Source organism: Pseudofrankia sp. EUN1h (assembly GCF_001854645.1).
GTDB lineage: Bacteria > Actinomycetota > Actinomycetes > Frankiales > Frankiaceae > Pseudofrankia > Pseudofrankia saprophytica.
Genome location: NZ_MBLN01000058.1, coordinates 57345 through 172687 on the forward strand (window position 1 = coordinate 57345; position 115343 = coordinate 172687).

At 73.2% G+C, this 115343-nt stretch carries 96 protein-coding genes (2 of these 96 cut by a window edge); 43 read left to right on the forward strand and 53 right to left on the reverse strand.

Features of this window, described 5'->3' with window-relative positions:
• The 8 genes from BCD49_RS20540 to BCD49_RS20575 form a co-directional block, all read right to left on the reverse strand.
• Positions 1 to 204: the 5' end (the start) of a DEAD/DEAH box helicase gene (locus BCD49_RS20540; protein WP_116439418.1), read on the reverse strand. Its footprint begins 2775 nt before the window's first position; the window shows 204 of its 2979 coding nt (coding positions 1-204); its start codon is at positions 202 to 204; the stop codon falls past the left edge of the window.
• 267 nt (positions 205 to 471) lie between these two features.
• On the reverse strand, positions 472 to 1494 hold the full coding sequence (gene tatC, locus BCD49_RS20545; protein ID WP_007520208.1) for a twin-arginine translocase subunit TatC: 1023 nt from the start codon (positions 1492 to 1494) through the stop codon (positions 472 to 474).
• A 79-nt stretch (positions 1495 to 1573) separates the two neighbouring features.
• The gene (gene tatA / locus BCD49_RS20550; protein WP_007520206.1) at positions 1574 to 1897 is read right to left on the reverse strand and encodes a Sec-independent protein translocase subunit TatA; all 324 of its coding nucleotides are present in this window, start codon (positions 1895 to 1897) and stop codon (positions 1574 to 1576) included.
• 285 nt (positions 1898 to 2182) lie between these two features.
• A complete protein-coding gene (locus BCD49_RS20555) occupies positions 2183 to 2404 on the reverse strand; it encodes a hypothetical protein (protein ID WP_007520204.1) in 222 nt (73 codons plus the stop codon).
• Between the two features lie 26 nt (positions 2405 to 2430).
• Positions 2431 to 4665, reverse strand: coding sequence for a helix-turn-helix transcriptional regulator (locus BCD49_RS46165; protein WP_071041791.1), 2235 nt, complete (start codon positions 4663 to 4665; stop codon positions 2431 to 2433).
• A gap of 185 nt (positions 4666 to 4850) precedes the next feature.
• The gene (locus tag BCD49_RS20565) at positions 4851 to 5543 is read right to left on the reverse strand and encodes an FKBP-type peptidyl-prolyl cis-trans isomerase (protein ID WP_232794081.1); all 693 of its coding nucleotides are present in this window, start codon (positions 5541 to 5543) and stop codon (positions 4851 to 4853) included.
• Between the two features lie 397 nt (positions 5544 to 5940).
• Entirely contained in the window at positions 5941 to 7299 is a 1359-nt protein-coding gene (gene pafA / locus BCD49_RS20570; RefSeq protein WP_007520641.1) for a Pup--protein ligase, read from the reverse strand.
• Positions 7300 to 7558: 259 nt separating this feature from the next.
• Positions 7559 to 9004, reverse strand: coding sequence for a hypothetical protein (locus BCD49_RS20575; RefSeq protein WP_198939452.1), 1446 nt, complete (start codon positions 9002 to 9004; stop codon positions 7559 to 7561).
• Positions 9005 to 9214: 210 nt separating this feature from the next.
• Between BCD49_RS20575 and BCD49_RS20580 the strand changes: the two genes are divergently transcribed.
• Positions 9215 to 9949, forward strand: a complete 735-nt coding sequence (locus BCD49_RS20580) for a dienelactone hydrolase family protein (protein ID WP_007519514.1) — start codon at positions 9215 to 9217, stop codon at positions 9947 to 9949.
• 117 nt (positions 9950 to 10066) lie between these two features.
• Here BCD49_RS20580 and prcA read toward each other — a convergent pair whose 3' ends face one another.
• The 6 genes from prcA to arc all read right to left on the reverse strand — a co-directional run bounded on the left by prcA (position 10067) and on the right by arc (position 16924).
• Complete coding sequence (gene prcA, locus BCD49_RS20585) at positions 10067 to 10807, reverse strand: proteasome subunit alpha (protein ID WP_007519513.1); 741 nt, start codon at positions 10805 to 10807, stop codon at positions 10067 to 10069.
• Position 10808: 1 nt separating this feature from the next.
• On the reverse strand, positions 10809 to 11636 hold the full coding sequence (prcB, locus tag BCD49_RS20590; RefSeq protein WP_007519511.1) for a proteasome subunit beta: 828 nt from the start codon (positions 11634 to 11636) through the stop codon (positions 10809 to 10811).
• The gene (locus BCD49_RS20595; protein WP_158072956.1) at positions 11612 to 12388 is read right to left on the reverse strand and encodes an endonuclease VII domain-containing protein; all 777 of its coding nucleotides are present in this window, start codon (positions 12386 to 12388) and stop codon (positions 11612 to 11614) included. The genes prcB and BCD49_RS20595 overlap by 25 nt, the downstream gene beginning before the upstream one ends.
• 327 nt (positions 12389 to 12715) lie before the next feature.
• Entirely contained in the window at positions 12716 to 12934 is a 219-nt protein-coding gene (locus BCD49_RS20600) for a ubiquitin-like protein Pup (protein WP_007519508.1), read from the reverse strand.
• A gap of 520 nt (positions 12935 to 13454) precedes the next feature.
• Positions 13455 to 14975, reverse strand: coding sequence for a depupylase/deamidase Dop (dop, locus tag BCD49_RS20605; RefSeq protein ID WP_442960514.1), 1521 nt, complete (start codon positions 14973 to 14975; stop codon positions 13455 to 13457).
• 140 nt (positions 14976 to 15115) lie between these two features.
• Positions 15116 to 16924: a proteasome ATPase gene (gene arc, locus BCD49_RS20610; protein ID WP_007519505.1), complete on the reverse strand. Its 1809-nt coding sequence runs from the start codon at positions 16922 to 16924 to the stop codon at positions 15116 to 15118.
• 145 nt (positions 16925 to 17069) lie between these two features.
• On the opposite strand from arc, the gene BCD49_RS20615 reads away from it, so the two are divergent.
• A complete protein-coding gene (locus BCD49_RS20615) occupies positions 17070 to 17366 on the forward strand; it encodes a ferredoxin (RefSeq protein ID WP_335341701.1) in 297 nt (98 codons plus the stop codon).
• Positions 17367 to 17591: 225 nt separating this feature from the next.
• Here the strand turns inward: BCD49_RS20615 and BCD49_RS20620 are convergent, their stop codons facing one another.
• Positions 17592 to 18623, reverse strand: a complete 1032-nt coding sequence (locus BCD49_RS20620) for a tRNA (adenine-N1)-methyltransferase (RefSeq protein ID WP_007519501.1) — start codon at positions 18621 to 18623, stop codon at positions 17592 to 17594.
• A 181-nt stretch (positions 18624 to 18804) separates the two neighbouring features.
• On the reverse strand, positions 18805 to 19983 hold the full coding sequence (locus BCD49_RS20625) for a site-2 protease family protein (RefSeq protein WP_035924938.1): 1179 nt from the start codon (positions 19981 to 19983) through the stop codon (positions 18805 to 18807).
• Between the two features lie 282 nt (positions 19984 to 20265).
• On the opposite strand from BCD49_RS20625, the gene BCD49_RS20630 reads away from it, so the two are divergent.
• The 5 genes from BCD49_RS20630 (at position 20266) to BCD49_RS20650 (ending at position 31399) form a co-directional block, all read left to right on the forward strand.
• Positions 20266 to 21231 carry a RecB family exonuclease gene (locus BCD49_RS20630; protein WP_083401584.1) on the forward strand — a complete coding sequence of 322 codons (966 nt, stop codon included), beginning with the start codon at positions 20266 to 20268 and terminating at the stop codon, positions 21229 to 21231.
• 314 nt (positions 21232 to 21545) lie between these two features.
• Positions 21546 to 23414, forward strand: a complete 1869-nt coding sequence (locus tag BCD49_RS46430; RefSeq protein WP_442960515.1) for an ATP-binding cassette domain-containing protein — start codon at positions 21546 to 21548, stop codon at positions 23412 to 23414.
• A 2-nt stretch (positions 23415 to 23416) separates the two neighbouring features.
• A complete protein-coding gene (locus tag BCD49_RS20640) occupies positions 23417 to 25942 on the forward strand; it encodes an ABC transporter permease (RefSeq protein WP_007519181.1) in 2526 nt (841 codons plus the stop codon).
• A gap of 61 nt (positions 25943 to 26003) precedes the next feature.
• On the forward strand, positions 26004 to 26876 hold the full coding sequence (locus BCD49_RS45160) for a hypothetical protein (RefSeq protein WP_007519180.1): 873 nt from the start codon (positions 26004 to 26006) through the stop codon (positions 26874 to 26876).
• 104 nt (positions 26877 to 26980) lie between these two features.
• Positions 26981 to 31399, forward strand: a complete 4419-nt coding sequence (locus BCD49_RS20650) for a toll/interleukin-1 receptor domain-containing protein (RefSeq protein ID WP_007519179.1) — start codon at positions 26981 to 26983, stop codon at positions 31397 to 31399.
• An 18-nt stretch (positions 31400 to 31417) separates the two neighbouring features.
• On the opposite strand, the gene BCD49_RS20655 is transcribed toward BCD49_RS20650, so the two are convergent.
• Complete coding sequence (locus tag BCD49_RS20655; protein ID WP_071041793.1) at positions 31418 to 32260, reverse strand: PAC2 family protein; 843 nt, start codon at positions 32258 to 32260, stop codon at positions 31418 to 31420.
• A gap of 370 nt (positions 32261 to 32630) precedes the next feature.
• Between BCD49_RS20655 and BCD49_RS20660 the strand changes: the two genes are divergently transcribed.
• Positions 32631 to 33539, forward strand: coding sequence for an HAD family hydrolase (locus BCD49_RS20660; protein ID WP_241832367.1), 909 nt, complete (start codon positions 32631 to 32633; stop codon positions 33537 to 33539).
• 112 nt (positions 33540 to 33651) lie between these two features.
• Here BCD49_RS20660 and BCD49_RS20665 read toward each other — a convergent pair whose 3' ends face one another.
• Complete coding sequence (locus BCD49_RS20665) at positions 33652 to 34425, reverse strand: SCO1664 family protein (protein WP_027140748.1); 774 nt, start codon at positions 34423 to 34425, stop codon at positions 33652 to 33654.
• A 223-nt stretch (positions 34426 to 34648) separates the two neighbouring features.
• Entirely contained in the window at positions 34649 to 35446 is a 798-nt protein-coding gene (locus BCD49_RS20670; protein ID WP_007519175.1) for an MSMEG_4193 family putative phosphomutase, read from the reverse strand.
• A gap of 147 nt (positions 35447 to 35593) precedes the next feature.
• Here BCD49_RS20670 and mshC point away from each other — a divergent pair, with 147 nt between their 5' ends.
• The 4 genes from mshC to BCD49_RS20690 all read left to right on the forward strand — a co-directional run bounded on the left by mshC (position 35594) and on the right by BCD49_RS20690 (position 42645).
• Complete coding sequence (gene mshC / locus BCD49_RS20675) at positions 35594 to 36880, forward strand: cysteine--1-D-myo-inosityl 2-amino-2-deoxy-alpha-D-glucopyranoside ligase (RefSeq protein WP_007519174.1); 1287 nt, start codon at positions 35594 to 35596, stop codon at positions 36878 to 36880.
• 14 nt (positions 36881 to 36894) lie between these two features.
• Positions 36895 to 37914, forward strand: a complete 1020-nt coding sequence (locus BCD49_RS20680; protein WP_007519173.1) for a DivIVA domain-containing protein — start codon at positions 36895 to 36897, stop codon at positions 37912 to 37914.
• 190 nt (positions 37915 to 38104) lie between these two features.
• Positions 38105 to 40441 (forward strand): AAA family ATPase, encoded by a 2337-nt coding sequence (locus BCD49_RS20685; protein WP_083401587.1) that lies wholly within the window; start codon positions 38105 to 38107, stop codon positions 40439 to 40441.
• A gap of 161 nt (positions 40442 to 40602) precedes the next feature.
• Complete coding sequence (locus BCD49_RS20690) at positions 40603 to 42645, forward strand: glycosyltransferase family 39 protein (protein ID WP_063630165.1); 2043 nt, start codon at positions 40603 to 40605, stop codon at positions 42643 to 42645.
• 12 nt (positions 42646 to 42657) lie between these two features.
• On the opposite strand, the gene BCD49_RS20695 is transcribed toward BCD49_RS20690, so the two are convergent.
• Positions 42658 to 44202 (reverse strand): glycosyltransferase, encoded by a 1545-nt coding sequence (locus tag BCD49_RS20695; RefSeq protein ID WP_198536003.1) that lies wholly within the window; start codon positions 44200 to 44202, stop codon positions 42658 to 42660.
• 581 nt (positions 44203 to 44783) lie between these two features.
• Here BCD49_RS20695 and BCD49_RS20705 point away from each other — a divergent pair.
• Together BCD49_RS20705 and BCD49_RS20710 are read left to right on the forward strand one after the other, a co-directional pair.
• The gene (locus BCD49_RS20705; protein ID WP_071041794.1) at positions 44784 to 46622 is read left to right on the forward strand and encodes a glycosyltransferase family 39 protein; all 1839 of its coding nucleotides are present in this window, start codon (positions 44784 to 44786) and stop codon (positions 46620 to 46622) included.
• Entirely contained in the window at positions 46619 to 48082 is a 1464-nt protein-coding gene (locus tag BCD49_RS20710; RefSeq protein WP_007518325.1) for a mannosyltransferase family protein, read from the forward strand. The genes BCD49_RS20705 and BCD49_RS20710 overlap by 4 nt, the downstream gene beginning before the upstream one ends.
• 68 nt (positions 48083 to 48150) lie before the next feature.
• Here BCD49_RS20710 and BCD49_RS20715 read toward each other — a convergent pair whose 3' ends face one another.
• The 4 genes from BCD49_RS20715 to BCD49_RS20725 all read right to left on the reverse strand — a co-directional run bounded on the left by BCD49_RS20715 (position 48151) and on the right by BCD49_RS20725 (position 50063).
• The gene (locus BCD49_RS20715) at positions 48151 to 48345 is read right to left on the reverse strand and encodes a DUF5703 family protein (RefSeq protein WP_007518323.1); all 195 of its coding nucleotides are present in this window, start codon (positions 48343 to 48345) and stop codon (positions 48151 to 48153) included.
• Between the two features lie 150 nt (positions 48346 to 48495).
• The gene (locus tag BCD49_RS43180; protein ID WP_131803527.1) at positions 48496 to 48726 is read right to left on the reverse strand and encodes a hypothetical protein; all 231 of its coding nucleotides are present in this window, start codon (positions 48724 to 48726) and stop codon (positions 48496 to 48498) included.
• Positions 48727 to 48860: 134 nt separating this feature from the next.
• Complete coding sequence (locus BCD49_RS20720) at positions 48861 to 49607, reverse strand: maleylpyruvate isomerase family mycothiol-dependent enzyme (protein WP_007518321.1); 747 nt, start codon at positions 49605 to 49607, stop codon at positions 48861 to 48863.
• 162 nt (positions 49608 to 49769) lie between these two features.
• Positions 49770 to 50063 carry a helix-turn-helix domain-containing protein gene (locus tag BCD49_RS20725; protein WP_007518319.1) on the reverse strand — a complete coding sequence of 98 codons (294 nt, stop codon included), beginning with the start codon at positions 50061 to 50063 and terminating at the stop codon, positions 49770 to 49772.
• Between the two features lie 180 nt (positions 50064 to 50243).
• Between BCD49_RS20725 and map the strand changes: the two genes are divergently transcribed.
• From map to BCD49_RS20750, 5 genes are all read left to right on the forward strand, one after another.
• On the forward strand, positions 50244 to 51011 hold the full coding sequence (gene map / locus BCD49_RS20730; RefSeq protein WP_007518317.1) for a type I methionyl aminopeptidase: 768 nt from the start codon (positions 50244 to 50246) through the stop codon (positions 51009 to 51011).
• 85 nt (positions 51012 to 51096) lie between these two features.
• On the forward strand, positions 51097 to 51669 hold the full coding sequence (locus BCD49_RS20735) for a PadR family transcriptional regulator (RefSeq protein ID WP_007518315.1): 573 nt from the start codon (positions 51097 to 51099) through the stop codon (positions 51667 to 51669).
• A complete protein-coding gene (locus BCD49_RS20740) occupies positions 51666 to 52478 on the forward strand; it encodes an ABC transporter ATP-binding protein (protein WP_007518313.1) in 813 nt (270 codons plus the stop codon). Before BCD49_RS20735 ends, BCD49_RS20740 begins: the two co-directional genes overlap by 4 nt.
• Positions 52475 to 54964 carry an FtsX-like permease family protein gene (locus BCD49_RS20745; RefSeq protein WP_007518311.1) on the forward strand — a complete coding sequence of 830 codons (2490 nt, stop codon included), beginning with the start codon at positions 52475 to 52477 and terminating at the stop codon, positions 54962 to 54964. The genes BCD49_RS20740 and BCD49_RS20745 overlap by 4 nt, the downstream gene beginning before the upstream one ends.
• A 371-nt stretch (positions 54965 to 55335) precedes the next feature.
• Positions 55336 to 55779, forward strand: a complete 444-nt coding sequence (locus BCD49_RS20750; protein ID WP_007518309.1) for a CBS domain-containing protein — start codon at positions 55336 to 55338, stop codon at positions 55777 to 55779.
• Positions 55780 to 56048: 269 nt separating this feature from the next.
• Here BCD49_RS20750 and BCD49_RS20755 read toward each other — a convergent pair whose 3' ends face one another.
• A complete protein-coding gene (locus tag BCD49_RS20755; RefSeq protein ID WP_071041795.1) occupies positions 56049 to 56393 on the reverse strand; it encodes a TfoX/Sxy family protein in 345 nt (114 codons plus the stop codon).
• Positions 56394 to 56543: 150 nt separating this feature from the next.
• Here BCD49_RS20755 and BCD49_RS20760 point away from each other — a divergent pair, with 150 nt between their 5' ends.
• Positions 56544 to 57506, forward strand: coding sequence for a zinc-binding dehydrogenase (locus BCD49_RS20760; RefSeq protein ID WP_007518306.1), 963 nt, complete (start codon positions 56544 to 56546; stop codon positions 57504 to 57506).
• Between the two features lie 111 nt (positions 57507 to 57617).
• Entirely contained in the window at positions 57618 to 57995 is a 378-nt protein-coding gene (locus tag BCD49_RS46435) for a ClpX C4-type zinc finger protein (RefSeq protein WP_007518304.1), read from the forward strand.
• Positions 57996 to 58208: 213 nt separating this feature from the next.
• On the opposite strand, the gene BCD49_RS20770 is transcribed toward BCD49_RS46435, so the two are convergent.
• The 5 genes from BCD49_RS20770 to BCD49_RS20790 all read right to left on the reverse strand — a co-directional run bounded on the left by BCD49_RS20770 (position 58209) and on the right by BCD49_RS20790 (position 63322).
• Positions 58209 to 58733, reverse strand: a complete 525-nt coding sequence (locus BCD49_RS20770) for a hypothetical protein (RefSeq protein WP_007518302.1) — start codon at positions 58731 to 58733, stop codon at positions 58209 to 58211.
• Between the two features lie 162 nt (positions 58734 to 58895).
• On the reverse strand, positions 58896 to 59711 hold the full coding sequence (locus BCD49_RS20775; protein WP_007518301.1) for a class I SAM-dependent methyltransferase: 816 nt from the start codon (positions 59709 to 59711) through the stop codon (positions 58896 to 58898).
• Positions 59712 to 59810: 99 nt separating this feature from the next.
• Positions 59811 to 60767: a D-alanine--D-alanine ligase family protein gene (locus BCD49_RS20780; protein ID WP_007518299.1), complete on the reverse strand. Its 957-nt coding sequence runs from the start codon at positions 60765 to 60767 to the stop codon at positions 59811 to 59813.
• An 11-nt stretch (positions 60768 to 60778) separates the two neighbouring features.
• A complete protein-coding gene (locus tag BCD49_RS20785) occupies positions 60779 to 61990 on the reverse strand; it encodes an aminotransferase-like domain-containing protein (protein ID WP_035924942.1) in 1212 nt (403 codons plus the stop codon).
• 426 nt (positions 61991 to 62416) lie between these two features.
• Positions 62417 to 63322: a helix-turn-helix domain-containing protein gene (locus tag BCD49_RS20790; protein ID WP_007518296.1), complete on the reverse strand. Its 906-nt coding sequence runs from the start codon at positions 63320 to 63322 to the stop codon at positions 62417 to 62419.
• 250 nt (positions 63323 to 63572) lie between these two features.
• On the opposite strand from BCD49_RS20790, the gene BCD49_RS20795 reads away from it, so the two are divergent.
• The gene (locus BCD49_RS20795; protein WP_007518294.1) at positions 63573 to 64553 is read left to right on the forward strand and encodes an aldo/keto reductase; all 981 of its coding nucleotides are present in this window, start codon (positions 63573 to 63575) and stop codon (positions 64551 to 64553) included.
• Positions 64554 to 64717: 164 nt separating this feature from the next.
• On the opposite strand, the gene BCD49_RS20800 is transcribed toward BCD49_RS20795, so the two are convergent.
• The 3 genes from BCD49_RS20800 to recD2 form a co-directional block, all read right to left on the reverse strand.
• On the reverse strand, positions 64718 to 66298 hold the full coding sequence (locus BCD49_RS20800; RefSeq protein WP_035924944.1) for a TROVE domain-containing protein: 1581 nt from the start codon (positions 66296 to 66298) through the stop codon (positions 64718 to 64720).
• Positions 66298 to 66618 carry an HNH endonuclease signature motif containing protein gene (locus BCD49_RS46440; RefSeq protein ID WP_116439415.1) on the reverse strand — a complete coding sequence of 107 codons (321 nt, stop codon included), beginning with the start codon at positions 66616 to 66618 and terminating at the stop codon, positions 66298 to 66300. Before BCD49_RS46440 ends, BCD49_RS20800 begins: the two co-directional genes overlap by 1 nt.
• Positions 66619 to 67794: 1176 nt before the next feature.
• The gene (gene recD2, locus BCD49_RS20805) at positions 67795 to 70134 is read right to left on the reverse strand and encodes an SF1B family DNA helicase RecD2 (RefSeq protein WP_083401589.1); all 2340 of its coding nucleotides are present in this window, start codon (positions 70132 to 70134) and stop codon (positions 67795 to 67797) included.
• A 494-nt stretch (positions 70135 to 70628) separates the two neighbouring features.
• On the opposite strand from recD2, the gene BCD49_RS20810 reads away from it, so the two are divergent.
• Together BCD49_RS20810 and BCD49_RS20815 are read left to right on the forward strand one after the other, a co-directional pair.
• Positions 70629 to 71756, forward strand: coding sequence for a septum formation family protein (locus BCD49_RS20810; RefSeq protein WP_007518289.1), 1128 nt, complete (start codon positions 70629 to 70631; stop codon positions 71754 to 71756).
• A gap of 194 nt (positions 71757 to 71950) precedes the next feature.
• Positions 71951 to 73183 carry a septum formation family protein gene (locus tag BCD49_RS20815; protein ID WP_083401590.1) on the forward strand — a complete coding sequence of 411 codons (1233 nt, stop codon included), beginning with the start codon at positions 71951 to 71953 and terminating at the stop codon, positions 73181 to 73183.
• An 87-nt stretch (positions 73184 to 73270) separates the two neighbouring features.
• Here BCD49_RS20815 and BCD49_RS20820 read toward each other — a convergent pair whose 3' ends face one another.
• On the reverse strand, positions 73271 to 73768 hold the full coding sequence (locus tag BCD49_RS20820; RefSeq protein ID WP_007519846.1) for an anthrone oxygenase family protein: 498 nt from the start codon (positions 73766 to 73768) through the stop codon (positions 73271 to 73273).
• A 178-nt stretch (positions 73769 to 73946) separates the two neighbouring features.
• Between BCD49_RS20820 and BCD49_RS20825 the strand changes: the two genes are divergently transcribed.
• The 3 genes from BCD49_RS20825 (at position 73947) to BCD49_RS20835 (ending at position 76996) form a co-directional block, all read left to right on the forward strand.
• The gene (locus BCD49_RS20825) at positions 73947 to 74933 is read left to right on the forward strand and encodes an AraC family transcriptional regulator (RefSeq protein WP_071041796.1); all 987 of its coding nucleotides are present in this window, start codon (positions 73947 to 73949) and stop codon (positions 74931 to 74933) included.
• Positions 74934 to 75131: 198 nt separating this feature from the next.
• The gene (locus BCD49_RS20830; protein WP_071041797.1) at positions 75132 to 76439 is read left to right on the forward strand and encodes a septum formation family protein; all 1308 of its coding nucleotides are present in this window, start codon (positions 75132 to 75134) and stop codon (positions 76437 to 76439) included.
• Entirely contained in the window at positions 76436 to 76996 is a 561-nt protein-coding gene (locus BCD49_RS20835) for a septum formation family protein (protein ID WP_071041798.1), read from the forward strand. Before BCD49_RS20830 ends, BCD49_RS20835 begins: the two co-directional genes overlap by 4 nt.
• 57 nt (positions 76997 to 77053) lie before the next feature.
• On the opposite strand, the gene BCD49_RS20840 is transcribed toward BCD49_RS20835, so the two are convergent.
• The gene (locus tag BCD49_RS20840) at positions 77054 to 77839 is read right to left on the reverse strand and encodes a TylF/MycF family methyltransferase (protein WP_035924947.1); all 786 of its coding nucleotides are present in this window, start codon (positions 77837 to 77839) and stop codon (positions 77054 to 77056) included.
• A gap of 486 nt (positions 77840 to 78325) precedes the next feature.
• On the opposite strand from BCD49_RS20840, the gene BCD49_RS20845 reads away from it, so the two are divergent.
• From BCD49_RS20845 to BCD49_RS20855, 3 genes are all read left to right on the forward strand, one after another.
• Entirely contained in the window at positions 78326 to 79825 is a 1500-nt protein-coding gene (locus tag BCD49_RS20845) for an amidase (protein WP_007519854.1), read from the forward strand.
• A gap of 426 nt (positions 79826 to 80251) precedes the next feature.
• Positions 80252 to 82138 (forward strand): ABC transporter ATP-binding protein, encoded by a 1887-nt coding sequence (locus BCD49_RS20850; RefSeq protein ID WP_051466309.1) that lies wholly within the window; start codon positions 80252 to 80254, stop codon positions 82136 to 82138.
• 99 nt (positions 82139 to 82237) lie between these two features.
• Positions 82238 to 82858, forward strand: coding sequence for a hypothetical protein (locus tag BCD49_RS20855; RefSeq protein WP_007519856.1), 621 nt, complete (start codon positions 82238 to 82240; stop codon positions 82856 to 82858).
• 169 nt (positions 82859 to 83027) lie between these two features.
• Here BCD49_RS20855 and BCD49_RS20860 read toward each other — a convergent pair whose 3' ends face one another.
• From BCD49_RS20860 to BCD49_RS20895, 8 genes are all read right to left on the reverse strand, one after another.
• Positions 83028 to 83711 (reverse strand): vWA domain-containing protein, encoded by a 684-nt coding sequence (locus tag BCD49_RS20860; RefSeq protein ID WP_007519857.1) that lies wholly within the window; start codon positions 83709 to 83711, stop codon positions 83028 to 83030.
• 42 nt (positions 83712 to 83753) lie between these two features.
• Positions 83754 to 85037: a hypothetical protein gene (locus BCD49_RS20865; RefSeq protein ID WP_071041799.1), complete on the reverse strand. Its 1284-nt coding sequence runs from the start codon at positions 85035 to 85037 to the stop codon at positions 83754 to 83756.
• The gene (locus BCD49_RS20870; protein WP_007517208.1) at positions 85034 to 86581 is read right to left on the reverse strand and encodes a protein phosphatase 2C domain-containing protein; all 1548 of its coding nucleotides are present in this window, start codon (positions 86579 to 86581) and stop codon (positions 85034 to 85036) included. Before BCD49_RS20870 ends, BCD49_RS20865 begins: the two co-directional genes overlap by 4 nt.
• 1 nt (position 86582) lies before the next feature.
• A complete protein-coding gene (locus BCD49_RS20875; protein ID WP_007517207.1) occupies positions 86583 to 87926 on the reverse strand; it encodes a hypothetical protein in 1344 nt (447 codons plus the stop codon).
• Between the two features lies 1 nt (position 87927).
• Positions 87928 to 90375: a hypothetical protein gene (locus BCD49_RS20880; protein WP_071041800.1), complete on the reverse strand. Its 2448-nt coding sequence runs from the start codon at positions 90373 to 90375 to the stop codon at positions 87928 to 87930.
• Positions 90372 to 91172: a hypothetical protein gene (locus BCD49_RS20885; RefSeq protein ID WP_007517204.1), complete on the reverse strand. Its 801-nt coding sequence runs from the start codon at positions 91170 to 91172 to the stop codon at positions 90372 to 90374. Before BCD49_RS20885 ends, BCD49_RS20880 begins: the two co-directional genes overlap by 4 nt.
• Positions 91173 to 91628: 456 nt before the next feature.
• Positions 91629 to 92387 (reverse strand): MBL fold metallo-hydrolase, encoded by a 759-nt coding sequence (locus BCD49_RS20890; protein WP_007517202.1) that lies wholly within the window; start codon positions 92385 to 92387, stop codon positions 91629 to 91631.
• Positions 92387 to 93472, reverse strand: coding sequence for an S-(hydroxymethyl)mycothiol dehydrogenase (locus tag BCD49_RS20895; protein WP_007517200.1), 1086 nt, complete (start codon positions 93470 to 93472; stop codon positions 92387 to 92389). Before BCD49_RS20895 ends, BCD49_RS20890 begins: the two co-directional genes overlap by 1 nt.
• Before the next feature lie 346 nt (positions 93473 to 93818).
• Between BCD49_RS20895 and BCD49_RS20900 the strand changes: the two genes are divergently transcribed.
• From BCD49_RS20900 to BCD49_RS20920, 5 genes are all read left to right on the forward strand, one after another.
• Complete coding sequence (locus BCD49_RS20900; protein WP_007517199.1) at positions 93819 to 94901, forward strand: aliphatic sulfonate ABC transporter substrate-binding protein; 1083 nt, start codon at positions 93819 to 93821, stop codon at positions 94899 to 94901.
• Positions 94898 to 95836: a TauD/TfdA dioxygenase family protein gene (locus BCD49_RS20905; protein ID WP_007517198.1), complete on the forward strand. Its 939-nt coding sequence runs from the start codon at positions 94898 to 94900 to the stop codon at positions 95834 to 95836. The genes BCD49_RS20900 and BCD49_RS20905 overlap by 4 nt, the downstream gene beginning before the upstream one ends.
• The gene (locus tag BCD49_RS20910; protein WP_007517196.1) at positions 95833 to 96777 is read left to right on the forward strand and encodes an ABC transporter permease; all 945 of its coding nucleotides are present in this window, start codon (positions 95833 to 95835) and stop codon (positions 96775 to 96777) included. The genes BCD49_RS20905 and BCD49_RS20910 overlap by 4 nt, the downstream gene beginning before the upstream one ends.
• Positions 96774 to 97691, forward strand: coding sequence for an ABC transporter ATP-binding protein (locus tag BCD49_RS20915; protein WP_083401592.1), 918 nt, complete (start codon positions 96774 to 96776; stop codon positions 97689 to 97691). The genes BCD49_RS20910 and BCD49_RS20915 overlap by 4 nt, the downstream gene beginning before the upstream one ends.
• A gap of 137 nt (positions 97692 to 97828) precedes the next feature.
• Positions 97829 to 98575, forward strand: coding sequence for a TetR/AcrR family transcriptional regulator (locus BCD49_RS20920; RefSeq protein ID WP_007517193.1), 747 nt, complete (start codon positions 97829 to 97831; stop codon positions 98573 to 98575).
• Here BCD49_RS20920 and BCD49_RS20925 read toward each other — a convergent pair.
• Positions 98497 to 99048: a GyrI-like domain-containing protein gene (locus BCD49_RS20925; RefSeq protein ID WP_198536005.1), complete on the reverse strand. Its 552-nt coding sequence runs from the start codon at positions 99046 to 99048 to the stop codon at positions 98497 to 98499. The two genes, BCD49_RS20920 and BCD49_RS20925, sit on opposite strands and share 79 nt — an antisense overlap.
• 127 nt (positions 99049 to 99175) lie before the next feature.
• Here BCD49_RS20925 and BCD49_RS20930 point away from each other — a divergent pair, with 127 nt between their 5' ends.
• On the forward strand, positions 99176 to 100207 hold the full coding sequence (locus BCD49_RS20930) for a phosphotransferase family protein (protein WP_007517184.1): 1032 nt from the start codon (positions 99176 to 99178) through the stop codon (positions 100205 to 100207).
• A gap of 53 nt (positions 100208 to 100260) precedes the next feature.
• On the opposite strand, the gene BCD49_RS20935 is transcribed toward BCD49_RS20930, so the two are convergent.
• Positions 100261 to 100797: a hypothetical protein gene (locus BCD49_RS20935; RefSeq protein ID WP_007517183.1), complete on the reverse strand. Its 537-nt coding sequence runs from the start codon at positions 100795 to 100797 to the stop codon at positions 100261 to 100263.
• A 93-nt stretch (positions 100798 to 100890) separates the two neighbouring features.
• Between BCD49_RS20935 and BCD49_RS20940 the strand changes: the two genes are divergently transcribed.
• Positions 100891 to 101481, forward strand: a complete 591-nt coding sequence (locus BCD49_RS20940) for a TetR/AcrR family transcriptional regulator (protein WP_027140759.1) — start codon at positions 100891 to 100893, stop codon at positions 101479 to 101481.
• An 81-nt stretch (positions 101482 to 101562) separates the two neighbouring features.
• Here BCD49_RS20940 and BCD49_RS20945 read toward each other — a convergent pair whose 3' ends face one another.
• Entirely contained in the window at positions 101563 to 102768 is a 1206-nt protein-coding gene (locus tag BCD49_RS20945) for a cytochrome P450 (RefSeq protein WP_035928639.1), read from the reverse strand.
• Between the two features lie 304 nt (positions 102769 to 103072).
• Here BCD49_RS20945 and BCD49_RS20950 point away from each other — a divergent pair, with 304 nt between their 5' ends.
• On the forward strand, positions 103073 to 103342 hold the full coding sequence (locus BCD49_RS20950; protein ID WP_157845235.1) for a cell division protein SepF: 270 nt from the start codon (positions 103073 to 103075) through the stop codon (positions 103340 to 103342).
• Entirely contained in the window at positions 103339 to 104301 is a 963-nt protein-coding gene (locus BCD49_RS20955) for an alpha/beta fold hydrolase (protein ID WP_007517179.1), read from the forward strand. Before BCD49_RS20950 ends, BCD49_RS20955 begins: the two co-directional genes overlap by 4 nt.
• Before the next feature lie 127 nt (positions 104302 to 104428).
• Here the strand turns inward: BCD49_RS20955 and BCD49_RS20960 are convergent, their stop codons facing one another.
• The 3 genes from BCD49_RS20960 to BCD49_RS20970 all read right to left on the reverse strand — a co-directional run bounded on the left by BCD49_RS20960 (position 104429) and on the right by BCD49_RS20970 (position 107257).
• Positions 104429 to 105454, reverse strand: coding sequence for a Gfo/Idh/MocA family protein (locus BCD49_RS20960; RefSeq protein ID WP_071041801.1), 1026 nt, complete (start codon positions 105452 to 105454; stop codon positions 104429 to 104431).
• Between the two features lie 259 nt (positions 105455 to 105713).
• Positions 105714 to 106154 carry a nitroreductase/quinone reductase family protein gene (locus BCD49_RS20965; protein WP_198536145.1) on the reverse strand — a complete coding sequence of 147 codons (441 nt, stop codon included), beginning with the start codon at positions 106152 to 106154 and terminating at the stop codon, positions 105714 to 105716.
• Positions 106155 to 106384: 230 nt separating this feature from the next.
• Entirely contained in the window at positions 106385 to 107257 is an 873-nt protein-coding gene (locus BCD49_RS20970; RefSeq protein ID WP_007517172.1) for a DUF2071 domain-containing protein, read from the reverse strand.
• Between the two features lie 186 nt (positions 107258 to 107443).
• On the opposite strand from BCD49_RS20970, the gene BCD49_RS20975 reads away from it, so the two are divergent.
• The 3 genes from BCD49_RS20975 to BCD49_RS20985 are packed head-to-tail and all read left to right on the forward strand — an operon-like array spanning position 107444 to position 110243.
• A complete protein-coding gene (locus tag BCD49_RS20975) occupies positions 107444 to 108283 on the forward strand; it encodes an ABC transporter permease (RefSeq protein WP_007517171.1) in 840 nt (279 codons plus the stop codon).
• A gap of 3 nt (positions 108284 to 108286) precedes the next feature.
• On the forward strand, positions 108287 to 109171 hold the full coding sequence (locus BCD49_RS20980) for an ABC transporter permease (RefSeq protein ID WP_083401594.1): 885 nt from the start codon (positions 108287 to 108289) through the stop codon (positions 109169 to 109171).
• Positions 109172 to 109178: 7 nt separating this feature from the next.
• Positions 109179 to 110243: an ABC transporter ATP-binding protein gene (locus BCD49_RS20985; protein ID WP_007517169.1), complete on the forward strand. Its 1065-nt coding sequence runs from the start codon at positions 109179 to 109181 to the stop codon at positions 110241 to 110243.
• A gap of 31 nt (positions 110244 to 110274) precedes the next feature.
• Here the strand turns inward: BCD49_RS20985 and BCD49_RS20990 are convergent, their stop codons facing one another.
• The 4 genes from BCD49_RS20990 to BCD49_RS21005 are packed head-to-tail and all read right to left on the reverse strand — an operon-like array spanning position 110275 to position 113850.
• Positions 110275 to 110991 carry a hypothetical protein gene (locus BCD49_RS20990; RefSeq protein WP_071041802.1) on the reverse strand — a complete coding sequence of 239 codons (717 nt, stop codon included), beginning with the start codon at positions 110989 to 110991 and terminating at the stop codon, positions 110275 to 110277.
• Between the two features lie 26 nt (positions 110992 to 111017).
• Positions 111018 to 112598: a multicopper oxidase family protein gene (locus tag BCD49_RS20995; protein ID WP_007517166.1), complete on the reverse strand. Its 1581-nt coding sequence runs from the start codon at positions 112596 to 112598 to the stop codon at positions 111018 to 111020.
• Complete coding sequence (locus BCD49_RS21000; RefSeq protein ID WP_007517164.1) at positions 112595 to 113107, reverse strand: hypothetical protein; 513 nt, start codon at positions 113105 to 113107, stop codon at positions 112595 to 112597. Before BCD49_RS21000 ends, BCD49_RS20995 begins: the two co-directional genes overlap by 4 nt.
• Positions 113104 to 113850 carry a hypothetical protein gene (locus BCD49_RS21005; protein ID WP_007517162.1) on the reverse strand — a complete coding sequence of 249 codons (747 nt, stop codon included), beginning with the start codon at positions 113848 to 113850 and terminating at the stop codon, positions 113104 to 113106. The genes BCD49_RS21000 and BCD49_RS21005 overlap by 4 nt, the downstream gene beginning before the upstream one ends.
• 468 nt (positions 113851 to 114318) lie before the next feature.
• Between BCD49_RS21005 and BCD49_RS21010 the strand changes: the two genes are divergently transcribed.
• On the forward strand, positions 114319 to 115343 hold the 5' end (the start) of the coding sequence (locus BCD49_RS21010; protein ID WP_007517160.1) for a sensor histidine kinase. Its footprint extends 1162 nt past the window's final position; only the first 1025 of its 2187 coding nucleotides appear in the window; the start codon lies at positions 114319 to 114321; its stop codon lies beyond the right edge, outside the window.

The following is a 115343-nucleotide window of genomic DNA, read 5'->3' on the forward strand; positions in this document are numbered from 1 at the left end:
GTAGAAGCAGCGCCGCCCGCCGCGCAGCGCGAGGAAGGCGGCGAACTCGCCGACGATCGTCTTGCCGGCGCCCGTCGGCGCGGCGACGAGCACCCCCTCGCCAGCGGCGAGGGCCTCACAGCCCTCGATCTGGAAGGGGTCGAGGGCGAACGGGTAGCGCGCCGCGAACTCGGCCAGCGCCACCGCCGGGTCGGCGACCGCCACCCCGACGGGTCCCTGTTCGGCCTCCGCCTCGAGCTCCAGCGTCAGCTCGCCGTCCACCTCGGCTGCCGGCTCGTCGTCCGGCGCCGGCAGGACCGGCCGCGGGCCGGTCTCGCTGCTGGCGAGCTCCGCGGTGTGGGAGAAGTCGACATCCTCACCCGGCTCGGGTCGCTGGGCGGTCACGTCTTCAGGTTACGGGACCGGTCCGACACCCCCGCCTGGCCGCCGGACGGCGTGGTCCCCGGCCGGTCGGCAGGGGACGCCGGACGGTCAGGTAACGTCGCCGCCCGCGGAGCCGGCCGAGTCGGCCGGGCCGACCTGGGCGAGCGCGGCGAGCTGCTTGCGCGCCTTGCGGCCGGCGCGGCCCTCCTGCTGGGCCTGCTCCGTGAGCGTCGCCAGGCGGCGCGCCTCGCCGGAGTCGTCGAAGTCCAGCGGCGTGGCCGCGTCGTCGTCGAACTCCGCGTAGGCGGACGTGTCCCCGCGCAGCTTCTTGCGCCGGTCGTTGAGCCAACCGATGAACAGCGCCACCTCGTACAGCAGGATCATCGGCAGGCCGAGCGCCAGCATCGTGAACGGGTCCTGGCTCGGCGTCACGATCGCCGCGAACACGAAGGTCAGGAAGATCTCGGCCCGCCGCCACGACCGCAGCCGCTTCGTGGTCACCAGCCCGGCCAGGTTGAGCAGGCAGATCAGCAGCGGGACCTCGAACGAGATGCCGAAGATGAGCAGCATCGCGATCACATAGCTGAGGTACTTCTCCGCGGACAGGAGGCTGACCAGGTGCTCGCCGCCGAAGCCGAGCAGCAGCCTGAGCCCGGTCTCCAGCGTCAGGTACGCGAAGACCCCGCCGACCGCGAACAGCACCAGCGAGATGGACACGAACGTCAGCGACCAGCGCCGCTCGTGCTGGTGCAGGCCCGGCGTGATGAACGACCAGAGCTGGTAGAGCCAGACGGGCGCGGAGAGCACCGCGGCCGCGATCGCGGCCACCTTCAGCTCGATCATGAAGGCGCCGGTGATGTCGAAGAAGTACAGCTGGCAGTTCGCGCCGGCCTGCTGCGCGCGCAGCTTCGCCGGCAGGTCGCAGTACGGCCCCGTCAGCCAGTGCATGATCGTGTTCTTGAAGACGAAGGCCACGACCAGGGCGGCGAGGAACGCCAGCAGCGACTTGAACAGCCGGTTGCGCAGCTCACGCAGATGCTCGGTGAGCGGCATCCGGCTGTCCTCGACCGTGCGGGTACGCCGGTCGTTGACGGACGAGGCGATGCGCCGCGGCGTGGGGATGCCAGGCACGTTCGGGGCCGCTCCTGCTAGGTCTGTCGGGCTGCTGGGTCCGTCGGGAGGCCGGGCGCGGCGGCCCGCCCATGGTCGGTCAGTGCTGCTGCTGGGCCTCGACCGGGCCGGCGCCGTTGGTCGACGAGGCCGGCGTGGCGGCGTCGCGCTCGAGCTCCGCGACCCGCTTGCGCAGCGCGTCGACCTCCGAGGTCTCCAGCTCGGCCCTCGGGGTGGCGACCGGCTGCGGCGACGGCGCCGGGGTCGGCGTCGCGTCGTCCTCGCGCAGGCCCTTGGTCTCCGCCTTGAAGATCCGCAGCGAGCGGCCGAGCGACCGCGAGGCCTCAGGCAGCTTCTTCGCCCCGAACAGCACCAGCACGACGATCGCGATGATAATGATCTCGGTCGTACCCAGGTTCGGCATGGCAGACGTCCTCCGGTGTCCGATGACCGGTGCGGCGACCGGTGCGAGCCTGATGCTACGACGGAAGCATAGGTCGGAACAGACAACAGCGAGGTAACCCGCAGGTGACGTAATGCGCCTACACCCGTGTCTACCTGCATCTCCCGGCACACCGGGTCACCTGACCGGCCCCGTTTTTTGTTGTTTCGGGCCGTCGGGACGCGTGCCACCCACCGGAATCCGCCGCCAGAGCCGGGACGACCAGGCCGAATCCTCGAGCCCGGCCCGACAGCCCGGTCAGGCCGGTCAGCTCGCGGAGGACCGCTCGGCGAGCCGAGCCGTCACCTCGGCCGAGTCGATCCGGGCAGCCAGGGCAGAGGTCTCGGCCGACAGGCCGGACACCTGCTCCTTGAGCTCACCGGCCGTGGACCGCGCCACGCCGATCTTGCGCCACACGGCCAGCGCGCACAGCACGAGCAGCAGCAGCGACCCGACGATCAGGGCGACGTCGACCAGAACCCACCGCATGACCGATGACCCTACCGTCCCGCCCGTCAGGACGAGGGCGCGTCGTAGGCCGTGAGGGCCTTGGCCGCGGCGTCGTGGATCTCGGTGACGAGGGTGGGCGGCCCGACGACCCTGGCGTCGCCGCCCAGGCCGAGCAGCAGGCGGCGCAGCCACGCCGTCCCGGTGGCGTACAGCGTCATGCGCAGCCCGCCGCCGGGCAGCTCGGCGGTCGACTCGACCGGGTAGTGGTCGGCCGCCCAGCGGGCGGCGGCGGACAGGTCGACGACGGCGAGCAGGTCCCCGGGGCCCGGGGCGAACACCCCGGCGCTCAGGTCGCGGACGGCGGCGTCCGGCGGCGGGGCAGCCCGCTCGTCCAGCACGCGCACCCCGGCGGCGCCCCCGACGATCGAGTCGAGGCGGAACATCCGMACCGCCTCGGCGCGGTGGCACCAGCCCTCCAGGTACCAGTGCCCGTCCATCGACAGCAGCCGCATCGGGTCGACGTCGCGCTCGGTGAGCTCGTCGCGCGACCAGACCAGGTAGCGCAGATGCACCCGGCGCCGCTCCCGCAGCGCGCGCTGCAGCACGGTGAGCACCTCGTTCGGCGGGTCGAGCTGGACGCCGACCCGCTCGGCGGGACGGCTGCCGATCGCCGCCTCGATCCGCTCGACCGCCCGTTCCAGCGCCGCCCGGCCGGCGAGTCCCGGCAGGTCGGCGAGTGCCCGCGCGGCGACGACCAGGGCGGTCGCCTCGTCCACGGTCAGGCGCAGCGGCCGGTCCAGGGTCTGCGGGTCGACGACCGTGATCTGCCCGCCCTCGTAGCTGATGTCGATCAGGTCACCGGGTGCGCCGCCGGGCAGGCCGCAGATGAACAGCAGGTCCAGGTCGTCGCGCAGCTGGCGGGCGGTGATCCCGAACGCCTCGGCGGCGGCGTCCACGGAGACGCCCGGCCGCGCGCGCAGCCATGGCACCAGCGCCAGCAGGCGGGAGAGCCGGTCGTCCGACGGCGCCTCGCCGGGCGCCCGCCCGGTCGTCCGGACCGGCGCCGGCCCGTCGGCGCGCCGGCGCCCGCCATCGCCGCCGCCCGCGGCAGGGGCTGGAGCGCCGCCGCTGGCCGAGTCCGTGGTACCTGCCGCACCGGCGGCGGGCGGGGACGCGGCCGAGGCGGCCGCGCCGTCGGCGGCGGCGCGCAGCCTGCGGACGACCTCGGCGCGCACGTCCGGCGGGTCCAGGGCGACGACGTCGGCGCCGTAGCCGGCCACCCAGCGAGCCATCCGCTCGACGTCGGCGAAGCCGATCCGCAACACGTCCATGTCCGCGCCGACCCCTGGCCACACCCCGGCGGCCTCCCCCGCCGCGGGCGGCGTGCCGGACTCGGCGGGGGCGCCGGCCGGGTCCGGCGCCGCGACGGGGCGGCCGCGGCGGCGCAGCGCGTGGCCGGCGCCGACCCGGACCGCCAGCGTCGCGGTGCGCACCCGGTCCGGCACGGAGGACGAGGACTTCGTCACCATCGCCCGCAGGTCGACGCCCGCCGGCACGGCCACCGCGCCCGCCGGGCCGACCGGGCGCACCGGCCCCGTCACCCGGGACAGGCGGAACACCCGGGGCGCGCCGCGTCGGCGGTCATGCCCGGCCAGATACCAGCGGCCACGCCAGGACAGCACGCCCCACGGCTCGACGAGGCGCTCCGCCGGTTCGGCGTCGCCCGGCTTGCGGTACGGGAAGCGCACCGCGCGTCGTTCCCGCACGGCCGCCAGGCACGGCTCGAACGCCGCCTCTGCGGCGTCGACGCGCGGCTCGAGCCCGTCGAGGCCGAACAGCTCCGCCGGCCCCGGCGCGCCGGCCGGTGCGCCGGGGTCGGCGCCGCGTGGACCGGGACCCAGGCCGGGGCTGGTGGCGGCTCCCCCAGCGGCGAGCTTGCGCAGCGCGCTCGCCGCCGGCGCCGCCAGCGAGGCGGTCGACCACAGCCGGGTGGCGAGCGCCAGCGCCGCCGCCTCGTCCGGGGTCAGCCGGATCTCGGGCAGCGCGTAGTCGTCGCGGCGGATCCGGTACCCGACCTCGTCACCGTAGGAGTCCGCCCCGGTCTCCAGCGGGATGCCCAGGTCGCGCAGGTACTGCTTGTCCCGCTCGAACATCCGGCGGAACGCCTCGTGCTCGTCACCGTCGCGTCCCGGCTCGTAGCCCTCGACCATGTCGCCGATCTCGGACACGGTCAGGAACCTCGACGTCGCCATCAGGCACATCGTCAGGTTGAGCAGCCGCTCCAGCCGTCGACGGGACACACCCCGTGAGGTTATCCGCCGTCAGGGCAACCGGGACGCGAGGCCGCACAACAGTTCGACTCGCGCCCGCCGCGGACACGCATGCGGCCACATTCTGGGGTCAGTTGTGGCCGGGTGGGGACCACGATGGCTGGCCGATGGGCGATGGTTGGCGACCCGGTTGGACCCGCCGCGACGGACCGGTCTCAGCTGCTCGCCGCCGGGTCGGGCGACGCGGTCGCGCCCGCGGCCCCCGCGGCCTCCAGGTTGAGCAGGTCGACGACGAACACGATCGTGTCGTCGACCTTGATCGGACCGTTGCCACCCTGCGGGCCGTAGCCCAGCGCGGGCGGGATGACGATCAGCCGTCGGCCGCCGACCCGCATGCCCTCGACGCCGTCCTTGAGGCTGCCGCCGATGCCCTGCGCGAAGCCGGCGATGACCTGGCCCAGCGGGAACGTCGCCGGCTGCGACTGGTCCCATGAGGCGTCGAACTTCTCGCCGGTGTTCCACAGGGTGCCGATGTAGTTGACCGTCACGGTGCTGTCGAGGCCCGCCTGCGTGCCCTGGCCGACGACCAGGTCCTTCACGGTCAGCGCCGTGGGCGGCAGGCCCGCGCCGGCGCCGACGGCCGGCTCGACCGTCAGGTTCGTCGGGTTGCCCACGACCGGCAGCACGGTCGGCGCCTCGGTCACGGGTGCCTTCGTCGTCACCGGTGCCGCGGCGGTGCCGTCGGGGGCGCTGCCCGCGCTGCACCCGGCCACGGCCGCGCCCAGCAGCACCACCGCGATGGCGCCGCCGACGACGGCCCGCCGACCGCGCCCCCGACCGGCGGAACCGGCCGCGGCCGCCGGGGACACGCATGGAGGGGTGGGCACGGAGCGAAGACTCGTCGTCACGGGAGAGCGCGTCCTTACGGGGTGGCAGCGGATGGGGCGGACGATCCGCCGGCGCGCCTCTCGACGAGGCGACGGGGGTGCCGGCGAGATCCACACGCATCCTTGCAGAGCCCTGATCCCCTTCGCCACCACCGCCCCGCACCCAAAATCGCCAGGCCACCGCCCCCACAACGCTCCCCCGCCGGAACCGCCCCGACGCCATCCGGATCAGCTGTCCATCTGACCCGACCACCGGCAGCGACGGCGCATCAGCGCAGCCCCAACCCAGCCATCTCGTCTACCCGGGCCCAGCCCCACCACCGCCATGCGCCTGGATCCGGAACCAGGCAGCGAGGGCGCTCAGCGCCCGAGGGCGCCGCCCGGTTGCGGGCGCGGAGCGTCCGGCAACGGGAGCGCCTCACATGCTGGCGATCAGCTTGTCCACGCGGTCGTCGACGGAGCGGAACGGGTCCTTGCACAGGACCGTGCGCTGGGCCTGGTCGTTGAGCTTCAGGTGCACCCAGTCGACGGTGAAGTCGCGGCGCTTCTCCTGCGCCCGCTTGATGAACTCCCCGCGCAGCCGCGCCCGGGTGGTCTGCGGCGGCTTCGACTTCGCCTCGAAGACGTCGAGGTCACGGGTGACCCGCTCGACCAGGCCCGCCTTCTCCATCCGGTAGTACAGCCCGCGGTCGCGGTGGATGTCGTGGTACTTCAGGTCGAGCTCGGCGACCCGCGGCGAGGCCAGCGACACGTCGTGGCGGGCGCGGAAGCGGTCGATCAGGACGTACTTCGTCACCCAGTCGATCTCGCGGGCGACCAGCTCCAGGTCGTCGGTCTCGATCGCCAGCAGGGTGCGGCCCCACAGGTCGAGCACCCGCTTCGCGACCGCGTCGCCGCCGCGGCGGTCGACGAACTCCACCGCCTTGGCGTAGTACTCCCGCTGGATGTCGAGCGCGCTGACCTCCCGACCGTTCGCCAGCCGGATCTTGCGCTGGCAGGTCATGTCGTGGCTGACCTCGCGGATGGCGCGGATCGGGTTCTCCAGCGTCATGTCACGCAGCACGACGCCCGCCTCGACCATGCGCAGCACCAGGTCCGTCGCGCCGACCTTGAGCAGCATCGTCGTCTCGGACATGTTCGAGTCGCCGACGATGACGTGCAGCCGGCGGAAACGCTCGGCGTCCGCGTGCGGCTCGTCGCGGGTGTTGATGATCGGGCGCGACCGGGTCGTCGCGCTCGACACCGACTCCCAGATGTGCTCGGCACGCTGGGAGATGCAGTACACGGCGCCACGCGGCGTCTGCAGCACCTTGCCGGCCCCACAGAGGATCTGGCGGCTCACCAGGAACGGGACGAGCACGTCGGCGAGCCGGGAGAACTCGCCGTGCCGGCCGACCAGGTAGTTCTCGTGGCAGCCGTAGCTGTTGCCCGCCGAGTCGGTGTTGTTCTTGAACAGGTGGATGTCGCCGGCGATGCCCTCCTCGCGCAGCCGTCGCTCGGCCTCCACGAGCAGGCCCTCCAAAATGCGCTCCCCGGCCTTGTCATGGGTGACGAGGTCCGGCACGGAGTCACATTCCGGGGTGGCGTACTCGGGATGACTACCCACATCCAGGTACAGGCGCGCCCCGTTCTTCAGGAAGACGTTGCTGCTGCGGCCCCAGGACACGACCCGTCGGAACAGGTAGCGGGCCACCTCGTCCGGGCTCAGCCGCCGCTGGCCGCGGAACACGCAGGTGACGCCGTACTCGTTCTCCAGGCCGAAGATGCGGCGATCCACACTTCGACCCTATGCGCGTCGCGGTCTCCGCGCGGCCGGACGCACGTGCCAGCCCCCGGAATTCGTCCCACCGGACCGCCTGACGTCACGAAACGTCAGAAAACTCTTCATTCCGGCTACACCCGGCGACGAATGCCACCGTCCGCCCGAGGACGGCCGACAGGTCGCCGATCCGCCGGCGGCCCGGCGGCGGCCCGGCGTCCCCCGCCGGCGGCCCGCGCGGCCGGCGGCGACCGCCGGATGCGCCCATCTCCGGCGGTCAGCGGTCAGCGGGGCCGACGGGCGGCGGCGCGGTCCGCGCCGGGCCCTCCGTCCCGGCCCACACCCCCGACGCCGGCGCGGGCACGACCGGTGGCGTCGCCGTGCCGGGAACCGGCAGCGGGATGCCGGGAAAGCCGACCGCCTCGTCGTCGTCCTCGTCCGGCGTCTCGGCACGCCGGGTGCCGCCGAGCCAGCCACGGGTGTCGCCGACCATGACCAGGGCGATCCCGAGCGCCGCCCACACCGTCAGCACCGCCGCCGGGTCGCCGCCGCCCGCCCCCCGGAAGTACGCCGCGGAACGCAGCAGCGTCACCCCGGCGCCCGGTGGGGTCAACTGCCCGAGGCCACCCCACGGCGCCGGCATCATCTCCGGCGCCGACGACCACGCCGACAGCGCCGCCGCGACCACGAAGAACACGAACCCGCCGGTGAGGCCCAGCGTCCCCGCCCTGGCGCCCAGCCCCAGCACCGTGCCAGCGACCGCCAGCGCCAGCAGCGTCAGGACCCCGGCCGCGGCCAGATACGAGCCGGGCAGCACGTCCAGGCCGTAGCGCAGCGCCGCCGCCCCGGACACCCCCGTCGCCACCGCCAGGCCGACGAGCCCCGCGAGCCGCGCGCCACGGCGCGGCGCCGCCCGCGCGAGCAGCACCCCGCCCGCCGCGACCACCAGGACCAGCGGCAGGTAGCCGGCGGACAGCCCGCCGCCGACGTGGTCGGCCGGCGCGTTCGGCACCACGTCCACCACCGGGATCTCGGCGTTCGGCGCCACCTGGGTGATCCCGTGCTGCATCGCCTCCGACACCGCCGGGCTCGCCGCCGACGCGACGTGCAGGGACAGCCCGCTCGGCCCGATCACGAACGCCGCATACGCCTCCCGGGCCCGCAGCGCCGCGTCGGCGGCGTCGCCGTCGGYGACCACCCGCACCCGCAGCGCGCCCGGCTCGGTGTCCGACAGCTGCTCGGCCAGGACCCTCGCAGCGTCGGCCGGGCCGGCCGCCAGCACCGGCAGGGCACGCGGGCGCAGGCTGGTGACGGTCCACCCGTACAGACTCGTCAGCACCCCCACCAGCACCGCCATGCCGGCGACGAGCACGACCAGCCGCCGCACCTGTCCCCCACGGCCGCCGGCGACCCGCGCCGCCGGGTCCGCGCCGTACGCCCCGTACGCCCCGTACGCGACCGTGTCCGGCCCGGGCTGGGCCGCCCTCGCCGGCTCCGGCGTGGCCCAGGCCTGCTCCGCGCGCGGGCCCCGGGGGCCCGTGCCCCGGCCGCGGACGCCACCAGGCCCGGTGGTCCTGCCAGGCGCGCGGTGCCGCGGACCGCCGCGGCCACCGTCCGGGCCGGAGGCCGGCTCCCGCTCGCCACCCCCGCCGGGGCCGTTCCCCTCGCCCATCAGCACCCGGCCCCTCCCGCCCGCGGCACGCCCGCCCTGGCAGGCACCCACCGCCCTCACCGTCCGCTACCGTCCGCGCAGATCCTGTGGCAGTCGGCGCACGCACGCACGCGCCTCGCCGCGTGTCGCCCCGAACCGGCGGCAGAGTCCCGACAGATGGTCGGAAAGCGATCCGACGCCCCGACGCGGCCCCGACCCGCCCATGCCCGGCGGGCGCCACGCGGGACGCGGTCGTCCCCGCGGGCCGGGGACGATAGGGGCATGACCCATGCCCACAGCACGCCCACCGAGGTAGCGACCCCCGGTGGCGCGCCACTGACCGTCTGCGCGCCCGCCGGGGCACCGCGCGGCGGCGTCGTCGTCATCCAGGACGCCCGCGGCATCACGCCGTACCTGAGCTCCGTCTGCGCCCGGCTCGCCGCCGCCGGCTGGCTCGCCGCCGCGCCGCACCTGTACCACCGGCAGGGGATCGCGCAGACCCCCGCGGAGGGCGGCTGGGCGACCGCCGCTACCGACATGCTCGCGTTCACCGGCGAGGGCATCGCCGCCGACGTCGACGCGGCCCTGGCCTACCTGGGCGAGGCCGGCGTCGCCGAGGACAACCGCGCGATCATCGGCTTCTGCATGGGCGGCACCGTCGCGCTCGCCACCGCCGCCCGCGCACCGCTCGCCGCCGCGGTCTCGTTCTACGGTGGCGCGGTCACCACCCCCTACTGGGACGGCGTCGCGCCGCTCGTCGAACTCGCCCCGTCGCTGCGCGCCCCTTGGCTCGGCCTCTACGGCGAACAGGACGCGCTGATCACGCTGGCGGAGATCAACGCGCTGCGGGCGGCCGCGGCGGGGGCGGCGAGCCCCACCGAACTCGTCAGCTATCCCGGCGCCGGCCATGCCTTCCACAGCGACGACCGGGCCGCCGTCTACCGCCCCGAGGCCGCCGCCGACGCCTGGTCGCGCACCCTCGCCTTCCTCGACCAGCACGCCGCCCAGGCGGCGTAACCGAGGCGGCGTAGCCGAGGCGGCCCGACCCCGACGGCCGACGCCGACGACAGACGCCAAAAAGAATCCCCGCCGGTCCACGGACGCGGACCGGCGGGGATCTCCTCGCAGACGCCGTCAGGCCGGGCTCTCGGCCGTCTCCGCGAGCAGGCCCTCGAGCTGGGCGCCCACGATGCGCTTGAACTGGCGGCGCGCCCGGGTGCGGTCGAGCACCGCCACCTCCAGGTTGGCCGACGTGAGCACCCGCTCGCCGTTGCCCGCCGCCGCACCGGGGCCGGGCTGGACGCTGGCGGTAAGCGCCGTCACCGCGACCCGCAACGTCGCCGCCAGCGGCTGGCCGGCGGTGTGGTGCTCACGCAGCGACGTGTTCACCTGCTCGGACTGGCCGCCGATCGCCACGAAACCCCGCTCGTCGGCGATCGAGCCGTCGTAGGTCAGCCGGTAGATCTGGTCCGACTCCGGCGTCTGCCCGACCTCCGCGACGACGATCTCCACCTCGTACGGCTTGACCGACTCCGTGAAGATGGCGCCGAGGGTCTGCGCGTAGGCGTTCGCCAGCGCCCGGCCTGTCACGTCCCGCCGGTCGTAGGTGTAACCCTTCATGTCGGTCAGCCGGATCCCGGCCGTCCGCAGGTTCTCGAACTCGTTGTACTTGCCGACCGCGGCGAACGCGATCCGGTCGTACACCTCGCTGATCTTGTGCAGCGTCGTGGACGGGTTCTCGGCCACGAACAGGATGCCGTCCGCATAGGTGACGATCACGACGCTGCGGCCTCGAGCGATGCCCTTACGGGCGTACTCGGACTTGTCCCGGACCCACTGCTCCGGGCTTGCGTAGCCGCCGAACGGCATGGTCACGTCATCCTCCAGGGTTCGTCATGCGGTCGGCGACGAGGGCATCCACCACGGCCCCCACCTCCTCGTCGGCGTACCGCCGGAACCCGTCGGCCGTGACGGACGCGACCACCGGGAAGATCCGCCGGGCCATGTCCGGCCCACCGGTAGCCGAGTCGTCGTCCGCCGCATCGTAGAGCGCCTCCAGGCTGATCCGGACGGCGCGTTCCTCCGACAGGTCATTCTTGTAGAGCTTCTTCAGCGCGCCCCTGGCGAACAGCGAGCCGGAGCCGATCGAGTGGAAGCCCTTCTCCTCCGACCGGGCCGCCGCGATGTCGTAGGAGAAGATCCGCCCGGCGCCGCTGTCCAGGTCGTAACCGGCGAACAGCGGGACCACCGCCAGGCCCTGCAGGGCCATCGGCAGGTTGCCCTTGACCATGAAGCCGAGCCGGTTCGCCTTCGCGTCCAGGCTGAGAACCGCGCCCTCGATCTTCTCGTAGTGCTCCAGCTCGACCTGGAACAGCTTCACCAGGTCCGCGCCCACGCCCGCGGTGCCGGCGTAGCCGACCGCCGAGTACTCGTCGGCGTGGAACACCTTCTCCACGTCCCTGGTCGCGATCAGGTTTCCCTGGGTCGCCCGGCGGTCACCGGCCATGATCACGCCGCCGGGGAAGGTCACCGCCACGATCGTCGTCCCGTGCGCCACCTCGATCGCCGGCCCCGGCAGCTGTTGCCGGTTGCCGGGCAGCAGGTCTGGCGACGCGAGCGACAGGAACTCGGTGAACGACGATGTTCCCGGCATCATGAACACGGACGGTAGACGCCCAGCTACACCACTAGTTGGATCCGGCACGCATCCCCCTTCAAATAGTTCGCCGCCAGCAGCAGGCGGTTCGGGTCGTCCCCGAAGTTGCCCATCCCGGTGTTGCAGGTGAAGCACAAGATGCCACGGATCCTGCCGGACGCGTGGTCGTGGTCCACGTGTTCCGCCGGACGAATCCGACAGACGGCACACACGCCGCCCTGGGAGGCCAGCAGAGCCCCGACCTGGCTGACGGTCAGGCCGTGCCGGTTGGCGATGTCGCGGCCACCGCCGTCAGCCTCGTCGCACGTCGCGCAGCAGGGCTGACGACCATCACTCCCGTCCTCGAGCCGCTCACTACGCCGCACAGCGAAGTCCGCGAACGGCCGCCGTTTCGCGCAGGAGACGCAGACCTGGAAGCCCTGCGCCGCCAGCGACGGCGAGCTCTGGTGACGGTGGCGTCTGAGGTACCGGACCGCCAGCCGCAGCCGGGCCTCGTCGTCGCCGAAGTTCCCCAGCCCAACGTTGCAGGTGAAGCACAGCACGCCCCGGACCCAGCCCGCACGGTGGTCGTGATCCACGTGCACAGCCGGCCGCTCCCGGCAGATCGCGCACAGGCCACCCTGCCGAGCCACCATCGCCGCGAGGTCCTGCTCCGACATGCGGTATCGACTTCGAAGCGCCCGGCCTCGAGTGCTGCCGTGCAGACGCTGGTCGCTCGCGTACCCACGGGCGTTGTTGCACGGCCGGCAGTAGGTGTGCAGGCCGTCCGAGCGCGTCTTGCCCGCCGCGAAGCTGGACACGGCCTTGGTCTCTCCGCAGTCAGGACAGACCTTGAAACCGGGCGACGCCGGGCGCATCGTTCGCCGGAGATCGGTTAGGTCGCCTTCCTTCCTCCGGTAGTACCGCTCTCGGTTGCGCCGCCGAAAACATTCGATGCAGGAGCTGTGCTTGCCATCCCTGCTCTTCCGGTCTGCATGGAACTGGTCCGCCGGCTTCTCGACCCCACAGTCCCGACACATCTTTATGATCATGGGACATAGCTACAGCGGGACCGTGACCAGCGCAAACAGCTCTAGCGCATCCAGACTTGACGGACAGCCATCGAGCCCGATATGGTGAGAAGTTTGCTACTGACCGCCCTTCTGGACATAACCGCGGACAAACTCCTCGGCGTTTTCCTCGAGAACGTCGTCGATCTCGTCGAGGAGCGAGTCGACGTCTTCGGACAGCTTCTCGTGGCGTTCCTTCAGGTCTGAGGCGGAACGCTCCTCTACCTCGACCTCTTCGATGTCGTCGTCGCGCCTGGTGCCGTGGGTCTGGCCCCCGCTGGTGTCCTTGCTCGGCATGACTGCCTCCTGTCGTCGCGGCCGGCGCGCGTGCGCCGCCCGTCCATACCGGCGCCGCCGTCCAAACCCTGCCTGGCCCGTGTTCGGGGACCAGGCCGGCGTCTGGCGAGCTGTCCGCACCGGCTGTACCGATGGCCAGTCATGTCGTCGACCAGCCCGGGCCTCGTCGCCTGCGATCACACTATCCCGGTCCACCGACTGGTTTCGGCGGATCGAGAGAGCATCACTCCACCACGAACGTCGGCCTCCGTCCGGACGTCCGCCCTCAGCGCAACGTGGGCTACCCATTCCCGGCCGCGCCCATTCGGCCACGTCACGGCCTCGCCAGGGCGTCGCGTGGCCCGCCGGAGCGCACAGGCGGCGCTGTCGTCACCACCCTGTCACGGCGTGGCCTATCGCGCCCCACAGCGCCTTGGGGCCCTGACGGTGGCCATGGTGATGGTTCCGCGCCCAGAAAGCCGCGAAGCCCCGGGCCGAGGGGCCCGGGGCTCGCGCGGTGATCGATCGGGTGGAGTTGGGGCTACTTGCCGGAGAGGGCGTCGACGAGTTCGGCGGCGGTGCGGCAGCGCTCGAGCAGCGCGCCGACGTGGCTCTTGGTGCCGCGCAGCGGCTCCAGCGTGGGGACGCGTTGCAACGAGTCGCGGCCGATGTCGAAGATGACCGAGTCCCAGCTGGCGGCGGCGACCTGCTGCGGGTACTGCGCGAGGCAGCGGCCGCGGAAGTAGGCCCTGGTGTCCACGGGGGGCTCGGTCATCGCTTCGACGACCTGTTCCTCGGTGACGAGCCGGTCCATCCGGCCGCGGGCTACGAGCCGGTTGTAGAGGCCCTTGTCGKGGCGGACGTCGTGGTACTGCAGGTCGACGAGCTGCAGGCGCGGGTCGTTCCAGGGCAGGTTGTCGCGGGTGCGGTAGCCCTYGGCGATGGAGAGCTTGGCGACCCAGTCGAGCTCGCGGGCGCAGGTCATCGGGTCGTCCTCGAGCCGGGTGAGGACGGACTCCCAGCGGGAGAGGATGTCGACGGTCTGGGCGTCGGCGTCGGTGCCGTAGCGGTCCTCGACATACTTGCGGGCCTGTTCGAGGTACTCCATCTGCAGCTGGATGGCGGTCATCTTCCGCCCGTCGCGCAGGGTGACCTGGTGGCGAAGGCTCGGGTCGTGGGAGACGGCGCGCAGGGCGGCGACGGGCCCGTCGACGGACAGGTCGACGGTGAGCCAGCTGTCCTCGATCATCGACAGGACGAGCGCGGTGGTGCCGACCTTGAGGTAGGTGGCGATCTCGCTCATGTTCGCGTCGCCGATGATGACGTGCAGCCGGCGGTACTTCTCCGGGTCGGCGTGCGGCTCGTCGCGGGTGTTGATGATGGGGCGCTTGAGGGTGGTCTCCAGCCCGACCTCGACCTCGAAGAAGTCGGCGCGCTGGCTGAGCTGGTAGCCGGCGGTGCGGCCGTCGACGCCGACGCCGACGCGGCCGGCGCCGCAGAAGACCTGGCGGGTGACGAAGAACGGGGTGAGGTTGCGGACGATCTCACCGAACGGTGTCGACCGGGCCATGAGGTAGTTCTCGTGGCAGCCGTAGGAGACGCCCTTGTTGTCCGTGTTGTTCTTGTAGAGGTGCACCGGGGCGGTCCCGGGGACGTGCAGGGCCCGGCGCGCGGCCTCGGCCATGACCCGCTCGCCGGACTTGTCCCAGAGCACCACGTCGCGTGGGTTGGTGCACTCGGGGGCGGAGTACTCGGGGTGGGCGTGGTCGACGTAGAACCGGGCGCCGTTGGTCAGGATGACGTTGGCGAGGCCGAGGTCGTCCTCGTTCGCGGGCGCGGAGGGGTCGACGACCGGCTCGCGGGGCATCTCGAAGCCGCGGGCGTCACGCAGCGGGGACTCCTCTTCGAAGTCCCAGCGGGCCCGGCTGCCGCCGCTGGCCACCGCCCGGTTGGCGTAGGAGTTCACCACCAACGACGAGGCGAGCATCTGGTTGGTGTTGGGCTGACCAGGCACCGAGACGCCGTACTCGGTCTCCACACCCATGATCCGGCGAACGCTCACTCTGTCAGCGTAGGCGGTCGGCGGCCGGTTGGTCGGCCAGACAGCCCCGCAGTTTTCTCCCGAGCCGATGACTGGCCGAGAAAGCGAGGAGCCGGCCCCCTGTGGGGGCCGGCTCCGGGTCGCTGATGGTGCGTACCGGCCTAGAGGTACTGGCCGGTGTTGGCGATGGTGTCGATGGATCGGCCGGCCTCGGTGCCCTTGGTGCCGGTGACGAGCGTGCGGATGTAGACAATCCGCTCGCCCTTCTTGCCGGAGATGCGGGCCCAGTCGTCCGGGTTGGTCGTGTTCGGGAGGTCCTCGTTCTCCTTGAACTCGTCCATGCAGGCCTGGAGCAGGTGCTGCATCCGGATGCCCCTGACGCCGCCCTCGATGAGGTCCTTGACGGCCATCTTCTTGGCGCGGGCCACGATGTTCTCGATCATGGCACCGGAGTTGAAGTCCTTGAAGTACAGGACCTCCTTGTCGCCGTTGGCGTAGGTGACCTCGAGGAAGCGGTTGTCCTCGCTCTCGGAGTACATCCGCTCGACGGTCCGCTGGATCATCGCCTGGACGGTGGCCTCGGGGCTGCCGCCGTTCTCGGCCACGTCGTCCGGGTGCAGGGGCAGCTCGGGCAGGACGTACTTGGCGAAGATGTCCTTGGCCGCCTCGGCGTCGGGCCGCTCGACCTTGATCTTCACGTCGAGCCGACCGGGCCGCAGGATCGCGGGGTCGATCATGTCCTCGCGGTTCGAGGCGCCGATGACGATCACGTTCTCCAGCAGCTCGACGCCGTCGATCTCGGCGAGGAGCTGCGGGACGATCGTGTTCTCGACGTCGGAGGACACGCCCGAGCCGCGGGTACGGAAGATCGAGTCCATCTCGTCGAAGAACACGATCACCGGCATGCCCTCGGACGCCTTCTCGCGCGCCCGCTGGAAGACCAGCCGGATCTGCCGCTCGGTCTCGCCGACGTACTTGTTGAGCAGCTCGGGGCCCTTGATGTTGAGGAAGAACGCCCGGCCGCTGCCGCCGCCACTCTGCGCCTCGACCTTCTTGGCGAGCGAGTTGGCGACGGCCTTGGCGATGAGCGTCTTGCCGCAGCCGGGCGGGCCGTAGAGCAGCACGCCCTTCGGGGGCTTGAGCTGGTGCTCGATGAAGAGGTCCTTGTACAGGAACGGCAGCTCGACGGCGTCGCGGATCGACTCGATCTGGCCCTTGAGGCCACCGATCTGCTCGTAGCCGATGTCGGGGACCTCCTCCAGGACGAGCTCCTCGACCTCGGACTTGGGGATCCGCTCGAAGGCGTAGCCGCTGCGCGGCTCGATGAGCAGCGAGTCGCCGGCTCGCACCGGACCGTCGAGCAGCGGCTGGGCCAACATGACCACTCGCTCCTCGTCGGTGTGCCCGATGACGAGCGCGCGGTCGCCGCTCTCCAGGACCTCCTTGAGCAGCACGATCTCGCCGTGCCGCTCCCAGGCCCGCACCTCGACGACGTTGAGGGCCTCGTTGAGCATGACCTCCTGGCCTGGCCGCAGCCCGTCGACGTCGACGTTCGGCGAGACGGTCACCCGGAGCTTTCGGCCCTGGGTGAACACGTCGACCGTGCCGTCGTCATACGGGGTCAGGAAGATCCCGTATCCGCTCGGCGGCTGCGCCAGCCGGTCGACCTCCTCCTTGAGCGTGATGATCTGGTCACGCGCCTCTCGGAGGGTGGCGACCAGCTTCTCGTTGTGTGCCGTGGAGCTCGCCAGGTCGGACTGGATCTCAGCGAGACGCTCCTCGAGCACCCGGACCTGCCGGGGCGACTCCGACAGCCGCCGTCGCAACATGGCCACTTCCTCCTCGAGGAAGGCGACCTGCGTCGTGAGCTCGTGCACTTCTTTCTGGTACGCCGACGTTCGTGCCGCTTCGGCGTCACCAGGACGACCCGTGCTCCCATCGGAACCAGAGCCCGAGCGGGGATCGGACACCGCGCCTCCACCTCCCCCGTGCTGACCGGGACGCACCCAACACTACCGTTGTGACCGCTGCTGACAGGCAAGGTCCGYAAGGACGGCCCGGGCTTTGTCGTAAACAGCGGGTTACGGTGYCATGGTGACAGACGATCGGAGCCGCGTGGCAACTCCTTCGAACTCGGGTGTCTCGAACGGACTTCGGGTGCGGATCGACCAGGGTGCCTGCACTGGTGACGGACTGTGCGTCACTCGGGCACCATCCGTGTTCGAACACGACATCGACGRCCTGGCGTACGTCAAGACCACCGGGGGCGACCTGCTCACCGACCCGGGCGCCCGGGTAGTGATTCCGCTGACACTGGTGGACGCGGTCATCGACGCGGCCGACGAGTGCCCCGGCGACTGCATCTACGTGGAGCGGCCCGACGGCACCCTGGAGGCCGGCCCGGGTTCCTGACGCCCGCCTCCGGTGCCGCATGGGTCCCCACTCTGCCCGCCGRCTCCCCGCCCCGCCATCCGAGGCGGGGGGTGTGCCCACAAGCGCAGCGAAGTGGGCAGTCAGGTTCGGGTCAGGCCAGAAGGTTGTCTCTGGTTCGCTCCGTCCCAACCCACTTCGCTTCGCTCGTGGGCCGGGCCTCCGCGAGGCGCGCCTCCGCGCCGCACGGTCACCCACCGCTGAACGTCACTCCTCCACGGCCACCCTGTCCGGGGTCTCCTGGGCGGAGGTCCCGGGGGTAGGGGTCTCGGGGGTGGGGGCGGGGGCGTCGGGCTCGGGGAGGGCGCCCTTCGCGGGGCGGCGGCGGCGGGGTGGGGCGGTGACGCCGTCGGCGAGCCGGCGGGCGGTGACGAGGAAGCCGGTGTGGCCGACCATCCGGTGCTCGGGACGCACCGCGAGGCCGTCGAGGTGCCAGTCGCGCAGCATGGTCTCGAACGCGGCGGGCTCGGCGAACGGCCCGAGCTCGCGCAGCGCCTCGACGGTCCGCGAGAGCTGGGTGGCGGTCGCGACGTAGGCGCACAGCACCCCGCCGGGCACCAGCGCCCGCGCCACGGTGGGCAGCACCTCCCAGGGCGCGAGCATGTCGAGCACGACGCGGTCCATGTCGGTCTCGTCCGCGTCGGCGAGGTCGCCGACGTGTAGCCGGTGCGCCGGGTGCGGGCCGCCGAAGAACGCCTCGATGTTGCGCTGGGCGATCGCGGCGAAGTCGGCCCGGCGCTCGTAGGAGACGAGCAGGCCGCCGTCGCCGACGGCGCGCAGCAGCGAGCAGGACAACGCGCCCGAGCCGACGCCGGCCTCGAGCACCCGGGCGCCGGGGAAGACGTCGCCGTAGCCGACGATCATCGCCGCGTCCTTGGGGTAGACGACGGCGGCGCCGCGGGGCATCGCGAGCACGAAGTCGCTCAGCAGCGGCCGCAGCGCCAGGTACGGCGTGTTGCCGGTGCTGGTGACGACGATCCCCTCGGGCGCGCCGAGGAGCGCGTCGTGCTCGACCGCGCCGCGGTGGGTGTGGAACTGCTTGCCCGGTTCGAGGACGACGGTGTGCTTGCGGCCCTTCGGGTCGGTGAGCTGGACCCGGTCCCCCTTCGCGAACGGCCCCCGTCGGCGCGCCGCCTCGCCCGTGGGGCGGTAGGTGGCGGCGGCGAGGACGGCTCCGGCCGGTCCGCCCGCCTCGCCGTGGTCGTCCGCGCCGAGGATGGCGTCGCTGGTCTCGCTCACGGGGTGCGTGTTCCCTTCCGGTACTGCCTGGTGTGGTGGCGTCTGTGCGCCCACGACCGTTCGGGCCGGGACGTCCCGGCAGGTTACCGGCTGGCGACGCCCCGCCGTCGCCCCGACCACGCGGCCCCGCTCGCGGTGCGGCGCGCCTCCACGAGAGCGCTCAGCGCCCCCGAGACCAGCCCTAGCGGCGGGACACCATCCGTTGGGCGGCGTTCCGGTCCAGGCGCGCGACCAGGTCGACCATGACGAGCACGCCGACGGGCCGGCCGTTCTGGGTGACGAGATACTCCGGCGCCGGGTAACGCTGGATGTGGGTGAGCAGCTCCTCGCCGCCCAGGTCCGCGTCGAGGATCATGCTCGGCTCGATGGTCCTGCTGACCTCGGAGATGCCCACCCACGGGCGGCGGTGCTCGGGCATCGCGTCCACCGACGCCCCGTTCATGATCATGCTGGGGTTGCCGGCGGCGTCGACGACGGAGATGGCGGTGGCGCCGGCCTGCTGGGCGTGGCGCAGCGCCTCCGCGAGCGGCACCGACCCGTCGACCGGCAGCGTCTTGCGGATCAGCCGGCCGGCGCGCAGCTCGGGCAGCTTCTCGCGCAGATCGGCGGCGCGCAGCGACTGGTAGGCACCGAAGCCGATGAACCCGGCGAGGGCCAGCATGTAGAGGGTGTAGAAGCCGTTGATCGGGCCGCGCAGCGTCCAGGCCGCGAGGGCGGCGGCGACCAGGAAGCCGCCGTAGGCACCCGCGCGCAGCCCGCGCAGCCTGTTGTGGGTGACGCCCCAGACCGCGGCGACGACGACCCCGCCGCCGTCGAGCGGCAGGCCGGGGGCGAGGTTGAACACGAACAGCGCCAGGTTCGTGATCGCCAGGTCGAGCAGCACCACGCCGACCGAACTGTGCGAGGAGACTCCCAGCAGGCCAAGGAAGCACAGCCCTGAGATCAGGCCGTTGACGAACGGTCCCGAGAAGGAGAGCAGGAACTGCCGGCCGGCTGTCTGCGGCTCCTTCTCGTGCTGGGTGAAGCCGGCGAAGCCGTGCACGGTGACCGAACGCACCCGCAGACCGAACCGGTCGGCGACCAGGGCGTGGCCGATCTCGTGGAGCAGGATGGAGGCGACGAAGCCGATCGCGGTGATGGTGGCCAGCAGCAGGATGAGCGAGTCGCTCGCGCTGTCGAGCCGGGTCCGCTGCGAGTCGGCCGCGATCGAGGCGACGAGGACCGCGAAGACGAGCGCCAGCGGCGAGACGTAGATTGGGACGCCGCGGATCCGCCCGATCCGGAAGCCCGGCGGGCGCTGCGCGGGCGGAGTGCTGGAAGCCTGCGCGTTCGGGCCCGTTGCGTCGGGCTGGTCGGCCATATCACCGATGCTACGGCCGCCTCCCCGGCGATCCACCGGTTCAACCTCCGTCCTTTTCCAGTAGCGCCCGGTTTCTTATCCGATCCTCACCCGGCATGGCCCGGCGCCGCCCCCGCGTGAACCGCCCGACGTGGCCCGGCCGGGTCCCGGGCGGGTCTCGCCGACCGTTCCCGTGGATGCCGAGGACCTGGTCGGCCGCTGCCCGGGCGGGCGGCTGGTCGCCTTCTGGCTGGGCGGACCTCGGCGGACGGACTGTCACAGGTGCGCCCTAAGGTGGCGGCCATGAGCACCGCCGCTGACCCGACGGCCGAGGCCGCGCCGGCGCAGCCCGTGACAGYGCAGCCCGTGACGGCGCAGCCCACCACGGGCGGGCCGAGTACGGCCGCCGTGCCGGAGCAGCCGCCGCAGATCATCGGGTCGCTGTCGCCGTCGCGGGCGGCGGACTTCGTCAGCTGCCCGCTGAAGTACCGGTTCCGGGTCGTCGACCGGCTGCCCGAGCCGCCGAGCCAGGCGGCGACGCGGGGGACGATGGTGCACACCGTCCTGGAGCGGCTGTTCGACCTGCCGGCCGCCGGGCGTACCCCGGCGGCGGCCGACGAGCTGCTGCCGGGGGCGTGGGCGGACCTGCGGGCCCGCGAGCCGCAGGTCGCGGCGATGTTCGCGGACGAGGACGAGCTCACCGCGTGGCTGGCGTCCGCGCGCGAGCTGCTCGCCGGCTACTTCGCGCTGGAGGACCCGCGCCGGCTCGCCCCGGCCGCGCGGGAGCTCTACGTGGAGCACGTGCTGGACTCGGGGCTGCGGCTGCGCGGCTACGTCGACCGGCTCGACGAGGCGCCGACGCCGGACGGCCTGGCGCTGCGGGTCGTCGACTACAAGACGGGGCGCTCCCCCGGCCCGGCGTTCGAGAACACGGCGCTGTTCCAGATGCGCTTCTACGCGCTGCTGCTGTGGCGGACGCGGGGTGTGGTGCCCAGGGAGCTGCGGCTGTACTACCTGGGGGACCGGACCTGGCTGCGGGTCACCCCGGACGTCGACGACCTGCTGGCGACCGAGCGGCGGGTGCAGGCGCTGTGGGCGGCGATCGCGCGGGCGCACCGCACCGGCGACTGGCGGGCGACGCCGAGCAAGCTGTGCGGCTGGTGTGACCACCAGTCCCGCTGCCCGGCGTTCGGCGGAACGCCGCCACCGCTGCCCCAGGCTCCGCTGGTCGACGACACCGCCCCGGCCGTCTGCGAGGCGGAAGGGTAGCGGTCGCCAGGGCCGGGCGGGCGCCGCCGGCCCAGGGGAATCAGGCACGATGCGTAGGTGCGGCGTGTCTGCGATCGTTCGTCCCCGGCCGGGCCGGCCTTGGTGGCCAGCCCGCGGCCGAGGGTGACCGGGACACCCCCGACCCGCCACGCGGCCACCGGCCAGACGACGGCCGGCCAACCGGTGGCCGGTCAACCAAACGGGCGAGCTAGGCGTCCGACACCCTGGCGGCGCGGCGGCGCTCCCGGCCCGGCCGGGGTCCCTGCCGGGTCGGCGCCGGCCATCGAACTCCAGGGCGCGCGAAAGGAAGACCGATGAGCCCAGTGCGCGGACGGGCCGCCGACAACGCGGCGGGCCGTTCGGGTGGGCCGCGCCTGGCCGCCCGGGCGGAGCGGCTGACGAAGGTCTACGGCTCCGGGGACACCGAGGTCACCGCGCTGCGCGGCATCGACCTGGACTTCCCCCGGGGCCGGTTCACGGCGATCATGGGGCCGTCCGGTTCGGGCAAGTCGACGCTGATGCACTGCCTGGCCGGCCTCGACACGGTCAGCGGCGGCCGGGTGTTCATCGGCGACGTGGAGCTCTCGCGCCTGTCGGACCGGCAGCTGACCCAGCTGCGCCGCGACCGCATCGGCTTCATCTTCCAGCAGTTCAACCTGCTGCCGACGCTGACCGCGGCGGAGAACATCACGCTGCCCCTCGACATCGCCGGGCGCCGGCCGGACAAGAAGTGGATGCAGCTGGTCGTCGACGCCGTGGGCCTGGCGCCCCGGCTGAACCACAAGCCGACCGAGCTGTCCGGCGGCCAGCAGCAGCGGGTCGCCTGCGCGCGGGCGCTGGTCACCCGGCCGGACATCATCTTCGGCGACGAGCCGACCGGCAACCTGGACAGCGCCTCCGGCGCCGAGGTCCTGTCGTTCCTGCGCGACTCGGTCCGTGAGCTCGGGCAGACGGTGGTGATGGTCACCCACGACCCGAAGGCCGCCTCCTACGCCGATGAGGTGATCTTCCTCGCGGACGGCCGGATCGTGGACACGATGCTCGAACCGACCGCGGACGCGGTGCTCGACCGGATGAAGAACCTGGACCAGCCGGGCCGCGGCCGCCCGGCCCGCCGGGGCACCGCCCCACCGCGCGGGGCCGGCCGCGGCGGCGCTCCGGCTCGTCGCGACACCGGCGGCGCGCGCGACGGCGGCACCCGCGACGGCTGGGAGGACGACGAGCGGCCGCCGATGCGGCGCCGGCCCACCGCGCCGCCCCCGGGCGGGGAACGGCGGCAGCCGACGGGCGCGAACCCGGCCCGGGTGCCCACCGGTCCCGCCGGCACCTCGGGGCGGCGCGGCACCGGAGCCGGCGGAGCTGGCGGGTACGCCGACCCGACCTACCGGCGCGGCACCGGGCCCGCGCGCGCCGGCCGCGGCGGCGCGGCCCGGCCCGGCCCGGGTGGCGACCACGACGGCCTGCCGCCGGTCCGCGCCGCCGGTCCGTACCCGGTCGACGAGACCGACGAGTTCCTGGTGCCCAGGCGCGCGGACGGCGGCCCCGCGGCGCAGCGGCGTGCCACGGGCGGTTACCCGCCCGCCGCACCGGGTGGCGGCTACCTGGCAGGCGAGCCGGTCGGCGGCTATCCGGTCGCCGAGCCGAACGGCGCCTACCCGGGCGGCGAGCCGGTCGGCGGCTACCCTGCCGGCGAGGACACCGCCGGCTACCCGCCCCCGGGACCGCCCACGGGCGAGCAGCCGCCCTGGCGTACCCCGTACCGCGGCGACGCCGACCTCCCACCCGCGCCGGTCCCGCCGGACGCGCGCAGGCACTACGGCGACGACGGTTCCCGCCCGGTCGACCCCGGCTATGACGACCGCGGCCCCTATCCGGCCGAGAAGGGCTACGGTCCGCCGGCCGGGGGCTACCCGCCGGACGCCGGCCGCGGCCAGGGCGGGTACGGCGCGGAGCCGGACGGCCGGTACCCGCGCGGCGGCCCCCCGCCCGACGACACCGGGTCGTACGGCGGTCCGAACGGCTACGGAGACCCCGTCGACGTCTACCGCCCGCGCCCCGCGCCCCGCGCCGGCTACCGGGCGCAGGACGACCACGGCGACCAGGACGGGCCGGAGGGCTACGCGGTGGACCGCTACGACGGACGCTACGAGACCGGTGGCTACGAGACCGGCCGGTGGACCTGAGCATGTTGCGTGCGACCCTGCGCAGCCTGCTCGCCCGCAAGCTGCGCCTGCTCCTCTCGGCGCTCGCCGTCGTCGCCGGCGTCAGCTTCGTCGCCGGCACGCTGGTGCTCACCGACACGCTGAACGCGACGTTCACGTCGCTGTTCGCCGGGATCACCCGCAATGTCAGCGTCGACGTGCGCGCCGTGAACAAGGTCGACCCGACGAACGACGTGGGCCGGCCCCCGCTGCCGGCGTCGTACGTCGACCAGCTGCGGGCGAAGTTCCCGAACGTGGCGGTGGTCGGCCAGGTGAAGGGGAGCGCGTCGCCTGTCGATCCGGCGACCGGCGACTCGATCTCCACGCCGACCACCCCGGGGATCGGGATCAACTGGACCGGCGGCCAGCCGACCTCGGTGCAGGAGATCGCCACCGGCCGGGCCCCCCAGGCAGGCGGCGAGATCGCGATCGACAAGGCCACCGCCGACCGCTACGGGTTCCAGCTCAACCAGAAGATCACGATCGACGTGGGCAAGGGCGAGGCGTTCACCCTCGTCGGCACGTTCCGGATGAACGGGCAGGACAGCCTCGCCGGCTCCCCCGTCACCGCCTTCACCCTGGCGGATGCCCAGCGCACGATGCTGCGACCCGACTTCCTCAGCGCGATCTACCTGGCGTCGGACGACGTCTCCCAGGACGAGCTCGCGAAACAGGTCGCCGCGGGGCTGCCGGCCGGCGCCGAGGCGATCACCGGTCAACAGCTCGCCGACGAGAACGCCAGCACCGTGCGCGAGGGGCTGGCGTTCCTGTCGACCGCCCTGCTGATCTTCGCCGGGATCTCCGTGTTCGTCGGCGCGTTCATCATCTTCAACACGTTCACGATGCTGGTCGCCCAACGGGTGCGGGAGCTGGCGCTGATGCGGGCGATCGGCGCGAGCCGCCGCCAGGTGCAGGTCTCGGTGCAGGTGGAGGCCGCGCTGATCGGGTTCCTCGGGGCCACGGTCGGCCTGGTGTGCGGGGTCGCGCTCGCGGCGCTGCTCCAGTCCGCCCTGGGCGCCTTCGGCGTCGAGCTGCCGGCCGGCGGCACGGTCCTGCTGCCGCGCACCGCCGTCGTGTCGTACCTGGTGGGCGTGCTGGTCACGTCCGCCGCGGCCGTCGTGCCCGCCCACAAGGCCGCGACCGTGCCGCCGATCGCCGCGCTGCGCGACTCGTACACCATCGCCACCCGGTCGCTGCGGGCGCGGGCGCTCCTCGGGGTCAGCGGCGCTCTGCTCGGCGCCGGGGCCGTCGTCGTCGGGCTGTCGCGGCCCGGCTCGTCGGGAACCCCGCTCGTCGGCGTCGGCGCGGGGGCGATCTTCCTCGGGGTCGCGGCGCTGTCGCCGGTGCTGGCCCGGCCGGTCACCCGCGTCATCGGGGCCGCGCTGCCGGCACTGTTCGGCGTGGTCGGGCGGATCGGGCTGCAGAACGCGATGCGCAACCCGCGGCGGACGGCCGCGACCGCGTCCGCGCTGATGATCGGCCTCGCGCTGGTCAGCGCGTTCGCCATCTTCGGCCAGTCGATCAAGGTGTCGGTGCGGGACACGGTGGCGAGCAGCGTCGGGGCCGACTACCTCGTGTTCAAGCCCAACTTCGAACCGTTCAGCGCGCAGCTGGGCCAGGCCGTCGCGAAACAGCCGGGGGTCACGGTCGCCGCGATCAGCGGCGGCGCGGCGCTCCTCGCCGACCAGAGCAGCCCGAACGACGTCTGGGCGGGCGACCCGGCGACGATCAGCGACCTGATGAAGCTGAAGGTGACCTCCGGGGACATCCACCTGCGCGAGGGCCAGGTGGCGATGGAGGCGGCCACGGCGGCCAAGGTCGGCGGCCGGGTCGGCTCGCCGGTGAAACTCACCTTCACCGGCGGGCAGGTGACCCTGACGCTTGCCGCGACGTTCACCGCCGGCCAGATCGCCCCCTCCGTGCTGATCACCCAGACCGAATGGTCCAGGCACGCGGCGACCGACGACGACTTCCTCGTCCTGGTCAAGCGAGGGCCGGACGCGGATCCCGCCACGGTCCGGTCCGCGATCGATGCGGCCGCGAAGGCGATTCCGGGCGTGACCGTCAACGACCAGGCCGAGTTCGTCGCCGAGCAGTCCAAGCAGGTCGACCAGATCCTCGGGCTGGTCTACGTGCTGCTCGCGCTCGCCGTCATCATCGCGCTGTTCGGGATCGTGAACACCCTGGCGTTGTCCGTCATCGAGCGGACCAGGGAGATCGGCCTGCTGCGCGCGGTCGGCCTGCGCCGCGGGCAGATGTGGCTCGTCATCGTCCTCGAGTCGGTGGTGATCGCGCTGTTCGGCGCGGCGCTCGGGGTCGGCGTCGGCAGCTTCCTCGGCTGGGCGCTGGTGACGGCGCTGAAGAGCCAGGGCATCACGAGCTTCGCCTATCCGACCGGCACGATCGTCGTGGTGCTCGTCCTCGGCGGCATCCTCGGCGTCGCCGCCGCCGTCTTCCCCGCCCTGCGCGCGGCGCGCATGAACGTCCTGCGCGCCATCTCCACCGCCTGAGGCCGGAATCCGACTCTCGGGTTGTCGTGTCGCTTTCCACGGAAGATGGCCGATCTGTACAATGTCGGCATCCCCCGCGTCCATTGGCGTGCGCCTGGTCAAGGGGGAGACGATTTTCTTCATCGAGGAGCTGCGGCAGACCGCCACCACTCAGTGGTGTCGTTCCGCGCACCGGTCGGACAACCGGGCCCGTTTCTACGGCCGGCTCGATGCCGCCCTGGAGCGCAGACTGCGCGACGCGGGACCGGAGAGCCTCGCGTGCCAGCGGCTGCGGCAACGCGAGGTACTAGGCCCCAAGGGCGATCCGTCCAGCCTGCCGAAAAGCACACTTAACGACCTGTTCGGGCAGTCCGCCGCGGACTCGTTGCTTTTCGGCATCCAACGGGAGCTGCGTGCCGCCCTGCCCTATTACGACGACGTCGGGCGATGCTCGGCCGAACTCGGGGTCTGGACCTACGCTCCCTACCGGGACGAATGGCTCACCGAGCTGACCCACCTGGAGGAACCCAGACCCCGGCACGCGGCGACGGCGCTGGTCTGGGCCGTCGCCGACTGGGCCCGCCATCACCACGCGGTCGCGGCCCATCTCGGCTTCACTCCCCCGGTGACCGCCGTCGAGGACCTGCTCGTGGTCAGCCGCGGGCGGCTCGACGCCGTGACCGCCGTCGGGTTGCTGACCCGGGTGAACAGGCTCGCCGTCACCGGGGAGCTCGACAGGGGCGGCCAGGTCCTCGGGCCCGTGCACGACGACCTGATGTCGCTCGCGTTCGACGTGGTCGACCTGCTGCCCGTCGTGGTCGACGAACTGCGCGCCGACCTCGACGTGTTGCTGCGCATCGCCGGGAAGCTGAACCCGGCGGGCCGCGGCCAGGTCGCCGAGGTGCTGGTTCCCGCGTTCGCCGAGGTCATGGAGGTGCTCTTCCCGACGCCCTGAGCACCGTCGTCGTCGACGGCGGCGACGATGACGGACTGCCCGTTACTGCCGGCTCCGGCTCGCGGCCCCCGACCGCATGGCGCCCGCCCGGATGGGATCATGCGGTGGTGAGCCCAGGAGAGCCGTACTGGGACTTCTTCGTCGTCCACGCGTGCGACGACGAAGCGTGGGCCAACTGGGTCGCCTGGCAGCTCGAAGAGGCAGGGTACCGGGTGCTGGTCGAGGCGTGGGACAACGTCCCGGGCTCGCGCTGGACCGTGACCCTCGACCTGGGCGTCGAGTACGCCGCCCACGTCGTCGCACTGCTCTCGCCCGCGTACCTGCGCGAGCCCCTCCCCCCGGCCGTCGAGGCGGCGCTCGCGCGGGATCCCGACGGGGCACAGCGCCGGCTGGTCCCGATCCTGGTGGCGCCCTGCCAGCCGCGGGGCCTGCTGCGCGCGCTGACGCCGATCAGCCTGGTCGGCCTCGCCGCCGACGCCGGCCGGGCCCGGTTGCGAGCCCAGGCCGCGGCAGTCGTGGCCGGTCGAACGCGACCGGCCGACGAGCCGGCCTTCCCGGGCGGATCCGGGCTGGGCCCGGCCCACCTCGGGGTCCGTCCCCCCGTCGGCACCCGCCCGGAGGCCTCACCGGAGTTCCCCGGCCCGTGGCCGGCGAGACCGGCCCCACCCCTCGCCCCGGCCACCGCCGCGCGTACCGGTGGCGGGACCGGGCCGCTGCGCGCGGCCTGCGACGAGCTCGCCGTCGAGATCGAGACGACCTGGCGGGCCGAGAGCCGCCGGCTGGGCCTCAACACCGGCCTGCTGCCCGTCACCTGGGCACCCGCCGACCCCGACCTGTTCCAGGACTGGGCCGACCTGAGGAACCTCGCCCAGGACGCCGTGCTGCGGTCGGCGCCGGAGACGTGGGCGGCCGGGCCGCACGAGCTCGCCGGCGGCCCCAACGACCTCGACGCCGTGCTGCGGCGGGTACCGACCAGGAGGCTGGTGGTACTCGGCGAGCCCGGCACCGGCAAGTCCACCCTGCTGCTGCGCGCGCTGCTCGACCTGCTGCGCCGCCGCCGGCAGGACGGCGGTCTGCCCGTCCCGGTGCTGCTGCGCGTCTCGTCCTGGGATCCGGACATCCAGCCGTCGTTCGACGCGTGGCTGGTCGGCCAGATCGCCGGCCACGCGACGCCGCGGGCGCGCTCCGACCCCGGGCTCGCCCGGCGGCTGCTCGACGAGGGGCTGCTCCTGCTGCTCCTCGACGGCTTCGACGAGATCCCGGCCGCCCACCGGCGTGGCGCGCTCGGGGTGATCAGCCACTACGTGGACGTCGGGCAGGAGCTCATCCTCACCTCCCGCGCCCGCGAGTTCCGGGACGCCGTCCATCCGCCCGGGGGGACCGGAACGCCGCTGACGGGAGCGGCGGGCGTCGAGCTTCGTCCCCTCGGGCGCGCGGCCGTCGCCGCCTTCCTGGGCGGCGCGTCGCCGCGGCCGCGCGCCGACCCCCGCTGGGAGCCGATCCTGCGCGCGTTGGACGAGACCCCGCCGCCGCCGGCCGTCGAGGCGTTGCGCACCCCGCTCGCGCTCACCCTCGCGCGGGCGGTCTATGCGCCGGCCGGCGGGGATGTGGCCGGCGGCGCGCAGCCGGCCGAGTTGCTTCGGCGCGATCTCTACCCGACGAGCCAGGCCGTGCTCGGCCGCCTGCTCGACGGGGCGATCCCCGCCGCCTACCGCCCAGGCGTGGGCGAGGGCACGCCGCGCCGCCGCCGGTGGACGCCCGAGCGCGCCGAGAGCTGGCTGACGTTCCTCGCGGCGCAGCAGCAGCACGCGCACGGCCGCCGCCCGGACATCGCCTGGTGGCGGCTCGCCGCGGCCGTGCCCCGCTCGGACAGGACCTGGCTGGTCTTCCGGGCCGCCGGGGTGTTCTGGGCACTCGCCGTGGTCGTGTTCGCGGTCGTCGTCCTGGCGGTCCGGCTCGCGTACCGCGACTTCACCCCGGTCCTCGGCTGGCCGTTCCCGACCCTGCTGGCCGGTCTGGCCGGGTGGGGAGGCGCGGTCAGCGGGCTCGTGTTCGGGTACGGCGGCGCGATGCGGTCGTGGGGCACCCGGGCCCCGGCGCGCGGGATCGGCTGGTCCCGGCCGCGCGGTGGCCCGCGGTGGCGGCGCCCGGCCGCCGTCGGCCTGTACGGGGCCGTCGGTGCCCTGCTGCCTGCGATCGCGGCGGGGACGCGGCCACGCGCCGGGATCGGCCTCGGTGAGCTGGCCGGCGCCGCGGTCGCCGCCGGTCTCGTCGTGGGCCTCGTCAGCTGGGCCCTGCGCGGTGTCCGCGCGGTCGAGGGCGTCGCGGCGAGCCCGGGCGCCGGGCCGGGCCCCTCGCTGGCCGCCGACCGGCGCGCCTTCCGGTGGCTGGCCGTGATCCACGGCTTCGGCTGGGTGGCGAGCGTGGGCCTGCTGTTCGCCCTGTGGGCCTACGGGTGGTCGCACGGCTCCACGGCCCGGTCCGCGCGCGTCGTGACGGTGTTCGCCGTCGTCGTGGGATTGCCGTGCGCCCTCGGCATCGCCGCCGGGAGGACCGCGTATGTGCCGTACGCCGTCGTCCGGCGCTCGCTGGCCCGGCGGGGCCGGCTCCCCCGGGACCTCGCCGCGTTCCTCGCCGACGCGGCGGAACGGACCGACGGCCTGCTGCGCCAGGTCGGCCCCGTGTACCAGTTCCGGCACATCGAGCTGCAGCGGCGGCTGGCACGCCACGCCGACGACCCGCTGGCCACCCGGCTGGCCGCCGAGGTCGCGGCGGACCTGCGCGGACGGCCCCTACCGGGCTCGGCGGCGCCGCTCGCGGTGCGCTGGCGGGCCGCCGACCCCTCGCTCACCCAGCCGTGGGCACTGCTGCGGCGGCTGGCGGCGAGCTGGGACGTCGCTACGTCCGCCCGCTGGGCCGCGCGGCCGGCGGACCTCGCCGGCACGGGGCGCGATCTGGTGGCCACGTTGCGCGCGGTGCCGACGGCCAGGCTCGTCGTCCTGGGCGGGGAGGGGTCCGGCCGCACGACCCTGCTCGCCGGCCTCGCGCTCGACCTGGCCGCCGCCCGGCTCCCGGCCGATCCCGTCCCGGTGCTGCTCCCGCTGGGCTCCTGGGACCCCGATCGCCACGACCTCGGCGGTTGGCTGGAGATCGAGCTGCGACGGCGGCACACCTGGCTCGCCGCGACCGACGCGGAGATCTCCGGCGCGCGTGTGCTCGTCGACAGCGGGAAGATCATGCCGCTGCTCGACGGGCTGGAGGAGCTCGCGCCCGCCGTCCGCGCGCGGGCCCTCACGCGGATCAACGAGTGGCTCGCCGAGGGTGCCCGGATCGTGGTCAGCTCGACGCCGGAGGCGTTCGCGGCGGCGGTGCGCTCCGGCGCCGGCGAGGTCCGGCTGCGGGGCGCGGCGGCGGTCGAGATCCGCCCGCTCGACCTCGCCGAGGCCGCGGCCTGTCTGGTCGGCTCCCAGCCCGGGCGGGCTCCCGGGCCCGGCGACGGCCACCGGGGCGAGCGGTGGGCGCCCGTGCTCGCCGCCGCCCGGCGCCAGCCGCGGTCCCCGGTCGCGGGCGCGTTGACGACGCCGCTGACCCTGGCCCTGGCGTGCGCCGTCTACGAGGACGCGACGGGCGATCAGAGCGTCGACGCCGACGCCGGCACCGGCCCGGGCGAGCTTCTCGACGAGAACCGGTTCGCGACCTTCGACGCGATCCGGGACCACCTGGCACGTACGTACCTGCGCCAGAAGCTCGACAGCCCCGGCGGCGGGAGCGCCCGTCGCGGCTCGCCGCACGGCAGGCGGCGGGCGTTGGCGTTCCTGGCGCACAACCTGGATACCAGGGTGCGGTCCACCAGCCTCGCCTGGTGGGAGATCCAGTCGGCCGTGCCGTGGACGTTGCTCGCGGCCGAGCTGGCACTGGCCGGTCTCCCGACGTACTACGGCTTCGGATTTCATGCCCCGGTGCTGGCCGTCGCCTACCTGCTGGTGGCCTTCGCCCTTGGCGCGGCGCTGAACCGGGCCGCGGCGGCGCCGGGACGCGCCCCGCGGATGGAGGACTACGCGCGCTTCGCCCGGATCGTGCCCCGGCCGCGGCGTGCCGCGCCTACCGCCCGGCGGTACGGGCCGCGCGCCGTGTGGCGCCGCTGCCGGCTGAACACGCTGGCCGGCACACCCGTCCCGCTCGTCGCGGGCTATCTGCTCGTGACGCTGTACGTGACCTCGGTCGACTCGACCGGGACCCTCGACCGGCCGCCGTGGTGGTCGCTCACGCTGGCCGCCGTCGGCTTCGGCGCCGTCGGCACGCTCGGCCTCACCGCCTGGGGGCGCTACACGCTCGCCCGCTGCTGGCTCGCGCGGCGCAGGCGGCTGCCGGCCGACCTGATGGCCGTCCTGGAGGACGCGACGGCGCTCGGCGTGCTGCGCCAGACGGGCGACGTGTGGGAGTTCCGCCATCCGGTGTTCCAACGCCAGCTGACCGCCGCCTGGACCGGCTCGGCACCCGACACCCGGCCGCCGGCGGCCTGACCTCCGAGCCGCCCGGCCCTACTGCCCCCGGCGGCGCAGGTAGCGCTCGAACTCGCGGGCGATCGCGTCACCGGAGGCCTCGGGCAGCGCCGTCTCCGGCTCCCGGGACTCCAGCGAGCGGACGYACTCGGCGACCTCGGTGTCTCCCGCCGCCAGCTCGTCGACCTGGCGCTCCCAGGCACGCGCCCGCTCCGGCAGGTCGGCGAGCGGGATCTCCAGGTCGAGCAGGTCCTCGACGCGGCGCAGCAGCGCGAGGGTCGCCTTCGGGCAGGGCGGGTTCGCGACGTAGTGCGGCACCGCGGCCCAGAACGACACGCTCGCGAGCTCCGCACGTGCGCAGGCGTCCGAGAAGACCCCGACTATCCCGGTCGGCCCCTCGTACCGGGACGACTCCAGGCCGAGGCGGGCCGCGGTCGCCGGGTCGCCGGCCGTGCCACTGATCGGGACCGGCCGGGTGTGCGGGGAGTCGGCGAGCAGGGCGCCCAGGGTGACGACCATGTCGCTGCCGAGGGCGTGCACGGCCTCGATGAGCTCGTCGGTGAAGCCCCGCCAGCGCATGTTCGGCTCGAGCCCGCGGATCAGCACCAGGTCGGTGTCGGACTTCGGCGGCCGGGCGACCGACAGCCGGGTCGTCGGCCAGGAGATCTTGCGGGCCTCGCCGTCGACGCCGCTGACCGTCGGCCGGTTGACCTGGAAGTCGTAGTAGTCGTCCGGGTCTATGGCACCGATGACCCGGGCGCCGTAGACCGTCTCCAGGTGTTCCACCGCCGCGGAGCTCGCGTCGGCCGCGTCGTTCCACCCCTCGAAGGCAGCGACGACGACCGGCGACCGGAGCTGTCCGACACCGGAGAACTCGATCACCTACCACCTCCCGCCGCCCGCCGGCGGCTCCCGTGACAGTGCCACCGTACGTCTTCCCGGCAGCCCCGCCCGTCGTGTGCCCCATATCGCCCCGCATCGGGGTACCCGGCCACCCGGCCGGTTCGAACCGCCGGTTTGCGCTGCGCTCCGGGGCTGGTCCGGTCAAGTCTGCCGTGCCCGGTGGACGGGCGCCGCACCGACCGGCGGCTTCTGCCGCCTCGTCCCCCCCGCCCCCGCCGGGAAGACCGATTTGTCCGCTGACGCCCACCCGTCCGGTCGCCTCCCGAGGGCCCTGGTGGCGCCGGTCACCTGGCCGGGCACCGGCCCGCCGGTACGCTTTCGGCGTGCGCCTCGACCTCGCCTCCGCCCTGTGACCGCCGCCGCCGCTGGCGCCTCCGAGCTTCCCGGCACCCCTGTCGCCGCAGGGCTTCCCGACGCCGTGGGGGACGCGCGGCCGGCCGCGGTCCTGTTGGACATGGACGGGCTGCTGGTCGASACCGAGCACCTGTGGACGATCGCCGAGGAGGAGCTGGCGGCGAGCTACGGCCGCGCGTTCACCTCGGAGATGAAGCACGCGATGCTCGGGCACGGCGTCGACACCGCCGTCCCGCTCATGCTGTCGATGCTGGGCATCGACGCGGACCCGGCGCAGGCCGCCCGCTTCCTGGTGGACCGCGCCGTCGAGCTGTTCAGGACCCCCGAACTGATCCTCCGGCAGCCGGGCGCGCCGGAGCTGCTGGCGGCGCTGCAGGCCGCCAGCCTGCCCACCGCGCTGGTGTCGTCGTCGTTCCGCTCGCTGATGGACCCGGTGCTCGACACCCTCGGCCGTGACCTGTTCACCGTCACGGTCGCGGGCGACGAGGTGGCGCGACGCAAGCCGTTCCCCGACCCCTACCTGGTCGCCGCCGCGACCCTCGGGGTCGACCCGGCCCGCTGCGTCGTGCTCGAGGACTCGACGACGGGGGCGTTGGCCGGCCTGCGCGCCGGCTGCCGCACCATCCTCGTTCCCTCCTCCCCCAGCCTGCCGAGCCTCGCCGAGGTGGCGGCCGCGACGGACGCCGCGCTGGCCACCGACGCGGCCCAGGCCGCGGCCCAGGTGGGGCGCCCCGCCGGCGCGGAGCCGGTGCCGGTGCCGGTGCCCGCAGGAGGGTCCCGGCCCGCGGCGGAGGACATCGCCGAGCTCTCGGCCCGTCTCCTGCGCGTCACCAGCCTGCACGACGTCACCCTTGACTATCTGCGCACGCTCATGGCGATCGCGCCCCAGGCCACCGCGCCCTAGCGCGCCGCCGGGTGGCCACGGTCCGACGGGCGGCGGTCCGCGGGGCGGCGGTCCGCACGCGACGCCGGGTACGGCCCCGACTGAGCCGGCTCGGCCGGCTCAGCCGGCGGTGTCAGAACGGCGGCCAGGGAATCGGCGGCCAGTCGTCGGAAGGATTCGGGAAGCAGCCATGGCCCAGCAGCCGGTCGACGCGGGCCGCGAGGGCAGCGATCTCGGACTGGGTGAGCAGGTCGTCGAGCCGGTCGCCGAACGGGCCGCCGAGCGCGGCGCGCAGGCCGTCGAGCAGGGCGCACTCGGCGTCGTCGAACGGCTGGCCGCGCCAGTTCCACAGCACGGTGCGCAGCTTGTCGTCGCCGTGGAACGTCACGCCGTGGTCGATCGCGTAGACCCGGCCGGACGGCGCGGGCAGCAGGTGGCCGCCCTTGCGGTCGGCGTTGTTGATGACGGCGTCGAACAGGGCGATGCGGCGCAGCCGCCCGTCGCCGGTGCGCACCAGGTCGACCACGTCGACGGTCTCGTCGACGTCGATCCACAGCTGCGCCATCCCGACGCCGAACGGGCCGTCCCGCAGCACGGTCGGCGGGACCAGCCCGTCGCCGAGCTGCTCGGACAGCTCGTAGGAGGCGTACTCGCGCGCGGCGAGCGTCCCGTCCGGGAAGTCCCACAGCGGCCGCTCGCCGCGCACCGGTTTGTACACACAGTGGGCCTCGGCGCCGGCGGCGCTCACCACGCAGAACAGGGTGGCGTTGCTCGCCTCGACCAGGCGTCCCTCGACGGTGATCTCCCCGGTGCGCAGCAGCTCGAGCGCCGCCTCGGCGGACAGTCCCCCGGCGTCGCTCGGCTCCAGCCCCGGCCGTGACGGCGACTGGCCCCGCGCGGCGGGCACGCTCGCGCCACCCGACCCGGCGCCACCGGGCGCCACGGCGCCTGGCCGGGCACCGCCGGCACCGGCGCCGGCGGTCTCGTCACCGCCGCGCCTGTCCGTCACGGGCCCAGGGCCGCCCGCTGCCGCGTCCACCGTCCTAGTCTCCCGCCCCGCCGTCCCGGCCTCGTCACCTGTGACCAGGCCCACTCGCCAACCGTCCCGATGTCCCCGCCCGGCCGCGCGGTCAGACCGGCGGGAAGACGCCGGCGCCGCCACCGACGACCGAGTCGCTCGACGCGTCGTCGTCCTCGGCCGGGCCGGCCTGGGCCGCCGTCGGGGGGCCGGCCGCCTGGCCGTTCTCGCCGTGCGCGCCCTCGGCCCCGGGCCGCGCGGGCTCCTTCGGCTTCGGGAGAAGGTCGTCGACGGCGCCGCCGAGGTCGTTGAGGCGCAGCGCGAACGGGCGGCGTTCCTCGTAGCGGATCACCGTGACCGAGCACGGGTCGACGTTGATCCGGTGGTACATGTCCAGGTGCATGCCGAGCGCGTCGGCGACGATCGCGCGGATCACGTCGCCGTGCGAGCAGGCGAGCCAGGTCGCGTCCTTGCCGAGCCGGGCGTTCCAGTCCCGCACCGCCGCGACCCCCCTGGCCTGGGTGTCGCGCAGCGCCTCCCCCTTCGGCCCGGGGAACGTCACCGCGCTCGGGTGCGCCTGCACGACCTTCCACAGCGGGTCCTTGACCAGGGTGGCGAGCTCCTGGCCGGTCCAGTCGCCGTAGTGGCACTCGCCGAGCCGGTCGTCGAGCTGGACCTCAAGGGGTGGGGTGCCCTCGGGCCGGGTGGCGGCGATGTGCGCCGCGGTCTCGGCGCAGCGGTCCAGCGGGCTGCTCACGACCGCGTCCAGCGGCACCCGGGCAAGCCGCCCCGCGACCGCCCGCGCCTGCGCCTGGCCCCGCTCGTCGAGGCCGACSCCGGGTGTCCAGCCCAGCAGCAGCTTCCCGGTCAGCGCGGTGAGCCCATGACGCACCAGCAGCACCGTCGACACCGGGTGCCTCCCTCGTCAGCCCGCCCGGCCACACGGCCAGGCAGGCTCACGCTACCGACCGCTTCCGACATCCGGGCGGTTCGAGTGGTTGATCGCGCTTGTCCGGACAGGCCCGAGGTGTGTCCGAGCCCCGCTACGCTGGCTGACATGCACAGCTGGCCGGCCTGTCCCGTTCCCACCCTGCCCGGACGAGGCCAGCGGCCACGGCTCGTCGACACCGCGACCGGCCGGCTCGAACCGGTCGGCCCAGGCGCGCCCGCCGGGATCGACGCGGGCGCCGAGCCGCCCGTGGTGACGATGTACGTCTGTGGGATCACGCCCTATGACGCGACGCATCTCGGCCACGCGTTCACCTACCTCACCTACGACCTGGTGAACCGGGTGCTGCGCGACGCCGGCTACCGGGTCCGCTACGTGCAGAACGTGACCGACGTCGACGACCCGCTGCTGGAGCGGGCCGCCCGCGACGGCGTCGGCTGGGAGGACGTCGCCGTGCGCGAGACCGACCTGTTCCGCGCCGACATGGCGGCACTGCGGGTGCTGCCGCCGGAGCACTACGTCGGGGTGGTCGAGGCGGTGCCGCTGATCGTCGACATGATCTCCGAGCTCGCCGCCGCCGGCGCGACCTACTCCCTCGACGGGGACGTGTACTTCTCGGTCGCCGCGGCGCCCCGGTTCGGCTATGTCAGCGGCCTGGACGCCGCGGCGATGCGCGAGCTGTCCGCCGAGCGCGGCGGCGACCCGGACCGGCGCGGCAAGAAGGACCCGCTCGACCCGCTGCTGTGGCGCGCCGAGCGGCCAGGCGAGCCGAGCTGGCCGTCGCCGTTCGGCCCGGGCCGGCCCGGCTGGCACATCGAGTGCTCGGCCATCGCCCGGCACTATCTGGGTGACGTGATCGACCTGCAGGGCGGCGGCGCCGACCTGGCCTTTCCCCACCACGAGTGCTCCTCCGCGCACGCCGAGGTCGCGACCGGACGCAACCCCTTCGCCCACCGGTACGTCCATTCGGGCATGGTCGAGCTCGACGGGCACAAGATGTCGAAGTCGCGGGGCAACCTGGAGTTCGTCTCGCGGCTGCTGGGCCGTGGCGTCGACCCGGCGGCGATCCGGCTCGCCCTGCTCGCCCACTCCTACCGCGAGGACTGGGAGTGGACCCCGGCCGAGCTCGCCGCCGCCGAGGCGCGGCTGGCCCGCTGGCGGGCCGCGGTGGCCCTGCCGACCGCGCCGGACGCCACCGGTCTGCTCGCCGAGGTGCGCGCCGCGCTCGCCACCGGCCTGGACACGCCGGCCGCGCTCGCCGCCGTCGACCGGTGGGTCGACGGCGCCCTCGCGGCCAGCGCGCCGCCGGAAAGCGACGACACGGACACGCCGGTGCTTACCCGGATGCTGGTTGACGCGCTACTCGGTGTAGACCTTGACGTGGTGCAGACGTAAAAGGGGGCTGGAGTATGGCGCCGCACCACCGCGACCCGCCCGGCGACGGGGCCGACGCGCCTCAGCCCGCCTTCGATGTCGTCGCCCGGGGCTATGACCCCGAGCAGGTCGACGGGTATGTGCACACGCTGTGGCAGTACTCCAGCGACCTGACCGCGCGGGTCGCCGCCGCGGAGGCGGCGCTGCGCCACGAGCGGGACCGGCGCGCGGCCGACGACCTCGACGCCGCCTCCCGGCTGGGCGAGCGGATCGGCCGGATGCTCGCGATCGCCCAGCAGATGGCCGACGAGATCGTCGCCGGCGCCCGGCTGGTCGCCGAGCAGACCCTTCACGAGGTGGTCAGCGACGCCGGGGCGCACCACCCGATCACGCAGGAGGCCCGCCAGCAGGCCGACAAGCTGCTCGCCGACGCCGTCGCCGAGGCCCGCAGGCTGGCCAGGGAGCGCCACGAGGACCTCGAGGCCGAGATCTCCCGCACGGCCACGTCGCTGGAGTCGCTGCGCCGCCAGCAGGGCGAGCTGCTCGGCGCGATGCTGCGGCTGCGCGGCCTGGTCGCCTCGGACGACATGGAGCGCGCGGTCGGCGACCTCGCCCGGGCCGGCGCCGAGGCACCCCCCGATGACACGGAACGGCCACCGACCCGCCCAGGTGACGCGGCCGGCCCGCCGCCCGCCGCCCCGGCCGAGCCCAAGCCCACGTCCGGACCCACGCATACCGCCCCGCGGTCCCGCGCGGCGCCGGCACCGTCAGCTGCCTCAGCCGACGGCAAGGCGTCCGGCCGGCCGCCACGTCCCGCGACGTCACCGCCGGGCGAGGCCGCGCGGCCGACGGCACCGGCGGGGGCAGCGGGAGCGGCGCACCAGACCGGGCCACGGCTCGGCGGGCGCCACCGCGCCGCGCGCGGGCCGGCCGTGACCGACATCCTCGACGGCGAGCTCTACCCCACCGACTCCACGCCGGTCAGCCCGCCCACCGGCCCCATGCGCCGCGGCGTCGACGAGGAGATCGTCGACGCCGAGATCGTCGACAGGTGAGCCTGTCGATCGACGGCTGACCGCCGGCGCCCGACAGGCCGCGAGGCGCGCGGCGCGAGACCGCAGGGACCTGACACGGGCCGACGGCGTCCGGCACCGCCGAAGCCGACCCGGAAACGGCCCATACCGACCCCGGCGCGGCGGTGGTCAGGCTACCGGGACACCAGCCGGGGCTGGTTACGCTTCGGGCATGCCGGACCAGACCTCCCCTGCTCCCGACGCCCGGAGGACCGTGGGCGCGCGCGGCTCCGCCCCCGTTTCGGACGCTCCCGCGGACCAGCGCCCGTCGACGTCCGGGGCCGGGCCCTCGGCGGCCGACCCGCTGTTCGACGCGTTCTGCGCGGCGGGGCTGTGGCCGGGGCTCGGGCGGACCACCGCCTCCCGGCTCGCCGCCGCGGGCATCCGCCGCCCCGACGACGTCGACCTGGCCCGGCTCGGCGCCGTCGAGGGAGTGAGCGGGCCGCGGGCGCGCCGGCTGCTGGACACGTTCCGCGCCGCCTCCGGGCGCTACGAGGTCGCCGAACTGCTCGCCGCGGCCGACCTGCCCGTGCGGCTGGCCCGGGGGATCGGTGACGAGCTGGGCGCCCGGGCGGCCGACGAGCTGCGCGCCGACCCCTGGATGCTGCTGGTCGGCGGCGAGGCCGAGCTCACCCACGCGGACCGGCTGGCCCGGTCGATGGGGCTGGGGCGCGATGACCCGCGCCGCGGCCCCGGGGTGCTCGTCCACCTGCTCGCCAGGGCCGCGGCCCGCGCCGGGGACACGGCGGGGCCGACCGCGGCGGTGCTGACCGCGGCCACCCGCGACGGGGTGAGCGACCCGGCCGCGGCGCTCGCCGACGCCGCCCGGGACGGCCGCCTCGTGCTCGTCGACGACCGGATTGGCCTGGAGCGGTACGCGATGGCCGAGCAGGCCATCGCCGACGGCATCGAACGGCTCACCGCGACGGCCGAGCCCCTACGCCCGGGCGGGCGACGTCGCCCCCGCTCACGCCCGGGCGCGCCCGGGGACGGCGGCCCGGCCCCGGCCACCGACGGCGACGATGACGACCAGGCCTCGGCGCACCTGGAGGCCGAGCTCGACTTCGGCCTCGACACGGACGGCGCCGGCCAGCTCGGCGACACCGCCCAGCCGGCCGGCGGGGACGCCGATGACGTCGCGGACGCCGCACCCGGCGAAGGCGGCCCCGCCGTCCTCGCCGGACCGGCGACCGGAGCGGCGGGCGACGCCGAGGAGGACCCGACCCACGGGCTGGACGAGGTCCAGCTGGCGGCGGCGCGCACGGCGCTGGCCGTCGGGGTCAGCGTGCTGACCGGCGGCCCGGGCACCGGCAAGAGCCGGACCGTCGCCGCCGTCGTCGGCCTCGCCCGCGCCGCTGGCGCCGAGATCGCGCTCGCCGCGCCCACCGGCCGGGCGGCCAAGCGGCTGGAGGAGCTCTGCGACACCCCGGCGAGCACGCTGCACCGGCTGCTCGGCGCCCAGGGCAGGAACGGCGGGTTCACCCGCGGCGAGCACTACCCGCTCGACGCCGACCTGGTCGTCGTCGACGAGGCGTCGATGGTCGACGCGGAGCTCGCCGCCGCCCTGGTGGAGGCCTGCGCGGACGGCACCCATCTGCTGTTCGTCGGCGACCCGGCGCAGCTGCCGAGCATCGGTCCCGGCCAGCTGCTCACCGACCTGATCGAGTCGGGGGTGGCGCCGGTGACGGAGCTCTCCCGGCTGTACCGGCAGTCCGCCGGCGGGGCGATCGCGCAGCTGGCGACGGCGGTGCGCGGCGGCGAGCTGCCGCCGCCCGTAGACGGCCCGGAGCGGGAGGTGGTCGTCGTCATGGCCCGCTCCGCGGGAGAGGCGGCGCACCGGGTCGTGCAGCTGGTCACCGACTCGATCCCCCGGGTGCTCGGGATCGTGCCGGCCGACGTGCAGGTCGTCACGCCGGTGCACGCGGGCCCGGCGGGGACGGTCGCGCTCAACACGGCCCTGAAGGCGGCGCTGAACCCCGGCCCGGGGACGGTGGGCGGGTTCGACGTCGGCGACCGGGTGGTCGCGACGGCGAACCACCTGGACGTCGGCTTCGCCAACGGCGAGATCGGCGTGGTCACGAAGCTCGCCGACCGCGGTGGTTTGCTCGTGACGTTCCCGGGGGGCACGCTGGAGGTGCCGGCCGGCGTGCTCGGCGACCTGCGGCACGGCTGGGCGGTCACGGTGCACCGGGCGCAGGGCAGCGAGTGGCCGGCGGTGGTCACCGTGTTCCCACCGGAGGCTGGCCGGATGCTCAACCGCCCGTTGGTCTACACGGCCATCACCCGGGCCCGCGGTCACCTGTCGATCGTGTCCGTCAACGGCCCGGCACTGCGCCAGGCCGTCCGTACGGCCGGCGGCCGGCGCCGCATGACCCTGCTCGCGCCGCTGCTCGCCGGAGCCGAGGCGGGCGAGCCCACCGAGCTGGACGAGGACGGTGACGTCGACGTCACCGCCCCGGTGGCCGGTGCCGCGGGTGGCCCCCGACGCGTGACCGAGACCGTCGGGTGAGCCACGACCCGCCGGCCGGGCAGCCGCGAGCCGGCGGCCACGGGCGCCCCGCCCGGCGCCTGGGCCGGCCGGTCGCGGGCGCCGCCGGACCAACCGGGACCGGGCAGGGACGGCGGCCGCGTTGGTCCATTCGGGGCCTCGGTAGCGTCCGTGGCGTGAACATGGATTCATCCGCGAGCCCGATCGTGTACCCGTCGGGCGACCCCACCGCGACGACGGAGCCGAGCCCGGCGGAACTGACCGCCACGGCCGTCCCCACGCAGGCCTCGGCCCAGCCGCCCGCCGACACCGCGGCGACCGCCACCGTCCCGCGCCAGGCGCCGCCGGTCGATCCCGGCCCGCTGCGCCGCCGGGAACCGGCGCCGCCCGCGTCCCGCGTCCCGGCCGCCGGCGTCCGGGAACCAGCCCTCGCGGCGGGTTCCGCGCAGGCCGGCCCCGTCTCGGCCGGCGCCTCGCCCGACAGCGGCCAGGACACCCCGTCGGGCGGGACCCTGGACCGCGCACACGACGGCGCGGGTGGCATGGACGGCGAGGACGGCACGGGCCCGGCCGCCGGCACCGGTGGGCCGGCGGGCGCCGCCCGCCGCCTCGGCGGGTGGCTCACGGCGGTCTGGGTGAAGCTGGCCGCCCGGGCGCGGCGCAGCCCGCTGGCCGCGCGGGTCGGCGGACGGCTGCCGCTCATCCTCATCGCGGCCGCGGTCCTGATCGGCGGGGCGCTGCGGTTCGCGACGACCAGCCACCTGTGGCTCGACGAGTCGCTCACCGTCGAGATCGCGCACCGGCCCGTCGGGGGCCTGCTCGCGGCGCTGCGCCACGACGGCGCGCCGCCGCTGTACTACCTGCTGCTGCACGTCTGGATCAAGGTGTTCGGCGACGGGGACGTCGCCGTGCGGGCGCTGTCCGGGGTGTTCTCGCTGGCGACCCTGCCGCTGGCGTGGGCCGCAGGCCTCCGGGTCGGCACGCTCGCGGCCGCGCACGGCAACGGCGACGAGGCCACGCCGCGCCGGGTCGCCCGCGCGACGCTGCTGCTGTTCGTCAGCTCCCCGTACGCGATCCGCTACGGCAGCGAGACCCGGATGTACTCGATGGTCGTCCTGCTGGTGCTCGCGTTCGGGCTGGCGCTGCTGCGAGCGCTGGACCGGTCGTCACGCTGGCGGCTGGCGCTGCTGACGCTGACGACGGCGGCCCTCGTCTACACGCACTACTGGACGTTCCTGCTGATCTTCACGGTGGCCGCGTTCCTGCTGCTGCAGTCGCGGCGCCGGCCGCTCTACCGCCGCCCGGCGCTGCGCGCGTTCGCCGCGATGGCGGCCTCGGCCGTGCTGTTCGCCCCGTGGATGCCGTCGTTCCTGTTCCAGATGCTGCACACGGGGACGCCGTGGGCGCCGCGGGTGCAGGCGCAGGTGCTGCTGGACACCGTGTTCGACTGGGCCGGCCCGCAGTCGACGGGGGCACTGCTCGGCCTGGTGCTGCTCGGCGGGGCGCTCATCGGCCTGACCGGCCGGCCGACGAGCGGCCGGGAGCTGGTCGTGAAGCCCTCCGGGCGGATGCCCGGCCGCTACCTGGCCGCCGTGTGGCTCGTTCCGCTGACGCTCGCCTACGTGGTGAACATGTTCGGCGGCAGCGCCTACGCGGAGCGCTACACCGGGATCTCGCTGCCCGCCTGCCTGATGCTCGCGGCACTGGGCGTGTCGATCCTGCCGTCGCGGCGCTGGCGCAGCGGGGTGCTGGTCGTCGCCTCGCTCGCGGGCCTCATCGGCGGTTTCCAGCTGGCCAGGACGGAGCGCACCCAGGCGAGCGAGATCGCCGCGGAGATCGCCAAGCAGGCCAGGCCAGGTGATGTCGTCGCCTTCTGTCCCGACCAGCTCGGCCCCGCCGTGCACCGGGCGCTGACCCGCCTCGGCGAGACCGACCTGCGCGAGGTCGCCTACGCGGACCCCACCGGCCCAGCGCTCGTCGACTGGGTCGACTACGCCTCCCGGATGCAGCAGGCCAACGGCGACGACTTCGCCCGCTACCTGGACACCCTCGCCGGGCCGAGCCACGCGATCTTCCTGGTCAAGGCGGACGGCTACCGTTTCCTCGAGGGCTCGTGCAGCCTGGTCTCCGAGCAGCTCAACGTCCGCCGCGACCGCAGCGTCGCCGTCAACAAGAAGCCGCTCTACGAGGGCGCCTGGCTGGAACGCTTCACCACCCTGCGATGACCGTCCGGGCCGTCAGTCGTCGGCTGGCGGATCCGCGGCGTCCGTGTCGGCCGGCTCCGGGCCCGGGCCCGGAGCCGGGGCCAGGGTGGTCGCGATGGCGAGGACGAGGAGGGCCATCGGCAGGGTGTAGTGGTTGAAGAACGACTGCTTGTTCAGCTCGACCACGGTCAGCAGGACCAGCGCGCCGCCGGCGGCGAAGCCGGTCGCGTCGCCCCGCGCCCGCCACGCCAGCAGGTAGACGGCCGCGAGCGCCACCGCGGTCGTCCCGAAGCCGAGGTCGACGCCGAAGTGATGCGCCCAGCCGGTCACCGACAGCGAGTGGTCGAGCACCGGGTAGTCGAGGTTGGTCCGCACGGCGTCGTGGAAGAAGGCGCCCGGGTCGTCGAGCACCCAGGGCGCCACGAACACGAGGGCGAGCCCGCACGCCGCGGCGGCGCGCCGCCTGCCGAACGCGGGCCACACCGCCGCCACCGGGACCAGCAGGACGACGTGCTGTTTGCTCGCCAGCGCCACCGCGAACGCGACGACGGCGAGGGCGCCCCTCCCCCGGCACGCCGCCCACACCATCACGGCGAGGCAGGCGACCAGCAGCGGCTCGGTCCACGACTGCTCCAGCGCGTAGCAGGACTCGGGGAAGACCAGCACCAGCAGCGGGACGACGGGCATCCACGGCGCGCCGGGCCGGCCGAGCGCCCGGACGGCGTAGACCGCGACGACGAGCGCGGCGAGCAGCCCGTACCGGACGTCGCCGAGCAGGAGCCGGAACGGGGCGAGCAGCACCGACGTGGCCGGTAGATAGGGGTAGACGTCGACGAGCCCGCCGTGCAGGTCGCCGGGCTGACCGGTCAGCCACACCTGGTGGTACATGTTCACGCCGTCGACGAGCCCGCGCGAGGACGCCTGCAGCAGGTGGAACACGTCGATCTGCGGGTCGGGGGCGGCGAGCACCGTCGCGACGCCCGCGGCGACGGCGAGCGCCACCACGGCCCCGAAGGCACGCCGGCCGCCCAGCACGCCGAGCCCCCAGGACAGCGCCGGCGACCGGGGCGCCGGCCGCTCGGCCAGCACCAGGCCCGCGACGACGCCGGCCGCGGCGAGCAGCCCCGCGGCGATGGAGCACCAGTCGGCGACCTCGGCCCACCCGCCGGAGCCGTAGTACCGCGGGTGGCGCAGCGGCGGCCCGAGACCCACCACCAGCGCGACGGCGGCCCAGGTCAACCGCCACGACAGCCACGAGGTCGGCCGGCCGAGCCGGCGGGCGGCGAGCCGCACCGGCCGGCCAAGCCAGCTCGCCGGACCCCGGCTGCCACCGAGCAGGGCGACCGTGGCCGCCGCCACCCCCCAGCCGATGAGCACCGCCGAGATCGCCCAGCCGCCGTACCGGCCGTCCTTCGCCGCGATCCCGACCGCGAGCGCGCACCACGCGGCCACCAGCCCAGCGACCGGTCTCGTCACCGCCGCCGACTCGGACGCCCCCGCCGGCGACGCCGTCCTGGGCGTCTCGGGCATCGACGCCTCAAGCGATGCCTCAGGCGTCTCGGGTGTCTCAGCCGTCATGCCGGCTCCGGCGGGATCCGGGCTGACGCACCCGGACCACGCGGACGGTGACGACGCGTGCATCGCGGACGGGTGAGGCCATGACGGCACCTTGCCAGACCGGGCCCAGCCCCTCCCGGCCGGCGCCCCGCCGCACAGCGGCCAGCCGGCCACCCGGCGCGCCGGGGTGACGAGATGGTGGGTGGTGGGTGGTGGGCGCAACTGGCCCGGCACGTCGCACGGCCCGGCGATCAACCCGGGGCGATGACACGATCACGGCTGGTGCGCAAGGGAAGCTCCTGCGGCCTGACGGCCAGGGACGCGGGAGGCGCGAACCGGTACGCCCAGGCGGCCCGGGAAAGGGCGCATGAAAGACTGTGCGCGCGTGCCGGCCAGCGGTCGGCGGCGCCACCTCGCCTGCCCCCGACGGTGGGCGAGCGGCCGCGAGCGCACCAGACCACCATCAGCAAGAGTGCCGTGAAACACCTCCTGCCGACGCGGAAACCGGGACGGGACCACAGATGGACCCATCCGCCAGGCGGTGGGAACGCAAGGTTCGGGTGGCATCTGCCCCCGACGGACAGGGACGGAGAGGACAGACCGTGACGGACGTCGCGGTCCGGCCGGCGGAGCGAATCCCCGAGCCGGTCGACACGCCGGGGCCGCGCCCCGGGCGCGCGGATCGGATCTACCAGGCCGTGATGCTGCTGATCCTGGCGGTCGCGGTGGTGGTGCGGTTCACCGCCCGCCAGGACCTGTGGCTCGACGAGGCGCAGAGCGTCGCGATCGCCCGGCTGCCGCTGACCGGCGACGGGCCGACCATGATCACCGGTCTGCGCGAGGACGGCTCGCCACCGCTCTACTACCTGATCCTGCACGTCTGGATCAGCCTGTTCGGCACCGGCAACTCGGCGGTGCGGGCGCTGTCGGCGATCACCAACCTGATCGCGGCCTGGCCGCTGTACCTGCTGGGCCGCCGGGTCATCGGACAGCGCGCCGCCCAGCTCGCCGTGGTCTTCTACATCACCTCGCCGTTCGCGCTGCGGTTCGCGACCGAGACCCGGATGTACAGCCTGATCGTCCTGCTGACCGCGCTCGGGGGCCTCGCCATCGAGCGGGCGCTGCGCAAGCCCACGGCGCTGTCGGTGGCGTACGTGGCACTCGCGGCCGGCTCGCTGGCGCTCACTCACTACTGGTGCCTCTACCTGCTGCTGACCGTCGGCGGCTGGCTGGTCCTGCTGTGGTGGCGCCCGAAGCTCCTGTTCGGCAGGGCCGACCGTTCCGACGACGGGCAACCGGGCGGCGGCCCGTCCGTCGACCCGGCCACCCAGGACGCCGTCGACGTCGGCCTGGCGCTCGCGGGGCTGCCGGCGGGCAGCATCGCCGCCGATCCGGCGCCGCTGCCGGGAACCGGCGCCGCGGCCGCCAGGGCCGCGCGCCACTCCGCCGCCGCCGCGGCGGCGCGCATCGCCGCCGCGACCGCCCGGCCACGGTTCCCCGCCGCCGGCCGGCGCGGAGCGTTCGCGGCGGTCCTCGGCATCGTCTGCGGCGCGATCGTCTTCTCCCCGTGGCTGGGCGAGTTCCGCTTCCAGTCGGCGCACACCGGCACCCCCTGGGGTGAGCCCGCCAGCTTCGCGGCCATCTCGCACGCCTACGGCCAGTGGGCCGGCGGCCCGTCGACGGTCGGCCGGATCCTGCTGCTGTTCATCACCTGCCTGGTCGCGCTCGGCATCGCCGGGCGGGGCCTCGGTGGCCGGTTCGTGCTGATCGACCTGCGCGGCGGGGAGCCGGGGCGCACCCTCTTCCTGCTGTCCACGGTGACGCTGCTGGTCGCCGTCGCCGCCGGCAAGGTCGTCGGCAACGCCTGGGCCGACCGGTACACGGCGACGGCGTTCGTTCCCTTCCTGCTCGTCGTCGGCCTCGGGGCGACGGTCGTGCGCCACCAGCGGTTCGTCCGCGTCACGGTCGCGGTCTGCGCCCTGGCAGGGGTGGCCGGCGGATACGCCGACGTCCAGATGCAGCGCACCCAGGCCACCGACGTCGCCTCGGTCCTCAAGCGGGAGGCCAAGCCCGGCGACCTGCTGCTGATCTGCCCCGACCAGCTCGGGCCCGGCCTCGCCCGCACGATCCCGCCTGGTCTGAACGTGCACCTGATCCCGACGTGGGGGCCGCCGGACCGGGTCAACTGGGTCGACTACGAGGAGCGCAACCAGGCCGCCGACGGCGTCAAGCTCGCGCAGCGCGCCCTGGCGGAGGCCGGCGGCCACACGATCTTCATGGCGGACTCCGGCGGCTACCGAACCTACGAGACGCTCTGCCTGCAGATCCAGACCGAGATCCAGAACAAGCGGCCGAAGGCCAGCCTGGAGATGGAGCAGGGCAAGCCGTCGGAGGTGTACGAGAACTACCAGCTCGTACGGTTCCTTCCGCCTCCGTCATGACCGACACGCCGGACGGCGGGCGGGCGGCCATGTCGCGGCCGCCCGCTGGGTCCGCGACCACGGACGACGACGACGAGGACGAGGACGCCACCGTCCCGAGCTTGGGCGAGGCTGGCGCCGTGGCCGGTCCCCGGTTCGAGCCGTACGCGGCCGCGGCGGCGCGGCCGGTGGAGCGACGGACCTCCGGTGCGCACCGCGCGACGCGCCGGGAGGGCGAGCGGTCCGGCCGCTACACCGACGAGATCGACAACATGCTGGTCGTGCTCGCGGACCCGGCGACCGCCCGCGGCGGCACCGCGGCCCGGCACCGGTTCGGCCTGTCCGACGGCGTCGCCCCCGACGTCGCCCGCGGCGGCCGGCTCTCCCGCTGGTACATACCCGAGGCGGCCGTCGCCTGGGTGGCCGGCCGGGTCGTCGTCGCCGCGGCGCTCGGCCTGGTCCACTTCCTGGCCGGTTCGGTCTCGGACAACGGCGGCCGGCTCGACCACTCCGGCCTGCTCGGCTGGGACGCCGGCTGGTACGAGAGCATCGCCACCCACGGCTACGGCGGCGCCGGCGAGGAGAGCCGCCGGTTCTTCCCGCTGCTGCCGATGCTGGTGCGCGCCCTGTGCACGCTGCCCGGGCTCTCCGGCCACGAGGGCGCGGTGCTGCTGGTGGTCGTCAACGCGCTGGCGTTCGCGCTCACCGTCCTGCTCGCCCGGCTGGCCCGGGCCGAGGGGTTCCCGGACCCGGCGATCCGCCGGGTGATCTGGCTGTCGGCGCTGGCCCCGCCCGCGTTCGTGCTGGCGATGGGCTATGCCGAGGCCCTGGCGATGGTGCTCGCGGTCGGGGCGTTCCTCGCCGCGCGGTCCGGGCGGTTCTGGCTCGCCGCGCTCGCCGGGCTCCTCGGCGGGCTGTGCCGGCCGCTGGGCCTGCTGCTGGTCGCGCCGATGCTGATCGAGGCGGCCCGCGGGCCGCGCTCGGCGTCGCCGCGCTGGTGGCTGCCGAGGTTCGCCGCGGTCGTCGCCCCGGCGGCCGGTGCCGGGATCTACGTGGCCTGGTCGGCGACGACGTACCACGACGGCCTCGCGCCGCTGACCATGCAGCGCGACGCCGCCCGCCACGGCGCCGCCGGCAACCCGCTGTCGGTGCTGTGGGACGCGGCGCAGGGCACGCTGCACGGCGAGGTCGGCACGGGGTTGCACGTGCCGTGGCTGCTGCTCGCGCTGGTCGCGCTGGTGCTGATGGCCCGGCTGCTGCCGGCGAGCTATCCGGTGTGGTGCGGGCTGGTGCTGCTCACCGTGTTCACCGGCTCGAACCTGGACTCCTCGGAGCGGTACGTGTTCGGCGCGTTCCCGTTCGTCCTGGTCGCGGCGCTCGCGCTCGGGCGCCGCACCGTCTGGCCATTCGCCCTGGCGATCTCGGCCACCGTGATGACGGTCTACGCCACCCTCGCGTTCACGCTCGCCTACGTGCCATAGGCCAGCCGGCATCGGCCGGGCACCGGGCCGATCCGCCTCGGGCGCCTCGGGCGAGGTCGGTCCCGAGGTCAGGTCGGGAGGTAGCCGGGCAGGCTGCCGGGCCGGCGGCGGCGGCGCAGCACCACGCGCCGCGAGCCGTCGGGAAGCAGCCGCAGCCGCTCGAGCTCCCAGCCTCCGAACTCGGCATGCATGGTCAGAACCGTCTGCGCCGTCCGCCGGTCCGTCCACGGCGGCAGGTACAGCCGCTGGTACTCCAGCTCCATGTGTCGACACGGTAACGGCCAGGTAGATCTCGAGGGTACGTTTCGCGGTGACTTGAGGCGGCGATGACACGTCCCACCCCGTGGCATCTACCAGGTCACTCGCCCGGATGCGCTGCGTCGCGCACCCGCCCACGCGCCCCGCCCGATCGGTTACCCTCCGTAGTCGATATCCATGGCGTCGAATTCCACGATGTCGCCCTTGCCGCCGCCACGACCCGACTTCCGAACCAAGCCGTCAAGATCTTTTTCCGGAGTCTGCGGGCTGTCAACGGCGTGGACAACGCTGCGCGGCACGCCACCGAGCCACCGGGCCACCGGCCGCGCGCCGCGATCCGCCAAGATCCCATCTACCGCGCGCGCTCGATCCCCACCGGCCTTCACGCAGCGAACCGTGGTCGATGGTCGCGTCCCTGAACACCCTCATCAGCCACGATTCGCGACCAGCGAGCCGATCGTGGTCGATGGTCGCGTCCTGGGAGGCGACCATCGACCACGATCGGCGGCCGCCGGGTCAGTCAGAGCGCGTAGGTACGCAGCAGGGCGAGGGTTTTGGCGGCGTCGGGGCCGGAGGTGGCCAGTCCCGAGGCCTCGGGCGCGAGACGACGGGCGGCGACGCGGCAGAAGGCCCCTGCGGGACCACTGATCACCAGGTCGGCGCCGGCCGGTCCGTACTCCCAGACGGTGACGCCGTCCGGGGCGATCAGCTCGCAGCGAACCGTCGGTGCCTGCTCGCCGGCGACGGCGAACGCGTATGGCAGGGTGCGGTGCGCGAGCCAGGCGACGTGGCGGAGCCGGTCGGTGTCCGGGAACGGGATCGCGAGCGGCTCGACGATGTCCAGGCCGTGCGCCCAGTGCTCGGCGAGCCGGGTGGTGGCGAGCGCCGCGGGTCGCAGCGGCGCCGCCACCCAGGTGACCGGCCTGTCCGGGTCGGCCCGGCGCAGCGCCTCAAGGGCGGCGGTCCTCGCCGCCTGCCAGCGGGCGTACACCCGGGCGGGATCCTCGCGCTCACGGCTCACCCAGGCGTCCATCGCCTCGTCGACCGAGGTGGTCTCGTCCACCCCGCCGACGGACCCGAGGGCGCCGGCCGGGCCGGCGGCGATGGTCTCGACCACCGTCTCGTCGGTCTGCGCCAGGTGGAGCACGACGTCGGCGACGCTCCAGCCGGCCGCCGCCGAGGGCGCCGTCCAGGACGCCTCGTCGAGGCCGCCGAGGATCCGGTCGAGGTTGTCCAGCTCTACTTCCAGATCGTCGAAGATCTGCATGCGCGAAGCCTAGGCTCCACAGCCACGGCGGCGCCAGAACGTCGCTAGCCGGACAGCGGACAGCGCCGAACGCCGGCCGCCACGCCACGCCACGCCGCCTCACGGCCTCGGCCCGCCGCGTCGGCCGCCGTCTGACCCCGCGACCGGGACGGGTTGTCGGGATCAGGCCGACATGCGGCTGGCGACGTAGTCGAGGGCGTCGGCGACGCCGCCGGGGCTGGCGCAGGCCGCGGCGATCTCGTCGAGCGAGATGCCGAGAACGGTGGCGAGCGCGGCGACGGTGAAGAACGCGGGGGTCGGGATCCGGCCGGACTCGATCTTCCGGATGGTCTCGGCCGACACGCCGGCGAGCTCGGCGACGCGCACCATGCTGCGCTCACCGCGGGCGGCCCGCAGCAGCGCCCCGAGCCGTTCGCCCCGCGCGCGCTCATGGCTGGTCAGCGGTGTCCGCACCATGTTCAGCATCCTAGTCCCGTGATAGTTATACCGGTATAGTTATTGCCGTAGTTGACCGGGCCGTCACACGGATCGGGACCACATAGTGGCGAGATCGGGCCAAGCCCCGGACCGGTCGAACAGGACGAACGGGCGACACGACGCGGCGCGACACGACGCGGCCCGGATGGAGGAGATGGCATGGTCGAGCTGAAGTCGCCCGCGGCGATCACGGCGATGCGAGCGGCCGGGCAGGTGGTCGGCCGGGCGCTCGCGGCGGTCCGGGCGGCGGCGCACGTCGGCGCCAGCCTGGTGGAGCTGGACCAGGTCGCGGCGCGGGTGCTCGCCGACGCGGGCGCGACCTCCACGTTCCAGGGCTACCAGCCCTCGTTCGCCCCCACCCCGTTCCCGGCGGTGATCTGCGCGTCCGTCAACGACGTGATCGTGCACGGCGTCCCGGACGACTACCGACTGCGCGACGGCGACCTGGTGAGCATCGACTGCGGCGCCGAGCTGGCCGGCTGGACCGGTGACGCCGCGACCAGCTTCGTCGTCGGCACCGCGCGCCCGGCGGACCTGCGCCTGATCGCGGCCGCAGAGGAGGCGCTCGCCGCCGGCATCGCCGCCGCGCGCCCGGGTGGACGGCTCGGCGACATCTCGCACGCGGTCGGCCGGGTCTGTCGGCGGGAGCGCTACGGCATCCCCGAAGGGTTCGGCGGGCACGGCATCGGCCGGCGGATGCACGAGGACCCGCACGTCGCGAACGATGGGCCGCCAGGCCGCGGCTTCCCGCTGCGCACCGGCCTGGTGCTCGCGATCGAGCCGATGCTGGTTGCCGGCGGCCGCGACCGTTACCGCACCGACCCGGACGGCTGGGCGCTGCGCACCACCGACGGCAGCCGCGCCGCCCACGTCGAGCACACCGTCGCCATCACCGACGAGGGTCCTCGGATCCTCACTCTCCCCTAACTCCCGCACCCCGGCTCACAGCCCGCGGACCGCGGACCGCAGCCGGTATACATGGCATGTATACGCACCATGTATAGTCCCGCGCATGTCGATCGGACACACGCTGCTCGGGCTGTTGGAAGCCGGGCCGCGCCACGGGTATGACCTCAAGCGCAGCTACGACGAACGGTTCGGGCACGATCGGCCGCTGCACTACGGGCAGGTGTACGCGACGCTGTCGCGGCTGCTGAAGAACGGCCTCGTCGAGGTCGACGGCGTGACGCCCGGCGACGGACCCGACCGCAAGCGCTACGCGATCACCGAGGCGGGCGTCACCGACGTCGAGGGCTGGCTCGCACAGCCGGAACGGCCGGACGTGTACCTGCACAGCGCGCTGTACACCAAGCTCGTCATCGCCCTGCTCACCGGGCGCGGCGCCGCCGACATCCTCGACCGGCAGCGCGCCGAGCACCTGACGGTGATGCGCGCGCTCACCCGCCGCAAGACCGGTGGCGACCTCGCGGACCAGCTGGTCTGCGACCACGCGCTGTTCCACCTGGAGGCCGATCTGCGCTTCCTCGAGCTGGCCGCCGCCCGGCTGGACGCGCTCGCGGCCACGATCGCGACCCCGACCGGGACCGCGATCGGGATCACCGAGGCCGCGGAGACGAGGCCATGACCGCCCGGGACCGAACCGAGGCCGCCCTGACAGCGGTTCCTTCGCCGGGCGGCACGGCAGACCCGGTATCGGCCGGCACGGCGGCCCCGGCGTCGGCGGGCGTCGGCCTGGCCGCGCCGGCGGGCGACGCCGGGCCGCCCGGTGCGCTGCTGGCCGCCGTCGAGCTGCGCAAGCGGTTCGGGACCACGACTGCGCTCGACGGGGCGAGTCTGCGTGTCGACGCCGGTGAGATCGTCGCGCTGATGGGCCCGAGCGGCTCGGGCAAGTCGACGCTGCTGCACTGCCTGGCCGGCATCATCGGCCCCGACGCGGGCGAGGTCTACTACGGGACGCGGCGGCTGTCGGCGATGTCGGAGGCCGGCCGCAGCGCACTGCGCCGCGGCGAGTTCGGCTTCGTGTTCCAGTTCGGCCAGCTCGTCCCCGAGCTGACCTGCGCCGAGAACGTCGCGCTGCCGCTGCGTCTCGGCGGTGTCAGCCGCCGCACGGCCCGCGAGCGCGCGCACGCCCAGCTGGCGCGGCTCGGCGTCGACGACGTCGCCGGCAAGCGGCCCGGCGAGGTGTCCGGTGGCCAGGGCCAGCGGGTCGCCGTCGCCCGGGCCCTCGCCACCGAGCCCAGGGTGATCTTCGCGGACGAGCCGACCGGGGCGCTGGACTCGCTCAGCGGCGAGGAGGTGATGCGCCTGCTCACCCAGGCGGCCCGGGAGGCGGCCGCGGCGGTCGTGCTCGTCACCCATGAGGCCCGGGTCGCGGCGTACTCCGACCGGGAGGTCGTCGTCCGCGACGGCCGGACCAGGTCGCTGACCGGATGAGCGCCCCCGCCGTGACCGCCACCAACGCGGCCCCGGCCGCAGGGACGAGGGCGCGCGCGTGGTTCGTCCAGTTACTGCTCGGGGCGCGCCTCACCCTGGCCGGCGGCCCGTCGGCGTGGCTGCGCACCGCGATGACGGGCGTGGGCGTCGGACTCGGTGTCGCGCTGCTGCTGGTCGCCGCGTCCACGCCCGCGATCCTCGGCGCCCGCGACGACCGGCGCGCCGACCGCGACGCGTCGTCCTACCTCGTCGGCGGACCGGTCGTCCCCGGAGACACCACCGTCGTGGCCCAGCCGTACGAGACCAGAACCCACGGCCAGGAGGTCGCCGGGCTGGTGGTGCGGCCGGACGGGGCGCACCCGCCAGTTCCACCGGGTCTGTCCGCCCTGCCCGGCCCGGGTCAGATGGTGGTGTCCCCCGCGCTCGCCCGGCTGCTCGACGCGCCGCGTGGCGCGCTCCTGGCCGCACGGCTGCCCTTCGAGCGGGTCGGCGTGATCGATGCGGCGGGGCTCGCCGGTCCCCACGAGCTGTACGTCTACATCGGGGAGCCTCGGGACCGGCGGCCGGGCGGCGCGCCGGGCAACGGCCAGGAGTTCCGGATCGACCACTTCGGCCGCCCTCAGCGGGGTGCGTCGGTGCCGGGCGTCCTGACGATGCTCATCATCGTGATCGTCGCCGTGCTGCTGCTGCCGATCGGCGCGTTCACCGCGGCCGCCGTGCGGTTCGGATCGCAGGCGCGCGACCGGCAGCTGGCGGCGGTCCGGCTCGTCGGCGCCGACCCGGGAATGGCGCGGCGGATCGCGGCCGGTGGGGCTCTGGCCGGCGCGCTCGCGGGCTGTGTCGCCGGCGCCGCGCTGTTCCTCGCCGGGCGCCCGCTGGCGCAGCGCGTCACCCTGTTCGGCAACGGCGTGTTCGCGGGCGACATCCGGCCGAGCCTGGCGCTCGCCGCGCTGGTCCTCGTCGCGGTGCCGGCCAGCGCGGTGGCGATCACCCTGTTCTCGCTGCGCCGGGTGGTGATCGAGCCGCTCGGCGTGGTGCGCCTCGCCCCGACGACGCGGCGGCGGCTGTGGTGGCGCCTCGCGATGCCCGCGGTCGGCATCGCCCTGCTGCTGCCCCTGCACGCGGGCGGCGAGGAGGTCTTCGACCGGGGGAAACAGGCCCAGCTCGCCGCCGGCGTCGTGCTGGTCCTGGTCGGGGTGACCGTGCTGCTGCCGTGGGTGCTCGACGCGGTCGTTCGCCGGCTTGGCCCCGGCCCGCTGGCCTGGCAGCTGGCGGTGCGCCGGCTGCAGCTGGACAGCGCGACGACCGTGCGGGCGGTCGCGGCGGTGGCGGTCGCCGTCACCGGCGCCATCGCGCTGCAGATGGTCTTCTCCGTCGCCCAGGACCGGTTCACCCGCAACGTCAGCATCGGTCCTGACGGCAGGCGCACGGACATGGCCCGGCTGATGGTCTACGCCGGCTCGCCCGGCTCGACCGTCACCGACCTGGGGCTGGCGCTGGCGGCCGTGCCCGCGGCGCGCCAGGTGTGGGTGTCGGCCGAGGGCTGGATGATGACAGTCGACCCTATCGGCGGCGACCAGGCCAACGGCCAGCTGTCCGCGAGCCTGGCGGTCGCCGACTGCGCGTCGTTGAGACGGTTCGCCGTCCTGCCCGACTGCGCCGACGGCGATGCCTTCCTCGCGGCGCCGGACGCCTCCACCGGCGGAGGCGGCGCAGGTCCGCCCGTCGTGATCAGCCCCGAACAGCTCACGGGCCAGACGGTCGGCGCGCTCGTGTCGGGGGCGTCCAGCGCGCTGCCCGGCCCCGGAACCCGGATGATCGTGAGCCCCGACGTGGCCGGCGCTGGCAGCGCCTGGACGATCCCCGCCGGGTCCGGCGTCGTCGCCACGCGTCCGGACGCGCCGATCCGCGCCGTCGTGCTGGCCACCCCGGGCGCCGTCGGCCCGGAGCTCCTCGACACGCTGCGCCCCACCGGCTATCTCGACGTCGACCGTGACGAGACGGATGCCTACGACCAGGTCGCGGTGGCCGCCGCCCGGGTCGACCCGCTGGCGAATGTCCTGGCATTCGAGCGCACGGTCGTCGACCCGGTCTTCGGCCAGATCCGGATGTCGATGTATGTCGGGATCGTCGCGGTGCTCGCCATGGTCGGCGCGAGCCTGCTGGTGACCATGGTCGAGCAGCTGCGGGAGCGGCGCCGGGTGCTGGCGGTGCTGGTGGCCTTCGGCGCCCGGCGGCGCACCCTGGCGGCGTCGGTCCTCTGGCAGGCTGGGCTGCCGATGGTGCTCGGGGTGACGCTCGCGGTCGGCCTGGGGATGGGGCTCGGTGCCGCGCTGCTGCGAATGGTCGGCCTGCCGCCGAGCTTCGACTGGGCGAACATCGCGACCGTCTCGGTGGCGACCGCTGTCGTCGTCCTCGGCACGACGGCGGCGAGCCTGCCCGTGCTCCTGCGCCTCATGCGCCCGGATGGTCTGCGCACGGAGTGACCCGCTCGCCACCCAGCCGGCTTCCCACCGGCCGGTGGTGGCGGCGAGGGACGCGTCGTGGGCCGATGGGGACCGCCGTGGAGGCCGAGACGATCAACGGCCCCGGCGTGGCGGGGCTTGTGAGCGGGGCGGGCGGGTATGCCGTTGGCGGCCAGCCGGCTCGCCACGGTCGTCCTCGGACGACCCGGCCAGGCGCACGGGTCCCCCGGCGTCCGGCGACGGCGGCCGGCCGGTCGACCGGCACTCCCGGCGACCTCGGGCGCGGCCAACGGCGCCCGCGCCGGGCGGCCACCCGCATGGGCCCGCGCGGGCGGCGCGGCTGGAAACGGTGCCCGCGTCCACGCCGGCCACGCGTCAACGAGAGGACCGTGATGACGACGACCGCACGCGAGATCATGCACCAGGACGCCACCTGCATCGGCTCGAGCCAGACGTTGCTCGACGCCGCCCGCAAGATGCGCGAACTGGGCGTCGGCGCGCTGCCGATCTGCGGCGAGGACGATCGACTGCAGGGGATCATCACCGACCGCGACATCGTCGTGCGCTGCCTCGCGGCCGGCGGCGACCCGGCGACGACACCCGCGAGCCAGCTCGCGCAGGGCAAGCCGTTCTACGTCGACGCCAGTGCCGGCGTCGACGAGGTACTGCAGAGCATGAGCGAGCACCGCATCAGGCGGATGCCGGTCATCGACAACCGCCGCCTCGTCGGCATGATCAGCGAGGCGGACCTGGCCAGCTGCGGCAAGCTCAGCGACTCCCAGCTCGGCCAGCTCGTCGAGGCGGTGAAGTCCGGCCCCGCGGATCGCGTCGGCTGAGTTTCTGGTTCGCTCCGTCCGGGCACGGCGCTACGGCCCCTTGCTCGCTTCGCTCCCAAGGGACCTCCGCGCCGTGTCCTCCTCCGCTCACGTGCGCTGCGGCGACCTCCGCGCAGGCGCGCCTCCGCGCCGCACGGTCACCCATCGCTGGAACGCCAACAACCCACCAGCGGCCACTCCCGCGGGGCCACGTCGCGCTCGGAGGCGTGCCTCGGCGCCGCACGGTCACTCACCGCCGAACGGCGGCGATCCCACACGGCACGGTGGGGCTATCTCGCTTTGCTGCCGCCGGCGGGCAGGGTGGCGGTGAAACGGACGCCCAGGTCGACCCATTCGATGAKGGCGTCGGTGTCGGCGAGGGCGTCCGGGTCGACGAGCACCCAGCCGGTCATCGCCCGGCCGCGCATCTCGAACGGCCCGACGCCTTCCTGGATCAGCGCGGCCGGGTAGGCGTCCGGCCCGACCCGCAGCATCAGCCCCCTGCTCGTCACCGCGCAGATCATGTTCCCTTCGAGCAGGAACGCGAGCCCGCTGAACATCCGCTTCTCCGACAGCCCCGGCCGTGGCCCCAGCACGTCCCTGACCCGTTCCGCGAGCTCCACGTCGAACGCCATCGCCGCACCTCCGAGCCGTGACCACCCCTGCCCCCGCCGCGGATTGTCACGGACACCACCGACAATTCCGTCCAGCGGGATTGACCTCGTCCCCCCTTGAGGTTGTGGACTAGGCAGGACCCACGGCGGGCGCGAGCGGAGGAGCACGGCATGCGGGTGGTGTACCTGACCAGGTTCGGCGGTCCGGAGGTCCTAGTCGCCGGGACCGCGCCAGAGCCCGTCGCCGGCCCCCGCGAGGTCGTCATCGAGGTCGAGGCGGTGAACGTGACCTTCCTGGACACGCTCATCCGGTCGGGCAACGCCCCCGGCCCGTTCCCGGTCACCCCGCCGATCATTCCGGGCAACGGCGTCGGCGGCGTCGTGACCGCGCTCGGCCCGGAGGTCGACCCCGCGCTCAAGGGCCTGCGGGTGGTCGCCGGCACGGGCGGCTCCGGCGGCTACGCCGAGCGCGTCGCCGTCGCCGTCGACAACCTGGCCGAGGTGCCCGAAGGTCTCGGCGTCGAGGCCGCGACCGCCGTACTCGCCGACGGCCGTACCGCGACCTGGCTGGTGGAGGCGACCGCGGTCGCGCCCGGCGACCGGGTCCTCGTCGACGGAGCCGCCGGCGGGGTCGGCTCCATGCTCGTCCAGCTCGTCCGCGCCGCCGGCGGCACCGTCGTCGCCGCGGCCGGCGGCGCCCGCAAGGTGACACTCGCCCGTGAGCTCGGCGCCCAGGTCCGCGTCGACTACCTCGACCCGGCCTGGCCGGACCAGGTCCGCGCCGAGACCGGTGGCGTCGACGTCGTCCTCGACGGCGTCGGCGGCGAGGTCGGCCGCGCCGCCGTCGGCCTGCTCGTTCCCGGCGGCCGGGCGCTGTCCTACGGCCTGACCAGCGGATCCTGGGCCGGCGTCACCGACGAGGAGGCCGCGGCGCGGGGCATCACGGTCATCCGGAGCCGGCCGGGCCCGCGGGACATCCACCGACACCTGCGGTCGGCACTCGCCGCGGCCGCCGCCGGGCGCCTGCGCCCACTGATCGGCCAGCGCTTCCCCCTGGAGGAGGCCTCGGCCGCGCACGCGGCCATCGCCGCCCGCGCCACCGTAGGCAAGACCCTCCTCACCGTCGGCTCCTGACGCCGGCGGGCGCACCCGGTTCGCGATCACGAGTCCCTCGCGACGCGTCGGCAACTCGACCGCGTCAGGGCAACCTTGACGCTACCCAATCGTCAGGGTTAGCTTGACGCCATGACGATCACTCGAAACCCGGTGCCAGGCGAGGGCCGGCTGGAGAAGTTGTGCTGCTCGTTCTGCGGCAAGGACAAGGCCGTGGTGACGAAGCTGGTGGCCGGCCCGGGTGTCTACATCTGCAACGAGTGCGTGGACCTGTGCAACACGATCATCGCCGAGGAGCCCGCGCCCGCGTTCGGCGCGTGGGACGAGCGTTCGGACGAGGACCTGCTGGTCGGCCTGGCCAAGGTCCAGGCGGTCGTGGCCCACGCCGATGCCGCCGTCCACGACTACGTCGACGTCCTGCGCCGCCGGGGCATCAGCTGGACCCGGATCGGAGCGGCGCTCGGCGTGTCCAAGCAAGCGGCCTGGGAACGGTTCTCCGGCGAGGACTGACTGGCCGACCCGGGCATCGGCGACCTCGACTTCCGGGCAGCGGACGGTTCCTCCCCGCTCGCGGTCCCGGAGGATCCCCGCGGCGAGGGCGTCGAAGGACTGCTCCGCACGATCGACGCCCGGCTGCGGCGCATCGAGCACGCCCTCGCCCTGGACACCGACCGACCGCCGCCGACCGCCTAGCCCAGACCCTTTCGACCACCAGCGACTCCGCTACCAGTGACTCCGCCAGGTGGTCGCCCCAGAGCGGTCCAGGAATACCTCCAGAACCGGACAGCTACAGCAGTCGTGCTGTTTCCCCTCCGGGGTGCCAACCACGATCTCAGCCGGTCGTGACTCGCGAATGACGACGCCCGCGCGCACAAGCTGGAACCGTCTCGCCTGGCCTAGCTCTCCCAGGAAGACGGACGGTGAGACCGTATAGGGGTCCGATTTCTGGTCCAGCCCGGGGGATTCCGTCCGAGGGAGGCTCCGAGCCGTCGGCCAGTGGTAGACCGGTCGGCACTCCTCGTCGCACACCCTCAGTTCGTCCGGGTCATCGCCCGGCTGGATGAACTCCTCAAGATGGACCACGGTTTGCACCAGGCACGGCTCGCAGACGATGTCCCCACAGTCCTCCCCCACCAGCGCGCAGCCGCTGGTTGCGGCGAGCGCCGTCGTCGCGCCCAACCCCGGCAGGGCGACCAGCAATACCAGTAGTCCACGGATCAGAAACGTCCCGACCCGGCGCCGGATCACGCGAGCACCTCCTGTCGTCCCCGGATTGGACGCCCGACGGCCCGGTTCGGTTCGCATTGGTCGCTGCTTCGCCGCCATCTGTTACGGAAAGCCGGCGGCGAGGCCGTGCAGACGTGTTGTCCCCGGCTGCGCGAGGTGCGGGCAGGGTCGGCCGGGTGCCCGCTACGCCGCCTTGGTCGCCCGGACCGCGGCGGTCGTGAACGAGACCAGGATCTGGCCGTCCGCGAGGGACGGGTCGAAGCCGGTCGGCGGGCCGCCGGCGAGCTCGGCGCGCAGGTCGGCGTAGACGGCGTCCCGGTCGGCCACGTCGGTGAGGATCCGTTCGAGGGGCAGGCGGCCAGGGGCTGCCAGCTCGTCGTGGTCCAGCTCGCCAAGCTCCGACCGCAGCAGCTCGGCCAGCTCCGGGTAGAGCAGCGCGGCGGCATGGGACGGGTCCATCTTGCGGTGCAGCTCGTCGAACGGGCCGCGCAGCTCGGGGCCCGGCGCGACCATGTCGGAGACCGCCACGACCCCGCCCGGGCGGCACACCCGGACCATCTCGGCGACCGGGTCACCAGGCCGCGGGAAGTGGTGCAGCGCCGACCGGGACAGGACCAGGTCGAAGGAGCCGTCCAGGAACGGCAGCGCGCTGGCGTTGCCCTCCTGCAACAGGACGTTGGTGATGCCCGCGGCGGCCAGGCGCTCGGCCGCGAGGCCCAGCAGTGTGCCGGTCAGATCGATGCCGACGACCTGCCGTACGTGCGGGGCGACCTGCTCGGCGAGATGGCCCGCGCCGCAGGCCAGATCGAGGACGATCATGTCCGGGTGCAGCGGGCCGAGCCACGGCGGCGGTGGCGCCGCCTGGGGAGCGGCGAAGACCGCGGTTTCGCCGGTGAACAGCCGGGTCTGCTGGCCGAAGGACCGCCGAACGGTCGCGTCGTGGTCGCGGCCGGACTCGCCCGCGGCCTCACCTGTGCCTGTTCCAGGGGTCTCACTCATGAATAAGATGTCTATAGGTTCCCAACCGTGTCCGTCTCTGCACATTCGGTCATGAATCATGCTCGGTCGGCCAGACCGACGATCGGACGCGGAAACCGGTTAACGGGTGGCGCGGCGGAATGCCGCCGCGGCCAGCTCGCGGCAGACGACCGCGAGGTCGAGGCCGGCGGCGTGCAGGGCCATCGGCCAGGTGCTCGTGTCGGTCATGCCAGGGGCGACGTTGACCTCCAGGAACTGGGGGGTGCCGTTGGCATCGACGATGAGGTCGGTGCGGGACAGGTCGCGCAGGCCCAGGACGCAGTGGGCCGTGACCGCGGTCGCCGCGGCGGCGCGCAGCACGTCCTCACCGAGACGCGCCGGGATGTGGAAGGCGGTCGCGCCGGAGGTGTAGCGGGCGGCGTAGTCATAGACGCCGGTGATCGGTTGGATCTCGACAGCCGGCAGCGCCACCGGGCCGTCGCCGGTGTCGAGGACACTGACAGCGATCTCGACACCGGGCACGGCGCGTTCGATCAGTGCCCAGTCGTGGTAGCCGAAACAGGTCATCAGCGCCTCCGCGAGCTGGCCCGCCTCCTCGACGAAGCCGACGCCGAAAGCCGAACCACCCGCGCGAGGCTTCACGACCAGCGGCAGGCCGAGCCGAGCCACGATCCGGTCGATCAGTGCCGCGGCCCCGAGGTCGTGGAACGCCTCTCGGGGCAGTGTCACCGCTGGCGGCGTCGCGATGCCGGCCGCGCCGACCGTCGCCTTCGCGGTCGCCTTGTCGAACGCCGCCCGGCAGGCGACCGGCGTCGCACCCACATACGGCAGGCCGTACAGGTCGAGCACCTCGCGGATCGTGCCGTCCTCGCCCGATGAGCCATGCAGGACGGGGATCACGACAGCGGGCGGGTCCGCGGCGAGTGCGGGAAGCGTCGAGCCGTCGACATCCCGCATCTCGACGTCGACGGCGATGCGTTCCAGCGCATCACACAACCTGCGTCCGGAGCGTAGTGACACCTCCCGCTCCGGCGAGAGACCCCCGGCGAGGACAAGCACACGGCCCAGATCGGTCACGGTCACGTCCTTCACTGGCTGGAAGGGTCGGCGGCGGGATCGTGCGCGAACGCGCGCCGCAGGCTGATCTCCGCCTGCAGCACACCGGCGAGGCGTCTCACGCCATCCTGGATACGTTCAGGCGGCGGGTAGCAGTAGGACAGCCGCATAGCGTTGCGGCCCAATCCATCGGCGTAGAAACCGGTGCCGGGTACATATGCGACCCTGGCCGCGATCGCCCGCGGGAGCATCGCCTTCGCATCGACACCGTCCGGCAGCGTCAACCAGACAAAGAACCCACCCTCGGGCCGCGTCCAGGTCGTGCCGGCCGGCATCGTCTCGGCAAGGGTCTTCAACATGGCGTCGCGGCGGTCCCGGTACATCTCCCGGAACGCCTTGATCTGTTCCGGCCATGGCTGCGTCGCCAGGTACCGCTCGACGGCGAGCTGGGTGAACATCGAATGCGACAGGATCGCCGACTCCGCCGCGAGCACAAGCCGCGCCGCCACCGGCTGGGGCGCGAGCGCCCAACCCACCCGCAGGCCCGGCGCCAGCGTCTTGGAGAACGAACCCAGATAGACCACGTCATCCGGAGCGTCCGCCCGCATCGCCCGCACCGGTTCACCCGTGAACGACAGCAGGCCATACGGGTTGTCTTCCACCACGAGCACCCCCGCCCGCCGGCAGATCTCCAGCGTCTCCGCGCGCCGCGCCGCCGTCAGGGTGATCCCCGCCGGATTCTGGAACGTGGGAACGGTGTAGAGCAGCTTCACCCGCGCGCCCTCGGCCGCCAGCCTGCTCAGCGTCTCGCGCAGCGCCTCAGGCACCAACCCGTCGCCGTCCATCGAGACATGCACGACCCGCGCCTGGTAGGCGGCAAACGTGTTGATCGCCGTGACGTAGGTGGGCCCCTCGGTCAACACCACGTCGCCGGGATCGACGAACACCCTGGTGAGCAGATCGAGTGCCTGCTGCGAACCAACCGTCACCACCACGTTGTCCGGATGCGCGTCCGTGATGCCCTCCATCGCCATCACGTCACAGATCCGCGCCCGCAGCTCCGGATCACCCTGTGCGGAGCCGTACTGCAACGCCACCGGACCCCGGCTCATCACCAGATCCGCCACCGTCGACGCGACCGCGTCCAACGGCAACGCGTCCACCGCCGGCATGCCACCCGCCAGCGACACGATCTCCGGACGGCTCGCGACCGCGAACAGCGCCCGCACCTCCGAGGCGACCATTCCGGACGCGCGAGCTGCGTACGAGCCCCACCAGCGGTCCGTCGGCCCCATACCCCCTACCCGCTGATCCCGGTCCACCCATCCACCCCACCGTCGATGCCAGAGGAAGCCGGCCAATGGCGTCATCGCGACGACACCTACGGTGCGACAGCCAACCAGCCCACTGGCGCCAGGGCCAGCCAGTTTCGGCGGCGACAGCCTCTAACCGGCGAGTTCAGGGTTCGAATCCCTGCCGCGCCATCACACTGCGTAGTCGCATCTGACCCTGACAAGCAGGTCCGATATATCGAAATCCGCGATGGGGCGCCGTACGGCCAGGTAGGCGACATGACGGCCGGTTCGTACGGCAATGATTCTCTTGCACTGTCGCTAATTGTGAGGCGTCGACCCATTTTCTAGGACATTCTATGCCGTTCATCAGTCGGATCAGCGGCTGGCTCGTGGCTTTCTGGCCACGTCGGGGGCGGCGGTCAGGTTTTGGGTTGCTGCCCAGCTGGTGAGGAGGCGCAGGGCGTCGGCGTTGGGCGAGCCGATGTCGGCGTGGAAGGCGACGAGGGTCAGGCCGGGGTCGGCGGGCAGGTCCAGGACCTCGAAGTTCAGGTGGAGGTCACCGACGGCGGGGTGGTGGAGGTGTTTGCGTCCGGTGCGGTGGAGGCGGACGTCGTGGGTTGCCCAGCGGACGCGGAAAGCATCGCTGCGGGTGCCGAGTTCTCCGACGAGGTCGATGAGGTCTCTGTCGTGGGGGTCGCGGCCGGCTTCGGTGCGCAGGGTACTGACGCTGTCGTCTGCGGCGCGGTCCCAGTCGAGCCAGAAGTCGTGGGCATCGGGGTCGAGGAAGGTGAACCGGGCGTGGTTGACCGGCTGGCCGGCCGAGCGGACGGGGCTGGTGTAGACGGGCGCGAACAGCGCCCGGCCCAATGCGTTGGCGGCCACGGTGTCCAGACGGGCGTTGTTCACGATTGCCGGGATCTCGGTCATGAGGTCCAGCAGGCGTTGGATGCTGGGCCGGACCTGCTGGGTCGCGGGCCGGCGGCGCGGGCGGGCGGCGGGGCCAGCGGCGCGGGCGAGGTCGAGCAGGTGAGCGCGCTCGGCGTCGTCGAGTTGCAGAGCTCGGGCCACCGCGTCCAACACGCTGTCAGAGGCGCCCGCGAGGTTGCCGCGTTCGAGCTGGGCGTAGTACTCGACGCTGACACCCGCCAGGTCGGCGACCTCGCTGCGCCGCAGTCCCGGCACCCGCCGACCGCGGCCGTGGCTGGTCAGCCCGGCCCGCTCAGGGGTGATCTTCGCGCGGCGGGACGTGAGGAACGCCTTGACCTCGTCCTGGTTACCCACCAGCCCAGGCTAGACACGAACTCGCGGGCGAGAGGTGGGCTGTCAGTACACCTGCCAGCGGTGACTTCCTCGCACGCCCGCGGCCGGATTGCATCAGTGTCGCCACCCGAGGAGCCGGCCGCGACGGACCTCGGGCGGCCGCGGGGGACCAGGTCTGACCTGGGCACCGGGAGCGGGAACAGGAACGGGAACGGGACCGGGACCGGGACGGCTGGCCTAGGTCCCGACCGACACTGGAAGGAAGAATCTGATGAAGAACGTCCACCTCGGGACTCTGGAGGTCTCCCGTATCGGCCTCGGCGCGATGACCATGGCCGGCACCTACACCTCCGAGGGCGCCCTGGACAACGACGAGTCGATCCGCGCCATCCACCGCGCGCTCGATCTCGGCGTGACGCACATCGACACCGCGGAGATCTACGGACCGTTCCTCAGCGAGGAGATCGTCGGACAGGCGATCAGGAATCGCCGCGACGAGGTGAAGATCGCCACGAAGTTCGGCCTTGTCTCGCACTCCGGCGGTGGTCCCGGTGTCGTCGACAGCAGCGCGGCGAACGTGAAGGCCGCCGTCGAGGGATCGTTGCGACGTCTGGGCACGGACCACATCGACCTCTACTACCAGCATCGAGTGGACCGGAGCACGCCCATCGAGGAGACCGCGCAGGCGGTCGCCGATCTGATCGCCGAAGGCAAGGTGCGCCACTTCGGGCTCTCCGAGGCGTCCGCGACGACGATCCGGCGCGCACATGCCGTACAGCCGGTGTCGGCGTTGCAGACGGAGTACTCACTGTGGACCCGCGACGTGGAGGCGGAGATCCTGCCGCTGCTGCGCGAACTCGGGATCGGGTTCGTGCCGTACTCGCCGCTCGGCCACGGGCTGCTGACCGGTCGGATCCGCTCCGTCGACGACTTCGCCGATGACGACTGGCGCAAGACCAATCCGCGCTTCACCGGCGAGAACTTCCAGCGCAACCTGGCCATCGTCGACACGGTCACGGCGATCGGCGCGGAGATCGGCGCGACCCCGGCGCAGACCGCCCTGGCCTGGATCCTCACCCGCGGCGACGACATCGCGCCCATACCCGGCACCCGCCGCGTCACCCGCGTCGAGGAGAACACCGCCGCCGACGGCGTCGAACTCACCGCGGACCAGATCGAGCGGCTGAACACCCTCGACCCCGCCGCCGGGGAACGCCACGACGAAGCCAACATGACCACGATCGACCGCTGACCCGCCCGCGCGAAGCGACCGGGTCAATCCGGTCGCCTGGGCACAGACATCCAGGTCAGAGGGGTCATGCCGGTGCGTCCGGCTCGCCTCGGGTGCCTTTGCGACGACTCGGAGCCGGCGCGGCGGACGGATCCGCCGCGCCGGCTCCGGTGCGGGCCTGGCCGTCAGAACGGCCACTCACCGCGGTGGTGGGTGTCGAGATGACCAAGCATCGCGAAGCCGGCGTCGCTCAGGCCGCCAACGGTCACCCGGTTCGGCGCCGCCGCGACGTGAGCGGCCCGGTAGCCGGCCACGTTGAAGGTGATGATCGGGACGTCGGGCAGGTCGTCCGGGCTGTCGTGCGCCTGCTCGTCGGTCACGATCACTACCCGGGTGTGGCCCGCGTAGGTGTGCCGCAGGGTGGTCCAGGTCAGCGTGCCGCCCAGGTCCGCCCGACCGTGCTTGTCGACGAGCGGCAGTAGCGAGCCTCCCTTCGGCAGCCGCACCCGCTGGTGCTTCGGCTTCATGTCGTTCCAGCCGCCCTGCGCGCCGTAGACGTACACGTCCGCCTTCTCGGCGCGCAGGCCGACCGCGAAGCCGAACAGCGCCGCCGCCTCCGCCCGGGTCAGGTCGGAGCGGGCCGACAGCGGCGCGGCCATCGAGCCGGACTGGTCGACGAGCACCAGCGTCCGGCCCGGCAGCGCCGGGACGTTCGCCAGCGAGTGGGTGACCGCCTGCTCCAGCGGCCACGCCCAGCGAGCCGACGGCGCCGCCTTGTACGCCGAGAGGAACCGCAGCGGGAACATCCGCGACGCGCGGACCTGCTCGGCGTCGGCGAGCCGCGCCGCGACCCTGCCGGCGAGCTCGTCCGAGACGCCGGCCTCGTCGAAGTTCCGCAGGTTGCGGACCTGCGCCATGAGGCCCATCGACGGGATCATGGCCGACCAGGCGGTGGCGTCCATCGGGCCGGCGAGCCAGCCGGCCAGCGCCTCCCACGTCATCCCCGCCGCGGCGAGCCGGTCCGGCGCGCCCGCGCCCCACGACCGCAGCTCGGCGGCGCGCGTCGCCGCGGGGATCGCCTCCAGCGCGGCGCGGGCGCGCAGCGTCGGCAGGTTCTCGGTGGCGACGGCGTCGTCGTGGTGACGGCGGTCGAGCAGGTAGCGGAACAGGTCGTTCTGCCAGGGAGCCGACGGGGTCGGCCGGGCGAGCTCCACCACGTCGCCGAGGCGGAACGCCTGCCGGTGGCCGTCGTACTTCAGCGCCGCGCGCTCGGTGAACAGCCGGGTCGCCGCGTCGGCGACGCCACGCTGCACACCGCCCGGCAGGCTGTTGCGGCCGGGACGGCGGCCAGCCAGCCAGTACGCGGCGAACTCGCCGGGCTCGTCGGCGCGCCGCAGCGCGCCGGCGACCACCGAGCGGACGGTCGGCGCGGCCGCGCGGGCGGCCTCGGGCAGTGCCGTGAGCGCCCGGGCGTACTCGGCGGCGGCGACAACCGACGCGGTACGCAGGTTCGCGCCGTCGCGCAGCCACGGGATGAGCCGGGCCACCCAGGCGGCGTCCTGGGCGACGGCCTCCCAGAGCAGGCTGACGAAACGGCTGTCCCGGTCGCGGCCGGCCTCGTAGAAGGTGTCCTCCGAGACGAGGTTCGTGACGGCGAGAAGAAAAAGTTCACCCTTTGCATCCCGCGTAAACCCCGGGGCACCTTCATGGGTCAGCGTGCGGCCGATCGTCATGACCGGCCCGGACGGTCCCCGCTGCTGCCGCATCAGCTTGCCGAGCTTAGCCACGTCTCCCGATACCGCCTTCCCGCTTTCCTGCGAATTGGACTCACGTTCTTATTGTTGAGGTGCTGGTRGGTCGGAGTCAGCGAGTGGCAGTTAGGGCAGAGCAGTCGGAGATCCTCCGGCCGGTTGCGGGCCCGATCTCCGCTGATGTGATCAACGTGCAGTGGCACACGTCCACTGGTTGGGTTCAGCTCGGCCCAGCCGCACTGTTCACACCTCTGCCCACGCTGAGCGATGAGCACCTCTCTGACGTGCCAGTCCGGCTTGCCGTCAGGACCTGTGCCGCTAATCTCGCCAGCCATCCAGGCCGCGGCCCATCGAGCGAAGCCCCCGGCGCGCCGATATCGATCTTCGTTGAAGCATGACCATGAGCAGTACGGGCCGCCCGTGCGGCGTCCGGCCCGTTCGCGCGACCCGCAGTAACGGCACGGATCCGGAACCCTCTTTCGGGCAATGTCGGCACAGGCACGACTACACCGCAACGCACCCCTAGTCTTGATGGTCGTACCGCAGACGGGGCAATGAGGGCGGAGGGCGTCGGCGTTGCGCTTACGGGTCTCGTTTCGCTGGCCCTGATGTACTCACCAGGTGGCGTCCATTGCTACAGAACCGCGCGTTCCTGGTCGGCTTGCCGCAGTTCTCACACGGATGCTCAGGAAACCTCGCCGCCATATACAAATGATACCCGGTGGCGGAGTTGTTCGGGGCGAGGAAAGAAATCGCTCTTGACGTCACGGACCAGCCGGCGCCACCTCGGGCGGTGACCGCGCTCTCGCCGCTGGTACGGATGAGGCCAGCCACTCCCCAGCGCCGCAGCAGTCTTCGCGACGTTCTCCACACCGTCCTCCTTTCAGCTGGGACGCCACGGCGGAAGCGCCAGGCGGTACCGAGAACCGATTCGGGCGAGGACCAAGGCGTCCTGGTCCACTAGACGACGGGACCCGAAAGTCCCGGCGGGATTCGAACCCGCGTCACCCCGTCCGCAGCGGAAGGAACCCCACCCTGCACTTCGGTACCGCCGTGGCGCGTGACGGTGTCGAGKACCAGGTCGGACGGCGTCTGCCCCCAGAAGGGCATAGCCCCAGGGGTGGGGCTACAAGGAGTCGAACCCAGAAGTACGCCAGCCAAGCACTTCGACACCGCCTCGAATGAGGATGCCGAGAACCAGGTCCGGGAAGCTGTTGTCTACTGCTCTGCCTTCTGAGCTACCCGACGGCCAGCGACCGCCGAGGCGGGACTCGAACCCGCGACCCGTAGATTAGAAGTAAGCCTGCCCGTTCACTTCGGCACCCAATATCCAGCGGTGACGTCCGAGAACCAGTACGGCCGAAGGTGGGATCTTCTTGAGAGGAAGTAACCCTCGGCCTTCACTTCGGACAGGACAAAGAGTACGGCTGGCGCCGTCGTTCCGAAACTGGTTTTTGCTCCCCGCCGATATGCGCCGCCCGGCGTCGGCCCGCTCGCCGGTCGATGGCGGGCTACTCCTCCGAGGGCTCCGGAGGCGGTGCCGGAGGCGCGAGGGAGACGATGCGACCCTCGCGCAGGCGGTGGGCCAGGCCGGTGTGGCGGCGCCCGGCGGTCGCGGCGTGGACGGCGCGGCCGATGGCCTTCTTGGAACCGACGAGGACGACGAGCTTCTTGGYCCGGGTGACGGCGGTGTAGAGCAGGTTGCGCTGCAGCATCATCCAGGCGCTCATCGTGACCGGCACGACGACGGCCGGGTATTCGCTGCCCTGAGAGCGATGGATGGTCAGCGCGTAGGCGTGGGTCAGCTCGTCGAGCTCGGCGAAGTCGTAGGAGACGGTCTCGCCCTCGTCGGTGCGGACCGTCAGGGTCTGCTCGACCGGGTCGAGGGCGGTGACGACGCCGAGGGTGCCGTTGAAGACGCCGTTCGCGCCCTTGTCGTAGTTGTTGCGGATCTGGCTGACCTTGTCGCCGACGCGGAACACCCGCCCGCCGAAGCGGCGTTCCGGCGTTCCCGGCCGGCTCGGGGTGAGCGCCTCCTGCAGCGCGCCGTTGAGGGCGCCCGCGCCGGCGGCGCCGCGGTGCATCGGGGCGAGCACCTGCACGTCGGCCCGCGGGTCCAGGCCGAACCGGCGGGGGATACGGTTCGCGACCACGTCGACTGTGATCTTCGCGGCGTCCTCGGCCTCGTCGCAGGCGAACAGGAAGAAATCCGGCAGGCCCTGGACCTGGGGGAACTCGCCGGCGTTGATCCGGTGCGCGTTGCTGACGACACCCGACTGGGCGGCCTGGCGGAACACCTGGGTCAGGCGGACGTGGGGCACCGGGGTGCCCACGGCGAGCAGGTCGCGCAGCACCTGGCCGGCGCCGACCGACGGGAGCTGGTCGACGTCGCCGACGAGCAGCAGGTGCGCGCCGGGCGCGACCGCGCGGGCGAGCTTGTTCGCGAGCAGCAGGTCGAGCATGCTCGCCTCGTCGACGACGACCAGGTCGGCGTCCAGCGGGCGGTCTCGGTCGTAGGCGGCGTCGCCGCCGGGGCGCAGCTCCAGCAGCCGGTGCACGGTCGCCGCCGGGTGGCCGGTCAGCTCGGTGAGGCGCTTGGCCGCCCGGCCGGTCGGCGCCGCGAGCACGACCTTCGCGCCCTTCGCCGTCGCCATCTCGACGATCGAGCGGACGGTGAAGCTCTTCCCGCAGCCCGGCCCGCCGGTCAGCACGGCGACCTTCCGGGTGAGCGCGAGGCGCACCGCCTCGTCCTGCGCCGGGGCGAGGTCGGCGCCGGTCCGGCCGCGCAGCCAGCGCCGGGCCGCGTCCCAGTCGACCGATCCGAACACCCCCAGCCGGTCGTCGCCGGCCGCGAGCAGCCGCAGCAGCTGGTTGGCCAGCGACACCTCGGCCCGGTGGAACGGCACCAGGTAGATCGCGGGCACCGGCTCCTCCGGGTCGTCGCCGGGGATCTCCTCGCGCTCGACACCGCCCTCGGTGACCAGCTCCGCCAGCGCGTCGATGACCGCCGGCAGCGACACCTCGAGGATCTGCGCGGCGTCGGCGAGCAGGCGCTGCTCGGGCAGGTAGCAGTGGCCGCTACCCGTCGACTCGGACAGGGTGTACTGCAGGCCGGCCTTGATCCGTTCGGGGGCGTCGTGCGGGATGCCGACGGCCTGGGCGATCGTGTCCGCGGTGCGGAAGCCGATCCCCCACACGTCGCTGGCCAGCCGGTACGGCTCACGGCGCACGACGTCGATCGACTCGTCCTTGAACTTCTTGTAGATCTTCACCGCGAGCGAGGTGGAGACGCCGACGCTCTGCAGGAAGACCATCACCTCCTTGATCGAGCGCTGTTCCTCCCAGGCGGCGGCGATCGCCTTCGTCCGCTTGGGGCCGAGCTTCGGCACCTCGATGAGCCGCTCGGGCTCGGTGTCGATGACGTCGAGGGCGTCGACGCCGAAGTGGTCGACGATGTTCTCGGCCAGCCGCGGACCGATCCCCTTGATCAGCCCGGAGCCCAGGTAGCGGCGGATGCCCTGGACCGTGGCGGGCAGGACCTGGGTGTAGTCCTCGACCTGGAACTGCCGGCCGTGCTGGGGGTGACTCCCCCACCGGCCTCGCATCCGCAGGAACTCCCCCGGCTGCGCGCCCAGCAGCGAGCCGACGACGGTCACCAGGTCCCCGCCGCGCCCGGTGTCGACCTTGGCGACCGTGTACCCGGTCTCCTCGTTGGCGAAGGTGATCCGCTCCAGCACGGCGTCCAGCAGCGACCACCGGACCGGCTCACCGGAGCCGGGGGCCGACGCCGGCGACCGGCCGCGCGCGGGGAGCTGGCCACGCTCGGGCCGACTGCGCGCAGCCGCCTCCATGGTCACCGCCGGGCCCCTCCCTCGCCGTCACCCACGGCCGCGGCTCCCCGCCGTCGCCGCCGCGGCCCTCACCGGGGCCGGACCGGCCGCGGAGGCCGCCCGTCCTCGCCTCTGGATCAGCGTAAGGGCCGCCTCCGACGAAACTGCCTGGCGCCAGGCCGTTCCACCGCGGACGCTACCGGGTCAAGCGCGGCACAACGGCCAGCCGAGCGGGGCTGTGGACACCGGGAGCGCGGGGCCACTGCGTACCAAACCGTCGCAGACCACCGGTAATCTGCGCGCCTCAACGCGCGCCGCGGGACGACGGCGCCGGGGCACCGTGGCGCTGGCGACCGACCGGCACGTGGCGTGGCGCCCGATCACGAGGGTGGGACAGGACAGCCGTGACGGACGAGACCTCCCCCGGCGCGTGGCCCGTACCGGAGCCGGCACCGGCATCGGCACCGACGCCAGTGCCCGCACCGGCGTCGGCGTCGGGCGGTCCGGATATCGGCATGCCCGCGGCGGGCGCGGGCGGCCCCGCGGGCTGGCGTACACCGCCGGCGCCGCCAGGCCGGCCGCCACGCCGCTGGTCCGACCGGAAAGTCGGGGCCGTCGTCTTCTTCGCCGTCGTCGGCCTCTTCCTGGCGGCGGCCGGCGTCACCGCCGTCGCCGTGCACGCGGCCGGGGACGACGGCGAGCCGGTGGCCGCCGCGCCCTCGGGCCCACCGCTGACCCCGGCGTCGCCCACGTTCTCGGACCTGCCGACGGCCGTCGGCCTCGCCTTCCAGCGGGGGCACTGCTACTACTGGCCCGGGCCGGACGATGTGCCATGCACGACGCCCCATCATTTCGAGTCGACCAGCGACACCCCCGTCCGCCTCAGCCGGATCGACTACCCGGATGGGGCCGCCTACCCCTCCCCTACGGAGTGGGACACCATCGATGGCAAATACTGCGGACCGCAGGCCGTGGAATACCTGGGGTACGAGCTCGACCCGTTCGGCCGGTTCCGCGTGCAGTCGATCAGACCGTCCGAGGACATGTGGAACGGCGGGAGACGCTTCCTCCGCTGCGGCCTGCACACCTTCGTGCCCGTCCTCGAGCGCCTGGGGGTCCAGGAGAACGAGGCGGTCACCGGGTCGGCCAAAGGCGCGGACCAGTCCTGGATCTACCCGATAGGGACCTGCCTGACGAGCAGGCCGCAGTCGCTGTTCGTGGCCGACTGCGCCGGGCCGCACGAGTACCTGACGATCGGTAACATCCGGCTGCCGGAGACGGCCGGCGGCGGGCCGCCCAGCAGTGCTGAGTTGAACGACATGGCCAGCCCGCCCTGCGTGTTCGCGGCCCGCGTGGCTCTGGGACAGTCCTTCCAGCTGTCGCCGACGGAGACCATCGGCTTTCAGGCCATCCGCCCGGAGAGCTGGCGCGCCGGCAGCCGGTTGATCACCTGTGTGCTCAGCTACGTCACGGCGTCCGGCGAGCCGCGCTCGGAGACCGGGGAGCAGCATCACCCGGCTGGCGGGCCGCGCGGCGCCCGCTGGCCGCGGGCCGCCGGTCCCGCGGGCACGGTGCCGCCTCGTCCCGTGCTCGCGGCCCTCCTCGCGCCAGAGTCAGAGTCAGAGCAAAATTACCGAAAGTGACGACGGATCTCCAAAAGTGTCAAACAGGGGACCTATCGTACGAATCGGTGTTAATAGCCGATATTGTCCGCGCCACAGTTCGCGCCGCGACCGTCGGCGGGCCGAGCGGAGCGGCGGCGGCGCAGCCTCGCCCGCTCCCCGGTCCGGCCGCCGGCGGTCGGCGCGCCCGACGCGATGGGTGGAGCGAGACAACCGTGGCCGACGAGACATCCCCGGCGCCGGGACCCTGGCCCGGGCAGACTGGCCCGGCGGGCGGCCCGTGGCCCCAGCAGCCGGGCCCGGCCACCCCGGGTGGCGCGCCGGCGCCAGCCGGCTGGCCGGCGCCGGCGGGCAGCCCGGTCCCCGGCGCGCCCGGCGGCAACCCACCCGGCCAGCCCGGCCAGCCCGGCGGCCCATGGGCCCAGTACAGGAACCCGGGCCCGGGGGCACCCCCGGTTCCTCCGTACTGGCCGCCGGCGCCGCCGACGCCACCCCGGCGGTCACGCTGGACCCGCGGGCGCATCGTCGCCGTCGTCGTGGGCGGCGCCGTCGCCCTCATCCTGGTGCTGGCGGCCATCGGGGCCGCCGTGGGCGGCAGCGGGGACGACAAGAGCGACGCGGCCGCTGCCACCGCGGGGCCGTCCGGCGCCGCGTCGCCGGGCCAGACCGTCGAGCCCGAGCTCAGCCAGCGCAGCTACAAGAGCGGTCACTGCTACCGCTGGGACCGTGGTGGCACCTCGGCGAAGGTCGACGACGTCCCCTGCGCCGAGCCGCACCTGTTCGAGTCGGTCAGCGACGACTCGGTCGACATCAGCGGTGAGTTCCCGGCCAGCGCCCCCTACCCGCTGACCGACGACGAGTGGTCGGCCATCTATGACCGGTACTGCCTGCAGCCCGTCCAGGCGTACCTGGGCTATCCCCTGGATCCACACGGGCGGTTCTCGGTCTCCACGATCGTGCCGACCACGACGGGCTGGATCCAGGGCGACCGGAAGATCGACTGTGGCATCGGCGGCTACGCCCCCACCCCGGAGAACCCCGACAACGACCTGTTCACCGGATCGGCGAAGGGTGCCGACCAGTCGATGGTCTACCCGGTCGGCACCTGCATGGCGAAGAGCACCGACGGCACCAAGCCGGTGGCCTGCTCCGCCCCGCACCAGCACGTGGCGATCGGTGATGTCCACTTCACCGATCCCCCGGGCGCGGCACCGCCGGCCGACACGGCGTTCGACGAGCGGGCCGGCCAGCAGTGCGCGGTGGTCGCGCGGGCGTTCTTCGGCCCGTCCTTCCAGCAGACCTCGACGGTGAGCATCGGCTGGTTCCCGATCGACCCGGAGAGCTGGCAGGCCGGCAGCCGGTCGTTCAGCTGCCTGGTGAGCTACTACACCGACGCGGGCGATCCCCGTTCGGTGACCGGCGACGCCCGCAACCCGGTCCCGGCCTGACCGCCCGCCCTCCCCACCTTCCCGCCGTGGCCGGTCCAGTTGGACCGGCCACGGCGGGAAGGACCGATCGGGACCTCGGCGCCGTCGTCACCGCGGCCGGTGCGTGAGCACCAGCGCGTATCCGAGGCAGCCGAAGGCCGCGGTGGTCGCGATCGTGCGGACGATGTTCCAACGGATCCAGGCGCCCTCGAAGTGGGCTCTGACGGCCGCCAGGTCGGTGATCTGGTCGAGCGGCCCGGCGGCGTCCAGCGCGTTGTTCAGCGGGACGTTCGCCACGGCGGTGACCCCGAAGGCGACGACGTTGAGCGCGAGCCCCGCGGCCACCCACGGCAGCGCGGCCCGGCCACCGGACGGCAGGTGCACCGCCCCGGCGGCGAGCGTGAGCAGCGGCGCGCCGACGAAGACCAGCAGGAACCAGCCATTGAGGATCGCGACGTTGATGGACTGCATCGTGCCCACCATCGTGCGGTCGTCGGTCGCGCGTAGCCCCGGCATCACCGAGCAGGCATACGCGAAGTAGAGGCCCGCCATCAGCCCTGTCGTCAGGGTCGCCGCCAGCAACGTCCCGATCCGCGTGCCATTCACGGTTGCTTCTCCTCAGGTTCGGTTGGTCCGGCCCGGGCCGCGGTCGGGTGGAGGCCGACTCACCGTGGCCGCCGGGGCCACCTCCATGAAGCCGCGACCGGGTGGGCCGTGACCATCGCCGAGAGGCTCCGGCGCATACGCCGTCGTCCACGCGGACAGTCGATCTAGACTGCCGGGTGTGGACGCGCTCGCCGGGCTGTTGGACGGTCCCCGGGCGCGCGGCGCCTTCCTGCTGCGGGCGATGCTCACCTCGCCCTGGTCGCTGCGGATCCAGGACCGGGCACCGCTCGCCGTCGTGGCGCAGTGGCGCGGCGAGGCCTGGTTCTCCTTCGACGGCGCCGAGCCGCCGACGCGGCTCGGGCCGGGCGACGTGGCGGTCGTGCGCGGACCGGACCCGTACACGGTGGCCGACCATCCGTCGACCCCGCCGCGCGTCGTGATCCACCCCGGGCAGCGCTGCACCACCCCCGACGGCGTCGACCTGCACGACGTCATGGGTCTCGGGGTACGGACCTGGGGCGACGCGCTGGACGGCGAGACCGTGATGCTGGTCGGGACCTACCAGATCGCCGGTGAGGTGAGCCGGCGGCTGCTCGACGCGCTGCCGCGGCTGCTCGTGCTGGCGGGCGAGAGCTGGGACAGCCCCGTCCTGYCGCTGCTCGCCGCCGAGATCCCCCGGGACCGGCCCGGCCAGGATGCGGTCCTCGACCGGCTGCTCGACCTGCTGCTCATCGACGTGCTGCGCGCCTGGTTCACCGGCGACGGCTCCGGCCAGCGTCCGAGGCGCGACGGTGGTGAGGCGGGCCGGGAGCCCTCGTGGCTGCGGGCGCACACCGACCCGGTCGTCGGGCGGGCCATGCGGCTGCTGCACAACAACCCGGGCCAGCCGTGGACGGTCGCGGCGCTCGCCGCCCACACCGGGGTCTCCCGGGCGGCGCTGGCCCGCCGGTTCACCGAGCTCGTCGGCGAGCCGCCGATGACGTACCTGACGGCGCTGCGCCTCGACCTCGCCGCCGGCCTGCTGCGCGACGAGCGGGACGCGACGCTCGAGACCGTCGCCCGGCGGGTCGGCTACAGCACCGCCTTCGCGCTGAGCAGCGCGTTCAAACGGGTCCACGGCGTGAGCCCCTCCGAGCATCGCGCCCGCCTGTCCGGCGCCGCCTGATCCCGCCCGACCCGCCCGCCACCCATCGCCCGGCCGCCATCGCTCGCGACCCGCGCAAAGTGGGCTATATGCTGCGCGCCATAATCCGCGTGCCGCCACGCCGGGCGGCCGGATGGGCGGCGCCCCGGCGGGCGCCGTCGCGTCCGCCTGGCCGCCGGCGGGTTCGGCATCCGACAGAAGGGCGAGGTCGACACAGCCGTGGCGGACGAGGTTTCCCCGGAGTCGACGCCTGCCGGAACACCGGCTGGCCAGCCAGCGGCCAGTGGTGGCCTCGAGGGTGGCGCCGGCGCCGGCCATGACCCGGACGACCCGTTCGCCGGCCTGGTGCTCGACGAGTCCTTCGTCAGGGCGGCGTCGGTCTACGAGGCCCCGGCCCGCACCCGCGCGGYGGTGCGCCGGCATGGCGGGCCGGACGTACCTGGCCGCCCGGCGCGCCGCCGCCGGCGGGTGACGGCGGCCACCCCGCCCTCGCCGCGGGACTGGAGTCCCGCGGAGGCCCCGGCCCGCCGCGCGCGGGCACGGCTCGTCGGCATCTCTGTCGGTCTGGTGGCCGTGCTCTCCCTCGGGTACTTCGCGGTGCTGCCGAGGCTGCACCACGGGGACGACCCGCCCGCACCGGCCGGAGCGGCGCCCGGCGCGCTTCCCAGCGCCCCAGCGGGAGCCACACCGGCGAACGCCGGCGGCCTGGCGCCGGCGCCGGCCGGCACGCCCACCAGCGAGAACCTGATCGACAACCTGAACTTCCGGCGTGGCGGCTGCTACCGGTGGAACCAGGAGCTGGCGGTCGCCCACGCCGATGGAGTGCCCTGCACCCAGACACACCTGTTCGAGGCGGTCGAGCGCACGTCGATGGACAGGGCCGAGTACGCCCCTGGCGCCGCCTACCCGACCCCCGACGAGTGGGACACGATCGTCGACCGATACTGCACGGCCCCGCTGACTACGTTCCTCGGCTACCCRCTCGACCCGCACGGCGCCTTCGGCGCCGGCGCGATCCAACCGTCCAGGGAGAGCTGGCCGACCRGTGATCGCTCGCTGGTCTGCGGGCTGTCCCACAACTGGTACGAGGCGAACCATCCGGTCGACTGGTTCTACTCGTTCACCGGCGCCGTCGAGGGGGCCGACCAGTCCTGGATCTACCCGACCGGCTCGTGCCTCGCGAGCGACCACGATCATTTCCTCGGGACCATCCCCTGCGACCGGCCGCACTCCGAGGTAGTGATCGGCAAGGTGACGCTGCCGGGCGCGCCCGGTTCACCCGCGCCGAGCCAGGACGCGTTCACCGACCTCGCGGGGCCGCGCTGCGACGCGGTCGCACGTGGCTACCTGGGGGCCGGGTTCCGCTCCTCGACGACCGTGCGGGCCGGCTGGATGGACATCGAACCCGACAGCTGGGCCGCCGGAACCCGCTCGACGAACTGCCTGATCTACTTCACGACGCCATCGAACGAGCAGCGGCAGGTCACCGGTGAGCTCGGCCGCGCGGATCAGGGTGTACCCGCGTGACCCGCTGGCGCGGGCCGGCCGGGGTGGTGCTGGATGTGGTGCTCGTCGTGGCGGTGCTCGTCCTCGGCTACGCGGTGGTCGCGTCGAAGGCTGGCCACGACGACGCGGCCGGCGACACCGGCCCGGCCGTCCAGGTGGCCGCGACCACGGCCGCGCCGTCGGCGTCCGGTGAGGTCACCGGCGCCGACCAGTCCCTGCTCTTCCCCGTCGGGGCCTGTCTCGCCGAGACCGCGGCCGAGGTGCGCGGCACTGTCCCCTGCGAGCGGCCGCACGACGCGGTCGCCGTCGGCAGGATCACGCTGCCCACCGGGCCGAGCAACGAGCCGCCGACCGGCGAGCAGTTCGACGCCCTCGCGGCCCCGCGCTGCATGGACCTCGCCAAGTCCTTCTTCGGGCCGGACTTCCACGACTCACCGACGCTAGCGACCAACTGGCTACGGATCTCCCCGGAGAGCTGGCGGGCCGGCTCCCGGAGCTTCACCTGCACCGTCGGCTACCGCACCGAGACCGGCGGGCAGCGCTCGGTCGCCGGCGCGCCGCCCCACCCGACCRCCTGAACCGGTCCCGGGCCGGTGATCGGCCCCGGGATCGGCTCAGGCGGCTACGCCGACCAGCTATCCAGCCCCAGGGAGGCGCCAGAACACCGCATCCTGGTCGATCTTGGTCAGGGTTGCGGTGATGCCGTGTGCGGTACGGAAGTCGTGCACCGCCTCGCGGCAGGCATGGATCATGTAATCATCGATGATCACAAAACCGCCTGCCGATACCTTCGGGTACAGGTTCGCCAGGGCGTCCATGGTCGACTCGTACAGGTCGCCGTCAAGCCTGAGCACCGCGATCCGCTCGATCGGCGCCGTGGGAAGAGTGTCGCGGAACCACCCCGGCAGAAAACGGACCTGGTCGTCGAGCAATCCATAGGCGTCGAAGTTGGCTCGCACGGTGTCGAGCGAGACGGCCAGTACCTTGTTGGCCAGGTGTAGCGGGGTCTTTTGGTCACTGGGATGGCTGTCCGGGCCGCTGACCGGCATTCCCTCGAAGGAGTCGGCCGCCCAGACCAGACGGTCGGGCACTCCGTACGCGCGCAGGATCGCGCGCATGAAGATGGCCGTGCCGCCGCGCCACACGCCCGTCTCCACCAGGTCGCCTGGAACACCGTCCGCGATCACCGCGGCGACACATTCCTGCACATTGTCCAGTCGGGCGCGCCCGACCATGGTGTGCGCGACACTCGGCCAGTCCTGGCCGGTGGCGCGACGAGCATCGTCGAACGTCGAGCCCGGCTGCATCCGGCTCGCGATAGGCGGATCACGGTAGATCGTATTGGTCAGGATTCGCTTCATCAGGTCGAGGTAATGTTCGTTCCCGAGTTCTTGGGCACTCGGTGACGGCGCCAGCGCCACGTGGTCGTCCAATCTCGCGGAGGTGCGTCCTCGCACCGCCCGGCCTTGCTCCGGGCATGCAGGGATGGCAGGTCACTGCCTGGCAGAACCGTACTGTGCCGATCAGATCGCCGAGCCTGTTTTCGAACAATCCCCCAGAAGGGAATCGGCGCTCCGGATCTCCACGGCCGACGCCCGCCCGGTCGACAGAAGACCCGAGATCAGTGACCCGACGCCAGGTTTCTCAGTACTGTTCGTGATGCCGACCCGCCGTCTTCGGCTGTCGGCCACAAGACACCAAGGTCCCGACTTCGGCACGACCATCGACCACGGCGCGACGCGGATACTGGCCGAAACGCGAGCTCCGCGCGCCGGAGTGACACGATCGTCGCGGCGGGCGCACCCAAGTACACGGGAACGCGGTGGGTACCGGGGTGGGGCGGCCGCGCGGCAGACTTGCCCGGCCGGGCGCGCACGGCGGACGGCCGACGTCACGGTGGAGGGTCGATGGACTTCGCGCGGTACCGGTCACTGGATGGTCTGGCGATGGCGGAGCTGGTGGCCAGCGGCGAGGTGAAGCCGGCGGAGCTGCTCGCCGCCGCCCGCGAACGTGCCGCCGCCGTCAACCCGAAGATCAACGCGATCGTCCGGCCGATGGACGACATCGCCGACCATCGGCTCACCGAGGAACTGGCCGGCCCGTTCGCCGGGGTGCCGTTCCTGCTCAAGGACCTCGGCCAGGACTACGCCGGCGTGCCGACGTCGGCCGGCTGCCGGGCGCTCGCCGACAGGACCGCCACCGAGCACTCGACCGTCGTGCAACGCTGGCTCGACGCCGGGCTGGTCATCTTCGGCAAGACCAACACCCCCGAGTTCGGCTCCAAGGCAGTCACCGAGCCCGCACTGTGGGGACCGGCGCGCAACCCGTGGAACCCGGCGCACACCCCCGGAGGATCGTCGGGCGGCTCGGCGGCGGCCGTCGCCGCCGGGATCGTGCCCGTCGCCGGAGCGAACGACGGCGGCGGCTCGATCCGCATCCCCGCGGCCTGCTGCGGCCTTTTCGGGCTGAAGGCCGGGCGCGGCGTCATCCCGCACGGTCCGGCCGACGCCGAAGGCGGCACCGGTCTGTCGACGCACGGGGTGGTGTCCCGCTCGGTGCGTGACACCGCCGCGATGCTCGACGCCCTGGCCGGCGCCGACCCGTACGCGCCCTACCTGCCGGCCGATCAGCCACCCGGCCACTACCTGGCGGAGGCCGGCCGCGCTCCGGGGCGGCTGCGCATCGGCGTACGGGTGACCTCGGCGCTGAACCCGACGCCGTCACCCGACGCGGTCGCCGCCGTCGAGGACGCGTCCGCGCTGCTCGCCGAGCTCGGGCACGAGGTCGAGCGGGTGGAGCCGGTCGTCGACGAGCGGGCACTCGCGACCGACTTCCTGACCTACTGGTTCGTCAAGTCGGCCCGGCTGGTAGCCGACGCCCGCGAGGTACGGCCCGGTGACGACGGCTTCGAGACCGACACGCTGATCACCGCGGAGATGGGCCGGGCCACGGGCGCGGTGGCGGTACAACGATCCGTGGAGCGCTGGCACGGCCACACCAGGGCCCTCGTCGACTTCCACCGCTCCTACGACCTGCTGCTCACGCCCACGCTCGGCCGGGAGCCGCTGCGGATCGGCGAGGTCGCCACCGCGGCGCGCGAGCGGGCCGCCGGGATGCTCATGGTGCGGCTGCGCGGCGGCACGCTGCTGCGCCGGCTCGGCCTGGTCGAGAAGGCGGTGCTGGCCAACCTCAGCTGGGTGCCGTACACGCAGCTGGCGAACATGACGGGTCGGCCCGCGATGAGCGTCCCGCTGCACTGGACGGCCGGTGGCCTGCCGCTCGGCGTCCAGTTCGTCGCCCCGCTCGGCGGCGAGGGCACCCTGCTGCGCCTGGCCGCGCAGCTGGAGTCCGCCCGCCCCTGGTTCGACCACCACCCTCCGGAGGCGGCGCTGACCACCGCTTCGTAGTGGTGCGCCCGTCCGTCGCCGGGCCCGCGGCGACGGACGGGTACCGCGTCTCCCCACCGGACCGAAGTTGATCTTCGCGGGGCACTGGCCGGTCGTCAACGGCGTGGACAACGGCGCGGGGTGGCCGGCGGTGGCAAAAATGAGGTGCGGACTCGGGCGGGCGCGGGTGATCCTGGGTCGGTGGACAACGGAGCGGAAAACACGGGGCGCCGCGCGCCGAGTCCCTGGCGAAAACGCGCCAGGGCGCGCCGGCGACGTTCGCGAACGCTCCCGCCGGCGTCAGCGACCGGCCTTTCCAKCCAGCAGGAAGCCCTTCTGGAACGCGCCAGCCAGGCCKGACCGGACGCGACGGGAACAATGTTGCCCGCGCCGCGCACCGCGAGAGAGCCAGCGGCGACGGGGAAGAGGACGGCGAACGCGAAGGCAATGGCGAAGGACGAGGGCGAACGGCCACCCGCGAAGCGGCGGCACGCCGGGCTCCGTTCCTACCTGCGTTTCGTCGGAACCTTCCGCCGGTCAGTGACGGTCGTCGTCGTCGTCTTCGTCCTCGCGGACGCTTTCCTCGCCGTCATCCCGCTCTTCATCGGGCGGTTCGTCACGGCGCTCACCGCGACCCCGCACGGCGACGTGCTCACCTACACGATCGCGCTGATCGGGTGCAGCATCGGGCACGACCTGTTCTGGCGCAGCGCCGAACTGCTCTACATGCGGCTGCTCAACCCGCGTGGCTACGACTACCAGAACCTGCTGTTCCGCCGGGTCATCAACCAGGAGTACCCCTACTTCTCGAGCCGGGCGACCGGCAAGATCAGCGGGTACGTGCGCACGCTCGGCCAGGAGTTCCGCGACTTCCTCGACAACGCCTGCTTCAACTACATCGACCTGCTCGTGAAGCTTCCGTCACTCGTGCTGATCATGTTCACGGTGAACCTGCCGACGGGCCTGCTGTTCACCGGCTCGATCGCTCTGCTGTTCGTCGTCGGGCGCAAGACGGCGGCCCGGTCCGCTCGCGAGGAGAAGCGCTGGACCGACGTCAACGCCGACATGGAGAGCTACATCCTCGACATTGTCTCGAACTTCGTCAGTGTGAAGTCGTTCCGCCGGGAGGAGGCGGAGCACGCGCTGGTGGTMGAACGCCGTCGGGATGTCGTGACGCAGTCGAACCGGTCGATGCTCTGGGCGATCGTGTTCTGGGGCTCGATGAGCCTCGTCGTGCGTTATCTGGTCTGGCCGGGCGCGATCCTGCTCAACCTCTGGCTTTACCTGCGCGGCGAGCTGACGATCGGCCAGCTCACCACCTTCCTGTCGGCGCTGGTCATCTTCTCGGACTTCATCTGGGGGACGATCTGGGAGATCTCCCAGCTGAACCTGCGGCTGGCGCGGGTCGAGGAGGCCTACGGCTACCTGTTCGACGAGCGCGACGTCCTCGACGACGCCGCGTTCCCCGACCCGGGCGCCGCCGGCGCGGACGAGACCTCGCCCGGGCTGACGGCCGCCGCCGGTCTGACCCCGCCGGCCCCGGCCGGGGCGGCCGTGGACTGGGCGGACGCGGGTGACCTGGCCACCGCCCTCGGGCGGCTCGACCTGGGCGGGGTGACGTTCGCCTACCCGGACAACCCGGCGGTGCGCATCCTCGACGGGGTGACGCTGACGATCGAGCGACACGAGAAGGTCGGGATCGTCGGGCGCAGTGGCAGTGGCAAGACGACGCTGCTCAAGCTGCTGCTCGGCTACTACGCCCTGCCTCTCGGAGCGGTCGCGCTCGACGGCCGGCCGGTGCCCAACCGCCGACTCGCCCGCGCGATCTCCTACGTCCCCCAGGACATCTCGCTGTTCCACCGCTCGATCCGCGACAACATCACCTACGGGGCGCCGGACGGGGTCGGCGACGCGGAGATCGAGCAGGCGGCCCGGCGGGCGCACGCCCACGAGTTCATCGTCCGCGCCGTCAACGGCTACGACACCCTCGTCGGCGAGCGTGGCATCAAGCTGTCCACCGGGCAGCGGCAGCGGATCGCGATCGCCCGCGCGTTCCTCGACCACAAGCCGCTGCTGGTCCTCGACGAGGCCACCAGCGCGCTGGACAGCGAGAGCGAGCTGCTCGTCCAGCACGCCCTGGAGGAGCTGTGGAGCGAGCGCACCGTCATCGCGGTCGCCCACCGCCTGTCAACGCTGCTGCGGATGGACCGCATCGTCGTCCTCGACGGCGGCCGGATCGTCGAGCAGGGCAGCCACCAGCAGCTTCTCGACACCGGAGGCCACTACTACCGCCTCTGGCAGCAACAGTCCGGCGAGATGCTCGTCAACGACTGATGGTGAGCCTGGCCCGACACGTCTCCGCGTGTCGAGCCAGGCTCGCTGCCGCATTGGATAAACTGCGAAATACCGGTGGACCGGTGATACGGGGGCGCGATGACCGGAACGGGCGGCGGTGGTACCGGGCAGCCGGGCGGAACGGGGCAGCCGGGCGGAACAGCGCCACAGCCTGATCCCGACGCGGAGACCGCGATCTCCGCCGTGAACATGATGGCCGGCTGGATTTCCAACGCCGACCAGAAATCCGCGATCCTCGGGGCCGCGCTGGTCGTGTACGGTACCGCGCTCGCCCAACAACGCGACACGGTCGCCAACGCCCTGGATGACGCGGTCCACGGTCCCTGGCACGGCGCGGACGAGGTTCTGGCCCGGGTGCACGAGATCGGGTCGCTGGTGCTGTTCGCCGGCGCGGCCATCGCGCTCGGCTACGCCGGGATCTACCTGTTCCGGGCGCTCGTACCGCGCTCCCCCAGCTCCCGCATTTCCGGCACCGCCCCGGCCGCCGGCACGAACCGGTTCTCGTGGCCGGATCTCAAGGATGCCCAGATCGACGCGTTGGTCAACGGCCTGCCCGACACGGTGCGGCGGGAGGCCTGGACACAGGCGAAGACACTGGCGACGATCACCGCGGGCAAGTTCGCCCACTTCCGCCGCGCCATGGTCGGCGGCGCGGCCTCCATCGCCTTCGCCGTTCTCTGGGTGATCGTCGGCCAGTGACCGTCGGATAACGGGCAGTCGGCCGGGAGGACAGCCCACCGCCACCGCGACGCCCGCGATCCCGGGACGCCTCAGTCGAACCTCTCATTCCGTTGTCAGGTCCGCCAAGCCCGGCAGGATCACCGCGTCGCCATCGGCGGCGTCGCGCCGGGTGCCCGTCACCGGGCGGCTAGTCGATGTACTCGAGCGGAACGCTCTTGTAGCCCTCGACCTCGGTGGGAATCATCAGCTTCTCGTGCTGGGCGGAGGCGACCAGGCTGTTCAGCAGCGTGAGGAGCACGTTGACGAGCGCCTCCTGCTGCTCGACGCCGGCCTGCGCCTTGAACGCGGCCTTGGTCGCGATCCTGGCGAGCACATGCTCGGCCGCGTCACCAAAGCCAAAAGTGATCACATGCGGCCGCCGCGGCCAGCTGGGTGAGGTGAGCTTCGCGAACTCGCCCTCCCACACACCGGAGTCATCCATCGGCTGGCCGTCGGTGATGAAGAACACCGCGGGGCGCAGCACCGGCCGGCCCTGGGCGCGCAGGGCATTCACATCCGCGTCGATCTGCGCCGCCACGACCCGGAAGGCCTCGGAGTAGTTGGTGGACCCTCGGCAGGTCAGCTCCGGCAGGGCGTCGATCTTCGAAATATCCGTCAGGGGCAGCACGACGTGCGCGTTCGAGTTGAAGCTGATGATCGAGACGTGGGCGAACTCCGCCACCGCCTTGTGGTAGTAGAGACCCTCGTACACGCGTTCGAGGGTCTCGTTGAGGACTTTCTCGAACGGGCGCATCGACGCGGACGTGTCCAGTACGGCGTAGGTCGGCAGGCATTTCTGCCCACTCTTTGCCCCTTCGGGCTGAGTCGTCATATCTCTCTCCTTCGACAAGCTGATTTCTTCGCGCGGAGAAGCTCACAGGGCCCTGGCGAGCCCGATGACCACCAACAGGAGGAGCCCGAGTCCCAGCGCCCACGCGCCGAGCACGCTCACGATCTCCGCCGCCTCTCTGAGCGGCCTGGGGACGGGCCTCGCCGGGCGCGGCCTGGTGGCAGGCTGGCCAGGCCGCGGCGGTGAGGCCCGGCGGGTGGGCGAGCCGGTCGTGCCCTGCCGAGCCGGCGATGGCCGCCCCGGGGGCGGCTGTCGCGCGGTGGACGGGTCGCGGGCGGGGGCCGCGGCCGGCGGCCGCGGCGGCGGCGGCGGCGGCGGCGCGGATGCTCCCACAGTCGTGGCCGTGGCCGAAGGGCCGACCTTCTTCCAGTTCTTGACGTTCGCGTCGGACTCGGGCTCCGTCGCCGGGACGGTCTGGACCGGGACGGGAGCGGTCACGCGCGCGGCGGCGCCCAGGGCGACGGCCAGCTCCTCGATCGTCGGCCGCTTCTCCGCCGGGGTGCCGGCGTGGATCATCCGGAGCAGCACCTCCACGGCCGGCTCCCGGTCACGCATCCCCAGAAGCGCGGCGGGGACCTTCTCCGGGCCGCGCTCGCCGGTGAGGCAGCGCGCGACCAGCAGGCCGAGCCGGTAGCGGTCCGTGGTGGTCGTGATCGGCTGCCCGCGGGCGACCTGGGGGTCGTCCCAGTTGACCGCGCCGATCCACGGTCGCGTCCCGAAGTAGCACCCGTCCACGTCGATGACGTAGACCGAACCGTCCTGCGGGTTCCAGAACGCGTTGGTGTACGACCAGTCCGCGTAGACGAGGTCGTGACGCTCGAAGAGCGCGCCGACCTCCGCCAGCCGCCGGCCGGTGGCCCGGCGGTCCTTCTCCGACGGCACCGGCTGGCCCAGCGCCTTCAGCTCGTCGGCCGGCCGGCACAGCTGGTCGACGTTGACCGTCTTGGGCTCCATCCACTTGCCGTCCGGCCGCCGGAAGGCGTGGACGAAGCTGTCCGACGCCTTGGGGATGACGACGCCGACCGACCTGCTCTGCGCCACCACCCGGGCCACCGGCCAGGAGGTGGCCGTGTGGACCAGCGTCTTCTCGGCCGCGTCCAGCCGTTCCGGCAGGGAGATCAGCCGGTCCAGGCGGGCATCCGAGATGGCGGTCCCGGGCCGGTACTGCTTCATCAGCCAGCCGGGCATTCCAGCGATCTCATAGACGATCTTGGCCTCCCCGCCGGTCGTCGAGATCACCTTTCCGCGCCGGTCGACCCAGTCGAGGTGGATGACCCGGTCGCGCCGCCAGTCCGACCAGCCGGTCATCGCGGCTGTCCCCGGCCACGCGCGCCGACGGCCGGCGAGGCCGGGTCCGGCTGGCCGGGCGGCGGTGTGTCACACCAGACCACCACCGCCGTGCGGTCGTCCTGGTGGGTCCTGGCCTCGAATCCGACGTCGAGGACGAAGGCGCCCAGCGTGGGGGGCGTCGCCCACCAGTCCGCGAACGACGCGCTCGCTCCGGGGATCTGGGTCATCGGGTCGCTCACGCCGTCGGTCAGGAACGCGAGAACCGCGCCGGGAGGCAGCGTCAGCCACGTGTCCTGGGCCTCATTCGGGTGGAAGGGCAGGAACGCGCGCAGGGTGTTGGCGTCGGTGCCGGCGCCCTTGTGGTCACCGGCCACCTGCTCCCAGCCGTGCCCGGCCGGGTAGGCCTGCCTCCAGGCCGACACGTCGGCGAGGTGCCCGAACCAGGCGGACCGCCGGCCCTGACGGTTGAGCTCGACCTCGACGACGCCCACGATCAGGCCGGTACGCACGTCCCGCGGGTCGATCTGGCGCTGCTGCGCCGACCCGGTGATGGCGCGGGCGAGCTCGGTGAACAGGCGGTCCGCCGACAGATGCTGGACCGTCGCGCCGCTGTCGAGGTCGGACCGCAGCTTCGCGACCGCCGTGCTGACCGCCACCGTGGCGCCGTGGTCGGAGCGGGGGCTGTCCGACATCCCGTCGGCCACGGCGACGATGAGGTGCCGCCCGGTGGTGTCGCGACCGAGGCGGTAGGCGTCCTGCCGCGGGGTCGCCGGGTCCTGGGTCCGGTGCCCGGGCCCGATGATCGAGGCCGCGCGGATCTCCAGCGTCCCGATCCTGGCCTGGTCGGCGGCGACGGCGGGCTGGGTGGGCAGGACCGGGAGACGCCAGGGTTCCCGGGCCAGATCCGAGCGGGCGCCAAGCACCCGGAAGTCGGCCGGTGCCGGTGCCAGGACCTGGGACGCGGCGCCGACGTGATCGGGTGAACCGCCGCGGTCGATCGGCGGCGGGTCAGCGGCAAACCACTGGCCATGGCCGTGCTCCTCGAAGCCGTGGTGCTCCTCGAGTCCCTGGTCCTCAGGATCCGGCGCGCGAGCGGGTTGCTCCGCCGGCGTGCCGATGGCCGGGTCCGGCGGCGGATCCTTCATGGCGCCCTTCTTCTCCCGTGCCTTCCGCCCGCCCTCCAGTCCCGGCGTGCCGGCTGGCAGGGCACGGTTGTGCTTCCGCTGGAAGAACCCCAGGACGAGAGACATGACGACGCTCCCCAGGACGGTGAGGATGCCGGTCCGCATGGTGCCGACCTGCAACGACAGAAATCCGATGGCTGTGAACGCCGCGCCGGCGGCCAACGACAGGCCGGCGACAATCCAGCCCACCAGGAGCCACGGTGGGACGTCGGCAATCCGAAATCCGTCGCCGCCGGGCCGGGACGGCTCCGACCGCTCGGTCCGCCGCGCGTCGCTGTGCCTGCCAGGGCCGCCCGCGCCCTTCCCCCCGGGCACGTGGACGGCGGCGGACCTGTATTCGCCGTCGTCGTGGCCGCCATAGGCGGGATGCGAGGACATGTCACTCCCCCGGCCGGCGGAGCTTCTTCCAGCCCGCCACGTTCGTTCCGCCCGAGGCGTCTGGCGCCGACGCGCCGGTCGGCCTCTCGTAGCCGGCCATCGGCTCGACGATCGGCCGTTCCTCCTCCTCGATCGTCAGCTCGTCCGCCGGTTGGCCCACCGGGCCGCCGGGCGACTGGCCGACCGTTCGCCAGCCACCGACGTTCGACGGCTCCACGCCCAGCGGCGATTCCTCGGGCGCGTACTCGGTTGGCGATGGCCCGGGTGCCGGGTAGGCCGTGGGTGGCGGCGGGTAGGCCGGCCCTGTCGCGGACCGCCCCGACGGGGCGCCGTACGTCGTGGTCGGCGGCTCGGGGCCGCTCCCGCCCGGTGCCGGGCGGGAGCCGGCTGGCAGCGCCGCCGGGGGGCCGCCCGGCAGCGCCGCGGGGCCTGGCTGGCCGTAGGACGGGGGCTGGATGGCCGGGCGGACGTCGAGGCCGGCGAACCGGGCGAGGATGCCTTCGGCGTCCGCGGGCTGGAGCATGCCCTGGCTGATCATCCGGTCGATGAGCCCCAGCTGCGTGTCACGGTCGGCCTGCCGGCTCGCCGCGATGCTCTGCAGCGCGAACGCCGTGTCCTCCGGATGCACGGTGAGGTGGCGCAGCAGCAGCTCGTCGTGCCCGCCGAGCGCGGCCCGCAGCGCGATGTATCTGTCCTGCTCGCGGCGTAGCCGCCCCTGCTGGGCAATGTCGGCGATCGCGTTCTCGTGATGGGCCTGCGAGGTCTCCCCGGCCTGCAGGCCGATCCGGCGCTGGTGCTCGCGCTCCTGCAGGACCTGCTCCTGCACCCACTCCTGGGTGCCCTTCTCCCGGGCCACCCGCACGCTCGCCCGGAAGATCGTGATGCCCTCGGGCAAGGCCAGGTGCTTGCTCCGGAGCCGCTCGTTGAGCGCCCGCTCGGCTCGTGCCGGATCGTCCTGGTCGTAGCGGCGGGTTATCGGCATCATGTCATCGAGCAGATGGGAGCGGGCCACCCCGAGGCCGTCRCCGACCCGGCGCAGCACCACCTCGCGAGGGTCGGTCACCCGCCAACCGACGTCGATGGTCGTCTGAAAGGCGAAGACGTCGTCCCGGCTCGGCAGGTTCTCCTGCAGGGTGCTGAGGTGGTCGGTGACGTCGACCGTGTACTGGGTCCGGTAGCGGGCTGTGATCCCGTCGCCCAGCCCCGGGCGCCGGTTCAACGTCACCGCATCGCCGTCGGCCGTCGCCACCACCAGGACGGTCCCAGGGCGGATCGCCGCCCCCCGGTTGAACCGCCGGTCGAGCGGCTCCTCCTGGAGAATGAGCGGGACTGGCTGATACACCATCTCAGCGGCTCCTCGCGGCGATGTGTGCGAGCACCGTCTCGGCGGTGCGCGGGGCTGGTGGGTCGGGGTCGGCCTTCTGCCAGGAGATCGCGGCCCGCCGGATGATGGTCAGCGTGCGGGCGGACTGGGCCTGGTCGACGACCAGCTGGGCGAACGCCTCCTGCCCTCGAGGCAGGTCGTCGAGCATGATCGCCCAGATGGTGAGAACGTCGTGCGCGGCCTCCCACAGCTCGGCGTTCAGGGCGCTCTCCCACAGGTAGGCGATCTCGGCCCGGCGCCGCTGGTCGACGGTGGCGATCCGCAGCAGCGCCGGCCAGGTCACCTCCCCACGGCTGGGTGACGGCAGCTGGGAGACGAGGTCCGCCGCGGCGATGAGAAACGCGGACCAGCCGGTCCGGGCCCGCGCACGGCCCAGCTCCGACCTGGGTCCCGACGTCCACCGGATGAGCTGTTCGAGCACCCGCGCCTCGGTCTCGGGGCTGCCGGCGGTCAGCAACAGCTCGCAGACGCTGTGGCAGATCGCGTTGAGCACGCCGAGCTTGTCCGTCTCGGCGAGCGCGTCCAGCTGCCGAAGTGCCTCGGCGGGGTCGTGCTCACCGAGACTTGCCCCGTAGGCGCGCACGGCGGTGGCCTGCAGCCTCGGGTTGCCGTCGGACAGCCAGGACTTCACCAGCCGGTCGACCGCGTCGGCCAGCCTGCTGTCGGCGGCGGGGTCGTGCAGGGCGATCGCCGCGGCGTCCCGCTCGCGGGAGGCGTCGCTCAGAGCCCAGGGCATCAGCACCTCGGCGCGCACGACGTCGAAGGCGACGGCTGCGAGCGCCCCGGCGGCGACGGCCGCGCGCACCCGCACGGTCTCGATCGGGTGGCCGCCGAGGTAGCGCAGCCAGGCCAGGATCCGCGGCTGAGCCTGGTGGTACCGCCAGACCCGCAGAAGGGCTCGGCGCGGGTAGCTCTCGTCGACGTAGCGCGCCACCGACGCCGGGGCGGCGGCGCCATGGCGGGTCTCCACCGACGTGGTGGCGAGCGTCGCGCGCAGCCGCGTGAGTTCGGTGTCACGGTCCGTCAGGAGGATGGCGGGCGACGTCGTCGACGCGGACAGYACAGCCGCGGGCCGGCCGTCACCCGGGTCGACGAAGCAGCGTCGCAGCGCGTCCGCCGCGGTGGTGACCGTCTCGTAGGGCTCGCCCTGCAGGACGGCGAGCGCGATCGCCAGGGTCAGCAGGGTCGGGTCGTTCTGGTCGTCGGGGTTGATCGGGTTCGTCTGGCTCGTCAGGCCGGCGAACCAGTGCTCGAAGTCGTCGTCGTCGAGCTTCGCGAGACTGGCCTGCGCGGCCGCGGCCGGATCCTCCTCGCCGTCCTCGGCCGCCTCGGCGAGAACCTGGGCGAGGAAGGCGACCGTCTCCATCGGCACGTCCGCGCTCAGTCGCGCATCCACCACGGCCCGGACCGAGTCCGTCGCGAGCAGCCGGGCGGCCCGGCGCGCCGCCGAGGCCCGCTCGTCCAGCGCCCACTGTTCGAAGCCGGCCTCGGTGTCCTGCTGCCCCGCCGGCCGGTCCCGGCGGTCCCAGGCGCCGTTGGCATAGGCAGCGAGGCCCGCCAGCCAGAACGCCAGGTGTCTCGCCAGGACCTCGGCCCGGTGGGCGGGACCTGTGAGCTCGGCCGCGAGGCCCATCCGGCGGACCCCCGGCATCCRCACCTCGGGGGCCGCGGTCACGACCAGGTAGGCACGCCGCTGCTCGAGCCGGTCGGCGAGGCCGAGCAGGTCGAACGAGCCGAGCTCGTCCGCCTGGGCCTGTGTGAGGTTCGACAGGATGTAGCCGGCGTCCTTGGCGGGTTCCTGGGCGAGGAACCTGCGCAGGTCGGTGTCGGGCGCGAGTTCGTGGACTGCCCCTGTGGTGCGGGTGACGAGCACCTTCAGGCCGGCCGCCGTCCGGCCGCAGCCGGCTCGGCCGCGCACCACCAGCAGGTGGGTACGCCGGGCGACTGCCTCCAGGGCGTCGAACCCCGGCTGCGGGACGAACGCCTCCGTCGCCGCGAGGTCTGCGAGAGACAGCCTGCGGAGACGGACGCCCACCTCACTTTCCGAGAAGAAGTTGTTCGTGACCCGCGGCGCGAAGTTGTTGAAGTTGCCGCCGACGAAGCCACCGAGCACGTCGTTGCCGGCGCCCACCGCGTTCCTGGCCTCGCGTTCGGTGGCCAGGTTCGCCTGGATCCCGCCCTGCGCGGCGTTGGTCGCACGGATCTCACCGCGCAGCTCTCCGAGGAGGTCCGGCCGCCCGCCGGGCTCGCCGCCCGCCGGGCGACCGCCCTCCCCGCCCGGTGGAGCCGCGGCCCCCTGGCCGCCCACGGCGGGCCCGGCCGGATGTGGCTGGCCCGCCTGACCTGCCTGGGCCGGCTGGTGGTCGGGCGGGTTCGCGGGGCCGGGTGACTCCTTCGGGTCGCCGTTCACCGCGAGGATTCCGGCGGCGTGCGGTACACGGTCTGGTCGCCGAAGACGATGCCGCCGACGACGTCGCCGTCGGACCGGATCCGCACGTCGCCGAAGGTGAACCCACCGGCGCCCTGGCCACCGGGCGAGCCTCTGCCGCCGGGTCCGCCAGCGGGTTCTGGCGGCTCCGACGGCCCTGGCGGCGGAAGGGGAGCCTCGCCGGGCTCGGGAGCGGGCGGCTCGGGGTAGCCCGGCACATGCACCCAGGCCCGCTCGACGAGCTCCTTGGCGGCGACGGTGACCTCGCGGTACGTCGCCGCCTCGACCCCGCCTCGGTTGTGCCGTACGACGGTCTCGTACCAGGTCGCCGACACGATGAGCGCCAGGTCGGCGGCCCTGGCCTGGCGCAGCACCGAGCGCAGTTCGCGCGAGTCCAACAGGCGGCTCGCGACGACCAGGGCGTACCCCACCCAGCCGAGGTCGTCGCGTTCGAGGTCACCGGCGTGCAGCACGGCGCGCATGCGCAGGGGCACGTCCGCCCGGAGCAGGCCGGCGTTGTACTCATGCAGCCGCCGGTACACCCCGCGGATGACCGGCCCGCCGACGTCCTCCTTCGCCACCTCGGCCGGGAAGAGCACCTGCGCGCCGTCGCCGCGGTCGTAGCGGCGGCAGGCGTCCCAGTCGATGCCGGCGTCCTCGACGGCGCCTCGCACCGAGGCGTACATCGCCCGCCGGCCGTCGAGGAGCTGCCCGTCGAGGCGGCTTCCGGACTTCTCAATATCAACCGCAAGCACCGAGAAGTGCCGCGTCTTCACCATCCTCATCCCCCGTCCCCGTTTCGCGCGGCTACTGCCGGACGAGGTCGTGACGATGGCGAGGTTCTCCGCGGAGGCGGCTGGACACGCCGACCGGATTAACCGGCCGGGGCACGCCGCGGACGCGCGAACGCCGAACCCGTGGGCGCCCCCTTGAAACACCGCCGGACGCGGTCATCGCGCCCGGAGGCAGCCCACGTACGTCGGCCATGTGAATCCCCCGTCAGCCGTCGCCCCCTCCAGGACCGCTGCTGAGGAGATGTTACGCCAATGACCGAACTGTCCACGCAATGCACCCAGCCAGCGTCCTGTCGAGACAGAACGGTCACCCTCCGGCGGACATCGGGCGAATTTAGCAACAAACGCCCAACCACAGGGTTTTGGTTCTGGAATGGGCGTGACACCGTCTACGGACGTCGGCGGCGCGCCTGGGTACCGGTCCGCGGGGTTTCCGGGTGTCTAGTGGCCGCGGTCAAGCCAGGACTGGCGTGCGGGGGCTTCCTTACCAATCGTCGTGGCGGCGCCGTGGCCGGTCCGGACGACGGTGTGGGGCGGCAGGCCCAACAGTTGGGTCGTGATCGAGTCGATGATCGTGGAAAAGTCGGAGAAAGAGCGGCCCGTCGCGCCCGGACCGCCCTGGAACAGGGTGTCGCCGGTGAAGACGGTGTTCAGGGCGGGGGCGTGGAACGACACACTCCCCCAGGTGTGGCCGGGGGTGTGCAGGGCGGCCAGGGTCACCGCGCCGTCGCCGCTGCCAATGGTGAACTGCTGACCCGGTTCGATCTCATGATCGGGGGCGCGGTCCGGATGGGTGCGGTCCCACAGCTCCCGGTCGGCCGGATGGAGCCAGATTCCCGCGCCGGTGGCGGCGGCGACGCCGAGGACCGCGTTGACATGGTCATCGTGCGCGTGGGTGCACAGGATCGCGGTCAGGTGACGGTCGCCGACGGCGTTGACGATCGCCCCCGCGTCATGCGGGGCGTCGAGCACGACGCATTCCTCGTCGTCACCGATGAGCCAGACGTTGTTGTCGACATGCCAGCACCCGCCGTCGAGCGAGAAGATCCCCGACGTGACGAGGTGGTCGATCCTCACTCGCCCGCCGAGGCCGCCTGCCGCGCCGTTCTCCGGGAACGTGCCCGCGGTGTCCGTTTCCGTGCTGGCCGTGTTCCTATTCTCGGTGGCGCCGCCGGCGGCGTCCTCAACCGAGGCGCACATCAGATCATCACCACCGAACGCAGCACGTCGCCCCGCTTCATCGCGTCGAAGGCCGCCTCGATGTCGGTGAGGGCGATCTTCTCGGAGACGAACTTCTCCAGTGGCAGCCGGCCCTGCAGGTAGAGGTCTATGAGCATCGGGAAGTCGCGTTCGGGGAGGCAGTCGCCGTACCAGGACGACTTCAGCCTTCCGCCGCGGCCGAACACGTCCAGCAGCGGGATCGAGAGCTCCATCTCCGGGGTGGGGACGCCGACGAGGACGACCGTGCCGGCGAGGTCCCGGGCGTAGAACGCCTGCTTCCAGGTCTCCGGCCGCCCGACCGCGTCGATGACGACGTCCGCGCCGAACCCGTCGGTGAGTTCCTGGATGGCGGTGACCGGGTCGACGTCCCGCGCGTTGACGGTGTGGGTGGCGCCGAGGGTCGTGGCGAGCGCGAGCTTGCGCCCGTCGACGTCGACCGCGATGATCTTCGCGGCACCGGCGAGCCGGGCACCGGCGATGGCCGCGCCGCCGACGCCGCCGCTGCCGATCACCGCGACGCTGTCGCCCCGGCCGACCTCCCCGGTGTTCATCGCCGCGCCGAGCCCGGCCATCACGCCGCAGCCGAGCAGCCCGGCGATCTCCGGCGGCGCCGCCGGGTCGACCTTGGTGCACTGCCCGGCCGCGACCAGCGTCGTCTCCAGGAACGCGCCGATCCCGAGCGCGGGCGAGAGCTCGGTGCCGTCCTCGAGCGTCATCTTCTGGGTCGCGTTCGCCGTGTCGAAGCAGTACCAGGGCCGCCCGCGTCGGCAGGCGCGGCACTGGCCGCAGACGGCCCGCCAGTTGAGGATCACGTAGTCGCCGGGGGCGACGTGGGTGACGCCCGGACCGGTCTGGGCGACGACGCCGGCGGCCTCGTGGCCGAGCAGGAACGGGAAGTCGTCGTTGATCCCACCCTCGCGGTAGTGGAAGTCGGTGTGGCAGACCCCGCAGGCCTTCACGTCCACGGTGACCTCGCCAGGCCCTGGGTCCGGCACGACGACGGTGCGCAGCTCCACTGGCGCACCCTTGCTCATCGACACGACACCTTTGACCTGACGGCTCACGACTGGCCCTCTCCCTCGCGTCCCTCGCGCCAGCCGGCATGACGGCCCGCACGTATCAGTACGTCATCGTCACGTGACGGCCATGCCAACGCAACGTCCGAACATCCCGGCACGCAAGCGACTCTGTCCTTCCAGGTCAGCCCCCGTCGGGCTGCTCCCCCACCGGGCCGTCGTCGCCCGCAAGATCGGGCTGAAACATTTGAGCAGCATTCCTACCAACTAAGTTGACAAACAGCTGACTTAACTGCTTCAGTGAGCAGGCCAAGGCGTCAGCCCGACGGATGTCGGGCCCATTCCCGGCCGCGCCGGACGCCACGCGGCATTCCCCGTTCGCAAGGAGCTACCGTTGACGCCTGCCCGCCGGGCCGGCCAAGGCCGGCCGCGCCGCACGTCCGTGCTGGCCGCTCTGTCCGCCCTTCTCGCCGTCTTCGTGCTGGCGGCCTGTGGTTCCCATGGATCCGGATCCGGGTCCGGCGGTGACGGCTCCGGCGCGGCCGCGAGCGTCGGCGCCACCGGATTCCCGACGGCGGTTCCGGCCGGTACCAAGCTGCGGGTCGGCGACCAGGGCGGAACCCTGAAGGCCCCGCTCGATCTGTCCGGCCAGAGCACCGGCGAGCCGTACGCGGTCGACTGGTCGACCTTCGCGTCCGGGCCGCTGCTGCTCGAGGCGTTCCGCGCGAACGCCGTCGACGTCGGCTACGTCGCCGACACGCCGCCCGTCATCGCCGCGGCGTCCGGCCAGGACCTCGCCGTGATCGCCTCCTGGCAGAACCCCGCTGGCCAGCTCATGCTGGCGACCAAGCCGGGCAGCGACATCCGCACGGTCAGCGACCTCAAGGGCAAGAAGGTCGCGTTCAGCGTCGGGACGATCCTGCAGGCCTACCTGCTGCGCTCGCTCGACAAGGTGGGCCTCGCGCAGAAGGACGTCAAGACCGTCAACCTGCTGCCGACCGACATCGCCGGGGCGCTCTCGCGCGGCGACGCCGACGCCGCCGTGCTGGTCGAGCCGCTCGCGTCGCCCTACCTGAAGGACAACCCGACCGCGCACAAGGTGGACGGCGCCGACACGTCGCCGAGCGTCCAGTACCTGATCACCACGCACAAGGCGCTCTCCGACCCGGCCAAGCAGGCGGCGCTCGGTGACTTCGTGGCGCGGTGGGTGAAGGCGTCCGCCTGGCGCGACGGCCACATCGACGAGTTCACGCAGAAGTACTACGTCGAGCAGGTCAAGGTGCCGGCGGAAACCGGAAAGCTGCTGCTGGCCAAGACCTCCCCTTCGGCATTCGTCCCCATCGACGCGACCAGCATCGGCGGCGCGCAGAAACTCGCCGACCTGTTCACGTCCAGTGGAGTGATTCCCAAGAAGGTCGACATCTCCAAGGTCTTCGACTCCCGATACAACTCCGCCGTTCAGGAGGCCCAGCAGTGACCATCACCGACGCCGTGACCATCACCGACGACAGCGCGGCCCAGTCCGCGATCGGCCTGGACGTCCGGCCACTGTCCGGCTACATCGGCGCCGAGATCCACGGCGTTGACCTCACCMGGCCGCTGGAGCCGGCGGTGATCGCCGAGATCCGGGCCACGCTGCTGAAGTGGAAGGTCGTCTTCTTCCGGGACCAGGACATCACCCCGGCCCAGCAGGTCGCGTTCGGCCGGCAGTTCGGCGAGGTCACACCAGGCCACCCGACCCTGCCGACGCTCGAGGGCCAGCCGGAGGTCTTCCCGCTGGACAGCCGGGCCGAGCACTACCGCTCCGAGATCCGGGTCCAGAGCCGGTGGCACACCGACGTGACGTTCGTGCACAACCCCCCGACGGCGTCGATCCTGCGCGGCGTGATCGTCCCGCCGTACGGCGGCGACACCCAGTGGACGAACCTCGTCACCGCCTACGAGACGCTCTCCGCGCCGATCCGCGACCTCATCGACGGCCTGCACGCCGTGCACGTCAACCAGATCCACCTGGAGCGCGGGGACAGCTCCAAGCTGTCGGCCCTGTTCGCGAAGACGGCATACGAGGCCGTCCACCCCGTGGTCCGGGTCCACCCGGAGACCGGTGAGCGGGCGCTGTTCGTCAACCCGAACTTCACCACCCGGATCGTCGAGCTCAGCAACCCCGAGAGCGCGCAGATCCTCGACCTGCTCTACCGGCACCTGGCCACCCCGGCGTTCACGGTCCGGTTCCGTTGGCAGCCGAACAGCATCGCCTTCTGGGACAACCGGGCGACCGCGCACCTGGCGCCGACCGACCAGGGCAACACCGACTTCGACCGGGTGATGCACCGGATCACCATCGCGGGCGACATCCCTGTCGGCGTCGACGGCAAGCAGTCCGAGACACGCGAGGGCGGGTCCTTCGCGTGACCTCGCTCGCCCTCCACGGCCCCGGTGGCGCCGACGCCCTCGACGCCACCGGGGAGGTCGGCCTGGCCTCTGCCGGGCCGGCGGTGTCACCCGTGGCCTCGCCCCCGCCCACAGCCGCCGGCGGGGGCCGGCGCGGCGTCGAGATCACGCTCGCGGACCCGGACCGACGGGCGCGCCGGCCGCTGCCACCGTGGCTGCGCCGGCTGCTCGGACCGGTGCTGCTGCTGGCGCTCTGGCAGGTTGGCTCGGCCACCGGCGTCATCGCGTCGAACATCCTCGCCGGGCCGTGGACGGTGCTGCACACCGGCTACGACCTGGCCGCGGACGGGACGCTGCACCACAACCTGCTGATCTCGTTGCGGCGGGTGGCGCTGGGTCTGGTGCTCGGCGTCGGGGTCGCGCTGGTGCTGGCCGTCGCCGCCGGGATCTTCCGCCTCGGCGAGGACGTCATCGACGCGCCGATGCAGATCCTGCGCGCGGTGCCGATCCTCGGGCTGGTCCCACTGGCCATCCTCTGGTTCGGCATCGGAGAGCAGGTGAAGATCTTCCTGGTCGCGCTCGGTACCGCGTTCCCCGTCTACATCAACACGTTCGCCGCGATCCGGGGCGTCGACGCCCGGTACATGGAGCTCGCGCGCACCGTGCGGCTGAGCCGGGCGGCGGTGATCCGCCGGGTGGTGCTGCCCGGCGCGCTGCCCGGCTTCCTCGTCGGCCTGCGGTTCGCGTTCACGGTCTCGTGGCTGGTCCTCGTGGTCAGCGAGCAGATCAACGCGTCCAGCGGGATCGGCTACCTGATGGACCAGGCGCGCACGTTCGGGCAGACCGACGTCATCGTCGTCGGCCTCGCCGTCTACGGCCTGCTCGGCCTGCTCTCCGACGGGCTCGTCCGTCTGCTCGAACGCCACGCCCTCGCCTGGCGCCGCGGCCTGGAGGCAACATGACCACGCTCACGACGTCCGCTTCGGCCGGGACGGACACGCAGGACGGCTCGCCCGCGCCCTCGTCCTCCTCCTCGCCCGCGCCCTCCTTCTCGCCTACACCCGCGTCCTCGCCCTCGGTCGCGCCGGCGGTGCGCGCCCGCGGGGTGCGCCGCGAGTTCGGCGGGCGGGCGGTACTCGCCGGGATCGACCTGGACATCGCCGCCGGCGAGTTCGTCGCGCTGCTCGGCCGGTCCGGATCCGGCAAGAGCACGCTGCTGCGCATCCTCGCCGGCCTCGACGCCGACGCCACCGGGCGCGCCACCGTCCCGGCCCAGAGCGCCGTCGTCTTCCAGGACCCGCGGCTGCTGCCGTGGGCGCGGGTCCAGGACAACGTGCTGCTGGGCCTGAAGGGCCGCGACGCGCGCGCCCGGGGAGCCGCGGCGCTGGCCGAGGTCGGGCTCGGCGGGCACGAGCGCGCCTGGCCGGCGACGCTGTCCGGCGGCGAGGCGCAGCGGGTGGCGCTCGCCCGCGCGCTGGTCCGCTCCCCCGGGCTGCTGCTGCTCGACGAGCCGTTCGGCGCGCTCGACGCCCTGACCCGCATCCGGATGCACAGCCTGCTGCGCGACCTGTGCCAGCGCCACCAGCCGGCCGTGCTGCTGGTGACGCACGACGTCGACGAGGCGATCCTGCTCGCCGACCGGGTCGCCGTCCTCACCGACGGCCGGCTCTCGCTCGACGAGCGGGTCCAGCTCGGCGAGGTCCGGCACCGCTGGGACCCGCGCTTCTCCGCGCTGCGTGCCCGGCTGCTCGCCGAGCTCGGCGTCACCGACGACGAGGCGGGCGGCGGCGACGCCAGCGGTGGCGGCGCCGTTGCCGGCGCGGTCGGCCGTGACGTCCCGGTCGCATCCGTGGAAGGCGYGGGCCCGCGGCCGTAGGCTGCGCGCCGCGCCGGGCATACAGACCAGCGGCGGAGCGGCGCGGCGGCCGAGCCATGCCGCCGTGCCTGGTAGGGAACCCTCGGCGGGCCATCGAGCCCGTCGGACAGCCCACGTGAGCAGGGTGAGCAGGCGGCATGAGCCAGCAGACCGCAACCCAGTCGCCCGAACCGACGGGCCCAGCCGGGTCGCTCGCGCACGGACCGCGGTCGCACGACGCGCGACTGCGGCTTCTGCTGAGCGCCGAGCGGCTGTACGCCGAGCACGGCCTGGAGGCGGTGTCGCTGCGGCACATCTGCCGGGCGGCCGGCAACGGGAACAACAACGCGGTGCAGTACCACTTCGGCAGCGAGCGCGGCCTGCTCGAGGCGATCGTCTCCTACCGCGTCCCGCCACTCGACCAGCGCCGTGCCGCGTTGCTCGAAGCCGCGCGGGCCGGCGGAGACCCGCTGGGGGTCCGCGAACTGGTGGACGTGCTGATGCGCCCGCTCGCCGAGGAGGCCCGCCGGCCGGGCAGCCGCTATGTCGGCTTCCTGGGCCGGTTCGCCTCGCATCCGCCGGAGCGGCATCCGTGGTGGGTCGGCGGCGCCCCGGCCGGGCCGGTGGGCCACGAGGTGTCGATGGCGATCCTCGACCGCTTGGCCGCCGTGCCGGAACCGCTGCGGAGCCTGCGGCTACGCCATGTCGTCAGCCTGTGCCTGCCAGCCCTGGCCGGCTACGGCCAGTCCCCCAGCGGCGGCGCCTCCGACGGCGGTACCGACGCGCACGACGACGTCGTCTCCGGTGACGCCGTTCCCTACGGGCTCTACGTCACCGACCTGTTCGACATGGCGGCGGCGGCGCTGACCGCTCCGCTGTCCACGGGAGCCGACAGCAGCCAGTAGATCTCGGTCTCGAGGTCGGCGGGGTCGTCACGGTGGTCGCCGTAGATCTCCCACCGAGGGCCGGCAAGGTGTAGGCCGGCGGCGGCGCAGCGGTCCACGACGGCCTGGTGCGCGCCGGCCAGCGCGGTGTAGGGGCCGCGGTGGACGGTCCTGGCGACGACGCCGGCGGGCAGGGCCGAGGCCACGACATGACCGGTCAGTGGGCAGGGCTCGCGCAGCGTTACACCGACCTGGACGTTCGGCACATCGTCGAGGTAGAGCATGACGGTCCGACAGCCGGCTGCCACACCCGCCGCACGGACGCTGGTCCAGACGTCGTCCAGCAGTGTTCCCCAGAGTGCCGGGAACTCCGCCCAGGTGGTGGTTGCCGCCACCACGGCGGTCGGGCGGGCCCGAACCTCCTCGACGGTCACCTGGTAACTCATCCCGTCCCCGTCCCTCAGCCAGCCGGCCCAGGAGGTGAAGCCGAGCATCGCCTGCATCATCGCCTAAGATCGGCCGCTTATGCGGTGGCGTGCCTGAGCGGCGGCGTCTTCCTCCCGCGGCGGCGTCTTCCTCCTGCGGCGGCGTCTTCCTCCTGCGGCAGGGACTGGATAGCCGATGCGTGGGGGGTGGCAGGTCGTGCACGTGGTACGCAGGGTGGTCACCCGGGATCACCTGGAAGGCGTCGCGTATGCGGCCCTGGGCACCGAGCATCGCCTCGTGGGCGTCTCGCGGCTGCGAGGTGGAAGCAAGAAGGGCGTGTACCGCCTCACCTTCGACGACGACTCCGCCGCGATCGTCTACATCTGGGACGACGCCGAGAACTACTGGACCACCCCGCAGGGCGACGACACCGGCAGCCATGTGGACCCGTTCTCGCCCGCCTCCGGCATMGAGCTCTTCGAGGCCGCCCACCGGCAGCTGGAAGCTCTCGGAATCCGCACTCCCCGGATCCGGCTGGCCGACCGGAGCAGGACCTACTACCCGGCGGACGTTGCCGTGGTCGAGGACGTACCCGGCGACACCTTGGAAGTACTGCTCCGCCAGGACCCGCGCAGCGTGGAAACGACCATGGCGCGACTCGCCGAGGCACTTGGTGCGATGCAGCGACACCAGGGCCCACGCTTCGGCAGATTCGCTCTGATCGACAGGGGTGGTACCTCCGAGGGCAGGTCATGTGAGCAGGTGGTCCTGGACCATGCGCTCGACGACCTCACCGAGGCTGCGTCTCGCGACGCGCGGATCACACGCGCCCGCGACCGCCTGGAGGCTGTAGTTCGCACACTGGCCGCGGCTGTGCGCCCACGCTCGCAGTACGGGCTCATCCACGGGGAGCTCGGGCCGGACCATGTGCTGGTGGACCGACACGGGCAGCCGGTCCTCATCGACATCGAGGGATTGATGTTCTTCGATGTCGAGTGGGAGCACGCGTTCCTGCGACTGCGCTTCGGCGAGCACTATCGGTGGCTGGAGCGCAGTGACCTCGACGAGCAGCGCCTGACGTTCTACATGCTGGCGATGCGCCTGTCTCTCGTCGCCGGACCGCTGCGGCTCCTCGACGGAGACTTCCCCGACCGCGCCTTCATGAGAGGTATCGCCGAGCGCAACCTCCAGGAGGCGCTCGCCTTCCTGCCCATGAACGACCGCTGAGTCCTTGGAATAGATCATCTAGTCGACGAGGCCAGCCCGACGTCCACGGATGATCAACGCGCTGGCTTTGGTTTTCTCGGCCAAATCGTCTGGCTGACCGCCCACAGGAGGTCTGCCACCAAAATGAGGCCCAGCAGCGGGTAGCGGGCCTCGAGGCCGACCGTCCGGTCCGGGTCGTCGACCAGGACCGTCAGGATCCAGATCACCGCGGCGGCGATGAAAACCGCGATCCCGGTGCGGCCCACGTCCGCCCAGCATTCCCGCGTGTACCGCGCGCCGTGAAGCCGCACCGGGGCCGGCCCGCCGGCGAACCGGTGGGCGGCGCGCGCGTCCGCCCAGGCGATGAGCTTGTGCCCGTAGGTGACCGAGAAGCCGAGATAGATCGCGGCGAGCCCGTGGAACACCCCGGCGGTCGCGCCGCCGCGCAGGTCGACGACGGTCGCGGCCAGCAGGACGACGTCGACCAGCGGCGTCATCGCCAGCAGGACGAGCCCAGCGCGCCGCCACCGCAGCCCGTAGCGGGCCATCAGCCCCAGCGCGACGAGCACCCAGAACCCGACCTCGCACGCGACGATCACCGCACCCAACACGGCGCTTCTCCTCCCGGACACCCGCACGGACACATCTTGGCAGCACGCCTGTGCTAGAAAACGACGCTAGCACACCCGTGCTAATTTGTGTCCGTGCCGAGGACCATCGACCGGGACGCACGCAAGGCGCAGCTCGCCGCGGCCGTCTGGCGGATCATCGTCGAACGCGGGATCGGCGCGGTCTCCGTGCGTTCAGTCGCCGAGGAGGCCGGCGTCGTGGTCGGCTCGCTGCGCCACGTCTTCCCGACTCGGGCGGAACTGCTGGAGTTCTCGGCGCGGCTCATGGTCGACCGGGCCACGGCGCGCATCCTGGCGACCCCGCGCTCCGACGACCCGGTGGAGTTCGCGTACGCGATCCTGCGCCACCTGCTACCGCTGGAACCGGACAGCCGGGCCGAGTTCGAGGTCAACCTGGCCCTCATCGCCGAAAGCCCGGCCCTGCCCAGCCTGGTGGAGATCCGTGACTACACCACCCGCGAGGTCGGGGAGCTCTGCCACCAGGTGGTCGAGCTGCTCACCGGCAGACCGCGCGACGAGACCACCCTCACGGCGGCCCGGCGCCTGCACGCCCTCGTCGACGGCCTGGGCCTCCATCTCCTCACCCAGCCGCCCGACGCCGACCCCACCTGGGCCACCGCACTGGTGCGCGCGGAGCTCACCCGCCTCCTCGCCGCCTCGTCATGACCTTCATCAGCGGCTCTGTATCACGATCCGAACCAGCAGGGGCTCGGAGTTCGGATGCCGATACAGATCCGGCGATCAAGGTCACGGCGAGACGGTCGTGACCGGGAGYGACTCCCAGCCACGGACCACCGACGTGCGGGCCTGGACGGCGCTCGGCCAGTCGATCTCCCAGGTGGGGAAGCGGCGCAGCACCTCCTCGAGCGCGACCCGGCCCTCGAGGCGGGCGAGCGCCGCGCCGAGGCAGTGGTGGATGCCGTAGCCGAACGTGAGGTGGCGGCCGACGTCGCGGTGGATGTCGAACCGGTCCGGGTCGGGGTAGCGGCGCTCGTCCCGGTTCCCCGAACCGACGAGGAAGACGACCACGCTGCCCGCCGGCACCGACTGGCCGTGGTACTCGACGTCCCGGGCGACGTATCGGGCGTGCGCGGGCGCCGGCGCCTCGTAGCGCAGCAGCTCCTCGACCGCGTTCGGGATCAGCGCCGGGTTGGCGACGAGCTCGGCGCGCTGGTCGGGGTTCTCGGCGAGCACCTTCCCGGCCCAGCCGATCAGGCGCGTCGTCGTCTCGTTGCCCGCGGCCGCCAGCAGGTTCACGTAGACCAGGATCTCGGACCGGTCGAGGGTGCGCGTCGTGCCCGTCTCGTCCTCGAACTCGGTGGTCAGCAGCTCGGTCATCAGGTCGTCCGACGGGTGGCGGGCCCGCCAGTCGATGTACTCGGCGTACTGGGCGCCGTCGCTCATCCTGGGCGCCGGGTCGGGAGCGTCGTCGGTGAGCCGCAGGCCGCGGTCGATTCCCGCCCGGATCGACTCCTGGTCGTCCTCGGGAATGCCGAGCAGGTAGCCGATCGTGCGCATCGGCATCGGCGCGCCGAGGTCCCCGACGAAGTCGAACCGGCCCGCGCCGACGAGCGGGTCGAGACTGCGCACGCAGAACTCCCGGACCTTCGCCTCCAGCGCCAGCATCTTCTTCGGGGTGAAGACTCGGGAAAGAAGGCCGCGGTGCACGGTGTGCGCCGGCGGATCCTCGAACAGGATCAGGCCCGGCGGCATCTCCAGCTTCGCCTCCAGGCTCGCCCTGATGAACTCCAGCACCGAGCCGCGCCCCGAGTGGTAGGTACGCCAGTCGGCGAGCCCGGCCTCGACGTCGTCGAACCGGCTCAACGCGTAGAAGTCGAACTTCTCGTTGTAGTAGAGCGGTGCCTCGTCGCGCAGCCGCCGCCAGACCGGGTACGGGTCGGCGTCGATGGCGGCGTCGTAGGGGTCGTAGTACGGCTCGCCGCGGCCGGCCATCGGGCCGGCCCCGGCGCCGGCCGCCGCCGCGACGCCCGCATCTGCGTCCGGCGCGCCGTCGGCGTGGGCGTGCGCGTCCGAGTCCTGGTTCGTGACCGTCACCGCTAGACCTCCCGATCCCGGGCCAATATGACGCACGTCGCATGTCCACTATCGCGCGCCTCCGACCTCCGCACGACGGCCAACCGCGGCGAGTACCCGCGCCGGGTGCCAATTTCGGGCCGCCGGACGTTGGTGCGCGGGGAACTGCGCAGCCAGGCGCACGCKGGGCGCCTGGCCGTAAAGGAGTGGTATGAAAATGAGCGTGACGGCGGATTCAGCGGACGACGCGCCGTTCTTCGAGATCCACAAGTACGGGGACCTGACATCCGTGGCAGTCGCGGTACGCGGGAGTGGCGCCGTGATCGTGGACTTCCGATCCGTGGACGACGCGATGGGCCGTCGGGTGGCCGACTTCTGCGCCGGTCTCGGTTTCGGGATCGGCAACTCGCCCTTCCGTCTCACCGACCGTGTTTACTTCCTGTCGGGCCAACGCACGCCGAACAGGGCGGAACGGGCACGGTTCGCGGGATGAGCCCGACGGAGCGGCAGCCCGCGCCGGATGACGGCCTCGCGGCGGACAATTACGACGAGTTCGGATACCTGCACGAGAACGCCGCGGAGATCGGGATCCCGTTCCCCGGGCGGCCCGACGTCGTTCGTGGGTTCCTGGAGGTCGGGACCGGTCAGGAACTGAGCTACATCCGCTGGGGCACGGCCGAGCCGGAGATCGTGTTCCTGCACGGCGGCGGGCAGAACGCGCACACCTGGGACTACGTCGCGCTCGCGCTCGGCCGCCCGGCGCTCGCCGTCGACCTGCCCGGCCACGGCCACTCCTACCGGCGCCCGGACCGGAACTACGGCCCGTGGCGCAACGTCGAGGCGCTGGAGGTGGCGCTGCCGGCGCTCGCGCCGAAGGCGAACGTCGTCGTCGGCATGTCGCTGGGCGGCGCGACCCTCATCCACCTGGCCGCCAAGCGCCCCGACCTGTGCCGGCGTGCCGTCATCGTCGACGTGACACCGCATGTGAGCGACACGCGCCAGCGCCTGACGCGGGCCGAGCAGGGCACCGTCGCCCTGGTCGGCGGCCAACCGACCTATGCCTCGTTCGAGGAGATGGCCGACACGGCGATCGCGCTGAGCCCGTACCGGGCGGCGTCCGGGGTGCGCCGCGGCGTCCGGCACAACGCCTACCGCCGCCCCGACGGGCTGTGGACCTGGCGTTACGACCTGTTCGGCCCGCCACCGGCGGGCGGCGAGAACTGGAACGACCACCTCGGCCGGCTGTGGGCCGACGTCGACGCGATCACCGTGCCGACGATGCTGGTCCGCGGCGGCGAGTCGAAGTTCGTCGCCGACGCCGACGCCGACGAGTTCCGCCGCCGCCTCCCCTCCGCGCGCTACGAGCTCGTCCCCGGCGCCGGCCACGCCGTCCAGAGTGACCAGCCCCTGGCCCTCACCGCCCTGATCAGGGACTTCACCTTTCCAGCTTGACCGCGCATGATCGCGGCTTGCGCCCTCCGGTGGTCATGAACCGGGTCGGATGACGACCACCGGAGGGCACAGACGGCGGTCAAGCAGCCGCCGGTTGCCGGCTGCGACGGGCGACGGGCGACGGCGCTCAGGTGGTCGGGGCGGACGGGCGGGGCGACAGGCCGGCGGCGCGGTAGATGTCGTCGATGACCCGGATGTTCGCGAGGGAGTCCGCGGGCGGGGTAAGCACCGGGGTGCCGTGCCGGATGGCGTCGCGGAAGGCACGAAGCTGCAGGGTGTAGGTGCTCTCGCCGACCACCTTTTCACGCCGCCGCCGGCGGCGGCCGGCGCCCGTCACGGTCAGGCGGTTCAGGATGTGCGGCGCGAGCGGGTTGAGCACCCGGATCTCGCCCCGCTCGCCCGTGATGACCAGGCGCATGGCGAGCCCCGGCCACGCCCAGAGGCCGGTCTCCAGACGGCCGGTGACACCGCCGTCGAACCGCAGCCGCGCCGTCAGGTGCCGGTCGACCTCCGTGAGCCGTGTTTTCGCGGCGGCCGAGACGACGGTGGGCTCGGAGCCGACCACCGTCCTCATCATGTGGACGCCGTAGCAGCCGAGGTCCATGAGACTGCCGCCGCCGAGGGCGAGCTGCCAGCGAATGTCGCGCCGGCTCGGGATGGGGACGACCAGGCGGGCCGCGACGTGCCGCACCGCCCCGATCTCGCCGCTCGACACGATCTCCAGGAGCCGGGCCGCGAGCGCGTGGTAGCGCCAGTGGAACGCCTCCATCACGACCACGTCGCCACGGTCCGCCGTTTCCTTCACCGTGAGCGCCTCGTCGGCGTTGGCGGTGAACGGCTTCTCGCACAGCACGTGCTTGCCCGCCTCGATCGCCCGGACTGTCCAGTGGGCGTGGGCCGCGGGGATCAGCGGGATGTAGACGGCGTCGATCTCGCCGTCGTCCACGACGGCGTCGTAGTCGGCCAGGACGCGTGGAACACCCTGCCGGTTCGCGAACCGCCGCGCCMGCGCCTCGTCGCGCGCGGCGACCGCGACGACCTCGACCCCGTCCATGGCCGCCGCCGGACGGATCAGCGCCATCGGCGCGATCCGCGCCGCCCCGAGCACCCCGATCCGCAACGCCTGCTGGTCCCCCGCGGAAAACGTCGCCATGATGATCCTTACCGGTCTCGTCGCCGAAAGCCATTCCCCGAAGATCAACAGGAAGCACGCTATCTCGCCGCGGGCTCGCCGGCTGAGAGAGGTTCCGGTCCGGTCGTGCGGAGGCGGGTGACGAGGTCCTCGATGGGAGGCTCGCGGATCGCCAGGTCGACGAGGGGGTAGCGGGCGCCGACCCCGGCGACGAGCGGCGCGGCGCTGGCCTTCGCGGTCGGGGCGGTCGGGGCGATCGGGGCGATCGGGGCGAGTGGCGCTACCGGGCGGCACGCTCGACGACGACCAGCGGGATCTCGCGCTCGGTCATCGTCTGGTGAGCGGCCATCTTCTCGTTGAAGTCGGCGAGCGCGGTGAGCAGCCGGGCCCGCTCGTCGCCGGTGGCGATGCTCGCCGTCGCCTCGAACCTGTCGATGCCGTCCGCCCCGGGCAGTTCGACGGTGACCGACGGGTTCGCGGCCAGGTTCGCGTACCAGTCCGGATGCTTCGGCGCCGCCATGTTCGACGCCCACAGCACGATCCGGTCCGGGCCGTCGGTGAAGTAGCCGAGCGGCGTGGTGTGCTCGCCGCCGCCGCGCGCGCCGACGGTGGTGAGCAGCAGCACGCGCGACCCCTTCAGCATCCCGTCGCTGATCTCGCCGCCGTTCGCGCGGAAGTCGGTGACGACCGACCGGTTGAACTCCCGCATGTCGCTTGGCATCGTCACGGCTTTCTCCTCGATCGACGGTGATCTGACCGCGCCGGACGCGTGCAGGGCCGGGACAACGGCTGGTAGGTGCTCGGTATGCGGCGACAGCACATCACATGGAGCACCTGCACCCGCCGCCGGCTCACCGTTGCTGGCCAGCGGCCTTTCCGGGCGGTAACGGTGCGCTGCCGGCAGGAACCGACGGTCCGCGCGCTGCCGGTGGGAACGGATCGGCCGGATCCTCAGCTCTCCGGGCGGCCGATGCGGACGTCGACGCCCGGCGAGTAGTGCGCCAGCGGCGGGCCGGACGGGGCCGGCAGGCCGGCGGCGGTCACCAGCCCGTCGTCGAGGTCGAGCAGATCGACGCGGTGCAGCGGCCAGGGGCGGTGCCAGGCCCGGGCCGAGCGCGGCGGGCCTGAGCGGACCGGGCTGAACAGGCGGAACCGGGCCGTCAGGAAATGGTCGCGGGCGCTCAGCTCCGCGTCCGGGATGCGCCTGCCCGGCCGGACCACCACTCGGCTCGCCGCCCCGCGCGGGCCGGGCCAGCGCCGCCGGCAGGTGTACGTCGTCGTGCCACCGCCGGCGCTGCCTGCGCCGCCAGCGCCCGGGCCGGCCTCCTCGACCAGCCGCATCGACGACCAGAAGTACGGCAGYCGGTAGGTCGTCCGGGCGACGGCGACCGCGCCCCACCGGGCCGCGTCCAGCGAGAAGAACCAGATCCCCGGGCGGCCTTGCTCGTCCCGGACATATGTCCGCACGTTGGTCTCCGGGAAGAAGCTGACCCAGGGAGCGGCCAGGTCGCGCCGCCCGGTCCGCACCTGCATGAAGAACGGCACCAGGCTCACCCAGGCCGCTCCGTCGCACGTCTCGGCCGCGAGGCCCGCCGGCAGCAGCCGTTGCACGGCGTCCGTCGGGTAGGGCCAGTGCAGGAACGTCAGCCGCTCCCAGCGCTGGCGCATGATGGGCCGCTCCACCGTGAACGGGCAGGTCCCGGCTGCCGCGTCACCCACCGAACCCGCGGTCCCGGGTATCGCGGCCCTGGACGCCGCGGGTTCGCGCGTCGCGGGTTCGGGCGTCGCGGCGTCGGACCGGTCGGGAGCGCTCATGGCCCCCATCGTCGCTCCCCTCGACTCCACGGGCGCGCATGCCGACGGGGACCACAGGCATCACACGAGTCCTGAATGGTTTCGCCACACCGGTCCTTGCCCGCGTTCTAGGGTCATGTCGCGACCTTTCGGCGCGCTGGCCTTGGGGGACCTTGCGACGCGGGAAGGGCCGGGGACGGGGGAGGTGGCCGGCTCGTGACCGTCCTCGCCGCGGCGCGCCCGTCGGGCATTCAGGCCGAGCTGCGCACCTGGGCGGCGGTCGCGGCGGCGAGCGCCCGAACCAATGTCGCCCACCGGGCGACGGTCGCCGCGTCCGTGCTGTCGAACGTGACGCTGACCGTGCTGCGCGGGTACCTGGCGCTCGCGGTGTGGGAGGCCCGGCCGGGCCTCGCGGGTTACGACACGCAGCGGGCGGTCACGTTCGTCGTGCTCGGGCAGGCGCTGATGACGACGTTCGCCGCGTTCGGCGGCATGATCGACGTGCCCTGGCGGGTGGAGAGCGGCGCGATCGTCCTCGACGTGGCGCGGCCGTTCGGGTTCCTGCGCTGGTGGCTGGCGCGGGAGATCGGGCGGGCGGCGGTGTTCCTGGTCAGCCGCGCCCTGCCGGCCGGGGCCGTGGGGCTCGCGCTGTTCGGCGCCGTTCCGCCCGCGTCGAGGGCAGCTGCGGCGGGGTTCGCCTTAAGCCTGGTGTTCGCCCTGCTGATCAGCTTCGGGATTCGTTATCTGGTCGGGCTCTCCGCGTTCTGGGTCATCGACGCACGCGGGACGCTCGCGATCTCGGCGCTGACGATGACGTTCTTCTCCGGCGCCGTCCTGCCGTTGACGATCTTTCCCGGGGTCTTCGGCGAGGTCGCGAGGGCGCTGCCGTTCGGCGCGATCGTTCAGGTCCCGATGGACATCTACCTGCGCCCGGCCGGCGGCACCGGGATAGGTCAGGCGCTCGCGTTCCAGGCGGCATGGGCGCTGGTCCTGCTGGTCGCGAGCGACCTGGTCTCCAGGCTGGCGCTACGCCACGTCGTCACCCAGGGCGGCTGACCGATGGTCACCAGGGCGGCCGGGTCGGCGGTCGAGGCGGAGCCGACGGGCCCGGCGGCGCGGATCCGGGCCGTCCGTGGCCTGCTGTGGGCGGAGGCGGCGGCCTACGTGCTGCTCGTGCGGGTCGCGTTCCGTGAGGCGGCGCAGTACCGGGCGTCGCTCGCGCTGCGATCGCTCACCGAAGCCGCGGGGACCGTGCTCGACCTCGTCGCGATCGGCATCGTGTTCGCCCACCTGCCGGCGCTGGAGGGGTTCTCACTGGCCGAGGTGGCCTTCCTCTACGGCACGTCCGCGCTCGCGTTCGCGCTGGCCGAGGCGTTCCTCGGCCCGGTCGACCGGATCGGCTGGCACATCAACGACGGCCGGTTCGACGTCGTGCTGATCCGTCCCGTGAGCGTGCTCGTGCAGGCGGCGACGATGGCGTTCTCGCCACAGCGGGTCGCCCGGGTCGCCMAGCCGATGGTGATCGTCGTCGTCAGTTGTCTCGCGCTGCACGTCCACTGGACCGCGGACCGGGTGCTGCTGGTGCCGGCGATGGTCCTGTGCGGCGCGGTCCTCGCCGCGAGCGCGTTCGTCGCGACCGCCGCGGTCCTGTTCGTCGCCCCGGACGCGACGGTCGCCGTCGTGGCGAGCACGCAGGGCTCGGCACTGGCCGCGCGCTACCCGATGACGGTCTACGGCCACCACCTGGCGCTGTTGCTCACCGTCGTGCTGCCCATCGGGTTCGTGAGCTGGCTGCCGGCGCTGCACGTCCTGTCCCGGCCCGACCCGCTTGGCCTGCCGACGGCGCTGCGCTTCGCCTCGCCGCTGGTCGCGGCCGCCGCGGCCGGCCTGGCGGCGCTCGCCTGGCGGGCCGGCGTGCGGCGCTACCGAAGCACGGGGAGCTGACCGACCCATGACCGACCTGATAGCCGGCCCCGACGAGGCCGGCAGCGGCGACGCTGGCGGCGGGGCCGGTCGCACCCAGCAGCCCGTCGTCATCGAGGTGACCGGGGCGACGAAGACGTTCGTCCAGCGCCGCCGGATCGCCGGGCAGCGGCTGCGGCGCGAACGGGTGGACGTCCACGCGGTGCGGGACGTGTCGTTCACCGTCCGGGCCGGGGAGATCATCGGCTATCTCGGCCCGAATGGCGCCGGGAAGAGCACGACGATCAAGATGCTGATCGGCGTGCTCACCCCGACGGGCGGGCGGCTGCGGGTCGCCGGGCTCGACCCGGCCCGCCAGCGGATCGCGCTCGCCCGCCGGATCGGCGTCGTGTTCGGGCAGCGCTCGACGCTGTGGTGGGACCTGCCGCTGCGTGACAGCTTCGAGCTGGTCCGCCACCTCTACCGGGTGCCGCCCGGCCAGTTCCGCGCGAACCTCGCCCGGTTCGTCGAGATGCTCGACCTCGGCCCGTTCCTGGACACCCCGGTGCGCCAGCTCTCCCTCGGCCAGCGGATGCGCGGCGACCTGACCGCCGCGTTCCTGCACGACCCGGCGATCGTCTACCTCGACGAACCCACCATCGGCCTCGACGTCGTCTCCAAGGCGGCCGTGCGCGCCTTCCTCGCCGAGAAGAACCGCGAACAGGCCACCACGATCATGCTGACGACGCACGACACCGCCGACATCGAACAGCTCTGCCAACGCGTCCTGGTGATCGACCACGGCCGCCTCGGCTTCGACGGCGACCTCGCCACCCTGCGCGACCGCCTCGGCGGCGAACGCACCCTCATCGTCGACCTGGCCACCCCACTGCCCCCACTCAGCGTCACCACCCCCGGCGCCCGGGTAATCCGCGTCGACGGCCCCCGGCAGTGGCTCGCCTTCCCCGCCAAGGCCAGCGCCGCCCCCCTCGTCGCCGAGGTCGCCGCCCGCTACCCCCTCGTCGACCTCGCGATCCGCGAACCCCCCATCGAGGACGTCATCACCCGCCTCTACACAACCGGAGCCACAGCGCCGGAAACCGCGGCGAGCTGACGGCTCGGCGTCGTGGACGGGAGGACCGCGCCTACGGTGCCGTGGGACGGGTGACCGGGACAGGCTGGCCGCCGCCGCGGCGTAGCAGCAGCACACAGGTGATGAGCATCCAGAGCCACGTCGCGAGGTACGGCGGGTTCCACAGCACGTCGGACGACCAGGCGAAGCGGGCCAGCACCAGGAGGGCTCCGCTGACGACGCCGAGCCAGCCCAGCCAACGCGGGAAGACACCGGCCGCGAGTGAGGCAAGCCCCGAGGCCAGGGCGAAGCCGCCCAGGGCGAGGCGGGCGTTGGCGAAGCCGAAGGCAGTCACGTCCCAGGCGTAGGCCGCCAGCGGAGGGTCGATCACGCCGCCGCGGTGGGCGCCCGCCTCGACGCTGGTGTTGACCAGGCCGAAGGCGACGAAGAGCACCCCCGACATCAGCGCCACCGTCGAGCACCACGGCGGCTCGGGCTCGGCGCGGCRCAGGATCTGGCTCAGCCCGACGGCGAACCACAGGAACACCAGCAGGCTCACGGCGAAGAGGGCGGACGCCGCCTGCAGCCAGGCGCCGTCGGCCTCGCGGAGGTAGCGGGCGGCCTGCGCGACAGTGGCCACCGTCGGTGGTTCCCCGTCGCCGATGACGATGACCGAGCCGAAGATCAGCACGATCGCGGCCAGGCCGACCGCGCCGGTGACGCGCTCCAGACGAGGCCACGTGCGGTCGGGAGCGGACAGACGGTCGGGAGCGGACAGGTCGGTCGTCATCTCGGTCCTCCTCGGGTGGACGTCGGCTAGCGGGTGCGGAAGGCGGCCATCATGGCCATGTCCTCGTGTTCGAGGTTGTGACAGTGCAGGAGGTACCGGCCGGGATAGTCGGTGAAGCGCACGAGCACCTCGACGGTCTCGCTGGGCGAGACGTCCACGGTGTCCTTCCAGCCGAGGTCGTGCGGGCCGGGCGCGCCGCCGCGCCGCGACAGCACCTGGAACGGGTTCAGGTGCGTGTGCACGGGGTGGTGCAGGTCGCTGGTGAACCGCCAGATCTCGACGTCACCGAGGGCGACGTCGGCGTCGATGCGGGCGGGGTCGAAGGGCTGGTCGTTGATCAGCCAGCCAGGGTGCTCGCCGGTGGGTGCTCGGCGGAAGCGCCAGTCGCGGGTCCGTACGGCCTGGCTGCGCCGGAGGGGCTCGAGGTGGCTGAGGCGCGGCGGCACGTGGCTGTCGTCGCTGGCACGTCCCGTGACGCGGAACAGCATGATCTGCGCGGTGGATCCGGCTCCCAGCGCGTTGTCCAGCGTGACGGCGGTGCCGGGCGGGAAGGCGGCGAAGTCGACGACCACGTCGGCGCGTTCGCCCGGGGCCAGCACGATGGTTGCCTGTTCGACGGGGTGGTCGAGCAGTCCGCCGTCCGATCCGATCTGGACGAACGGCGTCCGCGCCGGATCGAGGCGGAGCTGGTAGCGGCGGGCGTTGGACGCGTTGAGCAGCCGGAGGCGGTAGTGGGTGGCCGTCACCTCCAGTACCGGCCAGGGTGCGCCGTTGACCAGGATGACGTCGCCGAGCACACCCTCCATGTAGGTGTCGGTCACGCCGCCGGTGATGTGGAGCATCCAGTCGAGCGACGGGTAGAGGAACGAGCCGTCGGCGTCGAAGGCGCGATCAGTGATCATCAGCGGGATGTCGCGGTCACCCCGGGGCAGCGGCAGGGCTGCCTCTTCGTCGTCGGTGACCAGGTGGAAGCCGGCCAGGCCGCGGTAGACCTGCGGACCGGTGAAGTCCATGCGGTGGTCGTGGTACCAGAGCGTCGCGGCCCGCTGCCGCATCGGATAGGTGTAGTCGCGCCGGCCGGCCGCGACGGCGCCGCCGTCCATGGGCATCGTGGCGCCGCCGTCCATGGGCACGGCGGCCCCGCCGTCCATGGCATGTGTGTGCTCGGACCAGCCGGCCGCGGGCAGGATGAGGTCGGTGGGGTAGCCGTCGCTGTCGGCCGGGGTGTGCCCGCCGTGCAGATGGACGGCGACCGGGACGGCGAGTTCGTTGTGGTGGGTGACCACGGTGGTCCGGTTGCCGCGGCTGACGATGGTGGGGCCCGGGAAGATGCCGTCGTAGCCGAAGATCCGGGTGCGCAGCCCCGGCAGCAGCTCGACGTCGGCCTCGCGCTGCGCGATCTCGTAGAAGTCGGTGGTCGCGTCGGTCCGGACCGGCCGGGCCACCGGCGGCACCGGCAGCGGGACGGTGTAGGGCTCGGGCAGCCTGGCGCGGCTGTGCAGCAGCTCGCCGGTCTGGCCACGAGGGCTGGACAGGGCGAGGCCGCCGAAGCTGGCCACGCCGAGCGCGGACAGCCCGAGCGCGCCGAGCACGTGCCGCCGGTTCACCGGGCACGCTTCCGGCGAGCCCGGCGCGGCCGCGGGGTGGCGGCGTCGGCGCGGAACAGCCACACGGTGGTCAGGATCTGGCCCACGACGAGGGACACGCCCAGCGGCAGGTGGACCACGAGCAGCCGTTCGTAGCCCATCCCGACCTGAACCTCGACCAGCAGCGCGATGGCAAGGCTGGCCCAGATCGGCCAGGCCCGCCCCCGGCCCTTCCAGACGAAGGCGATCGCGCAGACCAGCTGGATCACGTCGAGCCCGGTGACCACGATCGCGTTCGCGTCGTGCAGGGCCAGCGCGTCGACGTCACCCTCCAGGTACTCCCCGGCGAGGACCGGCTGGCCGAGGAACGCGAGCGCATGCAGCACCGCGACGACGCGTAGCACGAGGAGCGTCACGCGGGGGCCGGCCTGTGCCAGCGGGCGCGGGCCGGCGGCCTGCTCCGGGATGGTCTCCCCGGACCCGCTCCCGGGGAGACCATGCGCGTCCGCCACGTCCGACACGTGGGTCACGGCAGGCGGACCTCGCGGTCTGGCCCGTGCACCGCGGTGGCCGGCGCCGCGGGAGCCGGGTCGGTGTAGGTGGCGGCGCAGAGCACGAGCAGGCCCAGGCTCCACACCCCGGCGCCGGCCGCGAGGAGGTCGGGCGAGGGGCTCATGGCCAGCAACGCCACCGACCCGACAGCCGCGGCGAGCGGGGTGCGCCGACGCCAACCTGTCCAACGTCCGGCCCGTGACGAGGCCACCGTGAGCAGGATGTATCCGGTCACCGAGAGCAGCGTCGCCAACACGAACATCATGATCACGACAAGGGCGCCGGTGTCGGAGACTCGGTCGCCGCGGACCGCGATCGAGGCGAGCTCGGCGGCGGTGAACAGCCCGAGCGCGCCGAGCGCGAGGCCCCCGCCGACCCGCGCGGCCCGGCCCGAGCCGGCGGCGCCGCTGCGGGCGAACCCCAGCACGCCGACGAGCACCAGCGCATGCAGCAGCGCGTTGACGAGGGCGGCCGCGACGAACGCCCCACTCGAGAACGGGTAGCTGTAGATCTTGGTCGACACGTCTGTCCCCGGCAGGACGACCGCCAGCACCACGACCTCGTCGACCACGGTGGCCGCTGCGCCGACGACACCCACCGCCGCCATCCGCCGCACCGACGCGCCGCGCGGGCCGCGCGGGCCGCGCGGGCCGCTCGTGGATCCGCCGGACGACGCCGCCCGGCCGCCGTTCGTCGTACTTACGTCATTCGCCGTCGCCATCTCGTCCTCCCAAGTGGACGTGGTTCGGAATTGGTCAGACGCGGCTTTCCAGGAACCTTTCGCTTCTCACCTTGATCAGCCAAGGTCGCCGCGGGTCCGAGCCGACGACGGAAAAGGTTTCAGTGGTGACGCTCGCGTTCTGGGAGGTGAAGCTACGGCGGCGGTGATCGCCCAACATCGGGGCAGGCACCGCATTTCCGTGCGCTCCCACCCGCAGCGGCACTAAGTACCAGTACGCAGCCGGGGCGAGTACCAACACCGTTGGCGGCGCCCGGTGGCTCTGGGACGATGGCGCGATGGCGGGTGCCGGACACTCCCATCCGAACGGGGCGTCTCGGCTCGGCCGGCCGTCGTCGCGATCGGGGCCGGCAGGCGCCAGCGGCCCGAGCGCGCCGGCCGGCCGCACGCGGGGCGGGTGAGCGTCGCCGCGCGGATCCAGCGCGGCGAGCGTGCCGGGAAGGGGGCAGGGTGCGGACGTCGCCGTTCCGCGGCCGGCTGCTCCCGGCGGTCCTGCTCGGGCTGACGGTCGCCGCCGAGGTCGCCGCCGTCGTGCTGTCGTCGTCGCTCGAGCCGCGCTACGACACGGTGCTCAACGCCATGTCCAACGTGACCTTCGCCGTCGCCGGGGCGCTGGTCGCCGTCCGTCACCCGCGCCATCCGATCGGCTGGCTGCTGTGCGCCTGCGGCGCCCAGAGCGCGCTGACGGAGCTCGCCCAGGGCTATGGGCTACGGGCGGCGGCGCTCGGCTGGCCGGGCGGCCCCGCGGCCGAATGGTTCAACGCGACGACGAGCTGGACGCTCGGCAGCCTGATCCTGACCTCGATCTTCCTGCTCTTCCCCGACGGCCGCCTGCCCGGCCGGCACTGGCGGTGGGCGCTGTGGGCCAACGGCCTCGGCGGCGCCCTCGCCGTGCCGGGATGGGGTTTCAGCCACCTGTCCGACGCCGGTTTCGTCTCCGGGCACAACCCCCTGGCCACGGACGCGATCCCGACGAACGTCGTCTTCGCCGCCAGCGCCGCCCTGGTCATCGGCGGGCTGGTCGCCTCCGTCGCGGCGCTCGGAGTGCGGCTGCGCGCCGCGCGTGGCGCCCTCCGGCAGCAGCTCAAGTGGTTCACCTACGCCGCCGCGGTCGCCGGGGTGTTGCTGCCAGCGTCCCTGGTGCTGTGGAACGCCTGGCCCGGGGCGCGCGTCCTGTCGGCCGTGGCGGTGACCGTGCTCCCGATCGGCGCCTGCGTCGCGATCCTGCGCTACCGGCTCTACGACATCGACGTCGTCATCAACCGCACCCTCGTCTACGGCACGATCACCGTCCTGCTGGCGGCGGCGTTCGCGGCGACCGTCCTCGCCCTCGGCACGGTGCTCGGCCGTGGCTCCCCGGTGGCGACGGCGGGCGCCACGCTGGTCATCGTGGTCGCGTTCCGGCCGCTACGCGCCCGGGTGCAGGCCGGCGTCGACCGTCGGTTCAACCGCGCCCGCTACGACGCGCTGCGCCG

Bases quoted from the DNA above. Each gene is read 5' to 3' on its own strand.
- tatA (WP_007520206.1), bottom strand. From the start codon at position 1,897: ATGCCGAACCTGGGTACGACCGAGATCATTATCATCGCGATCGTCGTG.
- BCD49_RS20555 (WP_007520204.1), bottom strand. From the start codon at position 2,404: ATGCGGTGGGTTCTGGTCGACGTCGCCCTGATCGTCGGGTCGCTGCTG.
- BCD49_RS20580 (WP_007519514.1), top strand. From the start codon at position 9,215: ATGACCCATGCCCACAGCACGCCCACCGAGGTAGCGACCCCCGGTGGC.
- BCD49_RS20600 (WP_007519508.1), bottom strand. From the start codon at position 12,934: ATGCCGAGCAAGGACACCAGCGGGGGCCAGACCCACGGCACCAGGCGC.
- BCD49_RS20625 (WP_035924938.1), bottom strand. From the start codon at position 19,983: ATGGCCGACCAGCCCGACGCAACGGGCCCGAACGCGCAGGCTTCCAGC.
- BCD49_RS46430 (WP_442960515.1), top strand. From the start codon at position 21,546: ATGAGCCCAGTGCGCGGACGGGCCGCCGACAACGCGGCGGGCCGTTCG.
- BCD49_RS20640 (WP_007519181.1), top strand. From the start codon at position 23,417: ATGTTGCGTGCGACCCTGCGCAGCCTGCTCGCCCGCAAGCTGCGCCTG.
- BCD49_RS45160 (WP_007519180.1), top strand. From the start codon at position 26,004: ATGTCGGCATCCCCCGCGTCCATTGGCGTGCGCCTGGTCAAGGGGGAG.
- mshC (WP_007519174.1), top strand. From the start codon at position 35,594: ATGCACAGCTGGCCGGCCTGTCCCGTTCCCACCCTGCCCGGACGAGGC.
- BCD49_RS20680 (WP_007519173.1), top strand. From the start codon at position 36,895: ATGGCGCCGCACCACCGCGACCCGCCCGGCGACGGGGCCGACGCGCCT.
- BCD49_RS20685 (WP_083401587.1), top strand. From the start codon at position 38,105: ATGCCGGACCAGACCTCCCCTGCTCCCGACGCCCGGAGGACCGTGGGC.
- BCD49_RS20690 (WP_063630165.1), top strand. From the start codon at position 40,603: ATGGATTCATCCGCGAGCCCGATCGTGTACCCGTCGGGCGACCCCACC.
- BCD49_RS20695 (WP_198536003.1), bottom strand. From the start codon at position 44,202: ATGACGGCTGAGACACCCGAGACGCCTGAGGCATCGCTTGAGGCGTCG.
- BCD49_RS20710 (WP_007518325.1), top strand. From the start codon at position 46,619: ATGACCGACACGCCGGACGGCGGGCGGGCGGCCATGTCGCGGCCGCCC.
- BCD49_RS20715 (WP_007518323.1), bottom strand. From the start codon at position 48,345: ATGGAGCTGGAGTACCAGCGGCTGTACCTGCCGCCGTGGACGGACCGG.
- BCD49_RS20720 (WP_007518321.1), bottom strand. From the start codon at position 49,607: ATGCAGATCTTCGACGATCTGGAAGTAGAGCTGGACAACCTCGACCGG.
- BCD49_RS20725 (WP_007518319.1), bottom strand. From the start codon at position 50,063: ATGGTGCGGACACCGCTGACCAGCCATGAGCGCGCGCGGGGCGAACGG.
- map (WP_007518317.1), top strand. From the start codon at position 50,244: ATGGTCGAGCTGAAGTCGCCCGCGGCGATCACGGCGATGCGAGCGGCC.
- BCD49_RS20735 (WP_007518315.1), top strand. From the start codon at position 51,097: ATGTCGATCGGACACACGCTGCTCGGGCTGTTGGAAGCCGGGCCGCGC.
- BCD49_RS20740 (WP_007518313.1), top strand. From the start codon at position 51,666: ATGACCGCCCGGGACCGAACCGAGGCCGCCCTGACAGCGGTTCCTTCG.
- BCD49_RS20745 (WP_007518311.1), top strand. From the start codon at position 52,475: ATGAGCGCCCCCGCCGTGACCGCCACCAACGCGGCCCCGGCCGCAGGG.
- BCD49_RS20750 (WP_007518309.1), top strand. From the start codon at position 55,336: ATGACGACGACCGCACGCGAGATCATGCACCAGGACGCCACCTGCATC.
- BCD49_RS20760 (WP_007518306.1), top strand. From the start codon at position 56,544: ATGCGGGTGGTGTACCTGACCAGGTTCGGCGGTCCGGAGGTCCTAGTC.
- BCD49_RS46435 (WP_007518304.1), top strand. From the start codon at position 57,618: ATGACGATCACTCGAAACCCGGTGCCAGGCGAGGGCCGGCTGGAGAAG.
- BCD49_RS20775 (WP_007518301.1), bottom strand. From the start codon at position 59,711: ATGAGTGAGACCCCTGGAACAGGCACAGGTGAGGCCGCGGGCGAGTCC.
- BCD49_RS20785 (WP_035924942.1), bottom strand. From the start codon at position 61,990: ATGGTCGCCTCGGAGGTGCGGGCGCTGTTCGCGGTCGCGAGCCGTCCG.
- BCD49_RS20795 (WP_007518294.1), top strand. From the start codon at position 63,573: ATGAAGAACGTCCACCTCGGGACTCTGGAGGTCTCCCGTATCGGCCTC.
- BCD49_RS20800 (WP_035924944.1), bottom strand. From the start codon at position 66,298: ATGCGGCAGCAGCGGGGACCGTCCGGGCCGGTCATGACGATCGGCCGC.
- BCD49_RS20810 (WP_007518289.1), top strand. From the start codon at position 70,629: ATGCCCGCGGCGGGCGCGGGCGGCCCCGCGGGCTGGCGTACACCGCCG.
- BCD49_RS20845 (WP_007519854.1), top strand. From the start codon at position 78,326: ATGGACTTCGCGCGGTACCGGTCACTGGATGGTCTGGCGATGGCGGAG.
- BCD49_RS20855 (WP_007519856.1), top strand. From the start codon at position 82,238: ATGACCGGAACGGGCGGCGGTGGTACCGGGCAGCCGGGCGGAACGGGG.
- BCD49_RS20860 (WP_007519857.1), bottom strand. From the start codon at position 83,711: ATGACGACTCAGCCCGAAGGGGCAAAGAGTGGGCAGAAATGCCTGCCG.
- BCD49_RS20865 (WP_071041799.1), bottom strand. From the start codon at position 85,037: ATGACCGGCTGGTCGGACTGGCGGCGCGACCGGGTCATCCACCTCGAC.
- BCD49_RS20870 (WP_007517208.1), bottom strand. From the start codon at position 86,581: ATGTCCTCGCATCCCGCCTATGGCGGCCACGACGACGGCGAATACAGG.
- BCD49_RS20885 (WP_007517204.1), bottom strand. From the start codon at position 91,172: ATGGTGAAGACGCGGCACTTCTCGGTGCTTGCGGTTGATATTGAGAAG.
- BCD49_RS20890 (WP_007517202.1), bottom strand. From the start codon at position 92,387: ATGTGCGCCTCGGTTGAGGACGCCGCCGGCGGCGCCACCGAGAATAGG.
- BCD49_RS20920 (WP_007517193.1), top strand. From the start codon at position 97,829: ATGAGCCAGCAGACCGCAACCCAGTCGCCCGAACCGACGGGCCCAGCC.
- BCD49_RS20925 (WP_198536005.1), bottom strand. From the start codon at position 99,048: ATGCTCGGCTTCACCTCCTGGGCCGGCTGGCTGAGGGACGGGGACGGG.
- BCD49_RS20955 (WP_007517179.1), top strand. From the start codon at position 103,339: ATGAGCCCGACGGAGCGGCAGCCCGCGCCGGATGACGGCCTCGCGGCG.
- BCD49_RS20965 (WP_198536145.1), bottom strand. From the start codon at position 106,154: ATGCCAAGCGACATGCGGGAGTTCAACCGGTCGGTCGTCACCGACTTC.
- BCD49_RS20985 (WP_007517169.1), top strand. From the start codon at position 109,179: ATGACCGACCTGATAGCCGGCCCCGACGAGGCCGGCAGCGGCGACGCT.
- BCD49_RS21005 (WP_007517162.1), bottom strand. From the start codon at position 113,850: ATGGCGACGGCGAATGACGTAAGTACGACGAACGGCGGCCGGGCGGCG.